124 protein-coding genes, 7 tRNA genes and 1 pseudogene (1 of these 132 running past the window's edge) are annotated in these 115343 nt (G+C 33.2%); 45 read left to right on the forward strand and 87 right to left on the reverse strand.

Annotation, left to right across the window (positions count from 1 at the left end):
* Positions 1–109: 109 nt before the first annotated feature.
* The 9 genes and pseudogenes from C3729_RS11765 to hemB form a co-directional block, all read right to left on the reverse strand.
* Complete coding sequence (locus C3729_RS11765; RefSeq protein WP_104794338.1) at positions 110–1360, reverse strand: dicarboxylate/amino acid:cation symporter; 1251 nt, start codon at positions 1358–1360, stop codon at positions 110–112.
* 264 nt (positions 1361–1624) lie between these two features.
* Complete coding sequence (locus C3729_RS11770) at positions 1625–2041, reverse strand: SH3 domain-containing protein (protein WP_104794339.1); 417 nt, start codon at positions 2039–2041, stop codon at positions 1625–1627.
* A gap of 5 nt (positions 2042–2046) precedes the next feature.
* A complete protein-coding gene (locus tag C3729_RS11775; RefSeq protein ID WP_104794340.1) occupies positions 2047–2532 on the reverse strand; it encodes a BON domain-containing protein in 486 nt (161 codons plus the stop codon).
* A 169-nt stretch (positions 2533–2701) separates the two neighbouring features.
* Positions 2702–2812, reverse strand: a pseudogene (locus C3729_RS13420) (agmatinase); the annotation flags it as partial.
* Positions 2813–2823: 11 nt separating this feature from the next.
* A complete protein-coding gene (locus C3729_RS11785; protein WP_104794341.1) occupies positions 2824–4218 on the reverse strand; it encodes an arginine decarboxylase in 1395 nt (464 codons plus the stop codon).
* A gap of 70 nt (positions 4219–4288) precedes the next feature.
* A complete protein-coding gene (locus C3729_RS11790) occupies positions 4289–4909 on the reverse strand; it encodes a thiamine diphosphokinase (protein WP_104794342.1) in 621 nt (206 codons plus the stop codon).
* A 25-nt stretch (positions 4910–4934) separates the two neighbouring features.
* A complete protein-coding gene (locus C3729_RS11795) occupies positions 4935–5510 on the reverse strand; it encodes a cob(I)yrinic acid a,c-diamide adenosyltransferase (protein WP_104794343.1) in 576 nt (191 codons plus the stop codon).
* A gap of 36 nt (positions 5511–5546) precedes the next feature.
* Entirely contained in the window at positions 5547–6275 is a 729-nt protein-coding gene (gene lptB / locus C3729_RS11800; protein WP_069799466.1) for an LPS export ABC transporter ATP-binding protein, read from the reverse strand.
* 310 nt (positions 6276–6585) lie between these two features.
* Entirely contained in the window at positions 6586–7578 is a 993-nt protein-coding gene (gene hemB, locus C3729_RS11805) for a porphobilinogen synthase (RefSeq protein WP_104794344.1), read from the reverse strand.
* Positions 7579–7693: 115 nt separating this feature from the next.
* On the opposite strand from hemB, the gene C3729_RS11810 reads away from it, so the two are divergent.
* Positions 7694–8053, forward strand: a complete 360-nt coding sequence (locus C3729_RS11810) for a T9SS type A sorting domain-containing protein (protein WP_104794345.1) — start codon at positions 7694–7696, stop codon at positions 8051–8053.
* A 70-nt stretch (positions 8054–8123) separates the two neighbouring features.
* Here C3729_RS11810 and deoC read toward each other — a convergent pair whose 3' ends face one another.
* Genes deoC through C3729_RS11835 form a run of 5 tightly spaced genes read right to left on the reverse strand, consistent with a single transcriptional unit; the run spans position 8124 to position 12302 of the window.
* Positions 8124–8867 (reverse strand): deoxyribose-phosphate aldolase, encoded by a 744-nt coding sequence (deoC, locus tag C3729_RS11815; protein WP_165785773.1) that lies wholly within the window; start codon positions 8865–8867, stop codon positions 8124–8126.
* Positions 8868–8871: 4 nt separating this feature from the next.
* Positions 8872–9342: an Lrp/AsnC family transcriptional regulator gene (locus tag C3729_RS11820; protein ID WP_069799474.1), complete on the reverse strand. Its 471-nt coding sequence runs from the start codon at positions 9340–9342 to the stop codon at positions 8872–8874.
* Between the two features lie 7 nt (positions 9343–9349).
* Entirely contained in the window at positions 9350–10306 is a 957-nt protein-coding gene (locus C3729_RS11825) for an endonuclease/exonuclease/phosphatase family protein (protein WP_104794347.1), read from the reverse strand.
* 53 nt (positions 10307–10359) lie between these two features.
* The gene (gene trmD, locus C3729_RS11830; protein WP_104794348.1) at positions 10360–11040 is read right to left on the reverse strand and encodes a tRNA (guanosine(37)-N1)-methyltransferase TrmD; all 681 of its coding nucleotides are present in this window, start codon (positions 11038–11040) and stop codon (positions 10360–10362) included.
* Complete coding sequence (locus C3729_RS11835; RefSeq protein WP_104794349.1) at positions 11037–12302, reverse strand: NAD(P)/FAD-dependent oxidoreductase; 1266 nt, start codon at positions 12300–12302, stop codon at positions 11037–11039. Before C3729_RS11835 ends, trmD begins: the two co-directional genes overlap by 4 nt.
* Positions 12303–12359: 57 nt before the next feature.
* On the opposite strand from C3729_RS11835, the gene C3729_RS11840 reads away from it, so the two are divergent.
* The 3 genes from C3729_RS11840 (at position 12360) to C3729_RS11850 (ending at position 15534) form a co-directional block, all read left to right on the forward strand.
* The gene (locus C3729_RS11840; protein WP_104794350.1) at positions 12360–13223 is read left to right on the forward strand and encodes a GH25 family lysozyme; all 864 of its coding nucleotides are present in this window, start codon (positions 12360–12362) and stop codon (positions 13221–13223) included.
* An 11-nt stretch (positions 13224–13234) separates the two neighbouring features.
* On the forward strand, positions 13235–13567 hold the full coding sequence (locus C3729_RS11845) for a HopJ type III effector protein (RefSeq protein WP_104794351.1): 333 nt from the start codon (positions 13235–13237) through the stop codon (positions 13565–13567).
* A gap of 80 nt (positions 13568–13647) precedes the next feature.
* Positions 13648–15534, forward strand: coding sequence for an ABC-F family ATP-binding cassette domain-containing protein (locus C3729_RS11850; protein WP_104794352.1), 1887 nt, complete (start codon positions 13648–13650; stop codon positions 15532–15534).
* Here C3729_RS11850 and C3729_RS11855 read toward each other — a convergent pair.
* On the reverse strand, positions 15531–17663 hold the full coding sequence (locus tag C3729_RS11855) for a helix-turn-helix domain-containing protein (protein ID WP_104794353.1): 2133 nt from the start codon (positions 17661–17663) through the stop codon (positions 15531–15533). The two genes, C3729_RS11850 and C3729_RS11855, sit on opposite strands and share 4 nt — an antisense overlap.
* Positions 17664–17879: 216 nt before the next feature.
* Between C3729_RS11855 and C3729_RS11860 the strand changes: the two genes are divergently transcribed.
* Both C3729_RS11860 and C3729_RS11865 read left to right on the forward strand, forming a co-directional pair.
* Positions 17880–18266, forward strand: coding sequence for a c-type cytochrome (locus C3729_RS11860; RefSeq protein WP_104794354.1), 387 nt, complete (start codon positions 17880–17882; stop codon positions 18264–18266).
* Positions 18250–19584, forward strand: coding sequence for a cbb3-type cytochrome c oxidase subunit I (locus C3729_RS11865; RefSeq protein WP_104794355.1), 1335 nt, complete (start codon positions 18250–18252; stop codon positions 19582–19584). Before C3729_RS11860 ends, C3729_RS11865 begins: the two co-directional genes overlap by 17 nt.
* A 49-nt stretch (positions 19585–19633) precedes the next feature.
* Here C3729_RS11865 and C3729_RS11870 read toward each other — a convergent pair whose 3' ends face one another.
* Together C3729_RS11870 and C3729_RS11875 are read right to left on the reverse strand one after the other, a co-directional pair.
* Entirely contained in the window at positions 19634–20176 is a 543-nt protein-coding gene (locus tag C3729_RS11870; RefSeq protein ID WP_104794356.1) for a GNAT family N-acetyltransferase, read from the reverse strand.
* Between the two features lie 93 nt (positions 20177–20269).
* Positions 20270–20791, reverse strand: a complete 522-nt coding sequence (locus C3729_RS11875) for a gamma carbonic anhydrase family protein (protein WP_104794357.1) — start codon at positions 20789–20791, stop codon at positions 20270–20272.
* Between the two features lie 130 nt (positions 20792–20921).
* On the opposite strand from C3729_RS11875, the gene C3729_RS11880 reads away from it, so the two are divergent.
* From C3729_RS11880 to C3729_RS11895, 4 genes are all read left to right on the forward strand, one after another.
* Positions 20922–21800: a NifU family protein gene (locus C3729_RS11880; protein ID WP_104794358.1), complete on the forward strand. Its 879-nt coding sequence runs from the start codon at positions 20922–20924 to the stop codon at positions 21798–21800.
* 75 nt (positions 21801–21875) lie between these two features.
* A complete protein-coding gene (hemH, locus tag C3729_RS11885) occupies positions 21876–22919 on the forward strand; it encodes a ferrochelatase (protein WP_260204522.1) in 1044 nt (347 codons plus the stop codon).
* A gap of 115 nt (positions 22920–23034) precedes the next feature.
* Positions 23035–23271: a hypothetical protein gene (locus C3729_RS11890; RefSeq protein WP_104794359.1), complete on the forward strand. Its 237-nt coding sequence runs from the start codon at positions 23035–23037 to the stop codon at positions 23269–23271.
* Positions 23268–23546, forward strand: a complete 279-nt coding sequence (locus C3729_RS11895; RefSeq protein WP_104794360.1) for a hypothetical protein — start codon at positions 23268–23270, stop codon at positions 23544–23546. Before C3729_RS11890 ends, C3729_RS11895 begins: the two co-directional genes overlap by 4 nt.
* A gap of 6 nt (positions 23547–23552) precedes the next feature.
* Here C3729_RS11895 and C3729_RS11900 read toward each other — a convergent pair whose 3' ends face one another.
* Positions 23553–24758 (reverse strand): type IX secretion system plug protein domain-containing protein, encoded by a 1206-nt coding sequence (locus tag C3729_RS11900; RefSeq protein WP_104794361.1) that lies wholly within the window; start codon positions 24756–24758, stop codon positions 23553–23555.
* 92 nt (positions 24759–24850) lie between these two features.
* Between C3729_RS11900 and C3729_RS11905 the strand changes: the two genes are divergently transcribed.
* Positions 24851–25486 carry an MBL fold metallo-hydrolase gene (locus C3729_RS11905; protein ID WP_104794442.1) on the forward strand — a complete coding sequence of 212 codons (636 nt, stop codon included), beginning with the start codon at positions 24851–24853 and terminating at the stop codon, positions 25484–25486.
* Between the two features lie 61 nt (positions 25487–25547).
* Here the strand turns inward: C3729_RS11905 and C3729_RS11910 are convergent, their stop codons facing one another.
* From C3729_RS11910 to C3729_RS11965, 12 genes are all read right to left on the reverse strand, one after another.
* Positions 25548–26105, reverse strand: a complete 558-nt coding sequence (locus tag C3729_RS11910) for a thioredoxin family protein (RefSeq protein ID WP_104794362.1) — start codon at positions 26103–26105, stop codon at positions 25548–25550.
* Between the two features lie 45 nt (positions 26106–26150).
* Positions 26151–27056, reverse strand: coding sequence for a tRNA (adenosine(37)-N6)-dimethylallyltransferase MiaA (miaA, locus tag C3729_RS11915; protein ID WP_104794363.1), 906 nt, complete (start codon positions 27054–27056; stop codon positions 26151–26153).
* A gap of 78 nt (positions 27057–27134) precedes the next feature.
* A complete protein-coding gene (locus C3729_RS11920) occupies positions 27135–27458 on the reverse strand; it encodes a YkvA family protein (protein WP_104794364.1) in 324 nt (107 codons plus the stop codon).
* Between the two features lie 117 nt (positions 27459–27575).
* On the reverse strand, positions 27576–28133 hold the full coding sequence (locus C3729_RS11925; RefSeq protein WP_104794365.1) for a TlpA family protein disulfide reductase: 558 nt from the start codon (positions 28131–28133) through the stop codon (positions 27576–27578).
* A 105-nt stretch (positions 28134–28238) separates the two neighbouring features.
* Positions 28239–28796, reverse strand: a complete 558-nt coding sequence (locus C3729_RS11930; protein WP_104794366.1) for a thioredoxin family protein — start codon at positions 28794–28796, stop codon at positions 28239–28241.
* A 9-nt stretch (positions 28797–28805) separates the two neighbouring features.
* Positions 28806–29867 carry a chorismate synthase gene (gene aroC / locus C3729_RS11935; protein ID WP_104794367.1) on the reverse strand — a complete coding sequence of 354 codons (1062 nt, stop codon included), beginning with the start codon at positions 29865–29867 and terminating at the stop codon, positions 28806–28808.
* 87 nt (positions 29868–29954) lie between these two features.
* On the reverse strand, positions 29955–31562 hold the full coding sequence (locus C3729_RS11940; protein WP_104794368.1) for an LIC_10190 family membrane protein: 1608 nt from the start codon (positions 31560–31562) through the stop codon (positions 29955–29957).
* Between the two features lie 68 nt (positions 31563–31630).
* Positions 31631–31701, reverse strand: a tRNA-Cys gene (locus C3729_RS11945).
* Between the two features lie 64 nt (positions 31702–31765).
* Positions 31766–32125, reverse strand: coding sequence for a dihydroneopterin aldolase (gene folB, locus C3729_RS11950; RefSeq protein ID WP_104794369.1), 360 nt, complete (start codon positions 32123–32125; stop codon positions 31766–31768).
* A 61-nt stretch (positions 32126–32186) separates the two neighbouring features.
* The gene (nadA, locus tag C3729_RS11955) at positions 32187–33203 is read right to left on the reverse strand and encodes a quinolinate synthase NadA (protein WP_069799649.1); all 1017 of its coding nucleotides are present in this window, start codon (positions 33201–33203) and stop codon (positions 32187–32189) included.
* Between the two features lie 25 nt (positions 33204–33228).
* Positions 33229–33792: a guanylate kinase gene (gene gmk, locus C3729_RS11960; protein ID WP_104794370.1), complete on the reverse strand. Its 564-nt coding sequence runs from the start codon at positions 33790–33792 to the stop codon at positions 33229–33231.
* Positions 33793–33879: 87 nt separating this feature from the next.
* Entirely contained in the window at positions 33880–34737 is an 858-nt protein-coding gene (locus C3729_RS11965; RefSeq protein WP_104794371.1) for a YicC/YloC family endoribonuclease, read from the reverse strand.
* A gap of 188 nt (positions 34738–34925) precedes the next feature.
* Between C3729_RS11965 and lpxK the strand changes: the two genes are divergently transcribed.
* The 7 genes from lpxK (at position 34926) to C3729_RS12000 (ending at position 41544) form a co-directional block, all read left to right on the forward strand.
* Positions 34926–35957 (forward strand): tetraacyldisaccharide 4'-kinase, encoded by a 1032-nt coding sequence (lpxK, locus tag C3729_RS11970; protein WP_104794372.1) that lies wholly within the window; start codon positions 34926–34928, stop codon positions 35955–35957.
* Positions 35941–36756, forward strand: a complete 816-nt coding sequence (locus tag C3729_RS11975; protein ID WP_104794373.1) for a purine-nucleoside phosphorylase — start codon at positions 35941–35943, stop codon at positions 36754–36756. Before lpxK ends, C3729_RS11975 begins: the two co-directional genes overlap by 17 nt.
* A 353-nt stretch (positions 36757–37109) precedes the next feature.
* A complete protein-coding gene (locus C3729_RS11980; RefSeq protein ID WP_069799540.1) occupies positions 37110–37433 on the forward strand; it encodes a PadR family transcriptional regulator in 324 nt (107 codons plus the stop codon).
* A gap of 10 nt (positions 37434–37443) precedes the next feature.
* Entirely contained in the window at positions 37444–38160 is a 717-nt protein-coding gene (locus tag C3729_RS11985) for a hypothetical protein (RefSeq protein ID WP_104794374.1), read from the forward strand.
* A complete protein-coding gene (locus C3729_RS11990; protein ID WP_104794375.1) occupies positions 38160–38873 on the forward strand; it encodes a hypothetical protein in 714 nt (237 codons plus the stop codon). Before C3729_RS11985 ends, C3729_RS11990 begins: the two co-directional genes overlap by 1 nt.
* Before the next feature lie 25 nt (positions 38874–38898).
* A complete protein-coding gene (gene dinB, locus C3729_RS11995; protein WP_104794376.1) occupies positions 38899–39990 on the forward strand; it encodes a DNA polymerase IV in 1092 nt (363 codons plus the stop codon).
* Positions 39991–40065: 75 nt separating this feature from the next.
* Positions 40066–41544, forward strand: a complete 1479-nt coding sequence (locus C3729_RS12000) for an alpha-amylase (protein WP_260204523.1) — start codon at positions 40066–40068, stop codon at positions 41542–41544.
* A gap of 1 nt (position 41545) precedes the next feature.
* On the opposite strand, the gene C3729_RS12005 is transcribed toward C3729_RS12000, so the two are convergent.
* From C3729_RS12005 to truA, 22 genes are all read right to left on the reverse strand, one after another.
* Positions 41546–42823: an ectonucleotide pyrophosphatase/phosphodiesterase gene (locus C3729_RS12005; protein ID WP_104794378.1), complete on the reverse strand. Its 1278-nt coding sequence runs from the start codon at positions 42821–42823 to the stop codon at positions 41546–41548.
* 95 nt (positions 42824–42918) lie between these two features.
* Positions 42919–43221, reverse strand: coding sequence for a DUF3467 domain-containing protein (locus C3729_RS12010; RefSeq protein WP_069799559.1), 303 nt, complete (start codon positions 43219–43221; stop codon positions 42919–42921).
* Positions 43222–43312: 91 nt separating this feature from the next.
* The gene (gene rpoC, locus C3729_RS12015) at positions 43313–47581 is read right to left on the reverse strand and encodes a DNA-directed RNA polymerase subunit beta' (RefSeq protein ID WP_104794379.1); all 4269 of its coding nucleotides are present in this window, start codon (positions 47579–47581) and stop codon (positions 43313–43315) included.
* A gap of 30 nt (positions 47582–47611) precedes the next feature.
* Positions 47612–51439, reverse strand: coding sequence for a DNA-directed RNA polymerase subunit beta (rpoB, locus tag C3729_RS12020; protein WP_104794380.1), 3828 nt, complete (start codon positions 51437–51439; stop codon positions 47612–47614).
* Between the two features lie 267 nt (positions 51440–51706).
* Positions 51707–52075: a 50S ribosomal protein L7/L12 gene (gene rplL / locus C3729_RS12025; protein WP_104794381.1), complete on the reverse strand. Its 369-nt coding sequence runs from the start codon at positions 52073–52075 to the stop codon at positions 51707–51709.
* Between the two features lie 66 nt (positions 52076–52141).
* Positions 52142–52747, reverse strand: coding sequence for a 50S ribosomal protein L10 (gene rplJ / locus C3729_RS12030; RefSeq protein WP_104794382.1), 606 nt, complete (start codon positions 52745–52747; stop codon positions 52142–52144).
* A gap of 13 nt (positions 52748–52760) precedes the next feature.
* Positions 52761–53453 carry a 50S ribosomal protein L1 gene (gene rplA, locus C3729_RS12035; protein WP_104794383.1) on the reverse strand — a complete coding sequence of 231 codons (693 nt, stop codon included), beginning with the start codon at positions 53451–53453 and terminating at the stop codon, positions 52761–52763.
* A gap of 11 nt (positions 53454–53464) precedes the next feature.
* Positions 53465–53908 carry a 50S ribosomal protein L11 gene (rplK, locus tag C3729_RS12040; RefSeq protein WP_069799571.1) on the reverse strand — a complete coding sequence of 148 codons (444 nt, stop codon included), beginning with the start codon at positions 53906–53908 and terminating at the stop codon, positions 53465–53467.
* 166 nt (positions 53909–54074) lie between these two features.
* Positions 54075–55346, reverse strand: coding sequence for a Y-family DNA polymerase (locus C3729_RS12045; protein WP_104794384.1), 1272 nt, complete (start codon positions 55344–55346; stop codon positions 54075–54077).
* 145 nt (positions 55347–55491) lie between these two features.
* Positions 55492–56034 (reverse strand): transcription termination/antitermination protein NusG, encoded by a 543-nt coding sequence (gene nusG / locus C3729_RS12050; protein ID WP_104794385.1) that lies wholly within the window; start codon positions 56032–56034, stop codon positions 55492–55494.
* 10 nt (positions 56035–56044) lie between these two features.
* Positions 56045–56251 carry a preprotein translocase subunit SecE gene (secE, locus tag C3729_RS12055; protein ID WP_069799577.1) on the reverse strand — a complete coding sequence of 69 codons (207 nt, stop codon included), beginning with the start codon at positions 56249–56251 and terminating at the stop codon, positions 56045–56047.
* A gap of 12 nt (positions 56252–56263) precedes the next feature.
* Positions 56264–56334: transfer RNA gene (locus C3729_RS12060), tRNA-Trp, on the reverse strand.
* 53 nt (positions 56335–56387) lie between these two features.
* Complete coding sequence (gene tuf / locus C3729_RS12065) at positions 56388–57575, reverse strand: elongation factor Tu (RefSeq protein ID WP_069799579.1); 1188 nt, start codon at positions 57573–57575, stop codon at positions 56388–56390.
* Positions 57576–57787: 212 nt separating this feature from the next.
* A tRNA-Thr gene (locus C3729_RS12070) sits at positions 57788–57859 on the reverse strand.
* A 47-nt stretch (positions 57860–57906) separates the two neighbouring features.
* Positions 57907–57979, reverse strand: a tRNA-Gly gene (locus C3729_RS12075).
* Positions 57980–58064: 85 nt separating this feature from the next.
* Positions 58065–58147 (reverse strand) — tRNA-Tyr (locus C3729_RS12080).
* Between the two features lie 21 nt (positions 58148–58168).
* Positions 58169–58242 (reverse strand) — tRNA-Thr (locus C3729_RS12085).
* Positions 58243–58349: 107 nt separating this feature from the next.
* Complete coding sequence (locus C3729_RS12090; protein WP_069799581.1) at positions 58350–58640, reverse strand: HPF/RaiA family ribosome-associated protein; 291 nt, start codon at positions 58638–58640, stop codon at positions 58350–58352.
* A 34-nt stretch (positions 58641–58674) separates the two neighbouring features.
* Positions 58675–59559 (reverse strand): tyrosine-type recombinase/integrase, encoded by an 885-nt coding sequence (locus C3729_RS12095; protein WP_104794386.1) that lies wholly within the window; start codon positions 59557–59559, stop codon positions 58675–58677.
* An 85-nt stretch (positions 59560–59644) separates the two neighbouring features.
* On the reverse strand, positions 59645–59842 hold the full coding sequence (gene rpsU, locus C3729_RS12100; protein ID WP_104794387.1) for a 30S ribosomal protein S21: 198 nt from the start codon (positions 59840–59842) through the stop codon (positions 59645–59647).
* Between the two features lie 70 nt (positions 59843–59912).
* The gene (locus tag C3729_RS12105) at positions 59913–61664 is read right to left on the reverse strand and encodes an ABC transporter ATP-binding protein (RefSeq protein WP_104794388.1); all 1752 of its coding nucleotides are present in this window, start codon (positions 61662–61664) and stop codon (positions 59913–59915) included.
* A 6-nt stretch (positions 61665–61670) separates the two neighbouring features.
* Positions 61671–62402 carry a tRNA pseudouridine(38-40) synthase TruA gene (gene truA / locus C3729_RS12110; RefSeq protein ID WP_104794389.1) on the reverse strand — a complete coding sequence of 244 codons (732 nt, stop codon included), beginning with the start codon at positions 62400–62402 and terminating at the stop codon, positions 61671–61673.
* A 42-nt stretch (positions 62403–62444) separates the two neighbouring features.
* On the opposite strand from truA, the gene C3729_RS12115 reads away from it, so the two are divergent.
* Genes C3729_RS12115 through C3729_RS12125 form a run of 3 tightly spaced genes read left to right on the forward strand, consistent with a single transcriptional unit; the run spans position 62445 to position 63797 of the window.
* Positions 62445–62939, forward strand: a complete 495-nt coding sequence (locus tag C3729_RS12115) for a metallophosphoesterase family protein (RefSeq protein ID WP_104794443.1) — start codon at positions 62445–62447, stop codon at positions 62937–62939.
* A gap of 11 nt (positions 62940–62950) precedes the next feature.
* Complete coding sequence (locus C3729_RS12120) at positions 62951–63295, forward strand: hypothetical protein (protein ID WP_104794390.1); 345 nt, start codon at positions 62951–62953, stop codon at positions 63293–63295.
* Between the two features lie 7 nt (positions 63296–63302).
* Positions 63303–63797, forward strand: coding sequence for a Smr/MutS family protein (locus C3729_RS12125; RefSeq protein ID WP_104794391.1), 495 nt, complete (start codon positions 63303–63305; stop codon positions 63795–63797).
* On the opposite strand, the gene C3729_RS12130 is transcribed toward C3729_RS12125, so the two are convergent.
* Positions 63784–64101: a DUF6370 family protein gene (locus C3729_RS12130; protein ID WP_104794392.1), complete on the reverse strand. Its 318-nt coding sequence runs from the start codon at positions 64099–64101 to the stop codon at positions 63784–63786. The genes C3729_RS12125 and C3729_RS12130 overlap by 14 nt on opposite strands.
* Before the next feature lie 66 nt (positions 64102–64167).
* Here C3729_RS12130 and C3729_RS12135 point away from each other — a divergent pair, with 66 nt between their 5' ends.
* Together C3729_RS12135 and rsmD are read left to right on the forward strand one after the other, a co-directional pair.
* Positions 64168–64884, forward strand: coding sequence for a DUF3822 family protein (locus C3729_RS12135; RefSeq protein ID WP_104794393.1), 717 nt, complete (start codon positions 64168–64170; stop codon positions 64882–64884).
* 5 nt (positions 64885–64889) lie between these two features.
* Complete coding sequence (rsmD, locus tag C3729_RS12140) at positions 64890–65483, forward strand: 16S rRNA (guanine(966)-N(2))-methyltransferase RsmD (protein ID WP_260204524.1); 594 nt, start codon at positions 64890–64892, stop codon at positions 65481–65483.
* A 9-nt stretch (positions 65484–65492) separates the two neighbouring features.
* On the opposite strand, the gene murI is transcribed toward rsmD, so the two are convergent.
* The 5 genes from murI to C3729_RS12165 form a co-directional block, all read right to left on the reverse strand.
* Positions 65493–66314 (reverse strand): glutamate racemase, encoded by an 822-nt coding sequence (gene murI / locus C3729_RS12145; RefSeq protein ID WP_104794395.1) that lies wholly within the window; start codon positions 66312–66314, stop codon positions 65493–65495.
* Between the two features lie 63 nt (positions 66315–66377).
* Positions 66378–67502: a radical SAM family heme chaperone HemW gene (hemW, locus tag C3729_RS12150; RefSeq protein WP_104794396.1), complete on the reverse strand. Its 1125-nt coding sequence runs from the start codon at positions 67500–67502 to the stop codon at positions 66378–66380.
* Positions 67503–67577: 75 nt separating this feature from the next.
* Positions 67578–68528 carry a PorP/SprF family type IX secretion system membrane protein gene (locus C3729_RS12155; RefSeq protein ID WP_104794397.1) on the reverse strand — a complete coding sequence of 317 codons (951 nt, stop codon included), beginning with the start codon at positions 68526–68528 and terminating at the stop codon, positions 67578–67580.
* 56 nt (positions 68529–68584) lie between these two features.
* Complete coding sequence (locus C3729_RS12160; protein WP_104794398.1) at positions 68585–69649, reverse strand: RluA family pseudouridine synthase; 1065 nt, start codon at positions 69647–69649, stop codon at positions 68585–68587.
* A 68-nt stretch (positions 69650–69717) separates the two neighbouring features.
* Positions 69718–70701, reverse strand: a complete 984-nt coding sequence (locus tag C3729_RS12165; RefSeq protein WP_104794399.1) for a PASTA domain-containing protein — start codon at positions 70699–70701, stop codon at positions 69718–69720.
* A 105-nt stretch (positions 70702–70806) separates the two neighbouring features.
* Between C3729_RS12165 and C3729_RS12170 the strand changes: the two genes are divergently transcribed.
* The 3 genes from C3729_RS12170 (at position 70807) to C3729_RS12180 (ending at position 73003) form a co-directional block, all read left to right on the forward strand.
* Complete coding sequence (locus C3729_RS12170; RefSeq protein WP_104794400.1) at positions 70807–71790, forward strand: D-alanine--D-alanine ligase; 984 nt, start codon at positions 70807–70809, stop codon at positions 71788–71790.
* A 78-nt stretch (positions 71791–71868) separates the two neighbouring features.
* Positions 71869–72327: a pantetheine-phosphate adenylyltransferase gene (gene coaD, locus C3729_RS12175; RefSeq protein ID WP_069799615.1), complete on the forward strand. Its 459-nt coding sequence runs from the start codon at positions 71869–71871 to the stop codon at positions 72325–72327.
* A gap of 43 nt (positions 72328–72370) precedes the next feature.
* Entirely contained in the window at positions 72371–73003 is a 633-nt protein-coding gene (locus tag C3729_RS12180) for a trimeric intracellular cation channel family protein (protein WP_104794401.1), read from the forward strand.
* A gap of 156 nt (positions 73004–73159) precedes the next feature.
* Here the strand turns inward: C3729_RS12180 and C3729_RS12185 are convergent, their stop codons facing one another.
* Entirely contained in the window at positions 73160–73726 is a 567-nt protein-coding gene (locus C3729_RS12185) for a hypothetical protein (RefSeq protein WP_069799619.1), read from the reverse strand.
* Positions 73727–73777: 51 nt separating this feature from the next.
* Positions 73778–74272 (reverse strand): dihydrofolate reductase, encoded by a 495-nt coding sequence (locus C3729_RS12190; protein WP_104794402.1) that lies wholly within the window; start codon positions 74270–74272, stop codon positions 73778–73780.
* An 85-nt stretch (positions 74273–74357) separates the two neighbouring features.
* On the opposite strand from C3729_RS12190, the gene C3729_RS12195 reads away from it, so the two are divergent.
* The 3 genes from C3729_RS12195 to C3729_RS12205 are packed head-to-tail and all read left to right on the forward strand — an operon-like array spanning position 74358 to position 76169.
* Positions 74358–74966, forward strand: a complete 609-nt coding sequence (locus tag C3729_RS12195) for a LemA family protein (RefSeq protein ID WP_104794403.1) — start codon at positions 74358–74360, stop codon at positions 74964–74966.
* Positions 74966–75394, forward strand: coding sequence for a TPM domain-containing protein (locus C3729_RS12200; RefSeq protein WP_411266660.1), 429 nt, complete (start codon positions 74966–74968; stop codon positions 75392–75394). Before C3729_RS12195 ends, C3729_RS12200 begins: the two co-directional genes overlap by 1 nt.
* Positions 75375–76169, forward strand: coding sequence for a TPM domain-containing protein (locus C3729_RS12205; RefSeq protein WP_104794405.1), 795 nt, complete (start codon positions 75375–75377; stop codon positions 76167–76169). The genes C3729_RS12200 and C3729_RS12205 overlap by 20 nt, the downstream gene beginning before the upstream one ends.
* A gap of 432 nt (positions 76170–76601) precedes the next feature.
* Here C3729_RS12205 and C3729_RS12210 read toward each other — a convergent pair whose 3' ends face one another.
* Positions 76602–77405: a head GIN domain-containing protein gene (locus C3729_RS12210; RefSeq protein WP_104794406.1), complete on the reverse strand. Its 804-nt coding sequence runs from the start codon at positions 77403–77405 to the stop codon at positions 76602–76604.
* Positions 77406–77530: 125 nt separating this feature from the next.
* On the opposite strand from C3729_RS12210, the gene C3729_RS12215 reads away from it, so the two are divergent.
* From C3729_RS12215 to C3729_RS12225, 3 genes are all read left to right on the forward strand, one after another.
* Entirely contained in the window at positions 77531–79660 is a 2130-nt protein-coding gene (locus C3729_RS12215; RefSeq protein ID WP_104794407.1) for a M3 family metallopeptidase, read from the forward strand.
* 129 nt (positions 79661–79789) lie between these two features.
* Positions 79790–80239, forward strand: coding sequence for a DUF4442 domain-containing protein (locus tag C3729_RS12220; RefSeq protein WP_104794408.1), 450 nt, complete (start codon positions 79790–79792; stop codon positions 80237–80239).
* Between the two features lie 141 nt (positions 80240–80380).
* The gene (locus C3729_RS12225; protein ID WP_104794409.1) at positions 80381–81031 is read left to right on the forward strand and encodes a ComF family protein; all 651 of its coding nucleotides are present in this window, start codon (positions 80381–80383) and stop codon (positions 81029–81031) included.
* A 3-nt stretch (positions 81032–81034) separates the two neighbouring features.
* Here the strand turns inward: C3729_RS12225 and upp are convergent, their stop codons facing one another.
* Entirely contained in the window at positions 81035–81685 is a 651-nt protein-coding gene (upp, locus tag C3729_RS12230) for a uracil phosphoribosyltransferase (RefSeq protein WP_069799638.1), read from the reverse strand.
* A gap of 134 nt (positions 81686–81819) precedes the next feature.
* Positions 81820–83127 carry a ribosome biogenesis GTPase Der gene (der, locus tag C3729_RS12235; RefSeq protein ID WP_069799639.1) on the reverse strand — a complete coding sequence of 436 codons (1308 nt, stop codon included), beginning with the start codon at positions 83125–83127 and terminating at the stop codon, positions 81820–81822.
* A gap of 253 nt (positions 83128–83380) precedes the next feature.
* Between der and C3729_RS12240 the strand changes: the two genes are divergently transcribed.
* The 4 genes from C3729_RS12240 to murA are packed head-to-tail and all read left to right on the forward strand — an operon-like array spanning position 83381 to position 86264.
* Positions 83381–83872 (forward strand): heme-binding domain-containing protein, encoded by a 492-nt coding sequence (locus C3729_RS12240; RefSeq protein ID WP_104794410.1) that lies wholly within the window; start codon positions 83381–83383, stop codon positions 83870–83872.
* Position 83873: 1 nt separating this feature from the next.
* Positions 83874–84278, forward strand: coding sequence for a thiol-disulfide oxidoreductase DCC family protein (locus C3729_RS12245; RefSeq protein WP_104794411.1), 405 nt, complete (start codon positions 83874–83876; stop codon positions 84276–84278).
* Between the two features lie 46 nt (positions 84279–84324).
* Positions 84325–84951, forward strand: coding sequence for a DUF4290 domain-containing protein (locus tag C3729_RS12250; protein WP_104794412.1), 627 nt, complete (start codon positions 84325–84327; stop codon positions 84949–84951).
* Complete coding sequence (gene murA / locus C3729_RS12255) at positions 84951–86264, forward strand: UDP-N-acetylglucosamine 1-carboxyvinyltransferase (RefSeq protein ID WP_104794413.1); 1314 nt, start codon at positions 84951–84953, stop codon at positions 86262–86264. The genes C3729_RS12250 and murA overlap by 1 nt, the downstream gene beginning before the upstream one ends.
* Positions 86265–86295: 31 nt before the next feature.
* On the opposite strand, the gene C3729_RS12260 is transcribed toward murA, so the two are convergent.
* Complete coding sequence (locus C3729_RS12260; RefSeq protein ID WP_104794414.1) at positions 86296–86754, reverse strand: DUF1801 domain-containing protein; 459 nt, start codon at positions 86752–86754, stop codon at positions 86296–86298.
* 104 nt (positions 86755–86858) lie between these two features.
* Here C3729_RS12260 and C3729_RS12265 point away from each other — a divergent pair, with 104 nt between their 5' ends.
* The 4 genes from C3729_RS12265 (at position 86859) to C3729_RS12280 (ending at position 91074) form a co-directional block, all read left to right on the forward strand.
* Positions 86859–88052 (forward strand): pyridoxal phosphate-dependent aminotransferase, encoded by a 1194-nt coding sequence (locus C3729_RS12265; protein ID WP_104794415.1) that lies wholly within the window; start codon positions 86859–86861, stop codon positions 88050–88052.
* A gap of 142 nt (positions 88053–88194) precedes the next feature.
* Positions 88195–89214, forward strand: a complete 1020-nt coding sequence (gene murB / locus C3729_RS12270) for a UDP-N-acetylmuramate dehydrogenase (protein ID WP_104794416.1) — start codon at positions 88195–88197, stop codon at positions 89212–89214.
* A 92-nt stretch (positions 89215–89306) separates the two neighbouring features.
* Positions 89307–90428: a 3,4-dihydroxy-2-butanone-4-phosphate synthase gene (gene ribB / locus C3729_RS12275; protein ID WP_104794417.1), complete on the forward strand. Its 1122-nt coding sequence runs from the start codon at positions 89307–89309 to the stop codon at positions 90426–90428.
* A 64-nt stretch (positions 90429–90492) separates the two neighbouring features.
* Positions 90493–91074, forward strand: a complete 582-nt coding sequence (locus tag C3729_RS12280) for a YdeI/OmpD-associated family protein (protein WP_104794418.1) — start codon at positions 90493–90495, stop codon at positions 91072–91074.
* Positions 91075–91079: 5 nt separating this feature from the next.
* Here C3729_RS12280 and fmt read toward each other — a convergent pair whose 3' ends face one another.
* The 4 genes from fmt to folK form a co-directional block, all read right to left on the reverse strand.
* A complete protein-coding gene (gene fmt, locus C3729_RS12285; protein ID WP_104794419.1) occupies positions 91080–92030 on the reverse strand; it encodes a methionyl-tRNA formyltransferase in 951 nt (316 codons plus the stop codon).
* An 80-nt stretch (positions 92031–92110) separates the two neighbouring features.
* Positions 92111–94012 carry an ATP-dependent DNA helicase RecQ gene (locus C3729_RS12290; RefSeq protein WP_104794420.1) on the reverse strand — a complete coding sequence of 634 codons (1902 nt, stop codon included), beginning with the start codon at positions 94010–94012 and terminating at the stop codon, positions 92111–92113.
* A gap of 81 nt (positions 94013–94093) precedes the next feature.
* A complete protein-coding gene (locus C3729_RS12295) occupies positions 94094–95167 on the reverse strand; it encodes an OmpA family protein (protein WP_185117745.1) in 1074 nt (357 codons plus the stop codon).
* 152 nt (positions 95168–95319) lie between these two features.
* A complete protein-coding gene (folK, locus tag C3729_RS12300; protein ID WP_104794421.1) occupies positions 95320–95745 on the reverse strand; it encodes a 2-amino-4-hydroxy-6-hydroxymethyldihydropteridine diphosphokinase in 426 nt (141 codons plus the stop codon).
* Between the two features lie 32 nt (positions 95746–95777).
* On the opposite strand from folK, the gene sppA reads away from it, so the two are divergent.
* Positions 95778–97529, forward strand: a complete 1752-nt coding sequence (gene sppA, locus C3729_RS12305) for a signal peptide peptidase SppA (RefSeq protein ID WP_104794422.1) — start codon at positions 95778–95780, stop codon at positions 97527–97529.
* Between the two features lie 83 nt (positions 97530–97612).
* Here the strand turns inward: sppA and ftsY are convergent, their stop codons facing one another.
* The 5 genes from ftsY to lnt all read right to left on the reverse strand — a co-directional run bounded on the left by ftsY (position 97613) and on the right by lnt (position 101068).
* Positions 97613–98569, reverse strand: a complete 957-nt coding sequence (ftsY, locus tag C3729_RS12310) for a signal recognition particle-docking protein FtsY (protein ID WP_104794423.1) — start codon at positions 98567–98569, stop codon at positions 97613–97615.
* 145 nt (positions 98570–98714) lie between these two features.
* Complete coding sequence (locus tag C3729_RS12315) at positions 98715–98867, reverse strand: DUF4295 domain-containing protein (RefSeq protein ID WP_069797240.1); 153 nt, start codon at positions 98865–98867, stop codon at positions 98715–98717.
* A gap of 19 nt (positions 98868–98886) precedes the next feature.
* Positions 98887–99069, reverse strand: coding sequence for a 50S ribosomal protein L33 (gene rpmG, locus C3729_RS12320; protein ID WP_039341297.1), 183 nt, complete (start codon positions 99067–99069; stop codon positions 98887–98889).
* 6 nt (positions 99070–99075) lie between these two features.
* The gene (gene rpmB, locus C3729_RS12325) at positions 99076–99312 is read right to left on the reverse strand and encodes a 50S ribosomal protein L28 (RefSeq protein WP_104794424.1); all 237 of its coding nucleotides are present in this window, start codon (positions 99310–99312) and stop codon (positions 99076–99078) included.
* 130 nt (positions 99313–99442) lie between these two features.
* A complete protein-coding gene (gene lnt, locus C3729_RS12330; protein ID WP_104794425.1) occupies positions 99443–101068 on the reverse strand; it encodes an apolipoprotein N-acyltransferase in 1626 nt (541 codons plus the stop codon).
* 212 nt (positions 101069–101280) lie between these two features.
* Between lnt and C3729_RS12335 the strand changes: the two genes are divergently transcribed.
* The 3 genes from C3729_RS12335 to C3729_RS12345 all read left to right on the forward strand — a co-directional run bounded on the left by C3729_RS12335 (position 101281) and on the right by C3729_RS12345 (position 104937).
* Positions 101281–103533, forward strand: coding sequence for a TonB-dependent siderophore receptor (locus C3729_RS12335; RefSeq protein WP_104794426.1), 2253 nt, complete (start codon positions 101281–101283; stop codon positions 103531–103533).
* A gap of 88 nt (positions 103534–103621) precedes the next feature.
* Positions 103622–104128, forward strand: coding sequence for a hypothetical protein (locus tag C3729_RS12340; protein ID WP_104794427.1), 507 nt, complete (start codon positions 103622–103624; stop codon positions 104126–104128).
* 263 nt (positions 104129–104391) lie between these two features.
* The gene (locus tag C3729_RS12345; RefSeq protein WP_104794428.1) at positions 104392–104937 is read left to right on the forward strand and encodes a mechanosensitive ion channel family protein; all 546 of its coding nucleotides are present in this window, start codon (positions 104392–104394) and stop codon (positions 104935–104937) included.
* Here the strand turns inward: C3729_RS12345 and C3729_RS12350 are convergent.
* The 14 genes from C3729_RS12350 to C3729_RS12410 form a co-directional block, all read right to left on the reverse strand.
* Positions 104934–106871 carry an ABC-F family ATP-binding cassette domain-containing protein gene (locus C3729_RS12350; protein ID WP_104794429.1) on the reverse strand — a complete coding sequence of 646 codons (1938 nt, stop codon included), beginning with the start codon at positions 106869–106871 and terminating at the stop codon, positions 104934–104936. The genes C3729_RS12345 and C3729_RS12350 overlap by 4 nt on opposite strands.
* 120 nt (positions 106872–106991) lie before the next feature.
* Entirely contained in the window at positions 106992–107228 is a 237-nt protein-coding gene (locus tag C3729_RS12355; RefSeq protein WP_104794430.1) for a hypothetical protein, read from the reverse strand.
* 39 nt (positions 107229–107267) lie between these two features.
* The gene (locus C3729_RS12360) at positions 107268–107783 is read right to left on the reverse strand and encodes a hypothetical protein (RefSeq protein ID WP_104794431.1); all 516 of its coding nucleotides are present in this window, start codon (positions 107781–107783) and stop codon (positions 107268–107270) included.
* A gap of 39 nt (positions 107784–107822) precedes the next feature.
* Entirely contained in the window at positions 107823–108086 is a 264-nt protein-coding gene (locus C3729_RS12365; protein ID WP_246501373.1) for a GlsB/YeaQ/YmgE family stress response membrane protein, read from the reverse strand.
* Between the two features lie 53 nt (positions 108087–108139).
* Positions 108140–108442, reverse strand: coding sequence for a YtxH domain-containing protein (locus C3729_RS12370; protein ID WP_104794432.1), 303 nt, complete (start codon positions 108440–108442; stop codon positions 108140–108142).
* A gap of 4 nt (positions 108443–108446) precedes the next feature.
* Positions 108447–108608, reverse strand: a complete 162-nt coding sequence (locus C3729_RS13470; RefSeq protein ID WP_104794433.1) for a lmo0937 family membrane protein — start codon at positions 108606–108608, stop codon at positions 108447–108449.
* A 436-nt stretch (positions 108609–109044) separates the two neighbouring features.
* A complete protein-coding gene (locus tag C3729_RS12380) occupies positions 109045–112074 on the reverse strand; it encodes a PAS domain-containing protein (RefSeq protein WP_104794434.1) in 3030 nt (1009 codons plus the stop codon).
* Positions 112075–112080: 6 nt separating this feature from the next.
* Positions 112081–112527, reverse strand: a complete 447-nt coding sequence (locus C3729_RS12385; protein WP_104794435.1) for a response regulator — start codon at positions 112525–112527, stop codon at positions 112081–112083.
* A gap of 17 nt (positions 112528–112544) precedes the next feature.
* Positions 112545–113102, reverse strand: coding sequence for a helix-turn-helix domain-containing protein (locus C3729_RS12390; RefSeq protein ID WP_069797252.1), 558 nt, complete (start codon positions 113100–113102; stop codon positions 112545–112547).
* 176 nt (positions 113103–113278) lie between these two features.
* Positions 113279–113842, reverse strand: a complete 564-nt coding sequence (locus tag C3729_RS12395) for a hypothetical protein (protein WP_069797253.1) — start codon at positions 113840–113842, stop codon at positions 113279–113281.
* Between the two features lie 114 nt (positions 113843–113956).
* The gene (locus C3729_RS12400; RefSeq protein WP_104794436.1) at positions 113957–114214 is read right to left on the reverse strand and encodes a hypothetical protein; all 258 of its coding nucleotides are present in this window, start codon (positions 114212–114214) and stop codon (positions 113957–113959) included.
* Between the two features lie 14 nt (positions 114215–114228).
* Positions 114229–114489: a hypothetical protein gene (locus C3729_RS12405; protein WP_104794437.1), complete on the reverse strand. Its 261-nt coding sequence runs from the start codon at positions 114487–114489 to the stop codon at positions 114229–114231.
* Between the two features lie 17 nt (positions 114490–114506).
* Positions 114507–114668, reverse strand: coding sequence for a hypothetical protein (locus C3729_RS13250; protein WP_165785775.1), 162 nt, complete (start codon positions 114666–114668; stop codon positions 114507–114509).
* 137 nt (positions 114669–114805) lie between these two features.
* Positions 114806–114876 (reverse strand) — tRNA-Gln (locus C3729_RS12410).
* 200 nt (positions 114877–115076) lie between these two features.
* Between C3729_RS12410 and C3729_RS12415 the strand changes: the two genes are divergently transcribed.
* Positions 115077–115343, forward strand: partial view of a hydroxymethylglutaryl-CoA reductase, degradative gene (locus tag C3729_RS12415; protein WP_104794438.1) — the start only. Its footprint extends 1062 nt past the window's final position; 267 of the gene's 1329 nt are visible here — the first part of the coding sequence; the start codon lies at positions 115077–115079; its stop codon lies beyond the right edge, outside the window.

Raw genomic sequence — 115343 nt, forward strand, 5'->3', positions numbered from 1 at the left:
AACCTATAAAAACAAAAACCAAAGCAAAAACGTTTTTGCTTTGGTTTAATTATTTATTTTTGCCCTATAATCTGTATCGGTTTTTTAGGACTAGTCATTTTTAAAATTTTTATAACTCACCACCGTGATTATCGAGCTGCCCTTCCCATTTAGAAACGGCTGAAGTAGCGAGTGCGTTTCCTAAAACATTGGTCATACTTCTTCCCATATCGCAGAAATGGTCAATCGGTAAAATTAAGGCAATTCCTTCTGGCGGAATTCCAAACATAGAACAAGTCGCTACAATAATCACCAAACTCGCTCTTGGAACTCCTGCAATTCCTTTTGAAGTCAACATTAACACTAAAAGCATAGTGATTTGTTGACCAACTGTCATGTCGATTCCATAAATCTGAGCAATGAAAATAGATGCGAAAGTCATATACATCATACTTCCATCTAAATTGAAAGAATATCCTAGTGGTAGAATGAATGATACAATTCTGTTATTACACCCAAAGCGCTCTAATTCTGTTACCAACTTCGGAAAAACGGCTTCAGAACTGGTTGTAGAAAAGGCGATAAGCAAAGGTTCTTTGATTCTTCTTAATAATTCGAATAATCTATTTCCTAAAATGAGATAACCTACAATACATAAAATCAACCATAAAACAGCTAGTGCAAAGAAGAAATCTCGAAGATAAATCGCATAAACTTTGAAAATTTCGAAACCATTGGTTGCCACAACTGCTGCTATAGCTCCTAAAACACCCAGTGGAGCAAACCACATGATATAACCTACCATTTTCAAAATAGCATGTGCACAAATATCTAAAAACTTGATTACAGGTTTAGAATATTCATCTCCCAAATGAGAAAGGGCAATGCCAAACATAATAGAAAACAATACAATTTGTAAAACTTCATTGGTAGCAAAAGCTTCGAAAACGCTTTTTGGGACTACGTGTTTCACAAAATCTTCTAGAGAAAATCCTTTTGAGTTATCCAAGATTTCTTTTGCAGAATTGGCATCTTGAATAGGTAATTTGGTAACGTGACCAGGTTCTAACCAATTTACCAAAACCAAACCTAACAAAAGCGAAACCAAAGATGCGGTAATAAACCAAAGCATTGCTTTACCTCCCACTCTACCAATCATGGCAGTATCTCCCATTTTCGCGATTCCCACAACCAATGTTGTGAAAACCAATGGTGCGATAATCATCTGTACTAATCTGATGAAAATGGTTCCGAGAAGTTTTATATTTTTAGAAAAAGATTCTGTATTTTCTGGAAACTGAGTGTGTACTACTCCACCAATAATTACCCCTAAAACTAAAGCAATGATAATTGCAAAGAAAAGTTTGTTTTGTCCTTTCATATATTGATTTTCTATAGAATACAAATATAGTTTTTTTAATGAAATTTTGGTAATTGTTTTGAAGCGGTATTTCTGGACAAGCGATAGCAGTGGAAATCCTTTTTAGTGGCGGCAGCTTTGCTGCCGCCACCGAAAAAGATTGTAACGAATAGCGCGGTCCCGAAATTTCTTGAATGGCAAAAGCTTTGAAGAAATTTTCGGGATGGCCCAAAATAAAAAATCCCGAAAAATTCGGGACTGTAAATATATTTTTGAGAATTGGAATTAAGCTTTTAAATATCTAGAATAAGCGTAACCTTCTTCTCCGTCTTGGGTTTTAATTTTCCACCAATCGCTAGAAGATTGTTCTACTAGAGTTACTACTTCGCCTTTTGCAGCTTTTCCTAAAATTACTCCTTCTATAGAAGGTTCTTGTCTGATGTTCAAATTAGAATTTTCTGTATCTACAGTTAATGGAGTTCCTTTAGCTAAACCTGTAATTTGTATATTTATGTTGATATCAGAAGCTGAATAAGAGGCATCTAACTCTCCATAAGCATCCCAAACTTTATTTTTTGCAGCGCTTGTAGAAGTATTTCCAGAAATGTAAAGAATGCCGTCTTGCTCCACTACCTTTAAATCATTAATTTCAGCCGACTGAGCAGCCGAAACTACCTTTGAGTATTTTTCTTGTAATGACATGGTAATTATTTTTTAACGTTATAATCATAATTTACTTTTCCTACTTTCAGGGCATCTACAGACATTTTAATTTTTCTTGCTTGTTCTGCTGTAACTTCTCCAGTTAAAGTAATTTCGCCATTCACCACGCCCATTTTTACCGATGGAAAATCCTTAATAGCATCTGCTACTTTTTGTTGGGTTTCTTGGTCAATCGCTGTAATCGTCTCCATTACAGGATCAGCAGCTTCTACACTTGCCATATCCATTACATCTCTTACTCCTTTAATATTTTTAATCGCAGCAATGGCAGCATCTTTATCTCCTTGAGAAGCAAAAGTTCCGCTTAAATGTGCCACTCCATCTTTTACCTCAACGGAAGTTTCAGGATACGCAGAGATAGCTGTAGTAGATTGTGTAGTCAGTTCTGCATCTGAAACAGATTTTTGACATGAGATGGCTGCAAAAGAAACCACGAAAGCTAAAGCAGTGATTTTAATCGTTTTTTTCATAATGAGAGGATTTTAATGATTATTGTTTCCAAATGTAAAGATAAAAACTAGGTCTGCTTTATACAATTTTTATAAAGTTTTATTAAATTTTTAAAAATTCAAATGAGATTCCAACAAAAAAGCCCCAGAATTCTGAGGCTTTAAAATTTATTTTGAATAAATCAATTTTTTATTTTTGGTTTAAATGATAGTAAACAAACATTTTATAGTACAACTTAGCTGTTAAAAACGCAGTAGGTTTCACGTAAGGAGAATCCATTGATTTAACAACATCAAAACTCTGTTTACCAATTATTTATACCCTAAAAGATGCAATACATCTTCTGGTTTTTGCTCTTCGCTGAAAACTTCGTATTGTAACTTTCCGTTTTTAGCTTTTTGGATGAGAATATGTTTTGGCTGAGGCAATAAACAGTGGTGAACTCCACCAAAACCAGCAATACTTTCCTGATAAGCTCCTGTGTTAAAGAAACCGATGTATAATGGTTTGGTATCGCTGAATACTGGCAAATAAATCGCATTCGCATGTTGCTCAGAATTGTAATAATCATCTGAATCACAAGTTAATCCGCCCAAGAAAACTCTTTCGTAAGAATCTTCCCAACGATTCAGCGGAAACATGATAAAACGCTTAGAAATCGCCCAAGAATCTGGAAGTGTAGTCATGAAAGAAGAGTCTATCATGTTCCATTTTTCTCTGTCGTTTTGGCGTTTTTGAGAAATGATTTTATATAAATTTCCAGCACTTTCACCTACTGTAAAACTACCAAATTCAGTATAAATGTTTGGTTCTTCTACCCCTTCTTCTTCACAGAATTTTTTGATTTGATACACAATTTCATTTGCCATATATTCATAATCATAATCAAATTGAAGAGAATTTTTAATTGGGAAACCACCACCAATATTTAGTGAATCTACTTCTGGAGCAATTTTTTTCAATCTTGCATACACTCTCAAACATTTGAAAAGTTCGTTCCAATAATACGCAGTATCTTTAATTCCGGTATTGATGAAAAAGTGAAGCATTTTCAACCTTGCATTCGGGTGTTCTGCAATTTTTTGGCTGTAATAAGGGATAATATCTTTGTACCCAATTCCTAATCTACTGGTATAAAATTCGAATTTAGGCTCTTCTTCCGAAGCAATTCTAATCCCAATGTCAAAGGTAGTATCTATACTTTCGGTCAGTTTATCTAATTCTCTGTAATTATCTAAAACAGGAATCACATTTTCAAAACCATTATTGATTAAATCTGAAATTTTAGCCAAATAATCATCGGTTTTGAAACCATTACAAACCACTTCTATTGTCTTATCAATTTTCCCTGTTTCGAATAGATTTTTAACAATATTCATGTCAAAAGCAGAAGACGTTTCGATAGAAATATCATTCTTTAGCGCTTCTTCTAATACGAAAGAAAAATGCGAAGATTTGGTACAGTAACAGTATCTGTAAGAATTTTTATATTCATTCTTTTTGATGGCATCTTTAAACCACGTTTTTGCACGCTGAATGTTTTGCGAAATCTTAGGTAAATAACTGAACTTCAAAGGAGTTCCGAATTTTTCTACCAAGTCCATCAATGGAATATCATGAAAGTACAACTGTTGATCCTCATACTTAAATTCCTCTTGCGGAAAGTAAAGTGTTTGGTCAATAAGTTCAGCATATTTTATCTTCATTTATTGCAAAAATTTAAGACTACAAAAATGCAAAAAAAGATTGAATTTTTTGAGTTAAAAAATCACAAATTTAGATTCCGATAAAAATCAATACATCACCGTTTTCATACGTGATTTCTACAGTGTTTTCTCGGGCAAAATTTCGGGTTCCTACTCTTTTGGTTAAGCTCAAATCTTCATTAAAGAGCTCCCAGTTAAGACCTTTAGTCGAAATTTTTTCTACAAAAGGAAATGGTAAAAGCGAAATCATCTTTCCTTCTACCTCGTGAATTTTAAAATTTTTGGAAATGAAAAAATATCTGGAAAACTCGTCAAAAAAAGTGATTTCCATTTCATTTTTAAAGAGAAAAGCTACGTGAAGATTTCCTAAAAAGTGGTCTTGTTCACCACCGCTTCCTCCGTAAACGTCTACTTTTTGTACACCATGATTTTTGAGAATATCTAAAGCTTTTTGAAAATCGGTAAAATCTTGATCTGGAGTATGAATGAATTTTTCGTGGTAAATATTTTCGTCACTGCCTTCATGAGAATCAAAATCTCCTGAAATAAAATCAAGTTTATCCAGAGGGAAATTTTTATCTTTTAAATAATGAAAAGCTCCATCGCTACAAGCCATCACATCATAACCTTCCAAATGAGGAAGTTCATTAGGAGGCGTTCCGTTGATGAAAAGTAGGGCAGATTTTATCACAGATTTTATAATTGTTTAGAGCGTTTTACTTAGCTCTTTCTGAAGGATTCCAGTATTCTTCTTTTTCTCCAGAAATTTTAGAAATATATCTTGCCAAAATAAACAGATAATCAGACAATCTATTGAGATATTTGATGAGTTCTGGTCTTACTTCTTCGGTTTCATTGAGATGAACCATAGCGCGTTCTGCTCTTCTGCAAACCGTTCTACAAACGTGAATACATGCAGCAGCTTTTCCACCGCTTGGTAAAATAAAGAATTGTAAAGGTTCTAATTCTGCATCAAAATTGTCCATCCAACGTTCTAATTCCATAATTTCTTCTTCGGAAATTAACAAATCTAACCTGCTTTTACCATTTGCCAAAAACATTTTATCTGTTGGCGTTGCTGCTTCTGAACCTACGGTAAATAAATCAAATTGAATTTTTTGTAATTGACTTAAAACTTTTTCATCAGAAATTTCGGCTTTTGCCAAACCAATGAACGCATTGAGTTCGTCTAAAGTCCCGTAAGATTCTACTCTTGCAGCAGCTTTAGAAACTCTAGTTCCTCCGTATAAAGAAGTTTCGCCTTTATCGCCAGTTTTGGTGTAAATTTTCATAAAATTGATGGATATTGGAAGTTAGATGATGGATGTTTAGAATTTTTCAAATCTAAAATTCTCACCCAAATAAGCTTGTCTTACTTGTGGATCATTAGCTAAATCTTCTGGAACACCTTCTTTTAAGATGTTTCCTTCGAACATGATGTAGGTTTTATTGGTAATCGCCAAAGTTTGTTGTACGTTGTGGTCGGTTATCAAAACACCGATGTCTTTTTTCACCAAACTTCTAATGATTTTCTGAATATCTTCCACAGCAATTGGGTCTACTCCTGCAAAAGGTTCGTCAAGAAGAATAAAATCTGGGTCTGTTGCGAGACATCGCGCGATTTCGGTTCTACGTCTTTCACCACCTGAAAGTAAATCTCCACGGTTTTTGCGAACGTGTTCTAAAGAAAATTCTTCGATGAGTTCATTGGTTCTGCGGATTTGCTCTTCTTTGGATTTATTTGTGAGTTGTAAAACGCCTAAAATATTATCTTCTACCGACAGCTTTCTAAAAACAGAAGCTTCCTGAGCCAAATAACCAATTCCTTTTTGCGCACGTTTATACATGGCATCATTGGTAATATCTTTTCCGTCAAGCGTAATTTTGCCAGAAGTAGGTTTTACCAATCCCACAATCATATAGAAAGTAGTGGTTTTTCCCGCACCATTTGGCCCGAGTAAACCTACAATTTCTCCTTTTTTTACTTCTACGGAAACGCCTTTTACTACTTTTTTAGGTCCGTATTCTTTAATTAAATTTTCGCCACGTAAAATCATAGAGACAAAGATATGAAAAAAGTCAGAAGTATGAAGTTGGAAGTCGGAAGTCGGAAGTCTTAAAATTGCAAATCTTAAGTTAAAAAAATGGAAGTTTTCAAATTACGAAACCCTTTCTGCGTTTTTTGTATGTGCATAAAACGCAGAAAGGGTTGGTTATATTTTTTTCTGTAAGTTATTTTTAGAAAAATAGGTTCTAAAAATCCCTGAACTTGCGCCCCAGATTGAGCGGCATGTTTGAGCTCTTTTTTCTGCGGCGGCTTCGCCGCTGCAGAAAAAAAGCGAGTAGCGAAAGCTGGAATTTGGCGCCCTATTGATTTAAAAGAATAGCAGCTTCTTTGGCAGCATAAGTAAAAATCATATCTGCACCAGCTCTTTTAATACAAGTAAGGCTTTCTATAATGGCTTTATCATTATCTAACCAACCGTTTTGAGCAGCCGCTTTCAGCATTGCGTATTCTCCGCTTACATTATAAACTGCGATGGGTAAATCTATTTCCTGACGAACTTTTGCAACGATATCTAAATACGGAAGACCCGGTTTTATCATAATAATGTCTGCACCTTCTTCGATGTCTTTGTACACTTCATTTAAGGCCTCTCTAGAATTATGAAAATCCATTTGGTAAGTCTTTTTATCTTTTGGAATTTCCTGAAAATCTTTCGGAGCAGAATCTAATGCACTTCTGAAAGGTCCGTAAAATGAACTTGCATATTTTGCAGCGTAGCTCAAAATTCCTACGTTGGTATGACCTGTTTCTTCTAAAGCTTGACGAATTGCAGCAACTCTACCATCCATCATATCACTTGGCGCCACAACATCTGCACCTGCTTCTGCGTGAGAAACAGACATTCTTGCCAAAGCATCATTAGTCGCATCATTGTCTACTTGTCCGTTGGTAATAATTCCGTCGTGACCATAGATTGAATAAGGGTCTAATGCAACATCTGGCATTACAATCATTTCTGGAATAGCATTTTTAATTTCTCTGATGGTTCTTTGCATCAAACCATGCGGATTCCAAGCTTCGGTTCCGAGATTGTCTTTTAAATTTTCTGGAACTTTCATATAAATATTAACCGCTTTCACTCCCAGTGAAAGAAGTTCTTTACATTCTTTCACCGTTAAATCTACTGTTCTGCGGAAAATTCCCGGCATTGATGGAATAGCTTCCTGTGCGTTTTCGCCTTCCATTACGAACATTGGCATTACAAAATCATTGGTAGTGAGTACTGTTTCTCTCACAAGACTTCTGATACTTTCGTTAGTACGTAATCTTCTATTTCTTGAAAAAATTATCATTTTTGGAACAAAGTTTGTTTTATACGCTGCAAATTTAGTTATTTATAACTATTGTGTATATCAATTCGTTTAAATAAATTTGTATATTCTTTGAGATAAGAATGAATTAAGTAAAATGAAAAGAACTTTATATTTTATATTATTTTCGGTAGGTTTATTAATGTTTTCGGGCGAAGCAAAAGCTCAACAAACATTAAGAGAGCCGCTTTCTGATTCTCAAAAATCTGATGATGGAGTTTTAGTCGCTTATCCTAATCCTACAAGAGATTTTATCATTGTAAAAGCTAAAAACCCAATGCTAAAGGTAAAATCCGTAACTTTTTACTCTATTATCGGGACTCAAGTTTCAGAAACCATGGTAAACATGAACACCGCCGAAATTAGATTAGACAAACTGAAACCTGGCAAATATTTAATGAAATACACTTTGTCAGACAATACCCAAAAGGTAACGCAAGTGGTAAAACAGCAATAATTTTTTTTAATCATAAAAAAGAAAAACCATCGAAGTTCGATGGTTTTTTATTTTTGGAAATTTCTAAAGATTAGTAACCTCCAGAAACTTCTTCGTTTTTTATTAATGCTTTTGCAGAAGATGTTCCTATTCTTTTTACGCCTAGGTTAATCATATATTCTGCTTCTTCTGGTGTTCTTACACCACCTGCAGCTTTTACAGGAAGTGAACCTGCGTTTTCTAGCATGATTTTAATTCCTTCTACAGTTGCTCCATTTGGTTTTCCGCCTTCTGTTTGGTAGAAACCTGTAGATGATTTCACAAATATTCTGTGTAAATCTTCTGTTTTGAAATTTTCTTCAGCCCAAGTTGAGATTTTTTTGGTAATATCTGCAATTTGCTCATCGGTAAGCGCTGCGATTTCTATAATCCATTTTGCGATTTTACCGTTATCTAAGCAAAGTTTTGTACAATCTACAAATTCTGATTTCACAGCATCTACTTCACCATTTTTGTACGCTTCATAATTGATTACGAAATCTAATTCATCTACTCCATCTTCGATTGCTTTTTGAGCTTCAGCTAATTTATGTTCTTTAGAATAAGTTCCTTCGTGGAAACCGATTACAGTACCGATTACTACGTTAGAATTTTGCTCTGTAAGGAATTGCTTCATTTTTTTAACGTAATCAGGTCTTATCATTACTGCAAAAATGTCATTTTCGATGGCTTCTTTGGCAAGATTAATTACCGTTTCTAGCGTTTGTTCTTCGGTAAGACCAGATTGAGCTGGAGTTTTTAGATAAGTAGAATCTAAATAAGTGTTGATTTTCATAATGTTACACTTTTAATTGTCTGTTAATACTTTGCTCCAAAGATATGAAAGTTTCTGTTCTTGTGACGCCTTTTAGCTTCTGTATTTTGCTTAAAATTTGCATGAGATGATCATTATCAATACAAAGTACTTTAAGGAAAACCGTCCAGTTTCCTGTAGTATAATGAGCTTCTACGATTTCATTAATTTCGTTCAGAGATTTAATCAGTTCTTGGAAATGACTTGGTTGATCCATGTAAACGCCGATGTAAGAAACTACTTTGTAACCTATTTTTCTTGGATTAAGAAAAGATACAGAATTTTCTATTACGCCTGCGGTTTCTAGTTTTTTTATTCTCTGATGTACAGCAGTGGTAGAAATACCAATGTTTTTAGAAATTTGAGCCAAAGATGTTTTGGCATTGTCCATGAGCATATAGATTATTTTTTTATCTATTGCATCTAGCTTGTAACCTACTTCTGTAACGCTTTTCATTTTTAATTTAATTGTCTTTTGTTTCTAAAATTGTATAAACGGGATAATGATCGCTATACCCACCAAGATATCTGGTTCCTGCAAAAGTTCTAAAAGGTCTTCCTTTAAACTTTTTGTCCCAATTACTTAATTTTTCTGAATTAAAGACTACAGCACTTTTAAATGCTAATGAAGAAATAGGCAAAAAGAAATGATTAGAAAATAGAATCTGATCGAACAACAGTCCTTGATTGTAGTGAAACGTAGAATAGATTTTATTATTGTATAATTCTATGTATGGATTCACTAAGATTTTATCAACTCCATTGTCATATAATAAATTATTTAGATTTTCTTCAATCGGGTCATCGTTAAAATCTCCACAAATTATTACGGGTTCTTCTTTTTCTAATAATGTAAGAACTCTTTCTTTAATTGAATGAAGAATGTAATCTCTTTTGGGTTTGTTTACATCTTTTTCTCTTTTTGAAGGAAGATGTGCCACAAAAACATTTAGCAATTCATCATTGTATTTCAATTTACAAAAAAGAACATCTCTGGTTGTATCATAATACTCATCTTGCTCTTCATTCACTCCTTCGAAAATAAAAGAAATGGCTTCAGAATCTACTAATTCTATTTTTCTCTTATCATACAGAAGCGCTGTATCTACGCCTCTTTCATCTAAAGAATTATAATGAACAAAATCATAATTTTGAAGGGGCTCTTGTTGAATCAAGTCTTGTAAAACCTCTTCATTATTCACTTCACATAAACCTACAATCATCGGAAGCACCTCTTCTTTTTCTTCGATTAGCCTAAAAACATTGGCAATTTTTCGAAGTTTATTCTGATACTTTCTTTCGTCCCAATTCCTTAATCCAGAAATGGTAGGATCTAAAAAATGTGTTGGTTTAGGGTCTGGAGAAAACAAGTTTTCTACATTATAGAACATGACAAGTTCTTTTTTCAAAAAATTCTCCATAGCCTTGCCTCAATTTTTCGGATTGTAAATTTAGTAAAAATAATTTATTATGATTAGAAATCTTTTAATAAATCTGGTCTTTTCTGCTGTGTAATTTCTATTGCTTTCTGATGTCTCCATTCTTCAATTTTCCCAAAATTACCGCTTAAAAGTATTTCTGGAACTCGCATTCCTTTGTAAACCTCTGGTTTGGTATAAATAGGCGGAGAAAGCAAATCATCTTGAAAACTATCCGTCAAAGCAGATTGTTCATCATTTAAAACGCCTGGCAAAAGACGAATAATCGCATCAGCAAGTACACAAGCTGCCAGTTCGCCACCAGTTAGCACAAAATCACCAATCGAAATCTCTCTGGTAATGTGTAAATCTCTAATTCTTTGGTCTATTCCTTTGTAATGACCACAAAGCAGAATTAAATTTTTCTTCAGCGAGTAAGAATTCGCTATTTTTTGGTTAAAAGTTTCTCCATCTGGAGTTAAGTAAATAACATCATCATACTCTCTCTCAGCTTTTAACTGAGAAATACATAAATCTAATGGTTCACACATCATCACCATTCCAGCGCCACCACCATAAACTGTATCATCTATTTGACGATGTTTGTTAAATGCAAAATCACGAACATTATGAAAATGAACTTCTGCCAAACCTTTTTCCATTGCTCTTTTCAAGATGGAAGTTTTGAAAGGACTTTCTAATAAATCAGGAACTGCACTTATAATATCTATTCTCATTGTTCGGTTTTATTTTTTTTATTTGGGATGATGATTAAGCGAAGCGAAGAATCTCTATTAATGTAACTCCACATCCAATTGAAGAAAATGGCGAGTTTATTTCTTACACTTAAAATCAACATTAAATGAAGAAACATCCAAAAATACCACGCAAAAATCCCTTGAAATTTAAATTTTGGCAAATCTACTACTGCTCTATGCTTCCCAATGGTTGCCATGCTTCCTTTGTCATCATATTCGTAAGGTTGCCATTCATTCTCTGATTTTTTCAAGAAATTTTTAGCCAAATTTTTTCCTTGATTAATCGCTACATTCGCCACTTGAGGATGACCATTTGGATATTTTGGGGTTTCCATGTAGGCAATATCTCCTATCGCATAAATATCATCAAATCCTACTATTTTATTATATCGGTCTACGATGTACCTATTGTTTTTAATGGAATTTTCGGTTAATCCTTCAATAATATTCCCAGTTACACCTGCTGCCCAAATCACATTATTGCTCGGAATGATATTCCCAGAACTTAGATAAACTCTATCACCATCATAATCTGTCACCCTATCGTTTGAGATAAATCTCACGCCCAAATCTTTCAAATATTTTTCTGATTTTCCTTGAGATTCTTCGCTCATTACCGCCAAAGGTTTTTCGGTAGAACTCACCAAAATAATTTCTAAATCATCAAAATTCATTCTAGGATAATCTCTCGGCAAGATTTCTCTTTTCATTTCGGCAAAAGCACCAGCCAATTCCACACCAGTTGGTCCGGAACCTACGATTACGATGTTCCAATTGCCATCATCACTTCTGCTTTTTTCAATAATTAATTTTTCGAAAGTAAGCAAAACATGGTTTCTTATAGAAATCGCTTCCTGAGTATTTTTCATCCCAAAAGCCAGATTTTCCATTTTTTGATTTCCAAAGAAATTCGTTTTACAGCCAGTTGCAATCACCAATTTATCATAGTGAAAAACATGGTCTTCTGTAATAATTTTATTTTCCGAAGGAATAATCTGTTTCACTTCCGTCATTCTAAATTGAATATTTTTAGAACGCTGAAAAATCTTTCTAAACGGAAACGAAATATTAGAAGGCTCAATTCTTCCGCAAGCTACTTGATAAAATAACGGTTGAAACATATGATGATTCGCTTTGTCAATCATCACCAATTTCTTGGTACGATTGCCATTAAGTTTTTTAGCGAATTGCAATCCTGCAAAACCACCACCGATGACGATTATTTTATCTCTAATTTCCATAAGATTCTGGCAAAATTACTGAATTTATTTTCTAAAAATTTTACTTTTGCAAAACTTATGTCAAAAACCAATCCAAAAGCCACCAAAAGAAAAAAAATCCATAAAACCAGACGAAAAAATTATCTTTTTCGCAGATATATTTTGTTGGCTATTTTAGGATTAACCTTGCTAGGAACTGGGCTTTACCTCAGAGACAAAGTGGCATTTTATTACGCCATGTATTTTGAGAAATTTGTACATAAAAATTTAAAAAATTCGGAAGAAGAAACCGCAAGAATCAATAAAATCGTCACTGAATATAATGACAAAATTTTCGGTTTCGATATTTCTCATTATCAGCACAAACGAGACATAAAATGGGACAGCCTTACCATTGCCAATGGTTCAATACCATTAGAATTTGTAATTATGAGGGCGACTATGGGAAATCGAAAAAAAGATAAACATTTTGATGATTTTTGGGAATTAGCCAAAGAAAATAATCTTACAAGAGGTGCTTATCATTTTTATCGTGCAGACGAAGACCCTATTTTACAAGCTAATAATTTCTTAGAAAGTGTACATTTAGAAAGCGGAGATTTACGACCTGTTTTAGACATCGAAAGAATTCCCAGAAGAAAATCTAAGGAAAAATTGATAGAAGACTTGAAGGTTTGGTGTAAAATTATAGAAGAAAAATATTGTGAAAAGCCAATTATCTATACTTATTACCATTACTACAAAGATTATTTGCGTGGCGAGTTTGACGATTATCCACTTTGGCTAGCCAACTACAATGATGTTTTAGTTCCGTCGGAAGAAGACTCATGGAAAATGTGGCAATTCACGGAAAAAGGCATTGTAAAAGGAATTAATGTAAAAGTTGACCTTAATATTTATAATGGAAATTCTTGGAGTTTCAGCGAATTAAAACTTGATTAAAGAAAAATAAAATGATAGTAGAACAATTAAAAAACACACCAGAAGAATTGGTTTTCAGCAACGTAATTGCTTATATAGATGAATATTACGAATTCACACCCTCTAAATTCACCAATGGAAATACGGTAAATGAAGCCAATCAAAATAATGGCTCTTGCAAAGTTTTCAGTTTTGCCAAAATCAACCAACTTTCTCCAGAAGAGACGCTTTTATTATTTAGCGAGTTTTACAGAGAAGACGTTTTGAAAAATCCAGAAGGAACAGACCATCAAAATATCAGAAATTTCATGAAATTTGGCTGGGAAGGAATTGTTTTCGAAGGAGAAGCTTTGAAGAAAAAATAAATCTTTTCACAATAAAATTTATTCCCATTTCATTTTTTGTACTTTCGCAATCTCAACCTTAACCTTTTCCTCAACCTAACATGAACTACGTTTCCGCAGAAAATCTGACCAAATCTTATTGCATCAAAACGCTTTTTAAAAATATTTCTTTCCATATCAATGAAGGAGACAAAATTGCGATTGTCGCCAAAAACGGCACTGGAAAATCTACGCTTTTGAAAATCCTTTTAGGAAAAGAAATTGCAGATTCTGGCGAAGTAGTGATTAATAAAGATGTTCAGGTAGTTTTGTTCGACCAAGAAATTGAGTTTGACTCTCAACTTTCTGTGGAAGAATTTATGATGACACTCGATTCTAAGCCTATTCAAGCGCTTAAAAATTATCACAAATCGCTTCATTCTACTGACCAAAAATTCATAGAAAAAGCTTTGGCAGAAATGGAAATTCACAAAGCTTGGGATTTAGAAACCGAAATGAAACAAATTCTTTCGCAACTAAAAATCACCAATTTAGAGGCGAAGATGGGCACACTTTCTGGAGGACAAATCAAAAGAGTTGCCCTTGCAAAACTCCTTACCGAAACCAGAGCAGAACACAGACACGTCTTGCTGATTATGGACGAACCTACCAATCACTTAGACGTAGAAATGGTAGAATGGTTAGAAAATTACCTTTCTAAAACCATGATTACGTTGCTTTTGGTAACGCACGACCGTTATTTTCTGGATTCAGTTTGCGACACGGTTTGGGAAATGGAAGACCAAAATCTCTATGTTCATAACGGAAGTTATGCGACTTATCTGGAAAACAAGATGATTCGTGAAGATAATCTGAACGCTACGATTGACAAAGCCAACAATCTTTACCGAAAAGAATTAGAATGGATGCGCCGTCAACCAAAAGCGAGAACCACCAAATCAAAATCTAGAATTGATGCGTTCTACGACACCGAAAAAGTAGCAAAAACCAATACCAAAAAGCAATCTCTGGAACTCGATTTTGAAATGAAAAGATTGGGAAAAAAGATTTTGGAGCTCAAAAATATCAATAAAAGTTATGGAGATTTGGTTTTGCTCAAAGATTTTTCATATTCATTTCAGCGAGGCGAAAAAGTAGGAATTGTAGGAAAAAATGGAGCAGGAAAATCTACACTTCTCAATATTATTCAAGGTTTAGAGCCCAAAAATTCTGGCGAAATAGAAACAGGAGAAACCATCAAATTTGGGTATTTTTCGCAAAAAGGTTTGCAATATAACGAGGAAGAAAGAGTAATAGATTTCATCAAAAATATTTCTGAAAATTTCCCTTTAGCCAACGGAAGAACCATTTCTGCATCGCAGTTTTTAAGAATTTTCTTATTTGACGACCAAACGCAATATTCGCCGATTTCTAAACTTTCTGGCGGAGAAAAACGAAGATTACACTTAATGTATGTGTTGTATCAAAATCCTAACTTTTTGATTTTTGATGAACCTACCAATGATTTAGACTTGCCAACATTGACGGTTTTAGAAAACTTTTTACAGAATTTCGCAGGTTGTCTCATCATCGTTTCTCACGACCGTTATTTTATGGATAGAATTGTAGACCATGTTTTGGCGTTTGAAGGTGATGGAAAAATCAAAGATTTTGTTGGGAATTTTTCGGAATTTAGAGAATGGAAAAAGACTGAAATCGGAAGTCCAAAGTCTGACACTTCGACTCCGCTCAGTGTGACAAACCAACAACCAACAACCAACAACCAGCAACCAAAAAAGAAACTCTCTTTCAAAGAACAGCGCGAACTCGAAACGATAGAAAAAGAAATGCCAGAATTAGAGAAAAAACGTTCTGAAATTCTAGAAAAACTAAATAATGAAGCTGATTATGAGAAAATCGCAACACTTTCTGCTGAGTTGGAAAAAGTTTCCGAAAAACTAGAAGAATACGAGATGCGTTGGCTAGAATTACAGGAAATTCTAAATTAATTTTGCTTCTTCAAAAAGAAATTCCAAAGCAATCTGATTTCGTGGAATTCAAAATCTTTTGGCAAAACTTTTAACCAATCTTTCAATTCTTCTTGAGGATTCTCATCAAAAACTTTCTTGAAAATTTCTATTTTTTCGATAGGATAAATTCTTTTCATATCTTCAAAATCCAGAACTCCCTGTTCTGCAATTTTTGCCATGTGTGAAAAAATAGTAGACACTAAAACTCCCTTTGACAAAGCGATTTCGTTAAGCGTTTTTCCTTGTTCAAATAATTGATAAGATAAAACATGAGAAGGAACTTTGGCAATTTTCACCGAAATTTTTTCGTCATTTTTTTCGTCAAAAAGAGGTTTTTCTAACAAGTGAACCTGCTTTAAATCGTTCAAATAATCTTCTAAATCATCCAGAAAAACTCGCGTATCTTCATTGTATTGTTTCATTCCTTTTACGCCTTTTGTTTCGGCATAAAATTCTCTAAATGGTTTGAAAATCTCTTCATTTACCTTGGTAAAAAAGAAATTTACCGCTCCTGAAGATTTGATTTCTATTTCTTCCCAATTTTCTTGCGTTTGAATGAATTTTCTGGTTTTTGGCCAAATAAATTTTTCAAATTTCAGATAAATATCTGTGAGATTTTCCACAGATTTTTTGATGAGAAAATATAAATTCTGCGTTTTTTCTTTGTCTACAAATTTGCTTTCTTTAGAAGCCTTATTCCAAGTTTCCAAAGATTCTTTAGCCCATGAAATATCTAAATAACGAAGCACTTTTCTGATGCTGTAATCGTATTTTTCGGCATGCAAAATTTCTTCTAATCGGTCATTTGCATGAGTAGCATCTTGAAATTCTGCCACTCTTCTATCACTGAAAATCACATCGCTAGAAATTTTAGATTTCAAAACAATTCCTTCTAAAGTTCTACAGCGCGAAAGTGCCACGTAAACCTGACCAGAAGCGAAAGATTTCCCAGCATCTACAATTAATCGGTCAAAAGTAAGTCCTTGAGATTTATGAATCGTCACCGCCCAAGCCAAACGAATGGGATACTGCTCGAAACTTCCTAACACTTCTTCTTCGATGTTTTTTTCTGCATCGAGAGAATATTTTTTCTGTTCCCAGTTTTCTTTTTTGAGTTTATAATCTTCATCATCTCCATCTATTCTCACCCAAATTTCATCAGCAGACAAGTCTAGCACCTCTGCTAATTTTCCGTTGAAATATTTTTTTTCTTGAGTAGCGTCATTTCTGATGAACATGACTTGCGCGCCTACTTTGAGCTCTAGAACTTCTTCATTTGGAAATTGAGATTCCTTGAAATCACCAACAATTTTAGCTTTAAACTGATACGTTTTTCCACCTAATTCATTGAGCTTTTTCGTGTTAATATCATCTGCAATTCTATTGTGAGAAGTGAGATAAACGTAGGCTTCTTCTTTTGGTTCAAAATCTGGAATGTATCTTTCGTGAAGTTTTTCGTAATGTTCCCTAGAAAGATTTCCGTCTCTGATTTCATTTAAAATTTCTAGAAAATCTTCATCTTTTTGTCTGAAAACTTCGGTCAATTCCACCGTGAGAAGATTGGTGTTTTTTAAAACAAAAGCATCGAAAAAAAATGGCGAAGCATAAAATTGCTTCATAATGTATTCATTTTCGTCTCTTACCACAGGCGGAAGTTGGTACAAATCACCAATAAAAAGCATCTGAACACCTCCGAATTTTTCTTGATTTCTGCGAATATGGCGCAGCGAAAAATCCATCATATCCAACACATCAGCTCTTAGCATAGAAACCTCATCCACAATGATGACTTCTACTTCTCTTAGCAATTTTAGTTTATCTTTTCTGTACTTAAAATGCTGCATTAAATCTGGAATATTCATCGCCAGATTTTCATTAATTCGGTCTAAAGTTGGGATAAAAGTTCTGAGTGGAAACCCGAACATAGAATGAATGGTTACACCACCAGCATTGATAGCAGCAATTCCAGTAGGCGCTACTACAATGTGTTTTTTACGTGTTTTTTTAACGAAATTATTCAGAAAAGTGGTTTTACCGGTTCCTGCTTTTCCTGTGAGGAAAATGTTTCGTGAAGTGTTTTCTACAAGGTCAAAAAGTTGGTTATTCATTCTAGGCTCAAAAATAGTGAAAAAAAATCAAGATGTGATGATTTGAGAATTTAGCATTCTGAAGATTTTAAATCTAATTTTTCAAAATTATTGATGTAAAAAATGGAGAAAGATTTAACGATATATAAAAACTATCAAGTTAATAGATGATATAAATCATAAAAAAGATATTGACCAAGAAATTAACTTTGCACCAGAATTTTTAAGAGATATCCTATGAAAAAGATATGGATTTTTTTGACGCTCTTTTTTGCGTTTGCCACTTATTCTTCTTGGATTTATACAGGCGCAACAGACTACGGAACCGTAATGACTACCCGACAACAATTGGGTAAAAAAATATATCAAGAGTACAATTGTCAATCTTGCCATCAGATTTTTGGTTTAGGAGGATATTTAGGTCCAGAACTTACCACCGCTATTTCAGATAAAACTCGTGGAGAAGCCTACGTAAAAGCTTTTATAGAAAATGGTGGCGGAACCAGAATGCCTAATTTTCATTTCAGTAAAGAACAAACAGAAGCATTGGTAGATTATTTAAAATATGTAGACGAAAACGCTTTTTCTTATAAAAACACTACACCAAATGAAACTGAAAAATAACATCATCGGAAGTTGGTTCATTATCATTGCCATTTTTTCGCTTTTTTTAGGACTTGTTTTTGGAGTTTTAGGAGGATTGCAACATCTTTATCCTAATTTATTGAAAGATACATTGTCTTTCCAAAAAATGAGACCGCTTCACACTTATCTTTCTATCAACTGGATTTTTACAGCAGCTACAGGAATTATTTATTACTATTTACCAGAAGTTTCGGGTAGAAAAATTTATTCTGAAAAACTGGCGAAATTACAAATCGCTTTGCAAATTTTAATACTAGTTTTGGTAACGGTTTTCTTTGTACTAGGAAAATTCGGAGGAAGAGAATATTTAGAATTCCCGCCATATATCGTGATTTTGATTGTGAGTTCTTGGTTGATTTTCATGTATAATTTCTTCATGACGGTAAAACCCAATTACAAGACCGTTCCTGTTTACATTTGGAGTTGGAGTACAGGTTTAATTTTCTTTTTGATTACTACAATAGAAGCTCAACTTTGGCAATTATCATTTTTTAATGACAATATCATTCGAGATGTAACCATTCAATGGAAAGCGATGGGTTCTATGGTAGGTTCTTGGAATATGCTGGTCTACGGAACTGCTATGTTTGCTATGGAAAAAATCTCTGGAGACCAAAAAATCAATCAATCCAAAATTGCATTTTTCTTTTATTTTCTTGGCTTAACGAATCTCATGTTCAACTGGGGACATCATACTTACATTGTTCCTGCTTCACCAACAGTGAAACTGATTGCTTACAGCATTAGTATGACGGAATTGCTTATTTTGGCGAATATTATTTACTCTTTTAGAAAAACTTATCTAAAAGCGAACCACCAAAATCACAAGCTTTCGTTTAAGATTCTTACTTACGCAGAAATCTGGATTTTGCTCAATTTGGTTCTTTCTATTTCTATATCTATCCCTGCTATAAATTTCTATACGCACGGAACACATATTACAGTGGCGCATGCAATGGGTTCTACAATTGGCATCAATACTTTACTGTTATTAGCTTCAATCACTTTAATTGTAGATGATGTGGCGCCGCATTTTTTAAATTGGAAAAGATACAATTGGAGTCTTTTAGTCTTCAATTTATCATTGGTTATATTTTGGGTTTGTTTAGTCGGAATGGGACTACAAAAAATTTCTGAAAAATTGCAAAACAAGAGTTTTTATGACATGATTAACGCCTTGAGCATTTATTTCAAAATTTTCACCAGTTCCGGCGCTGTACTTCTTTTGGCACTGATAGCGCTACTCTATCCTTTGTTCAAATTTAGTTGGCAATCTGTGACAAAGAAAATACAGTAAAAAAAGCCTGATTCTCCACGAGTCAGGCTTTTGATTTATTGTTCTGAATTTAAATATTTTCTTGAAAAATAGCATATCGGTGTAAATCCAAAAATTGACCATTCTTAAGGACTTCTTGCTTCAAAATTCCTTCAAATTCGAAACAGTTTTTCTGCAAAACTTTTCCCGAAGCAGGATTGTGCGGAAAATGAGAAGCATAAATTTTATTAAGATGTAATTCTTCGAAGCCAAATTCCACAATTTTTTGTAATGCTTCTGAAACATAGCCTTTATTCCAAAAAGATTTCCCGAGCCAATATCCAATTTCTGCTTTTCGATTTGCAAAATCCACATGAAGACCAATCGCACCAATTAGTTTTAAATTTTCTTTTTCACGAATAGCAAAAATGTAAGCATCTTTTTTCGCAAAACCATCTTCAGCCATTTTTAGCCAAAAATGAGCATTCTTTTCTTCATAAGGATAAGGAAAAGTAATGGTGTTTTCTGCAATTTCCGAAGTAGAATTGGCATGAAAAATAATGTCCTCTAAATCTGAAATCGCAGGCAAAGAAAGCACTAATCTGGCTGTGGAAAACGTGGGGAAATTTTGCATTTTAGTTCAGAGTTCCGATATTTTTTAATATTTTAACAAATTGTAGCATGATGAAGATTCTCTATTTTTCTACCATTCTCCAACTCTAACACTCTATTTCTCCCCTTTATACCAAGAAGAATATTTCACGTAATTATTTGCAATTCTGTCTATTTCACCAGAAATCAGTTCCTGTGAAACGTCTTTTATTTTTTTTGCAGGAACTCCTCCCCATAATTCACCTGCTCTAATGTGTGTTCCTTGTGTAACTACAGAACCTGCCGCCACAATAGAATTACTTTCTATCAAACAATTATCCATTACTACAGAACTCATCCCAATCAGTACATTATCATGAATCGTGCAACCATGTACACAAGCATTATGCCCAATTGAAACATTATTCCCAATCACTAAAGGAAATTTTTCATACGTACAATGCAACATCACATTATCTTGCACATTTACTTTGTTTCCTAATTTTATATAGTGTACATCTCCTCTAATTACCGCATTATACCAAATACTGCAATCATTTCCCATCTCTACATCGCCTATGATTACAGCTGTTTCCGCTAAAAAAGTATTTTCCCCGATTTTGGGAGTTTTTCCTAAAAGTTCTCTTACTAAAGCCATATTTTTAGTCTATAATTTGTGGTTGAAATTTTAAAATTTTGAAAAATATTAATAATTGAAAAAATCTAACTTGCATCTTCTCTCTTCTGACTTGCTTTCCGTATTTTTGCATCTCAAATTTAAATAAAAAATGCATACAATTATTATAGAACCTACTGCAAACCCAAATGTAATTAAGTTTGTAGCTGATTATACGCTGATTCCTGGTTCATTAGAACTTGATAGGACTTCTGATATTTCTGAAATTCCATTAGCTCAAGAACTTTTCAATTATCCTTTTGTTTCTAAGGTTTTTATCTCTGCTAATTTTGTAGCAGTTGCCAAAGAAGACCATGTAGAATGGGAGCACATCGCAGAAAGTCTTAAAAATGTAATCGAAGATGAGCTTCTAGCAAATCCTAGAATTTACAGACAAAAGCCCCAACAGAGATATGAAATCTTTGCTGAAATGACACCCAATCCTTCGGTAATGAAATTCGGTGGAAACAGATTATTATTAGACGGTTTCGTAGAAGTAAAATCTAGAGAAGAAGCAGATGAAGTTCCTTTAGCAAAAGTACTTTATGATGAATTCAAATTTGTAAAAGAAGTCTTTGTCTCAGAAAATTTCGTGGCAGTAACCAAAGATGATTCTGTACAATGGCATGAAGTGATGACTGTAGTGAGAAATGTGATTGCTGAGTTTTTACAAAATGGCCACAAAATTACCAACAAAGAACCTCAGAAACACGAAAGTCCTGTAGAAAAAATTATCAATAGAGAATATACAGATGTTGAGCAAAAAATTTCTGATATTTTAACTGAATACGTTTCACCAGCTGTAGAAAACGACGGTGGAAAAATCTCGCTTTTAGAATATGATGCAGAAAATAAAACCGCAAAAATGCTTTTACAAGGTGCTTGTAGCGGTTGCCCAAGTTCTACCGCTACGCTAAAAGGAGGAATAGAACAAGTGCTTAAAAATTTCTTGCCAGATTTAGTAGAAAAAGTAGAAGCTGTAAACGGATAATTAGTTTTTAGTGGATAGTTGTCAGTTGATAGTATTTACACTGATAACTTTCGATAATATAAAAAAATCAAAGTTTTGAATACCAACAACCAACAACCGACAACCAACAACATAAAAAAAGGAATACTCCTCGTAAATCTTGGTTCGCCGAAATCTACAAAAGTAGAAGACGTAAAAGAATATCTAGATGAATTCTTGATGGACGAACGTGTGATAGACTATCCATGGTTCTTTAGAGCGCTTTTAGTAAAAGGAATTATCCTCAATACTCGCCCTAAAAAGTCTGCGGCAGCTTACAAAACCGTTTGGACAGATGAAGGTTCGCCATTGATTGTCATCACGAAACAGATTCAACAAAAATTGCAGAAATTAGTGGATATTCCTGTAGAAATTGGGATGAGATACGCTGAACCAAGCATAGAAACCGGAATCAGAAACTTGGTAGAAAAAGGCGTAGAAGAAATAGTTCTTTTCCCGCTTTATCCTCAATATGCGATGAGTACTACAGAAACTGTAGTTGAAAAAGCGAAAGAAGTTCAAGCGAAATTTTTTCCAAATATCAAAATCAATTATGTAAAACCTTTCTATAATAGAGACCTTTACATCAATTGTTTGGCTGAAAGCATTAAAGAAAAATTGCCAGAAAATTTGGATTTGCTTCAGTTTTCGTATCATGGAGTTCCAGAAAGACATATTTACAAAACAGACCCTACCAAAACTTGTAAAATAGGCGATTGTTGCTTCAAAGAAGATCATCCTTCACATCAATATTGCTATAGACACCAATGTCTGAAAACTACTGAACTGGTAAGACAAAAATTAGGTTTGGAAGACAGCCAAGTGAAATCTACTTTCCAATCTAGATTAGGAAAAGACAAATGGATAGAGCCTTACACAGATGAAACTTTAGAAAATTTACCTAAAAATGGCGTGAAAAACCTAGCGATTGTTTGTCCAGCTTTTGTAAGCGATTGTTTAGAAACCTTAGAAGAGATTTCTGTAGAAGGAAAAGAAGAATTTTTACATGCAGGTGGAGAAAACTTCCACTACGTTCCTTGCCTTAACGACGAAGATAGATGGATAGAAGTCGTAAAACAACTTTGCGAAGAAGAATTATAAAAATAAATATATTTTTTAACAAATACCCCTAAAAAAATAGGGGTATTTTTATTTTATTACATTTTTTATTCATAATTTTGACTAAAAATAAGGGTTAATAAAAAAATTAATAAAAATGGAAAATAATTTAGATTCTTTAAAAAGCAAAATCAACTCACTTCCTGCTGAGTTTTTAGAAATGATTTCAAATTACTTTGAAAACCTAGAACCTAAAAAAAATTCAGGGATTTGCACTTACCAAATAGACGAAGTAAAAGAAAGGTTAGAATTTCATAGAGAAAATCCTAAAAGTAGACTAGATTTTTTTGAAAACATAAAAGAACTAGAACATTCTCTTTACACATCATTATGAAAATACAACTTTCATCTATCGCCAAAAACGACATTTTACTTTATGCCAGAAAATATAAATCTGATGATCCTTCATTAGGTCAAAAATTTCTGGAAGAAATAAAACTAAAAGCCATCCAAATTTCTGAAAATCCAGAACAATCTGAAATCATCTACGAAAACATCAGAATCATAGAACTCGACAGTTTTCCTATTAATTTGCATTATACGTTCGAAAAAGAAACAGAGACCGTTTTTATCACCGCTGTTTTCGTCAAGAAAAATATAGAAAATTAAACAAATTTATCTTTTTCTGGTTTCACCGTAGCCAATTAAACCGTCATAATTTCTATCAAAAGGAGCGTAATATAAAAATGCCTGATATAAATTTTCGGTTTGCCAAAAATTACCATTAATTTCACCTAAATCAATGAAGCCTGTCGCATCTTTGGTAGCCAAAATATAATTGTAAAAACCTTGTTTCAAATAAATTCTGGCAATATATTTTTTAGCATTTTCATCATAAGACATTCTATTTTCTTCTGAAGGAATGAAATCATTAAAAGCGCCTAAAACATAAATTTCCTTTTCTGTTTTTTCTGAATCCAAAGAAAAATACACCCAAGAATAATCCGCTTCTGTATCTGCATTTCTTTCAATTCCTAAATCATTTCTTCTGAAATAAAAAGCTCCGTTTACATCTGGCTGATATTGATAGTTAAGCGGAAAAGCCCAAACCGAATGCAAATAGGTATGATTTCCTTCGTCATCATTGTTCGTTGCAGCCACCATATCAAAAGGTTGATTCATATTTTTATTATCAAAATAATAGAACTCATTATTTCCCGGATAAACCAAATTCATCTGTTGAAAAAGCAACTTATTTCCCATCGCTGCACTAGGTTTCTGATTATAAATCCCAAGTCCAAAATTATTATTTTGAATCACATTCAGACTAATGGAATTGAGGTTTGAGAACAAACTTGCTTGATTAGAAATCGCAGAAACTTCTATTCTTTGATTAAGATTTGGCGCTTTGCTATCTGCAAATCTGGTTACATTAATCCCTAAATTCGCTCCATTTTCTACTACACAAAATCTTTTCTTAAAAAGGGGTTTATTCACTGATTCATCAAAAACGATGATTTCATAATTTCCAGAAATTTTCAGTTGAGCTTTTTCATTCGGGAATTTTAAAGTGTAGTGTGTATACTTTTGAACCGTATTAAAAGAGTATCTAAAATCTTGAATGTAAGAATTCACAGGACCTTTTGCATATTCTGTAAAAAACAAACCGTCATCTTTCCAATTTCTATCAAAATGTTTAAATGTATATCGATAAACCGTAGATTTATTTTCTAAATCATCAAAATTCAAAACCAATTGTTCCCCAAATTTAATGACAGGTGTTTCATCATTGGTTTGAGGATTAAAAAGCTGAACACTTCTAATTTTTTGACCAAAAACCAAAACAGAAAGCAATAAAAAAGTAAATTTTAGAAATTTCATATCACGAAGATAACGAAAATCGAGCCAAAATATTGAAAATTAAAACGCAGAAAATGATTAAATTTGAAATCTTAAAATCTAAACTTCAAAACATGCTCCACATTCATATTTTTCAGTTCAATCCTTTTTCAGAAAACACTTACGTATTTTTTAATGACCAAAAAAATGGCGTCATTATAGACCCGGGAAACTGGAACGAAAAAGAAAATGAAATTCTAGAAAATTTCATCGAAGAAAAAGAAATTTCTATCAAAAATATTTTATTGACTCATGCTCACATAGACCATGTTTTAGGCTTACAATGGGCTTTTGACACTTATAAAGTTGCCGTAAAAATGCACGAAGAAGAAAAAGATGTACTCGACAGAAATCCGATGTCTGCCAGAAATTATGGATTTGACTTCAAACCTTTTGTTGGCGAAATAGAACTTTTAAACGAAGGCGAAAAATACTTTATAGACGAAGATTCTTTTGAAATTTTCCATGTTCCGGGACATTCGCCAGGAAGCATAGCTTTCTACAATGAAGCGCAGAAATTTGTAATTTCTGGCGATGCACTTTTCCAAGGAAGCATTGGGAGAACAGATTTATACAGAGGAAATCATGAGCAATTGCTAGAAAGCATTCGCACGAAACTTTTTACTTTACCAGAAGAAACAGAAGTGTATAGCGGTCACGGAAACGCAACGCAAATCGGCTTTGAGAAAAAACACAATCCGTTTTTCTAAAAAATAAAAAAAGAGTCAAGTTTAATGCTTGACTCTTTTGCTTCTTATGAGGTAATTTTAATTATTTCCATTTGATATTACAACCCATGCTTGGTTTTTGTAATTCTTCCTGTGGATTTCCTGACAATAGATTTTCGAAAGCGATAATTAAGTCTTCACCTGTGATTTCTTTTTGATTTCCTGGTCTAGAATCATCCATTTGTCCACGGTAAACCAAGTCTAATTTTTCATCAAAGAAATAAAAATCCGGTGTACAAGCTGCGTCATAAGCTTTTGCCACCGCTTGACTTTCGTCAAATAAATAAGGGAATTCAAATTTTCTTTCGATTTGAAATTCTATCATTTTTTCTGGAGAATCTGCTGGATATTTTTCTACATCATTCGCGTTAATAGCGATAAATTCTATTCCTTGCGTATGATAATCTTCGTATAATTCCGTCAATTTATCGATAACGTGTAAAACAAACGGACAGTGATTACACATAAAAATCACCAACGTTCCTTTTTCGCCTTTTAAATCTTCTAAAGATTGAATTTCGTTGCTGTGAGAAGGATTTGGTAGTTCAAAAAAAGGTGCTTTAGTACCTAAAGCGAGCATATTGGAAGGTGTATTTGCCATAACTATGGATTTATCATTAATTTATTGACTGCAAAATTACGGAATTTATTTTTCTATCTTCGATAAAATCTCATGAAGCTGCTCTACTGAATAATCATACGGAAGCCAAGTCACATTTTCTACTTTTCTATTCCACGTTTCTTGACGTTTTGCATACCTGCGAGAGTTTTTCTTGATTTCTTCAATAGCAAAATCTAAATCCCAAGTCCCTTCTAAATATTTAAAAATTTCGGTGTAACCTACCGTTTGTAGCGGAACAAGGTTTTTATATCCTGTCAAAGATTTCACCTCATCTATCAAACCATTTTCTAACATTTTATCTACTCGAAGATTAATTCTTTCGTACATGATTTCTCTGGGCGCAGTAATTCCTATTCTTACAACTTTAAAATCTCTTTTATGCTTAGGTTCTGCAATAATTTCAGAATATTTTCTGCCGGTCTGCCAAATCACATCTATGGCTCGTAATAATCTTCTGGGATTCTCTTTGTGAACTACATTATAATATTCTTCGTCTAGATTTTTGAGAATTTCTTGGAGTTTTCCCAGACCTTCTTCGTCCAAAATTCTTTGTAAGTTTTTTTGGTTTTCAGCGTTGGCTTCTGGCAAATCGTTCAGTCCTTCTACAACTGCTTTTTCGTACATCATGCTTCCTCCAACCAAAACTGCAAAATCATTTTTCTCAAAAATTTCTTCTATTTTTTCCAAAGCATCTTCTTCATATTGACCTATAGAATAGTAATCTTGAACCGAAAGATGACCAATAAAATGATGTTTAGCTTTTGCTAATTCCTCATCTGTAGGAGTTGCAGTTCCTATTTTCATTTCTTTGAAAAACTGTCTAGAATCACAAGAAATAATCTCTGTACCGAAATGTTTTGCCATTTCTATGGCCAGTTTTGTCTTGCCAATTCCTGTAGAACCAACGATAGAAATGAGTGTTTTCTGCATAGTGCAAATTTATTCAAAAAAAATCGTCCCAAGAAAATCTCGGAACGATTTAAAAAAACACAAATGAAATTATTTTATTTACTCTATTATTTCTGCATCGATAACTTTATTATCTTTCTTTACCGCATTTTTTTCGTTTTCCCAAATGATAAATCGGTCTACTTCTTTTAAAACCATCGGTAAAACCAATGCTAGAATTCCTAAATCATCTAAGAAAATTCCTGGTAAAAAATCTAATGGCGAAATGATATAAACAAATGCTGCTAATGGAATGATTACATTCATGAGATCCATTTGAAATTCGCCTTTTTTGTACGCTTTAAACATTTTTAAAATTTTCGGAAATTTAGAAAACAGTCCGTCTTTTTTAAATGCTTGAAACAACAATGCTATTTTTTTCATTTTTATATTTTGAGTTTTTAGGTGTGTTGTAATTTAGATTTCAAAATCTTTGCCAATTTAAATTAAAAACTCTTTGCTTATTTTATTTTAATAGATTTTAACTTTATTTAATAATTCTTAAGGATTTACAGAATCCAAAAACTGATGCACAGACTCAGAATTCCAATCTTTTGCAGCATCTTCTTTCATCAAAATCCTTCCATTTTTGCCCAAAATAAAAGTCGTAGGAAATACTTTTGGCAGCATTTTTTCAGAAAGTGGCGATGTAGCAAAATAAACCGGCGTAGTATAATTGTTATCTGTTAAGAATTTTTTCACTTTTTCTTCTTCATCTTGCATGGCAATCAGCACGAAAGCCACTTTATTTTTTTTGGCCTCGTATAATTTTTGAATACTCGGATATTCTGCTCTACAAGGTGGACACCAACTTCCCCAAAAATTTAAGAAAACGACTTTGTCCTTAAAATCTGCCAAATTCGCATCAGGAACATTCACTCCTTTCAGTTGAATATTCATTTCCTCAGCTGTAAAAGTGACATCTTTTTCTACTTTTTCTAAAGAAGGTTTCATCAAAATTTGTCGCTGAACAAACGCTCTAAAATCTGGAAACAAAAACATAGAAACCAGAAACACCGAAAGCAATAATGTGAGCCAGTTTTTTCTTAAAAAGTTCATAAATTGATGTGTTGATGTGATAATTTGTTGATGTGATAATATTTATTTTTACACCCCGACTTCGCTTTGCGAAGCCACCCCTCTAAAAGAGGGGAACTCTTCTAACTACAGTAGTTCTAAAATTTCTTGAATTGCATCTTTACCTTTATTTTTAGCGTAATACACTTGTAAATCGTTATAAAACTCTTCACGAGGATACGTTTCTGGATTTTCTTTGAATTTTTTCAATAATTCTGTTCCATATTGCGGTCTTGGTCCCCAAACATTTTTCAGCGAAAAATCTTCATTCAAGATTAAAATTTTAGGAATAGATTGGGTTCCGTTCGTTAGGAATTGGTCAATTAAAGAAGTATCAGAATCACGATAGAAAATTCTCACATCATTATGTCCTTCAAAAAATTTAGAAACAGCAGGAACAGTAGCACTTGCATCTCCGCACCAAGGTTCTGTGATGATAAGGATTTTACCATTGAAGTTTTTAGATTTCAGCGTTTCTAATTGCTTCTCGTCTACTTTATAAGTTTTCAAAGTTCTGTTCATTCTCTGAAGCCCCAATTCATAATATTCATTATGGTCATCTTCAGGATTTTGAACTTCAATTCTACGTTCCGTTTCTTTAATATATTCGTCAAAAGTGACTGCGTTTTGCCAGTAATTTTTCATTTTTAAATTTTAAATTCTTCTAATCTGATTCATCAAAAACAAGTCCGCAAGAACAAATGCTGCCAAATTTTCCACTACGGGAACTGCTCTTGGCAAAACACAAGGGTCATGTCTTCCTTTTCCTTCTACAATAACTAAATTTCCGTCTTTATCTACACTTTCTTGAGGTCTAAGAATCGTAGCAATTGGTTTAAAAGCAACACGGAAATAAATGTCCATTCCGTTTGAAATCCCACCTTGAATTCCGCCAGAAAGATTAGTTTTCGTAGTAAAATCTTCATTGAACAAATCATTATGCTCTTTTCCAGTCATCGTTGCTCCACAAAAACCGCTTCCGTACTCAAAACCTTTTGCAGCATTGATATTCATCATCGCTTTTGCCAATTCTGCCTGTAATTTTAGGAAAATAGGTTCGCCAATTCCTACAGGAAGATTTTTGATGACACAAGTAATGGTTCCACCGATGGTATTTCCTTCTTTTTTGATTTCCTTGATTTTAGAAATCATTTTCTCGGCGGTTTCTTCGTCTGGACAACGAACGTCATTGCTTTCGATTTTAGAAAAATCTAAATCCTGATAAGGTTTCATGCAAAAAATATCTCCCACCGAAGAAACATAAGCATGAATTTCTACATTTTCGGGTAAAATATGTTTCGCCAAAGCTCCTGCTGCAACCCAATTGATGGTTTCTCGCGCAGAAGATTTTCCACCACCTCTATAATCTCTGATTCCAAACTTTTGGTCATACGTAAAATCTGCATGAGAAGGTCTGTAAGCAGTGGCAATATGTTCGTAATCTTTCGATTTTTGATTTTCATTATAAATCACAAAACCAATCGGAGTTCCTGTAGATTTCCCCTCAAAAGTTCCCGAAAGAAATTGTACGGTATCACTTTCTTTTCTTTGGGTAACGATAGAACTTTGACCAGGTTTTCTGCGGTCAAGTTGATGCTGAATTTCTTCAAAATTAATTTCAATTCCTGCTGGAAAATTGGTGATAATTCCACCATAAGCTATTCCGTGACTTTCGCCAAAGGTAGAAAGTGTGAGAAAATTTCCTAAATTGTTCATAAAAGCAAAGTTAGTGAAAAGGAGTGAGGTGCGAAGTGCGAGTTGTAAGATTTTTATAACATAAGAACTTGTATCACGTAACTCGTATCAAAATTTAGAGATAATTCCCTTCAATTTTTCTTTATCTTTAGTTGACAGTTTCTTCCAAACGAAACCATCTTTTATGTTCTTTGATATTTTTTGCGGAAAAATTCCTGCTTCGTAATATTTTTTTACTGAATATGGAGCAATCGATGGATGTGGCGTATCATAAGCCAAATGATGATGTGGTATGTAAAATTTAAGGTTACCTATTTTAAACTCAGAATATTTAAAAGCCGCAAAAGAAGCTGGTCTATATATCTGTTTCTGAGTAAAACCTTGCATATAATGTCCTGATTTAAATGATGGGAAATTCTTTTGTAAAAGTTGAGGGAAAGATAAAGAAAAAAGGATAAAAAAAACTCCGATAAAAAAACTAGCAAAGGATAATTTTTGTTTAATTTTTGTTTGAAAAAGAATTAGAAAAAAAACAAAGAAAATTGCTATAAAAAAACGGTGCTGAGCTGAGAAAATAAGTACGAGAAAACTTTTGAAAAAAATAGCAATAAATAGGGCGGTAGTTAATCTATTTCTTTGTATTAATGCTAAGGTCCCAAATGAAAACATTACAAAAATAAAAGCAAAATGAATATATTTTTTATAAGAGTTTAAAGTGAACCAATTATAAATATAATCCCATGTAGTAAATTTTTTTATTTCAGAAATACTGTATTGCAAATCGTATGTTTTCATTAAAGCCAGTTCAGAAGATTGTTTCAGCACATCTTGATGAGGCATCCATAAAAGGTGAAGATTGCCAATTTGGATAGGGAAAAAAGGATAACCAAATACTATGATATTCTTAAAAATATAAATTCCTAAAACCATAATTCCCAAGCCTGCATATTTAAAATTTTCTTTTTTAAAGAAATACATTGTAACAAATAATAATACCCAAACAATAGTAGGTTTTATTGTGAAAATGAAAGCAGAAAAGGCAAAAAGAAGTTTGATATTTTTGTTACCATTTATTACCTCATTTAAGATAATAAGTGATAATGCAATCGCGGGCAAATCAGAATTAGGAGACTGTATGAAAAACAAAAAAATAGGCAAAATAAAAAGCGTGGCCCAAGCTTTTTTTTCTAAAATATAAAGCAAAAAAACCAATAGAAAAATTACATTTATCCTAAGGAAAACATCAGAAAAATTAGAAAAACCCGCTTGGAAAATATGCCAAACAGACATTTGCGCATATATCAACTCAATATTTGCTAAGCCCTTTGTTAATCCGAACTCTCTTAGCCAGTGAATACTAGGAACATAATACCCAAAATGATCAATAATGAAAGGATAATAACTACCTGCAAAAACTATTGGTAAACTAAGTACCAAAAATTTTATCATCTCTTCATTCTTATATTTTAAAAAATCTTTATAACTTTTGAAATAAAAAAAGGATATTACACCTATGCCTAAACTTATACTCTCAACCCATATATTAAGCGGAAGAAAAAAAGCTAAAACTTGCCAAATTAAGGTTAAAAAAAACATTCCAGAAAATAATTTAGCCGAAAGACCAGACCAAATCCTCCCAAACAACTTTTGGAAAATCTCACCAAAACCCATCAAAACGGGAAAAATAATCAATAAAGAAAGAAAAATTTTAAGCATTATGTAAATATAAATAAAAAAATCCCGAAAATTTTAAATTTTCAGGATTTGTGTTGTTGTGTGCGTTGAGGTACCTAGCGGATTCGAACCGCTGTAGATGGTGTTGCAGACCACTGCCTAGCCGCTCGGCCAAAGTACCATGTGTTTCGGAGTGCAAATATAGGATTTTTTCAGAATTTTAAAAATTTTAGAAATAGATTTTTTTAAAAAATTTCTTCAATTTCTACGCTTGCACCTTTCATTTCCGCTCTTAACGGCGGTCTAGTTTTTGTTATTTTGATTTTAATTTTCTGAACCTGAGGAAATTCTGATTTAATTTTTCTAATAATCCTACCCGCTACGTGTTCTAACAAATGTGAAAGAATTTCCATTTCTTCATGAATAATATCGTTAATCAATGCATAATTAATGGTATCATTCAAGTCATCGGTCTCAGTAGCTTTGGTAATATCTGCTACAATTTCTGCATTGATAATGTAATAGGTTCCTAAAATTTTCTCTTCGGGTAGAACACCATGATAGGCATAAATCTTAATATCTTCTAAAAGTATTTTTGAGGTCATCTGAAAAATTGGGAGTTTCGGGATACGAGTTACAAGTAAAAACTCATATCTATTTTTATTTTTATTTAATTGTTTTACTTAATTCAAGCATGGCTTCAATAGGTTTCAAAGCTTTTAAGCGAAGTTCTTCGTCCATTGTGATTTCTGGCAATTCATACTTCATGCACAAATACAACTTTTCTAGAGTATTTCTCTTCATGAAGAAACATTCTGAACAGTTGCAACTTTCGTCAAAAACCAAAGCCGGAATCAATTCTTTATGAGGAGCACGTTTTTTCATTTCGTGAAGAATTCCTTCTTCTGTAGCGATGATAAACTTCTGACAATCATCTTTTTCCACATAATTTAGCAAAGCTGAGGTAGAACCAATAAAATGCGCCAATTCTAACACTGGAGTTTCAGATTCTGGGTGTGCAATCAATTTAGCATCAGGATTTTCTGCCAATTGTTTTGCAATTCTTTCCATAGAAAATGCTTCGTGAACGATGCAACTTCCGTCCCACAAAATCATGTCTCTTCCCGTTTTTTTCATCAAATATCTTCCCAAATTTTTATCTGGCGCGAAAATAATCGGTTGATCTTTTGGCAATGCATTGATAATAGTTTCTGCATTAGAACTGGTGACAATAATATCAGATTCTGCCTTAGTTTCTGCATTACAATTAATATAAGTTGCCACCAAAGCTCCAGGATGCTGTTCACGCATTTTTCTAAGACCTTCTCCACTGCAACCATCTGCAAGTGAACAACCTGCCAAAGTATCTGGAAGAACTACTTTTTTTGTAGGATTAAGGATTTTTGCAGCTTCAGCCATAAAATGTACCCCACAAAAAGCAATCATATCTGCATCTGTATCTTTTGCAGCTCTGGCTAATTGTAGAGAATCTCCCAAATAATCTGCAATATCTTGAATTTCTCCTGGCTGATAATAATGCGCTAAAATCACGGCATTTTTTTCTTTTTTGAGCTTTAAAATCGCATCAATTAAATCTTGACCTTGAGGAATTTGAATATCTTTCAAATCCAAAAATCCTTTTACAGGAAGGTTATTTTTTGCTATATCTAATGCTTGTTCCATTGGGTAATCGTATTTGGTGTTGGTTTTATTCTTCAATAAAATTTCTTACAATTCGCTCAATTTCTTTCTGAGCGGTTTCTAAATCATCATTAATGATAATTTGGTCAAATTCTTCAGCATACGTCATTTCTTCTTTAGCTTTTGCTACTCTGGTTTTGATGGTTTCTAAATCATCTGTAGCTCTAGATATCAATCTTCGTTCCAATTCATCAATAGAAGGTGGTGCAATAAAAATAGAAAGGGCATTTTCTCCGAAAATTTTCTTCAGATTTACGCCACCTTTTACATCAACATCGAAAATAACCACTTTTCCTTCTTGCCAAATTCTTTCCACTTCAGATTTTAAGGTTCCGTAAAATTTATCTTGATAAACTTCTTCATATTCTACAAAAGCATCTTCTGCAATCAGATTTTTAAATTCTTCAACTGAAAGAAAAAAATAGTCTTTCCCATGAATTTCCTCACCTCTCAATGCTCTAGTTGTAGCAGAAATAGAAAATTGTAGTTCAGGAAAAATGCCTAAACAATATTTTACCAAAGTGGTTTTTCCACTTCCTGAAGGTGCTGAAAATATAATTACTTTGTTCATTTTTAATAGTTATGAGTGATGAATTATGAATGATGAGTTATTTAAAGACTAAAAAACAACTTATAACTCATGACTTATAACTCATCATTACAATACGTTTAACGTTTGTTCTTTAATTTTTTCTAAATCGTCTTTCATCATCACTACCAGTTTTTGGATTTCGTGGTGATTGGCTTTTGAACCAAGAGTATTGATTTCTCTACCGATTTCTTGAGAGATAAATCCTAGTTTTTTCCCATTGAAGGTTTCGTTTTGCATCACTTCAAGATAATATTTCAAGTGCTGAGTTAAACGTACTTTTTCTTCGGAAATATCTAATTTTTCGGTGTAATAAGCCAGTTCTTGATAGAATCTGGTTTCGTCTACATTCTCAAATTCCTTCAAAGTGTTCTGATAACGTTCTTTTACCGCTATCATTCTATCGTCTTCGTAAGGAATGACTTTGAGAAGATTTTCTTCAATATTTTTAAGATTTTTAGCCAGCTCTTCGTGTAAAATTGCGCCTTCTGTCTTTCTGAAATCTACAAATTTTGCTAAGGCTTCTTTAATCAAGTTTTCCAAAGATTTCCACTCTTCTTCATTTAATTCTGCAGGTTTACCGTTTATTGCTTCAGGCATTCTGATGGCCATTTTCAGATATTCGAACTCTTCTGCATTGGGAGAAATCTCACGCAGCTGATTCATGTATGCTTTTACAATGTCTTGGTTGATTTTTACATCATTGCAGTCATCGATGGTTTCGCAATTGATATAGCAATCTACTTTTCCACGGAGAATGGTGTCATTTAACAATTTTCTTACTTCGAATTCTTTCTCTTTGTAACGAAGCGGAATTCTTAGATTCAAGTCAAATGATTTGCTATTAAGCGATTTGAGTTCGATGCTAATTTTTTTTCCTTCAAAAATACCTTCGGCTCTTCCGAAGCCTGTCATTGATAAAATCATAATGTGTATATGTAAGCACAAAGATAAGAAAAGATGCTGAAAGTTAATTTTTTCTTAAAACTTAAAACCGATAAGACTTCTCATTGTTAATAAGTAGATGAAATAGTCCCAAAAAATCCTTAAAAATTTCGTAAATTTGCCCCCTGATTAAATGACGAATTTCAGTCGTCAGAAAGAAAATTTATTGCATGAAAAGATGGTATCTCTACCCTTTTTCCTTGGTTTATCATTTTGTTACTGCCCTCAGAAACAGAATGTACGATTGGGGAATTTTTTCTTCTACGAAATTTAAAACTCCTATGATTGGCGTAGGAAATTTATCTGTAGGTGGCAGTGGAAAATCGCCTATGGTAATGTATTTGGCAGATTATCTTGCTAAAAATTTTAGAACTGGGGTTCTATCTCGTGGTTATGGAAGAAAAACCAAAGGTTATGGTATTGTAAATTACGATAGTAATTTTAAAATGGTGGGTGATGAAGCCATGCAACTCTTCGAAAGATTTAAAAACAGATTTGTTATCGGCGTTTGTGAAGATCGCGTTTTTGGGGCAAAAAAAATCATCGAAGACATGGATTTAGATGTACTTCTATTAGATGACAGCTACCAACACCGCAGAATAAAACCCGGTTTTAATATTCTGTTGACCGATTATAATGACCCGTATTTTAAAGATTTTGTTTTACCTGCAGGTAATCTTAGAGAGTCAAGACGTGGCGCAAAACGTGCTAACATCATTGTAGTGACCAAGTGTCCAGAAAATATTACCGAAGAAAAAAAACAATTCTATATTTCTAGAATTAAACCTAGATATTACCAAAAAGTGTTCTTCTCTACCATCAATTATGATGAAGAAATTTTTTGTTTTGACCCAAAATTGAAACTTCCAGATAACAACATGAGTTATTATGACATTCTCCTCATAACAGGAATTGCCAACCCAAAAACCTTTGTAGAAGAAGTAAAAAGATACAGCTCAAATGTAAAACACTTAAGATTCAAAGACCATCACAGTTTCACCACAGAAGATATTTCTCTCATCAAAAAAGAATATGAAAAACTAGGAGAATATAAATTGATTTTGACCACAGAAAAAGATTATGTTCGATTAAAAGGTTTCGATTATTTAAGAGAAAAATTATACTATTGGCCGATTAATGTAGAAATAGACCGCGCAGAAGAATTTAATCAAATCATTCAAGATTATGTTAGAAAAAATTAAACAAACCGCCGAATTCATCCAAAATATCATTCAAGAAACTCCTGATTTCGCCATCGTTTTGGGTTCTGGTTTAGGCAAATTACAAGAAGAAGTAGGGGCTATTCACACTTTAGAATATCACGAAATTCCTAATTTCCCGCAAACTACAGTGGTAGGACACGGTGGAAAACTCATTTACGGGATTTTAGAAGGTAAAAAAGTATTAATGATGAGTGGTAGATTTCATTACTACGAAGGTCATTCTATGGAAACAGTAACTTTTCCTTTCAGAGTTTTTAAACTTTTGGGAATTCAGAATTTAATCGTTTCTAATGCTTCTGGAGGAGTAAATCCTAATTTCAGAGTGGCAGATATTATGATTATCGAAGACCATATCAATATGATGCCAGAGCATCCGCTTCGTGGTAAAAACATTGATGAATTGGGACCAAGATTCGTAGATATGAGCGAACCTTACAACCGAAAAATGATTGCTGTCGCAGAAGAAGTGGCAAAAAATTTAGAAATTAAAGTGCACAAAGGTTGTTATGTTGCACTTCAAGGTCCTACTTTCGAAACGCCTGCAGAATACGGAATGGTAAGAGCAATTGGTGGAGATGCAGTAGGAATGAGTACCGTTCCCGAAGTGATTGTAGCAAAACACATGGGAATGGATTGTTTCGGAATTTCTATCATTACGGATGTTGGCGGACCAGAAATCGCTTTCACCGTTTCTCATGAAGAAGTTTTACAAGCAGCTAATAAAGCAATGCCTAATGTGATTAAAATTGTAAAAGGCTTGGTAAAGAATTATCAATAAATGAATTTTTGCTTCGCAGTGAATTTTTAAAATATTACGCTTCAATTTTTTTTTGGAGCGTTTTTTTATGAAAATTCTATAACGTTACTATAAAATTCTGTAAAGACTTAATGGCAGCCTTATCTTAATTTTGTTTCAAAGTAAAAAAGGAAAAAAATGAATACGTTTAGATTAGTTGCCTTTAAAGTAGCCTATCTCCTTCTCAGAAGGAAAGATAACTATACCTAATCTAAATATTTTTCATAGGAAGCACCTCGATTTTCGAGGTGTTTTTTTTGTTTCTAAGTTTTTAAAAAAAATTTTCACACATAAGAAAATTATGTATATATTTGTAATGCATAATTTATATAGGTATGAAGAAAAACGCATTATATAAAGGAACTTTACAAAATATTATTCTGAAACTTCTCGCTTCAGAAGTAAAAATGTATGGTTATCAGTTGACGCAACGCGCTAAAGAACTTACAAAAGGTGAACTGGAGATGACAGAAGGTGCGCTTTATCCTTTGTTACACAAATTAGAAAATGAAGGAGTTATTTATTCTGAAATGCAACAAGTAAATGGTAGAGATAGAAAATATTATTTGCTGACCGAAAAAGGAAAAAAACAACAAGCCTTACAAGAAGAAGAAATGAAATCTTACCTATTTAATCTGAATGCAATTTTTAATATTTAAAAACTAAAGCATGATTACCAAAGAACAAAATACTGAAATTACAAAATTTCTACTTTCTAAAAAATTACCCATTGATTTACTCTTGGAAGTAAAAGACCACTTTATTTCCCAAATTTTGGAATTAGAAAAAGAGGAAAATTTAAGTTTTAAAGATGCGTTTGAGAAGACTAAAAATGATTGGAAAGATGAACTTAAACTTCGTTTTAATCTATTAAGTTTTAACTACATTACCAAATTTGAAAGTAGAATTATTCAGAAATTTCTAACTAATGTTATACTAAAATCTTTAGGATTATTAGCTCTTCAATTCGTTTTAAACACCATTATATTTAAAAATTTCAATAAAGATTTCTCCGAAAATTATCTATTAACACTATTTTGGATGGGTTTTACATTAAGTGTTGTTCTGATAATTATGAATTATAAACTTATAAAAAGTTGTAATTCAAATTATAAGAAGAGAATAAGCATTTACCAAAATTATTTTGTGAGATTTCTTAATAGTGGTTTTGTGATAATTGCAATAAATATTTTCATCTTCAATAATCAATTTGAAAAAATTTTTGAAGCTCATGAGAAAATCTTAAATATGGATTTTTCTAACATTAATAAACATTATATTGTTTCTAACATTTTTATTCTATTTCTATTCACAGGTATTTTTAATTTAATGGAATACAAAAAAGTTTATAAAAAGTTATCTACACATTTAAAAATCTCTTTGTAATGACCGAATCACAACTCTCAGAAATCCGCAATTACCTGCTCTCAAAAAAACTGCCAATTGATATTCTCATCGAAGTAAATGACCATTTTATTTCTCAGATTTCAGATTTGCAAAGAGAAGAAAATTTGAGTTTTGAGGAAGCTTTTGAAAAAACTAAATTAAGTTGGGACAAAGAATTGAAACCATACTGGAGAGGAAATTTAAATCTTGAGGATATTTCTGATTTTATGGTTAAAACTAAAAAGGAAATTGACAAGACTAATTTGTTTTTTGCATTAAAATTTTCAACTATCCCTACCCTTTTAATTTTTATCATTGCTTTCAATTTTAAAGCAGAAACTTTTGGATATTTAACCTTGTCAATAGTATTTGGATTGACGTTTTATACTTTAATAAAATATTTTTCCCATTACCAAGATTTCAAATTAGCTAAAAAATTTAAAAAGTATGTTCTCACTTTACATCAACATTCTGTTTTTATTTTTTTAATTATTTTTTCTCCATTACTGAATATTTACACAAGGTTAATAGATAATCCTGAGAAATATCAAAAAATCATCACTTTCCAAAGTGATAAACCAATTTTTATAGAAATCACATTTACCTTCATGTCAATTTACTTAATTATTTTTGGTGTTTTCTATTCACTTTCTGCACAGAAAAACTACATCAAACAAATCGAAAAAGTAAAACCTTTTTTGAAATATTTATAAAATCCCCAATTCCTTATCTTTGTGTATGCAAATTCCACAGAGAAAAATCATACATGTAGATATGGATGCGTTTTACGCTTCTGTGGAACAGCACGATAATCCTGAACTTAAAGGAAAACCTATTGCTGTAGGCGGTGAACATAGAGGTGTAGTAGCCGCAGCAAGTTACGAATCCCGAAAATTTGGCGTTCGTTCTGCTATGTCTAGCAAAATTGCCAAAGAAAAATGTCCGAACCTTATTTTTGTAAAGCCAAGATTTCATCGTTACAAAGAAATTTCGCAAAAAATCAGAGAAATTTTTCATGAATATACTGACTTGGTAGAACCGCTTTCTCTAGACGAAGCCTATTTAGACGTTACCGAAAACAAAAAAAACATAGAGTCTGCCAATGAAATAGCAAGAGAAATTCGTCAAAAAATTTTTGAAGAAACAGGACTTACTGCTTCTGCGGGAATTTCGGTGAATAAATTTTTGGCTAAAGTAGCTTCGGATATCAATAAACCCAACGGACAAAAAACCATTCATCCTACTCAGATTTTAGATTTTTTAGAAGAACTTCCGATTGAAAAATTCTACGGAATCGGGAAAGTCACCGCCAATAAAATGTACAGTTTACAGATTTTCAGAGGCAAAGATTTGAAGGCAAAATCTATGGAAGAACTGGCAAGACTTTTCGGAAAATCTGGAATTTACTACTATAACGTAGTTCGCGGAATTCATCATGGAGAAGTAAAACCTCATCGAATTCAAAAAAGTGTAGGTGTAGAACATACTTTTTGGGATGATATCAACGAAGATGAAGAACTTTACCAAAAACTAAAATCACTAAGCGAAGAACTAGAATCTAGACTTTCGAAAAGAGAAATTAAGGGCAAAACCTTGACTTTAAAAATAAAATACAAGGATTTTTCTCAATACACGCGTAGCAAAACACAAGAAGTGTATTATGAAAACGCTGAAGATTTCTACGAAACCGCCCAAAAACTTTGGGAACTAAGACCTTATAATAAAGCGATTCGTTTGTTAGGTCTATCACTTTCTAACCTCAACACAGAAGAGAAAAAACAAATTTCTGTACAACTCAAAATTCCTTTTGAAGAATTCGAAAAAGAATAATTATAAAATAATTCCCTGAAAATCTGTAAATTAATTTCGGTTCATCGTTCTAATTTTGCAACATAAAAAACAGAAATGATGAACGGAACCATGATTCAATATTTCCATTGGTACACAGAAGGCGATGGAAAACTTTGGGAAGAAGTACAACAAAACGCAAAATATTTAGCAGAACTTGGCATTACAATGGTTTGGTTACCACCTGCTTACAAAGCTAATGGTGGCGGATTTTCTGTGGGTTATGATCCCTATGATTTATTTGATTTGGGAGAATTTGACCAAAAAGGTGGAATTCCTACCAAATATGGAACTAAAGAACAATATATTTCTGCTATCAATATGCTTCGTGAAAAAGGAATTGGAGCAATTGTAGATATTGTTCTGAATCACAAAGCTGGCGGTGATGAAAAAGAACGCTTCCAAGTATACAAAGTAGACCCAAACAATCGACAAAATTTCATTTCTGAACCTTTTGAAATAGAAAGTTACACTAAATTTACTTTTCCGGGAAGAAATAAAAAATATTCAGATTTCGAATGGAATTTCACTTGTTTTACAGGCGTAGATTTTGCCGAAGGTGAAGAAGGAGATTTCATTTATCAAATTATTACCGAACATGGTGATGGTTGGGAAGAAATGACCAGCGATGAAAAAGGAAATTACGATTTTTTGATGTACAATGACATCGAACATCGCAATCCTCATGTAAGAGAAGAACTTAATTATTGGGGAAAATGGTATCATGAAACCGTCGGTTTTGAAGGTGTTCGTTTAGATGCTGTGAAACATCAATCGCCTGAATTTTATAAAGAATGGCTTCAGTTATTACGAGCCAATACTGGTAAAAACCTCTTTGCAGTAGGAGAATTTTGGGCTCCCGGTGATTTACCACTTTTAGAAAAATATATTGAAGAAACCGAAGGTTGTATGAGCCTTTTTGATGCTTCTTTGCATTATAATTTGCATACTGCTTCACGATCGGGAAGTGAATTTGACATGCGAACAATTTTTGACAACACTTTGGTTCAAGCTCAACCAAATTTAGCTGTTACCGTTACTGATAACCATGACACTCAACCTTTGCAAGCTTTAGAAGCTCCTGTAGAACCTTGGTTTAAGCCGACTGCTTATGCATTAATTTTACTTAGACAAGAAGGTTTTCCTTGTGTTTTTTACCCAGATTTATTTGGAGCAACTTACAAAGATTATGGAAATGATGGCAATGAACACGAAATTTTCTTAGAAAAAGTAGACCAAATAGAAGAACTTTTGAAGTTGAGAAAAAATAATGCTTACGGAATGCAAAGAGATTATTTCGAAGATGCTAATTGCATCGGTTGGACTCGAGAAGGTGATGGCGAACATAAAGGTTGTGCAGTAGTCATCAGCAATAAAGAACAATACGAAAAACCTATGGAAATGGGAACTCAATATGCTGGTCAGTTTTTTTATGACGCATTAGGAAGATTCGAACATACTGTTCAAATTGATGAAAATGGTTGGGGAAATTTCACTGTTCCCGCTGGAAATGTAAGCGTTTGGATTCCTGAATAGTCTATTTCAAAGCTTTTTTAACTTCTGAAAATTTCCCATCAATAGGTTCTGAAATTTTTAAACCGAGAATTTCCGCAACCAAAGGATAAACACTCACATTCTGAAATTCATCGATTTCTGTTTGGTTTTTGAAAACATTTCCCCAAGCGTAAAAAATGGCTTTCATTTCTGGTGTTTTTCTAGAATTGTAGCCATGTTTTCCTGCAGAAGTAGATTTTCCTTTTTCTAAAAATATTTTTGGCGCTTTTGGAACTAATAAAATCTGACCGATACGGCTATATTTGTCATCTTTTGTTCCATAATGCAGTTTTCTAGGAAATTTTTTGGTCAAAAAAACTTGGTAATCTTCAGTTTTTGAATTTTTCAATTCACGAAATGCTGATTTTACCTCATCAGGATTTTTAACCACCACTCTGAGTAAGGTTTGAGAATTATAAATATCAAATCTTTCTTTATTGAGAAGCATTTCTGGAATAGACAGTGGATTTTCTTTATCAACTTTAATCATTCCGTGGTCTGAAACGAAGATGAAATTCACGTTTTTCAAACCCAATTGATTCACTTTTTCCACCAAATTTCCGATGGCGTTGTCTACCAACTGTACAGATTTTTCGGCTTCTGGAGATTCTGGTCCAAATCGATGACCTGCTCCATCTACTTCTGGAAAATAAAGTGAAATAAAGTGCGGACGAACATTTTCTGGCAATTTTAACCAGTTCACTACTTTATTAATTTTTTCTTCAGGTGAAAATTTTTCGTGATAGTGATAATAGTAAGTTGGTCTTGTTTTTCCAGCGTCACTTGCAGAACCAACCCATTGCAGAGAAGCGGTAACCATTCCTTGTTGCTCTGCCAAACTCCAAAGCGGAATTCCGCCGTACCAAGAACCATCTTCTGCATTTTCTTTTTTATTCATTGCATAGGCTTTTTTTCTGGAGTAATCATAGAAAAAATTATCTACCAAACCGTGATGAGAAGGATATAAACCTGTAATAATAGACCAATGATTCGGGAAAGTGATGCTGGGGTAACTTGGCAACATGGCTTTTGCTTTTACACCTTCATTTGAAAATTTTTGAAGATTTTGAGCATTATATTTTTCGGTATAATCATATCTGTAACCGTCTGCAGAAATAAAAATAAGGTATGGCTTTTCTAGTGCTTCTGTTGAATTAAATCTATTAGGAGTAATAACTTGGGCTGTATCAACCGCGAGATTATGTTGAGCAAAAAAGAGAGAAAACAGAAAAATAGTGAAACCCGAAAATATTTTTTTCATTGCAGATGATTTGCTACAAAAATACACGTTTTTTGCAAAAAAAATCCTAGCCATTTTAAAATGGCTAGGATTTAGAATATTTTATTAAGTTTTGATTATGCTTGAGCATTACCAGCACCTACTACGAAAGGTTCAACTTCTTTGATTTCTCCGAATTGAGCTTCATAGTTTTGGATATTTTGTTGAAGAGCAGCTAAAACTCTTTTTGCATGAAGAGGAGCAAGGATTACTCTGCTTCTTACTTGAGCTTGCTGAACTCCTGGCATTAATTGAATGAAATCTAATACAAACTCAGATGGAGAGTGGTTTACTAATGCAAGGTTGCAATAAGCACCAGCTGCTACCATTTCGTTTAATTGAATATTGATGTTTTGATCTTGGTTTTGGTTGTTATCCATTTGTATAAGTTTTAATAAGTTAATATTTTACATTCAAAAAAAAAAGAAGGTTTAAAGAACAGTAGAACTGTCTTTAAACCTTACATTCATATTAATTTAAATCCTCGAATTCTTTTTTAGAACCCACGATTACACTTTGATAATCTTTAAGACCTGTACCTGCAGGAATTCTATGACCTACGATTACATTTTCTTTAAGACCGTTTAGTTCGTCTACTTTACCAGACACTGCTGCTTCGTTTAGAACTTTAGTAGTCTCCTGGAATGATGCTGCAGACATGAAAGACTTAGTCTGTAAAGCTGCTCTGGTAATACCTTGTAATACAGGCGTTGCAGTTGCAGTAAGTGCTTCACGAACTTCTACTAATTGAAGATCTTCTCTCTTCAGTTTAGAATTTTCGTCTCTCAATTCTCTAGCGGTAATCATTTGACCAGCTTTGAAAATTTTAGAATCTCCTGGTTCAGTTACAACTTTCAATCCGAAAACTCTGTTGTTTTCTTCAAGGAAATCATATTTATGTTCTAGACTGTTTTCAAGGAATTGGGTATCACCTCCGTCTACGATTTCTACTTTAGTCATCATCTGTCTTACGATGATTTCGAAATGCTTATCGTCAATTTTTACCCCTTGTAAACGGTAAACTTCTTGAATTTCGTTTACTAAGTACTCTTGAACAGCTGTTGGACCTTTGATTCTTAAGATATCATCTGGTGTTACAGAACCGTCAGAAAGTGGCGAACCAGCTCTCACGAAGTCGTTTTCTTGAACTAAGATTTGATTAGAAAGTTTTACTAAATATTTCTTAATCTCACCCGTTTTAGATTCTACGATTAATTCACGGTTACCTCTCTTAATTTTACCATAAGAAACTACCCCGTCAATTTCTGTAACTACAGCAGGATTAGAAGGATTTCTCGCTTCGAATAATTCGGTTACTCTTGGTAAACCTCCTGTAATATCCCCTGCTTTTGCAGATTTTCTAGGAATTTTGATTAAGACTTTACCAGCCTTAATTTTTTCACCATCATTTACCATTAAGTGGGCTCCTACTGGTAAGTTGTATGCTTTTTGCTCAACTCCTTTAGAATCTACCACTTTCAAGGTAGGAATGGCTTTCTTATTTCTAGATTCTGAGATTACTTTTTCTTCGAAACCTGTTTGTTCGTCGATTTCTAATTGGAAAGAAACCCCTTGAATAATATCTTCGTATTCTACTTTACCAGCAGTTTCTGCGATGATAACCGCGTTATATGGATCCCATTTTGCAATAAGGTCTCCTTTTTTCACTTTATCACCAGGTTTTACAGAAAGTGCAGAACCATAAGGTACGTTTGCTACCATTAATGGAGTTCTCGCTGCATTATCTGCCACTAAACGGAATTCTGTAGAACGAGAAATTACGATATCTGCTTCATTACCGTTTTCATCTTCAGAAATAATGGTTCTTAATTCGTCAAATTCTACGATACCATCTCTCTTAGCAACGATAGTAGGATTTTCTGAAACGTTTCCTGCAGTTCCCCCTTGGTGGAAAGTTCTCAGTGTAAGCTGAGTACCTGGTTCCCCAATTGATTGTGCCGCAATTACACCTACAGCTTCTCCCATGTGAATCATCTTGCCTGTAGCTAGGTTACGTCCGTAACATTTCGCACAGATACCTTTTTTAGCTTCACAAGTTAATGGTGAACGAACTTCTACAGTTTCTATACCCGCTTCTTCTACTTTTTTAGCAAGCTCTTCGTTAATTAACTCATCTGCGTGAACTAAAATTTCGTCGTTTTCTGGGTTATAGATGTCGTGAAGAGAAACTCTACCAAGAATTCTTTCTGATAGTTTTTCTACGATTTCATCATTTTTCTTCAATGCAGCTACTTCTGTACCTCTTAATGTACCACAATCATCTTCTGTAATGATTACGTCTTGAGCTACGTCTACTAATCTTCTTGTTAAGTAACCAGCATCCGCAGTTTTAAGAGCGGTATCCGCAAGACCTTTACGAGCACCGTGGGTAGAAATAAAGTATTCCAAAATTGACAAACCTTCTTTAAAGTTCGCTATAATTGGGTTTTCGATGATCTCTGCTCCTACTGCACCAGCTTTTTGTGGTTTTGCCATCAAACCTCTCATACCAGATAACTGACGAATCTGTTCTTTAGAACCCCTCGCTCCAGAATCTAGCATCATATATACAGAGTTGAATCCACCTTGGTCAGATTTCATTCTGCTCATAATCATCTCAGTAAGACCAGCATTGGTATTGGTCCAAACGTCAATTACTTGGTTATAACGTTCTGTATCTGTGATAAGACCCATGTTATAGTTCCCTTTAATCTCGTCTACTGTTTCAATTGCTTGAGCAATCATGGTTTTCTTTTCTGCTGGTACTACAATATCAGCCAGTGAGAAAGATAGACCGCCTTTGAAAGCGTTCATATAACCAAGATTTTTCATATCATCAAGGAACTTAACAGTAGTTGGGAAATCTGTATCTGCTAAGATTTTACCAATTACGTTTCTTAATGATTTTTTAGTCAATAATTCATCAATATAACCTACTTGTTTAGGAACAATTTGGTTAAATAGAATTCTACCAACTGTAGTATCTTGAAGTTTAGTTACGATTTCTCCTTCTTCTGTTTTAAATGGAAGTCTACATCTTACTTTAGCGTTAAGAGAAACTTGACCTTCAGAGTAAGCAATTTCTACTTCTTCTGGAGAATAGAATACTAAACCTTCACCTTTTACCTTGTGCGTTTCTGTAGAATGCGCTTCTTTGGTCATGAAATATAGACCAAGAACCATGTCCTGAGAAGGTACGGTAATAGGAGAACCATTTGCAGGGTTCAAGATATTCTGAGAACCTAACATTAATAACTGAGCTTCTAGAATTGCTTCTGGGCCTAAAGGTAAGTGTACCGCCATCTGGTCACCATCGAAGTCGGCGTTGAATGCCGTAGTTACTAACGGGTGAAGTTGGATAGCTTTACCTTCAATCATTTTAGGCTGGAACGCTTGGATACCCAATCTGTGAAGGGTAGGTGCACGGTTCAATAGAACTGGGTGACCTTTCATCACGTTTTCTAGAATATCATAAACTACTGGTTCTTTTCTATCAATAATTCTTTTTGCAGATTTTACTGTTTTTACAATACCTCTTTCAATAAGTTTTCTAATGATAAATGGTTTGTAAAGTTCTGCTGCCATATCTTTAGGAATACCACACTCATGTAATTGTAAGTTAGGACCTACAACAATAACCGAACGTGCAGAGTAGTCTACCCTTTTCCCTAATAAGTTCTGACGGAAACGACCTTGCTTACCTTTCAATGAATCTGAAAGGGATTTCAATGGTCTGTTTGATTCTGATTTTACAGCAGATGATTTTCTAGTATTATCAAATAATGAATCTACCGCTTCTTGAAGCATACGCTTCTCATTTCTCAAGATAACTTCTGGAGCTTTAATCTCTAAAAGTCTCTTTAGACGGTTGTTTCTAATGATAACTCTTCTGTATAAATCATTTAAATCTGATGTAGCGAATCTACCACCATCTAGTGGAACTAATGGTCTTAATTCTGGTGGAATTACAGGAAGAACACGCATCACCATCCATTCTGGGCGGTTAATCATTCTGGTATTAGCACCTCTAAGAGCTTCTACTACAGATAATCTTTTTAATGCTTCAGTTCTTCTTTGTTTAGAAGATTCATTGTGAGCTTTGTGACGAAGATCGTAAGAAAGAGCATCTAAATCAATTCTCTTTAACAATTCTTCCACAGCTTCAGCACCCATTTTAGCAACAAATTTGTTAGGGTCTGTATCTTCTAAATATTGATTTTCGATAGGAAGGGTTTCTAAAACATCTAGATATTCTTCTTCTGTTAAGAATTCTTTGTCTTCGAAATCAGAACCGTCTGCTTTTTTAGCGATACCTTGTTGGATTACTACATATCTTTCGTAGTAGATAATCATATCTAATTTCTTAGAAGGTAATCCTAAAAGGTAACCAATTTTGTTTGGAAGTGAGCGGAAATACCAGATGTGAGCAACTGGAACCACTAAATTAATGTGTCCAATTCTCTCTCTACGTACTTTTTTCTCGGTAACTTCTACACCACAACGGTCACAAACGATGCCTTTGTATCGAATTCTCTTATATTTTCCACAAGCACATTCGTAATCCTTTACAGGACCGAAGATTTTCTCGCAGAATAAACCATCTCTTTCTGGTTTGTGAGTTCTATAGTTAATCGTTTCTGGTTTTAGCACCTCTCCTTTTGACTCTTGAAGAATGATTTCAGGAGAAGCTAAACCGATGGTGATTTTACTAAATCTACTTGTTTTATTTTTTGACATAATCTGTTCAAATAAAAATTAAAAAAATGAGGATTACTCTTCCAATCTTATATCAAGACCTAGACCTTGTAATTCGTGTAACAATACGTTGAAAGATTCTGGAATACCAGGTTCTGGCATAGCCTCACCTTTTGCGATTGCTTCATACGTTTTCGCTCTACCGATTACGTCGTCTGATTTCACGGTTAAGATTTCTCTCAAGATGTTAGACGCTCCGAATGCTTCTAGAGCCCAAACCTCCATCTCTCCGAATCTCTGACCACCGAATTGTGCTTTACCTCCTAATGGTTGCTGAGTAATTAATGAATAAGGACCGATAGAACGTGCGTGCATCTTATCATCTACCATGTGTCCTAGTTTCAACATATAAATTACCCCAACTGTAGCAGGCTGAGTAAATCTCTCACCAGTACCACCATCATATAAATAAGTACTTCCGTAGATAGGAAGACCTGCTTTTTCGGTGTATTCTGTGATTTGTTCTAAGCTTGCACCATCAAAGATAGGAGTAGCAAATTTTAATCCTAATTTTTTACCAGCCCATCCTAAAACGGTTTCGTAAATCTGACCGATGTTCATACGAGAAGGTACACCTAGTGGATTCAATACGATATCTACAGGAGTTCCGTCTTCTAAGAATGGCATATCTTCTTCTCTTACGATTCTAGACACGATACCTTTGTTACCGTGACGACCTGCCATTTTATCACCTACGTTTAATTTACGTTTTTTAGCGATGTATACTTTAGCTAGTTTAATGATACCTGCTGGTAGTTCGTCTCCAATAGAAATAGCATATTTCTCACGGTTTTTAACTCCTTGAATATCATTATATTTAATTTTATAATTATGAATTAATTGTTTAATTAAATCATTTTTATCAGCATCTACAGTCCAATCTGCACCACTTACGTTTACATAATCTTCTACAGATTGAAGAAGTTTAAGCGTAAACTTAGCTCCTTTTGGAATGATTTCTTCTTCTAAGTCGTTATTAACACCTTGAGAAGTTTTACCATTAACAAGAGTATTTAATTTTTCAAGAAGGGTATTTCTTAATTCATCGAATTGAGCTTTGTATCTGTTTTCGATTTCTTCAAGTTTTAACTTCTCTTCAGTTCTTTTCTTCTTGTCTTTGATGTTTCTTGAGAATAATTTTTTGTTGATAACAACACCTCTCAGTGAAGAGTCTGCTTTTAATGAAGCATCTTTTACATCACCAGCTTTGTCACCAAAGATTGCTCTCAATAGTTTTTCTTCTGGTGTAGGATCAGATTCACCTTTTGGAGTAATTTTACCAATTAAGATATCACCAGGCTTCACTTCTGCACCAATTCTAATCATACCGTTTTCATCAAGGTCTTTCGTAGCCTCTTCAGAAACGTTAGGAATATCTGCAGTTAGTTCTTCCATACCTAGTTTGGTATCTCTTACCTCTAGTGAATACTCATCTACGTGTATAGAAGTAAACCAGTCTTCTCTTACTACTTTCTCGTTGATTACAATCGCATCCTCGAAGTTATACCCTTTCCAAGGCATGAAGGCTACAGTAAGGTTTCTACCAATAGCTAATTCTCCTTTTTCGGTAGCGTAACCATCACAAAGCACTTGTCCTTTTACTACGGTATCACCCACTCTTACGTTTGGTCTAAGAGTAATGGTAGTAGATTGGTTGGTTTTTCTGAACTTAGTTAAGTTATATGTTTTAGTAGCAGATTCGAATTGTACTAAATCCTCATCTTCGCTTCTTTCGTATTTAATTACGATTTTGTCTGCATCTACATATTCTACTACACCATTTCCTTCAGCATTAATTAAGATTCTAGAATCTGTAGCCACTTGTTTTTCTAAACCTGTACCTACGATTGGAGCTTCTGGTTTTAACAATGGAACAGCCTGACGCATCATGTTAGATCCCATCAATGCACGGTTCGCATCATCATGCTCCAAGAAAGGAATTAAAGATGCAGAAATACCAGCAATCTGGTTAGGTGCGATATCTAATAAGTCTACTTGACTAGGCTCTACTACTGGATAGTCACCATCAAGACGAGCAATAACTCTTTCTGTATTGAAACTTCCATCTTCTGCTAAATCTACGTTTGCCTGAGCAATGATTTTAGATTCTTCATCTTCTGCATTTAAATAGATTGGTGCTGCAGAGAAATCTACTTTACCATTTTCTACTTTTCTATATGGAGTTTCGATGAAACCTAAATTATTGATTTTAGCATAACATCCTAATGAAGAAATCAAACCGATGTTTGGTCCTTCTGGAGTTTCAATCGGACAAATTCTTCCGTAGTGAGTATGGTGAACGTCACGCACCTCGAAACCTGCTCTTTCTCTTGATAAACCACCAGGTCCTAAAGCTGAAAGTCTTCTCTTATGAGTGATTTCAGATAGTGGGTTGGTTTGGTCCATGAACTGAGAAAGCTGGTTGGTACCAAAGAATGAGTTGATTACTGATGTTAATGTTTTAGCATTTACTAAGTCTAATGGCGTAAAGATTTCGTTATCTCTTACGTTCATTCTTTCTTTAATTGTTCTCGCAATTCTAGAAAGACCTACACCGAATTGACCAGCTAATTGCTCACCAACAGTTTTAATTCTTCTGTTTGATAAGTGGTCGATATCGTCAACTTCAGTTTTAGAGTTTGCAAGCTCTATTAAGTGTCTTACGATAGAGATAATATCTTCTTTAGTAAGAACTTCTGTAGTAGTAGGGATGTTAAGACCTAGTTTTTTGTTCAATCTGTAACGACCAACTTCACCTAATGAATATCTTTGTTCAGAGAAGAATAATTTTTCGATAATTCCTCTTGCAGTTTCTTCATCTGGTGGATCTGCGTTACGTAACTGACGATAAATGTATTCTACCGCTTCTTTTTCTGAGTTGGTAGGGTCTTTTTGTAATGTATTTTGAATGATAGAGAATTCACCGCTATTTTCGTTGTGGATTAAGATAGACTTAACACCAGCATCTAAAATAAGGTCTAAGTGTTCTTTTTCAAGAACAGTTTCTCTGTCAAGGATAATTTCATTTCTTTCGATAGAAACTACTTCACCTGTATCTTCGTCTACGAAATCTTCGAACCAAGTATTCAATACTCTCGCTGCTAAAGTTCTACCTTGAACTTTTTTAAGATTCGCTTTAGATACTTTTACTTCTTCTGCCAAGTCAAAAATCTGAAGAATTTCTTTATCAGACTCATAACCGATTGCTCTAAGTAATGTAGTTAAAGGTAATTTCTTTTTACGGTCAATATACGCATACATTACGTTATTGATATCCGTAGTAAATTCCATCCAAGATCCTTTGAAAGGGATAATTCTTGAATAGTACAATTTAGTTCCGTTTGCGTGATACGTCTGTCCAAAGAATACACCTGGAGATCTGTGTAACTGTGTTACAATTACACGTTCTGCACCATTGATGATGAATGAACCAGAAGGAGTCATGTAAGGAACTGGACCTAAATATACATCTTGAATTACTGTCTGGAAATCTTCATGTTCCGGGTCAGTACAGTATAGTTTAAGTCTTGCTTTAAGAGGCACACTGTAAGTAAGTCCTCTTTCCACGCATTCGTCAATAGAATAACGAGGAGAATCTACCAAATAATCTAGAAATTCTAATACGAATTGATTTCTAGAATCTGTAATAGGAAAGTTTTCTTGAAAAGTCTTGTAAAGACCCTCATTCACTCTGTCCTCAGGAAGTGTATCTAACTGGAAAAACTCTTTGAAAGATTGCAACTGGATATCTAAGAAATCCGGAGTCACAACGTTCCCTTTCGCAGAAGAAAAGTTAATTCTTTGATTTTCCTGAGTGCTTGTGATAGCTTTTGATTTACTCATAAAATGGTAAGAAAAGTTGGGTTAAAAAATATTTTACTTTATTTTGAAAAATATCAGCAAGATTAAAGACTAACGTCTTCGCTCTTAACTAACTGCAACACTGGTATATCTTTTCACAGTGTAGTGCAAAATATTTTTTCTTTAGAATTTAAAATTTTCAAATAATTGAAAATCAGTGAGTTATAATTTTAAAACAATTTAACTCTTAAAATAGACATAGACCTACCCAATTCTGGGAAGGTCTAAGTCTTATACGGTGTAAATAGATTATTTTAATTCTACTTCTGCACCAGCTTCTTCTAATTGCTTCTTAAGAGCTTCAGCTTCATCTTTAGATGCACCTTCTTTAATTGCAGTTGGAGCACCATCTACCATATCTTTAGCTTCTTTAAGACCAGCACCAGTTAAATCTTTTACTAATTTAACGATAGCTAATTTAGAAGCACCAGCTGATTTAAGGATTACGTCGAATTCAGTTTTTTCTTCAGCAGCATCAGCAGCTCCACCAGCAGCTACAACTACAGCAGCAGCAGCAGGCTCAATTCCGTACTCATCCTTAAGGATAGCAGCAAGTTCGTTTACGTCTTTTACAGTTAAGTTTACTAGCGTTTCAGCTAAATTTTTTAAATCTGACATTGTATTAATGTTTAAATTGTTGAACGATTTATGTTATTTTTTTGAGTGTCTATTGAGACGGTTTAATTATTCAGCAGCAGGAGCTTCACCTTCAGCTGCAGGAGCTTCTGGAGTTTCTTCTGTTGCAGGAGCTTCTACTTCTGTTGCAGGAGCTTCTACAGCTGGAGCTTCTTCAGTTTTAGCACCTTTTGCTTCTTCTTTATTTTCTAAAGCAGAAATTAATCTTTGGATAGGAGATTGAAGTAATCCGATGATTTCACCAATCATTTCTTCTCTAGACTTGATATTTGCAAGAGTATCTAGGTTGTTATCTCCAACGTAGAACGTTTCTTGTAAATAAGCAGACTTAAGAGCTGGGAAAGCTTCTTTCTTTCTGAATCCTTGAATTAATTTAGCAGGAGCGTTTGCAGTTTCTGAAATCATTACAGCAGTATTCCCTTTGAAAGTTGGGAACATTTCTGAATAATCTACACCTTCAATTTGCTCCATTGCTTTTTGTAATAAAGTATTCTTTACTACTTTAAGCTTAATATTATTTTTAAATGCTTGTCTTCTAAAATCTGAAGTCTGAGCAGCATTCAATCCTTCAAGATTTGCTACATACACTACTTTAGCGTCTTGTAACATATCTTTAATCTCTTGTATTACTAATACTTTTTCTTCTTTTGTCATTGTCTTTCAGATTTTAGTTAACAGATTTAGTATCAATTGCAATCCCCGGACTCATTGTAGAAGAAAGATAGATAGATTTTACGTAAGTACCTTTAGCAGCGGTAGGCTTAAGCTTAATTAATGTATGAATTAATTCAGCAGCGTTTTCTTTCAATTGTTCTGGAGAGAAAGAAACTTTACCAATACCAGCGTGTACAATACCGTATTTATCTACTTTGAAATCAATTTTACCAGCTTTTACTTCTGCAACAGCTTTACCTACTTCCATAGTTACAGTACCTGATTTAGGGTTTGGCATTAAACCTCTAGGACCTAAAATTCTTCCTAATGGACCTAATTTACCCATTACAGCAGGCATAGTAACGATTACGTCTACATCTGTCCAACCGTCTTTGATTTTTTGTAAATATTCATCAAGACCTACATAATCAGCACCAGCTTCTTTAGCTTCTGCTTCTTTATCTGGAGTTACTAATGCTAATACTTTAACATCTTTACCAGTTCCGTGAGGAAGAGATACTACACCTCTTACCATTTGGTTTGCTTTTCTAGGATCTACCCCTAATCTAACTGCAAGGTCAACAGAAGCATCAAACTTAGCATAGTTTAATTCTTTTACTAATGCAGAAGCTTCATCAAGGTTATATACCCTGTTTTTCTCTACTTTGCTCGCAACTTCTTTTTGCTTTTTCGTTAATTTTGCCATTTCAATAAGTTTTAAGCGTTAGACGGTTTAGTTCCAGTTACTCTCAATCCCATAGATCTTGCAGTTCCTGCAACCATTGATAATGCAGAATCCATTGTAAAGCAGTTCAAATCAGCCATTTTATCTTCAGCGATTTTTTTCACTTGTTCCCAAGTTACAGAACCTACTTTTACTCTGTTTGGTTCTCCAGAACCTCCTTTTACCTTAGCAGCTTCCATTAATTGGATTGCAGCTGGCGGAGTTTTAATTACGAATTCGAAAGACTTATCTTCGTAAACAGTAATTAGAACCGGTAAAACTTGCCCTGGCTTGTCTTGTGTTCTTCCATTAAATTGTTTACAAAACTCCATAATGTTTACCCCAGCAGAACCTAAAGCAGGACCAACTGGTGGTGAAGGGTTAGCAGCGCCACCTTTCACTTGGAGTTTCACCATTTTAAAGACTTTTTTAGCCATTTTTTAATTTTTAAAAATTTTTAATTTATGAATGTGGAAGCATTTATAAATCAGCAAGTTAGATTATCTCACCTTCCTAACTTACTTTTTGTGGGTGCAAAATTAAGAAAAATTTCTTAACTAACAAGTGTAAATCGCTGAAATTTAAAAAGATATTCAATATTTTTTAATGAAACCTAAAATTAGCTTCGGGTAAAGTATTGCTTTTCAGAAATTCTTCATATTCTGGCGAAAGCAATTTTCTTTCGTAGGTAGGTTTTCCGTTTTGTGAGGCCAATCGTATTTTATTTTTGCCATATTTCTTGTTCAGAGAATCCATAGCTTTCATAATCGGGAGATGTTTTTCTTCTACATCTTCTTCAAAAATATTAATCAGTCTTTGATTTTCTGGAACAAAATCAGAAACAATTACGCCAGCCTTTTTATACAAAAAACCATCTTTATAAATGGCTTCAAAAATAGCATTTGCGGCTTTAGACAAAACAATGGAAGAACTACTTGGGTTAGGCAAAACCACAGAAAATCCGTTTTTGTATTCTGGTAAATCTTTTCTAAATCTATTCGTTTGTAGAAATACAGAAATCACTTTACAACAACTGTTCTGTTTCCTTAACTTTTCGGCACAAGAGAAAGCAAAGGTTTCTACGCGTTCTCTCAGCATTTCTTTATCCGAAATCATCTCCATAAAGCTTCTGGTAGTGGCAATAGATTGTTTTTTAGAAGGAGAATCAAGTTCTAATTGTTTAATTCCTTTTAATTCATTAATCATTCTCACGCCGTGAATTCCCATCAATTTTCTAACCCAAATTTCTGGCTTCTTAAGCAAATCTGCCGCTTTATACACTCCCGCATCTTTCATCTTATTTCCCAATCTTCTGCCAATTCCCCAAACATCACCAATCTCTAACCACTGAAGTGCTTTTTCTATTTTTTGTGGAGTATCGAGCATACAAACCCCTTGAAATTTTTCTGGATATTTCTTAGCAATTCTATTGGCTACTTTTGCCAATGTTTTGGTAGGAGCTATTCCTATACTCACAGGAATTTTTGTTTTCTGCAGGATAACGTTTTTGATATTTTGAGAATACTCTTCTAAATTGAAATATTTGAACCCATGAAAATCTAGAAATAGTTCATCTATACTGTAAATTTCAAAATTGGGAGAAAACTCTCTGGCAATCGCAGAAACTTGTTGACTTTTGAAATTGTAATATTCAAATTTAGCGGAGAAACATTTCACTCCATGTTGCTCAAATAAATCTCTATACTTGAAGACTGGCGCTCCCATAGGAACTCCTAAATCCTTCGCTTCATTACTTCTAGACACTACACAACCATCATTATTAGACAAAACCACGACTGGAACCTCCTGTAAAGAAGGGTCTAAAACTCTTTCGCAGCTCACAAAAAAATTATTACAGTCTAATAGCGCAAACATAATAGAAGAAATTTAGAAGAATTAAACGCTAAAATGAGAGTGTAAAATTAGAAAGATTACACGACAAAAGAGGGCGTTTTTAGAAAGATTTATCCACAAAAAAACCACTCTAATCAGAGTGGCTCATTATTTTGTATGATAAATTTTACAATTTTTCTACTTGCATGTAAGAAAGTTCCATAGGAGTTTTTCTACCGAAAATCATTACAGAAACTTCTAATTTCTTCTTGTCTTCTAAGATTTTTTCTACAGTACCATTAAATCCATTGAAAGGACCATCGATTACTTTTACACTTTCTCCTACTACAAATGGAATTTCTATTTCTGTAGCAAATTCAGAAAGTTCATCCATTTTACCAAGCATTCTGTTTACTTCAGATTTACGCATCGGAACAGGATCACCTCCTTTTGTAAGACTTAAAAAAGAAATTACACCAGGTAAATTTTTAATAATATGTGGGATTTCTCCTATCAGATTAGCTTCTACCATTAAGTAACCAGGGTAAAAAGGCTTTTCTTTAGGCACTTTTTTACCATTTCTTACTTGGATTACTTTTTCCATAGGAATAACTACTTGAGTAACGTAAGCTTCAAGATTTAATCTTTTAACTTCGCTCTCAATGTAGGCCTTAACTTTATTTTCCTGGCCACTAATAGCTTTTAATACATACCATTTTAAATCGCTCATGGAAAAATTTTTAATTAAAGAAACCTATGAAAATTGCTAATATATTTTTAATAGCTGTGCTAAATAATGAATCTACTCCGAAAGTAAACAATGCTAATATAACAGTAGCTACAGCCACTACTATTGTAGAAGATTGTAAATCAGCCCACTTTGGCCATTCTACTTTATATCTAAATTCTGAATAAGAATCTTTTAAAAAATTGATAAGTGAGTTCATAATTTATATTTGCACGGGCACAAGGATTCGAACCCTGATCAACGGTTTTGGAGACCGGTATCCTACCATTGGACGATGCCCGTAGTTAAAAAAGCTCCGTAAGTTTCCTTACGGAAGCTTTATTTATTTAAGATGATTAATCTAAGATTTCAGTAACCTGACCAGCACCTACTGTTCTACCACCTTCTCTGATCGCAAATCTAAGACCTACGTTAAGAGCGATTGGCTGTAACAATTCTACAGTGATAGTTAAGTTATCACCAGGCATTACCATCTCTACACCTTCTGGTAAGAAGATTTCACCTGTTACGTCAGTAGTTCTTACATAGAACTGAGGACGATATTTGTTGTGGAATGGAGTGTGTCTACCACCTTCTTCTTTAGAAAGAACGTAAACCTCAGCTTTGAATTTCTTGTGTGGTTTCACAGAATCTTTCTTAGCGATTACCATACCTCTCTTGATGTCAGTTTTCTCGATACCTCTTAATAATAAACCTACGTTATCACCAGCTTCACCTCTATCTAAGATTTTTCTAAACATCTCAACACCAGTGATAGTAGAAGTTAACTTCTCATCACCCATACCTACGATGTCTACTGGATCACCTGTATTGATAACACCTGATTCAATTCTACCAGTTGCTACAGTACCTCTACCTGTAATAGAGAATACGTCTTCGATTGGCATTAAGAATGGCTTATCTTGATCTCTAACTGGTAATTCAATCCAGTTATCAACAGCATCCATAAGAGCTTCTACAGTTTCAACCCATTTTGGTTCACCGTTAAGTGCACCTAGAGCAGAACCTTGAATTACTGGAGAGTTATCACCATCATATTCGTAAGAAGATAATAAATCTCTTACTTCTAATTCTACTAATTCTAATAATTCAGCATCGTCTACCATGTCAACTTTGTTCATGAAAACAACGATTCTTGGTACGTTTACCTGACGGCAAAGTAGGATGTGCTCTCTAGTTTGTGGCATTGGACCATCAGTAGCAGCAACTACTAAGATAGCTCCATCCATTTGAGCAGCACCAGTAACCATGTTTTTAACATAATCGGCGTGACCTGGACAGTCTACGTGAGCATAGTGTCTGTTTACAGTTTCATACTCTACGTGAGCAGTATTAATAGTAATACCTCTTTCTTTTTCTTCTGGAGCAGAGTCAATTGAAGAGAAGTCTTTCATTTCAGCTAATCCTTTCTCAGCTAATACTTTAGTAATAGCAGCAGTAAGGGTAGTTTTACCATGGTCAACGTGACCAATAGTACCAATGTTTAAGTGTGGTTTGTTACGATTAAACGTTTCCTTTGCCATGATTTTAATATTTAATTTATTAACTATTGAAATTTTCAGTGCGCAAATATAGTGATTTTTTGAATATCAAAATCTTTTTATTAAAAAAAATTTCAACATTCAGTTTCAATACGTTTGACACTATGATATTATCTTATTTTTGAGGGTACAAATTTAAGAATTTATTTTAAATAAAAAAGTCTCTCAAAATATTTTGAGAGACTTTTATTTTGAGCCAACTATGAGATTTGAACTCACGACCTCTTCCTTACCAAGGAAGCGCTCTACCCCTGAGCTAAGTCGGCTTGAAAAAAAAATCACATACCGCTTATTTGGAATGTGATTTATTTAGAGCGGAAGACGGGGGTCGAACCCGCGACATTCAGCTTGGAAGGCTGACGCTCTACCAACTGAGCTACTTCCGCAATTTGTGTTTACAAATTATTGTTGGTAAACGGTGTGCAAATTTATAAAATTTTTCTAAACCTGCAAATTAAATTTATAAAAAAGTGGGGAGAGCAGGATTCGAACCTGCGAAGTCGTAAGACAGCAGAGTTACAGTCTGATCCATTTGGCCACTCTGGAATCTCCCCGCTTGTTTTTTATAAATTATGAGCCTCCAGAGGGATTCGAACCCACGACCCCGAGATTACAAATCACGTGCTCTGGCCAACTGAGCTATGGAGGCAAAATTTGAGATTTCAAAAGAACTGTTATTCCCTTTTTGCGAGTGCAAATATAATACAGTTTTTTTGAAATCCACAAATATTTTTTAAAAAAATTTTAATTATTTTTCTATGCCATTTCTTTTTTCTTGATTAACAGTTTCTTAGCAGTATCATAACACTGGTCTAAACTTTCTTCAAAACTAGCACTTGTCTTCTTTACCACAATATCATCACCTGGAACATGTAATCTTATCTCAGCAGTCTTGTTTTCTTTTTCAGAAGAATTCTCTACTTTTAAGAAAACTTCGCACTCGATAATTTTATCATAAAAGGTTTCTAACTTATTTAATTTTTTGTCTAAATATTCTTCTAGTGGTGCATGTGGTGTTAAACCGATTGATTGTACTGTAATTTTCATAACGCTAACATTTTTTTTAATTAAAAAAGAAAAACTAATCTTCTTTTTTATAGGCTCTGGGATGAGCCTGATTAAACACTCTTTTTAATTGCTCTATATTGCCATTCGTGTAAACTTGTGTAGAAGCTAAACTAGAATGACCTAAGATTTTTTTAACTTTAGAAATTTCCGCGCCATTATTCAAAACATGAGTGGCAAAGCTATGCCTTAAAATATGTGGACTCTTTTTTTTCTTTAAAGTTATAAGACTAAGATAGCTATTTACCACTGAATACACAAATTTTTCGGATAGTTTTTTTCCATTTTCACGAACGAAAAAATAAATACCAGAATCTTCATTAAACTTTCTAATTGCTATGTATTCCCTCATCTGTTTTAGTAGATTTTCAGAAATGGGAACTACTCTTTGCTTATTTCCTTTCCCTTTGACAAATATTTCAGATTTTGAAAAATCTACTTGCTCTAATAATATATTGCAGAGTTCCGATTTCCTCATTCCAGTTTGGTAAAGCGTTTCTATAATAAGCTTTTCTAAAGAATTCTCTGATTCACTTTCTAAAATCTCTCCTAAATTTTCCATCTCCTCTTCAGAAATAGGAATTTGTTTTTCGGCATAAAATTTTAGGGAAGGTATCGTTTCTAAAGGAGAAACTTGAATTTCACCTATTTTCAGAAGATATAAATAAAAGCTCCTTAAACTAGAAAGTTTACGGTTAATACTTCTTTTTTGGATTTTTTTCTCAGAAAGTGAGACAATGAAATTACGAATGATTTTTTTATCTACCTTTTTTAAATCTTCCGTTCCTTCTGTTTCTGAAATAAACAGCAGCAAGTCTTCTAAATCTTTTTTATAACTCACCAGCGTATTTTGAGAATAACGCTTCTCTACAGAAATATAATCTAGAAACTTGTTAATCATAAATTAATAGGTGTATAAAATAAAAATCACTTCTCAAATATAAGAATTTGAAAAGTGATTTAGATATTTTTTAAAGAAAAACTAATTAAGCTTGTTCTTCTTTGCTTAATTCTCTTTGCTTATGAGCTGCTTTTAGCTTTGATTGTCTAAAAGTTACAGAAGGTTTTGTAAACTGTTGTCTAGCTCTTAAAGCTCTTACAACACCAGTTTTATCAAATTTTCTTTTATACTTTTTAAGTGCTCTGTCGATAGACTCTCCGTCTTTTACTGGAATTATTAACATATATTACATCTCATTTTGTGGTTGCAAAAGTATGAAATTTTTTAAACTCCACAAAATTTAATTACAAAAATTAAAAAATTTCTTTGTGAAGCTGTGCTTTATACAGATTTGCATAATATCCATTTTTCGCCAATAGTTCTTCGTGTTTGCCTTCTTCTACTACTTTACCAGAATCCATCACAAGAATTTTGTCGGCTTTTTCTATGGTTGACAATCTATGCGCAATGATAATTGAAGTTCTGTTTTGAGTAATTTTCTCAGTAGCTTTCTGTATCAATTTTTCACTTTCTGGGTCTATAGAAGAAGTTGCTTCGTCTAAAATCAAAATTTTAGGATCAGAAAGATAAGCTCTTAAGAAAGATAACAATTGTCGCTGACCAAGAGAAATACTACTTCCTCTCTCGCTTACTACAAAGTCATAACCTCCCGGTAATCGCTCAATAAATTCATCTACTTCTATATCTTGGGCAACTTTTTTAATTTTTTCAAGCGGAATAATGTCCCCCAAAGTAAGATTTTCATAAATACTCCCATGAAAAAGGAAAACATCTTGCAGAACTACCCCTACTTTGCTTCGCAAATCGTACAATTCATAATCTCTGATATCAATATCATCCAGTAAAATTTTACCTGAGTTAATATCATAAAATCTTGTAATCAACTGAATAATGGTAGATTTCCCAGCACCAGTCGCTCCAACTATTGCTACTGTTTCGCCTGGATTTACTTTGAAATCGACTCCTTTCAGAACTTCTTGCTTTTCGTCATAAGAAAATCTTACATTTTGGAATTCTATCTTTCCTTCGATATGGTCTTTTTTGATGGTTCCGAGATTCGGCATCGAGTTTTCTTCGTCCATAATTCCTAAAACTCTTTCTGCACCTACCAAACCACGCTGAATATTATTAAATCTATCTGCAATCTGACGAAGCGGACGAATTAACATATTAATATAAGAAATAAACGCAATCACTTGTCCTGGAGAAATATCTCTCGCCGTCAATGCATTATATCCTGCCACAAAAAGAATCAACCCTATAAAAACAGAAGAAATCAATTCCACCACAGGAAAAAACAATGAAAAATAGAAAACCGTTTTCAGTAAAGCTGCCTTTAAATTGACATTAATATCATCAAATTTCTTAAATTCTGCTTCTTGTCTATTAAAAACTTGAATGAGTGACATTCCCGAAAGTCTTTCTTGCACGAAACTGTTTTGAGTAGAAGTCCAAGCTCTTTCGTCACCAAATGCTTTTCTTAGTTTTTTCTGAAAAAACCTTGTAATCACCAACATGATAGGTAAAATGGTAAGCGAAATATAACTCAGCTCCGTATTCACCTGAAACATCGCTACCAAAACGAAAACCACTTTTAAAATATCTCCGAAAACCATCAAAAATCCATCCGTATAAACCGTAGCAATGGTTTCTACATCTCCTACTGCTCTGGTCACCAAATTTCCGATGGCTGTTTTATCAAAGAAAGCAGTTTTAAAATAAATAAGTTTATGATACAGCCTTTCTCTAATGTCTCTAATTACATTTTGAGCGATATAATTAGAAAGAAAAACAAGAAAGAAATTCAAAATAGTTTCTGCTACTACCAAACCAATTAAGAAATAAATATCCTTCATCAAGACGTTATTGTCTTTAAGTTTTAAGATATCAATATCTACGATCTGCTGAGTAAGAATAGGTCTATACACCGAAACTATCGCTAAAATAATAGAAATAATTAGGGCTAAAATAAACCACGTTCTAAATTTCATTCCTATGAAAAAAAGACGCTGAATGATATTGCTGGTGGTTGGTTTTTTGTTCATAATTTTTTAAAAATCGTATCCTACATCTACTAAAAATAATGCATGAGCTGGTGCAGAAGTTCCTGCAACACCTCTATTTTTAGCTTCTATCACATTTCTTAAATCGGCAGGTTTTAGTTTTCCACTGCCTATTTCTACCATAGTTCCTACAATCGCACGAACCATATTTCTGAGAAATCTATCTGCTGAGATGGTAAATTTAAGTTCATTTCCGTTTTGTTCCCAATTTGCGTGATAGATTTTACAAATATTGGTTTTATTATCTGCTCCCACTTTTGCAAAACTCCCGAAATCTTCGTACTCAAAGAGAATTTTGCACGCTTCATTCATTTTTTCCATATCCAGAGATTTTCTCCAATGTTGCCACGCAAATTTTTCAGAAAAAGGATTTTTCTCCAGCGAAATATAATATTCATACGTTCTGTATTTTGCTGAAAATCTCGCGTGAAAATCTTCTTTTACCTCAAAAATCTTCTTCACAGCAATACTTGGTGGAAGAAAAGAATTCAGTTGATGCACTAATTTCTTAGAAATTTCCCCATCAAAATCAAAATGAGCAAACATTTTTTTGGCGTGAACTCCCGTGTCTGTTCTTCCTGCTCCTGTAGTTTTAATTTCAGTTCGCAGAATCATAGAAAGTGCTTTTTCTAATTCTTCTTGCACAGAAATCTCATTTGGCTGAATTTGATAGCCAAAAAACGTAGAACCATTGTAGGAAAACTCAATAAAGTAACGCAATTTTTATATTTTTGTAGAATTCAACTGCAAAAATACATTTTTTTGAAAAGAATCCTTCTACTTTCCGACACCCATTCTTATATAGACGATAGAATTTTAGAATATGCTAAAAATGCTGATGAAATTTGGCATGCTGGTGATTTTGGAAATTTAGAAGTGATAGACGAACTGAAAAAAGTAGGAACATTACGAGGTGTTTTCGGGAATATTGATGAAGCAAAAATAAGAGCTGAATTCCCAGAAATAAATGTTTTTGATTGTGAAAAAGTAAAAGTAGTGATGATTCACATTGGCGGATATCCTCATAAATATGCACCAAGAGTGAAACAAATATTAAAGGAAGAAAAACCTCAAATTTTTATTTCCGGACATTCTCACATTTTGAAAGTAATGTATGACAGAGAATTAGAAATTCTGCATCTCAATCCTGGCGCTGCTGGAAAACATGGTTGGCATAAAATGAGAACCATGCTGAGATTTGAAATCAATGGTGAGAAAATTGAAAATCTAGAAGTGGTGGAATTGGGAGCGAAGTAAATTATAAGAATTTGGAAAATTTAGAAAACTTATTGAAGTTAAATCTCGAGTTTGATAGTGTTGAGAATATTTTAAAACTTATTTCAAAAGCACAAAATCTAGAACTTCATTCAATCGTTCTAGAAAAAAAATATTGTGAGGAGATCTATGCATTAAGGTATGAAATAAGTGAAGAACTAGGAAATCAACCGCCATATTTTATGAAAGCCTTTCATAAGCTTGTTGAAAATTTAAAACACAGCAATACCGCAAATATTGGAATTACTAGTTTTAATTTAGAAGATGATAACGATAGATTTTACATTATTTTCTTTGAAAAAATCGAAAATAAAATTTTAGGAATATTGTCAAAATAACTTTAAAATGAAAATAGGCGATTTGGTTTCGGTGATAGATGATGATTTGAAAGGGAAAATTTCTGCTTTCAAAGAAAATCTAGTGCAAATAGAAGACGAACATGGTTTTCATTATGACATTGAAAAAAGTAAAGTCGTACTCTACAATCATAATATTTATGATGATATTTCTATCACTGCAAAAAAGGAAACCTCTACTAAAATTTCTAAAAAAAATCAAACTCAACCGCAGTCCATCGATTTACATTTCGAAAAATTGGTCAATAATCCTCAAGATTTTGAATCTTGGGAAAGATTGATGATTCAGCGTGAAAAGCTCATTGAAAAATTAGAATATTGCAGAAGCAACAACATGAAAAAACTGAACATTATCCACGGAATTGGGGATGGCGTTTTGCAAAATATGGTACACGAAGTTTTACAAGGTTTCGCAGGAATAGAATACGAAGACCATGATTTTTTCTATCACAGCACGGGAAATGCCTTGGTTACTTTTTTGTAGAATTTGGCAGCAATTTGAAATAACTTACCACAAATTTTCCATCCTTCACTTCACCGATGACTTCTGCTTTTTTGACGGCATTGCAAAAACCGTCATCAGCATGTGCATCTCCGTGTTCATCTATTTTAGTACCTTCTACGAAATAACTTTTCCCGTCAATTCTTACGGCTAAATCACAACCTTTTTTGTCTTTCATTTTGAACTGACATTGTCCGCAAGCTGCTTCTACAACTTGCTTCTTTTTCTCTTGAGAAAATCCAAAAGTAAAACTCAAAAGTGCAATAAATAAAACGAGATTTTTCATATTACCTTAACTATCTTTCAAAAATAGTTTAAAAATCAATACCTTTGCATTTATTGGTAAAAAACTATGAAAAAACTTTCTTTACTTTTCACCAAAGATGGTTTACAATGGCACATTTCTAAAGGAAAATCAGTGCTAGAAGAAGCATTTCATTTCGTGACAGAAGAAACTTCGCCTCATTTAGTAGAAGAAAAACTAGATGATGTTTTAAAATTTGATGACTACAAAGAAATAGAAGTGATTTCTGCACTTAATCATTTTTCGCTTACTCCAGATACTTTTGCAGAGCACGAATTGGGTTACAAACTGATTTCTTATAACGCTCCTGTAGACGAAGCCAACGAAGAATTGATGCTTTCTGTGAACAAAAAATTTGCGGTGCAATTTTACTACACTTTTCCAAAGCATTTTTACCAAAAAATTAAAGCAAAAAAATTACTTACGAAATTTAATTTCTCTGGCGAAAAATTTTTAAATGCTTTAACTGTTAAAAACCACAAAGAAATTCACATCAATTTATATCATCATCAAGTAGAATTTTTCGCTTTTGAAAATAAAAAAGTGATTCTTTATAATAACTTAGATGCTGATTCTGAAGTAGATTTCTTGTATTTCATCATGTTTTCTTTGAGCAAAATAAATTTTGGAACCGCAGAAACGTATTTTCATATTTATGGAGAAACTCACGAAAACGAAACCTTTATTTCAGAACTGAGAAAGTTTGTTAAAAATATTAAAGTCCATTTTGACAACGCTCCGAAAAAGAATTTTGTTCTTTCTTAAAAATCATTTATCAAAAATCAACCATGTATAGAATTATCTCTGGCAAATGGAAAGCAAAAAGAATTTCTGCTCCTAAAAATTTCGATGTAAGACCTACCACAGACTTTGCTAAAGAAGCACTTTTCAGCATTTTGGCGAATCGTCACGAAGTAGAATTTTGCTCCGTTTTAGACCTTTTTGCTGGAATTGGCTCTATTAGTTTAGAATTTGCTTCTAGAGATTGCAAAGACGTTACTGCAGTAGAAATGAATCCTAAACATGCTGCTTTCATTAATTCTACTGCTGCAGAACTAGAAATGGCGCTTCAAATTAATGTACAGCGTGGTGATGTTTTCGAATGGTTAAAGAAAAACAGAACCAAGAAAACTTTTGACATTGTTTTTGCAGATCCGCCTTTTGAATTAGAAGAAAAAAAATACAATGAACTGATTTCTTTGGTTCTCAATAATAATTTCTTAAAAGAAAACGGAACTTTTGTTTTAGAACATCAGTCTAAAATGAAATTAGAGCATCCTCAATTAATCGAAACCAGAAAATACGGAAATGTGAGTTTTTCTTTCTTTGAAGCAAATCAAAATGAGGAAACCTCTGAAGCTTAATTTTAGATTCTAAAGTTTTTTTAGCTCCAAACTAATTTTATTTCCAAAGAATTTTTTCGAAATTTTCTCGAAGTTTTTCGTGATGTCTGAAAGGTAAAAATCGGTATTTCCTTCTTCGTGTTGAGTATTTAGCAAGTCATTTTTGCTCAAAATATCTCTTACATAACTCGCTACAATTTTAGGAGAATCAATGACTCTTACTCTGGTTCCGTAATATTTTTTGATTTCTTCAATCAGAAGCGGATAATGGGTACAACCTAGAATAAGGGTTTCTATATTTTTTAACTTTTTGTCGCTCAAATAGTTATAAATAATTGCATGTGTAATTGGGTGATTTACAAAACCTTCTTCGATGGCAGGAACCAATAAAGGCGTTGCCAATTCATCTACTTGAATATATTTATTCAGTTTTCTGATAGATTTTCTGTACAAACCAGAATTTACCGTTGCTTTAGTCGCAATAACTCCTACATTTTGGTGAATTTCGAAAGCTACTTTTTCTGCAACTGGGTTAATAACATCAAAAACCAAAGCCTGATTTCCCACCAATTCCTTCACCTCTTGCAAAGCATTTGCTGTGGCTGTATTACACGCAATAACGATGGCTTTACAATTATTTTCTAATAAAAATTGGGTAATCTTTAAAGAAAAACCGATAATCGCTTCTCTAGATTTTTCGCCGTAAGGTAAATGTGCAGTGTCACCGAAATAAATAAAATTTTCGTGCGGCATTAATCGTTTTATTTCTTTGGCTACGGTAAGTCCACCAACACCGGAATCAAAAATCCCTATCGGTTGTGATGATGAAAGATGAGAATAATCTGGTTTCAAAGGCTTGAAATTTTTACAAAAATACTAAAGATTTTAGATTTTAGATTTTAGATTTTAGATTTTTTAAAGAATAAAGAGATCTGAAGCAATTCCATCGGCTAAAAACCAATGTTTTTCTGGAATTTTTAAGTGATTTTCTTCTATCACTAGAATTCCTTCTTCTAATTTTGACTGAATCCTATTTTTAAAAATTTCTAAAATTTCGCCAGAAAATTTTTCGTGGAGTTTTTCTAAATCTACACCCCAAATCGTTCTGAGACCAATCATGAGCATTTCATTGTACTGGTCTTTTTCAGAAAGTTTTTCGGTTTCCTTGGGAAGGATGTTTTCTGCTAAATTTTTAATATAAATGGTGTTATTAGCAACATTCCAACTGCGCTCGTTTCTACCGTTATAAGAATGTGCAGAAGGACCTATTCCCAGATATTCTTTATATTTCCAATACGCTGAATTGTGCTTCGATTCAAAATCTTTTTTAGCAAAATTAGAAATTTCGTAATGTATGAAACCATTATCTTTTAGGAAATCAGACATATAATAGAACTCTTTATTTTGCTCTGTTTCTTTCGGTTCTGCGATTTTATTTTTCTTAATCCAAGCATTCAAAGCTGTTTTGGGCTCGATGGTCAATGCGTAAGAAGAAACGTGAGGAACTTGAAGCTCTATGGTTTTCTGAAGATTTTCTTTCCAAATTTCAAAATTGGAAGTTGGCGAACCATAAATTAGATCAATACTCAGATTTTCGAAGCCAAAATCTTGCGCTCTTTTGATAGAACTTTCGGCTTCAGAAGCATTATGAGCACGATTCATGAGCTTTAAATCTTCTTCAAAAAAACTTTGTGTTCCTATAGAAAGTCGATTGATTTCGGTTTTGGCTAAATCTTTCAGAAAATTTTTATCCAAATCATCAGGATTAGCTTCTAGTGTGATTTCAATATTCTTCTCAAAATCAAAATACTTTAAAATCTCATCTATTAAAGATTTGATTTCATCCACAGAAAGAATAGACGGAGTTCCGCCACCAAAATACAGAGACGAAAGTGTTTTGTTTTCCAGCTCCTCTTTTCTTAGAAAAATTTCTTTTTTTATTGCCGAAATCATTTCGTCTTTCTGCTTCAATGAAGTAGAAAAATGAAAATTGCAATAACTGCATTTCTGCTTGCAAAAAGGAATGTGGAGGTAAATCAATTTTGTTGGGTGTTAGATGTTTGATAGACGATTTACTAATAAATCGTAAGTCTGAAATCAGAATTCTAAAATTCGTTAACGATATCTAAATCCTCTTTGATTGATGAAATTAGGAATATCATAACCTAAACTGAGCATGAAAGAATTTCCGCCGTATTCTTGAATATCAGACAATCCTAAATTATAAGAAGCTCCGAAATGGAGTTTATTAAGTTTAAATTTAATAATAGGTGACATGCTTAACTGTTGGCTTCCCACAGCACTTTTTGCAGTTCTGTAATTGATTCCCGCAGCAAAATAGTCACTTTCACCATACAATTTCATCAAAACATTGATGTCAAACATTCTAGATGAATTGGTATTCAAATTCATCATCACAGAAGGTTCTACCGAAAATCCTTCGGTAATTTCCCAATCGTAACCTGCATTAAGGTAAAATCTGGTTGGCGACGGTTCTATACCATTTACCACTGGTGTATTGTTACTCAATGGAATATCTGCAACAGAAATTCCCGCAAAAGCTCTGCTATAAGTAGCTTGTAACCCTAAATTAGCATAAGCAATGAAAATACTATTGTTATTTTCGTAAAGCAAAGGATCATTTGGATCTTGCGCATTTACTTTAGAAACATCAAAGTTCTGATTGTAAAAATTTACTGAAGTTCCGAAAGAAAATTGGTCTTTTCTGCCATCTTCATCACTGAGTGGAACAAAGTAAGAAGCGCCAATTGCAATTCCATTTGCAGAAATTGGTCCGTTTTGGTCATGAAAAAAATAAGCGCCTATTCCTACTCTATCAAAAGCATTGGCATGAATTCCTACCGATTGCACATTGGGAGATTCATCAAATTTTGAAAATTGTTTTTGATAATTGGCAACCAAATTTACATCATCTGTTTTACCAATATGTGCAGGATTAAAGAGAAATTCACTATCAAATAAATATTGCTGATACATAGGAATTGTTTCTTGAGCATAGTTCAATCCTGAAAAAGCAGCAAAAAATGTGAATAATATTTTTTTCATGGTCGTGAATTTCTAAACGTCAAATTTAAGTAAAATTGTTTTATAGTACCACAATTTTAAGCATTTTGCAAGTAATTTCTCCATTTTTCTACCGCATCTTGCATATCTTTTGGCATTGGTGATTCGAAATACATTTCTTTTTTTGTAGTAGGATGAATGAAACCTAAAGTATGAGCGTGTAAAGCATGTCTAGGTAAAACTTCGAAGACATTTTTTACAAATTGCTTGTATTTTGGCAAGTTTACCCCACGCAAAATTTCATGACCTTCATATCTTTCATCGTTAAAAAGCGTATGACCAATATGTTTAAAATGCGCTCTAATTTGGTGAGTTCTTCCCGTTTCTAGTTTACATTCCACCCAAGTCATGTATTTGAATCTTTCTAAAACTTTATAATGTGTTACCGCATGTTTTCCTTGGCTTCCATCTTCATAAACTGCCATTTGCATTCGGTTTTTCGGATGTCTTCCGATGTGTCCTCTGATTGTGCCTTCGTCATTTTCTAAATTTCCCCAAACAAAAGCCCAATATAAACGTTTGGTTTTTCGGTCAAAAAATTGCTTGGCCAAAAAGCTCAATGCATATTCATTTTTGGCTAAAACAATCAATCCAGAAGTGTCTTTATCAATTCTATGAACCAAGCCTACTCTATCTAAATCTGAAGTAAATCCATTTTTCTGAAAATGAAACGCAACTGCATTCACCAATGTTCCTTGCCAATTCCCAAAACCTGGATGAACTACCATTCCTGGTTCTTTGTCTACTACCAAAACATCATCATCTTCATAGACAATTTTAAAGGGAATATCTTCTGGAATGATAACATTTTCACGCGGAGGATGCGTTAATAAAACCGAAATTTCATCACTCGGCTTTACACGATAATTTTGTTTTACAGGATTACCATTTACGATGACGTTTCCTGCTCTACATGTTTGCGAAATTTTATTTCTAGAAGAATTTTGGCGATAAATCAAAAGAAATTTATCTATTCTTAAAGGTTCTTGTTTTTTATCAACAGTAATATTGAGATGTTCAAACAACCCCGAGTTTTCTTCGTCATTAGAATTTTCGTCTTCTAACAATAGCTCTTCTTCTAAAAAATCTTCTTTTTCGCTCATATTATTCAAAAAAACTTTGCCAAAAAATTTTCGGCAAAGTTCTATAAATTATTTTAATTTCTAAAAAACTACTCTACAATTACCTTTTTAGCTGGTTTTTCTTCTGCTGGTTTTGTTTCTGTAGGTTTTGTATTATTTGTATTGGTAGTGGTTTTAGGTTTTTCTACAGGTGGTTTTGGTGTAGTATTTACTGGCTCCTCACTTGGAACTGGGATAAACTCATTATCAGAAGGTTCTGGCATGGTATTAATATCCGTAGTTCTATAAATACTATTCAGTTTTTGGATTTTAGACTGCATTTCGGCAGGTGTTTTTTTACTTGCCCACAAATCTATTTGCATTCCTTGATCTCTTACAGAACCACTTGCGGGATCTTGATAGTAAATAATGTCCGATTCATCACTTAATCCATCTTCATGGTCTACAATCCCTAATTCAAAATAGTTTTGGGTAATTATTGCTTTCGCTTCTGCCACAGTTCTTCCTACCAAATTAGGAATCACTACGTTTCTCATCGGTCCAGAACCAATGACTAAATCTAGCGTAGAATACATCGGTACTTTTTCTCCCGGTTTGATCACTCTGCCATTAAACATCATTCTAATGACCGCATCTTTCTGAATATTAGGCTCATAAATAGTGTCTCCTACCTTTAAACCTAATAAGTCAAACTTTCTGAAAGCCAAATACTTATATCTATCCAAAACATCAGGAACCGCAACTGGCGCATAAGTTTTAGGATTAACTTTTAAAAGAATGGCTCTACCATTTTTCACTCTAGAACCTGGATTTGGATAGATTTTAAGAACTTGCAATGGCTTAAATTTTGGATCGTATTTAAAACTATCTACTTCATATTCTAAGCCTTGGTCATCTAAAACCTCTATTGCTTGTTGTACCTTCATATTGACAACATTCGGAACCTGAATTTCTTCACCGTGATTGGTGTGAAATTCTAGCCATCGAAAGGTAAGCCAAACTACTCCTACAAAAATTACAAGTGCTACTATTAAGTTTACAAAAACTTTCCAGTGGAAAAAAGATCGAAGCATAAATTTTTTATTTATTCGAAATATAAACGCAAATATAAATATAAAATTATGAAATATTTAAGTTGAAAAATAATTACATTTGCGTTTATTAGTTTTTTAAAAAGTATGAGCAAGAAAAATGTAGCCGTAGTAATGGGTGGCTTCTCTGATGAATACAAGGTTTCTCTGAAAAGCGGCCAATTGATTTATGATTCTCTAGACAGAGATTTATATAATGTTTATAAAGTAGTAATTCTAAAAGACGAATGGTACTTTTTAAACGAAAATGAAGAAAAACTTCCCATTAACAAAGGAGATTTTTCGGTAACGCTTTCAGACGGAGCAATTTTAAAATTTGACGTTTGTTTCAACATTATTCACGGTGCTCCTGGCGAAAATGGTGAATTACAAGGCTATTGGAACGCTATTGGTCAAAAATATACCGGCTGTGATTTCTACAAAAGCGCTCTTACTTTCAACAAAAAAGATACTCTTGCCGTTTTAGCAAAATATGGTATTCCTTCTGCAAAAAGTTTTTACCTGAGAAAAGGAGAAAATATTAATGAAGATAAAATTCTAGAAGAATTAGGTCTACCTTTATTTGTAAAACCCAATCAAAGTGGCTCTTCACTCGGAATTTCTAAAGTTAAAGCCAAATCTGAATTGGCGGCAGCGATAGAATTTGCCTTCAAAGAAGATGATGAAATTTTAATAGAATCTTTCTTAAACGGAATGGAAGTTTCTGTAGGTGTTATCGATTACAAAGGCGAAACCATTGTTCTTGGAATTACAGAAATTGTTCCGCACAAAGAATTTTTCGATTACGAAGCGAAATATGAAGGTGCTTCCGAAGAAATTACACCCGCTAGATTAGACGAAGAAACCAGATACAAAGTAGAAAAAATCGCAAAACATGCCTATGAATCTTTGGGAATGAGCGGTTTTTCTAGAAGTGAATACATCATTATGGATGGAACGCCTTACATGCTAGAAATGAATACCAATCCTGGATTTTCACCAACTTCTATCTTACCTCAACAAGCAAAAATTTACGGAATTTCTATCAAAGACCTTTGTGGAAACGAAGTAGAAAAAGCATTAGCTAAATAATTATTAAATGATAAATTTTAGATTTTAAAGGATGTTTCCAAAAAATTTAAAATCTAAAATCTAAAATCTAGAATTTCTATGAAAATCGCTGTATTTCCAGGATCTTTTGACCCGATTACTTTAGGACATCTTGACATTATTGAAAGAGCTGTTCCTCTGTTTGATAAACTCATCATCGCTATCGGACAGAATTCTCAGAAAAAATATATGTTTCCGCTAGAAAAACGCATGGAATTTATTCAAAAATCTGTAGCGCATTTCCCCAATGTAGAAGTAGATTATTTTGAAGGATTAACCATCGATTATTGCATCAAAAAAGAAGCTCAATTTATTCTGAGAGGTCTCAGAAATCCTGCCGATTTTGAATTTGAAAAAGCAATTGCTCATACCAATAGAACTTTGGCGAGAAGAAAATTAGAAACTGTTTTCTTGCTTACCTCTTCTGGAAAATCATTTATCAGCAGCAGCATTGTAAGAGAAATTATTTCAAACAAAGGAGAATATCAATTATTTGTTCCTGATGCAGTGAGAGTTTAGATTTTTTTAATTTTCACTCAAATTTTTTAAACTTTTTCTACCTATGCTTCCAGATTTTACCTTTTTAATAGAAGTGCTTGGTACGATATCTTTTGCGATGTCGGGAAGTTTTGCGGCTATGCAAAAGCGTTTCGATCCTTTTGGCGTTCTTATTATTGCATTTGTAACTTCTGTAGGTGGTGGAACCGTAAGAGACCTATTATTAGATGTCCCTGTTTTTTGGATGCACGATTTATTAGCCGTGAGTTTGATTTTTTTCACTGCTATTTTTACGATGATATTCAAATTAATTGAGAAAAAATTTCAGGTAACGCTTTTTATTTTTGATAGTCTTGGATTGGGACTTTTTACAATTATTGGGGTTCAAAAAGGACTAAACGCAGACTTACATCCCGTTATTGGAGTAGTTTTAGGCACAATTACTGGTTGTTTTGGTGGAATTATCAGAGATATTTTACTGAATAGAATTCCTTTGATTTTCAGAAAAGAAATTTATGCGACTGCAGCAATTGTAGGTGGAATAGTCTACATCCTTCTGAGAAATTTCAGTGGTTTGTCTGAAGAAATCAATCAAATCTTAACCATTCTTCTTATTGTAAGCATTAGAACACTAGCGGTAAAATACCATTGGCAAATGCCAAAATTTTACGGAAATTTCAATGATGCAGAAATGTAGGAAGTTTGGAAGTCCGAAGTCGGAAGTAAAAAACCTATATCTCGCAACTCTTTGAAGGACAAGACAAACCATAAAAAAACTTCTGAAAGATTTCTCAGAAGTTTTATTTATAATATGCCAATTTATTGGCTCTTTTTACTTTTAACTTGGCTCTCTTTAGAAGAATTTTCCTCTGTGTCTCATTTGTGGATTATGCATGTGTTTTTGCATAGAAGGCATTTTCAATTGGTCTTTCATCATTTTTATTTGATCCGCCATCATTCCTTGATCGTCTAATCTTTTGGCTTCTTCTAATAATTTTTGAGCTTCTGCTTTTCTTCCTTTAGAAAGTGCTGCTGCAGCTATATTTAACGTAGCCATTGCTCTATCATGCTTCATATTTAATCCGTATTCTAAAGCTTTTTTCATTAATGGTTCTACTTTTGCAGGATGTTCTTGCGCTAGAGTTAACCCTTGTAAATAATGAAAATAGCCATATTGTGATTTGTGCAACTGAGATTGGTAGTTTTTAATGTAAGTTAACCAATGTGCAGCTTTTACAAAATTCTGTTTTCTCATTTGCCAAAAAGCCAATAAGATGTATTCATTTTTGAAAAATAATAAAATAGGACTCAGCGAAAAGAATATTACTACAATTCCCCATCCTATTTGACGGTTCATCATCAGGTAAACTCCTGCAGCAATCATTAAGCCAGCAATTAAAAATTTTATGTACTTATTCATCTCTTAAAATTAAGTGTGCAAATATAAAAATTAGATGTTAGATTTCAGACATTAGACGCTAGTCTTTTTTGTAAAAGTTTGAAAACAAAAATCATATTGATTCTTTTCGTCTTTTTCATGGCAAGTTTCTTGAGTTTTCTGCCAAATTTTCTCGTCAATTTTTGGAAAATAAGTATCCGCATTTAGCGTAGCATCTACCAAAGTAATCTCTAATTGGTCTGCCAAATCTATCGTTTGTTCATAAATAGTACCTCCACCAATCACAAAAACATTTTCGTCTATTTTTTTGGCAAATTTCAGTGCTTCTTTAATACTTCCTACGATAAGAATTCCTTCTTCAAACCAATCATTTTTTCTACTAATCACAATATTGGTACGATTAGGAAGTGGTTTACCAATACTTTCGTAGGTTTTTCTGCCCATAATAATTGGGTGACCACTCGTAAGTTCTTTAAAATGTTTTAAATCTTTAGGTAAATGCCAAAGCAACTGGTTATCAACACCAATTTCTCTGTTTTTCCCCATTGCTACTACTATTGTAATCATTTCAAGGTATATTTTACAAAATTAGCATAATATTTGTATATTTGGTTTACTGAATCACTTAATACACAATTAAAAAAATTAAACTATGAACAACAAAGGATGTTTTGGCATTGGAACAATAGGTTTGGTGCTAATTGGCGCAATTGCATTGGTAATATTTTGGGGAATTGGCATTAGAAATGGTTTTGTAGGAAGCGAACAAAACGTAAACGAAAAATGGGCTAATGTAGAAACCGTTTACCAAAAAAGAGCAAACCTTATTCCTAACTTAGAAAGAACCGTAAAATCTTATGCTAAATTCGAGCAAGAAACCTTAACCAAAGTAATCGAAGCACGTTCTAAAGCAACTCAAGTAACCATCGACCCAACTAATATGACCGAAGCTGATTTGGCAAAATTCCAAGCTGCACAAGGTGAATTATCTGGCGCTTTGAGTAGATTGATGGCAGTAGTAGAACAATATCCTAACCTAAAAGCTGACCAACAATTTATCGATTTCCAAAGAGAATATACCGCGATAGAAAACAGCATAAGAGCGGAAACCGTAAATTATAACGCTGCGGTGAAAGAATACAATACTTCTATTAAAGTTTTCCCGAATAACATCATCGCAAATTTCTCTAATTTCAAAGAAAAACCTTTATTTAAAGCAGATGCAGGTGCTGAAAAAGCTCCTGAAGTTTTCACTGAATAATGAGTAATTTTTTAAATAATATTCAAATGGCTTCCCTTGTGGAAGCCATTCAACAAGCGGAAGACCATTCTACCGGAGAAATCCGTGTGCATATAGACCAAAACTCAGATGATAATAATGCCAAAATTGCTTTTGACGTTTTTAAATCTCTGGGAATGGACAAAACCAAAGAAAGAAATGGCGTACTTTTTCATGTAAATTTTGAACAAAAATACTTAACCATTATTGGTGATAAAGGCATTCATGAAAAAGTGCATCAAAAATTTTGGAATGATTTGCATGACAAAATAACCTCAGCTTTCTCTCAAGGTCAATATTTCGAAGGTTTGCGAGATGCTATTTTAGAAACCGGATTAGAATTGAAAAAATTCTTCCCCATTGACGGAGAAAATCACAATGAATTACCTAATGAAATTACCTTCTCTTAAAAATTTCTTCGTTTTAGTTTTACTGAGCTGTTATAGTTTTATTTCAGCACAATATAACGTTCCAGAACCTCCCAGTAAAATTTATCCTGTTTATGACGAAGTAGGTTTATTAAACGCTACGGAAACAGAAGAAATCAACCAAAAACTCATCAAATTTGCAGATTCTTCTTCTACAGAAATTCTGGTAGTCATTATCCCTACAACGAATGGAGAAGATGTAAATTTTGTAGCGACACAATGGGGAGAAAAATGGAAAATCGGAGAAAAAGAACAAGATAACGGCGTTGTTTTCCTTATTGCAACCGAAGACAGAAAAATGTCTATTCAGCAAGGTCGAGGTGTAGAACAATATCTTACCGCTTCTGTTTCTGGGCAAATTCTTGATTATTTGGTCACGCCAAATTTCAAAAAAGGGCAATGGTTTGCAGGAATAAATGCTGGAACTTCTGCAATAATGGATGCAGTAAGAGGCAAATTTAAACCACTTTCTGAATCAGAACCTCAACCGATTGATATTTCCCTGAAACACATTCTAATTTTTGCACTTATTCTGTTCTTCATTATTTATATTTTGTCAAAAAGTAATAATGGTGGAGGTTTTGGCAATGACGATGGAGATGTAATACTTACCAGAAGAGGAAGAAGAGTCTATCCAGGTGGTTTTTTCCCAGGAAGTTTTGGAGGTGGTTTCGGTGGCGGAAGTTCAAGCGGTGGATTTGGCGGTTTCGGTGGTGGCGGAAGTTTTGGCGGAGGTGGCGCTTCTGGAGGTTGGTAGAAAATTAAAATTTAAGAAAAATAACCATGAAAAACTTAATGTACATTTCTAGTCTTTTATTAATTACTATTTCTATTTTTTTACTTATTGAATATCCAAATTCAAATAGAACTAGCTTGATTTCTGGATTTTTCTTATCAATAGGATTTATGTTAAACATTGCCTCATACTTAATTATAAAAAATCAAAAAGAATAAGAATTTATTTAAATTTATTTTGTCATTCTGAATGAAATTTTGCGAAGCATTATGAAATGAAGAATCTATTTAAAATTATTTCTTAAAGATTTTTCGGCTCCACTTCGTTCCTCTCAAAATGACAAATGAAATAGTTTTAAACAGACTCTAAAACATTAAAAATCAAATAAAAAGCAACTCAAAATCGAGTTGCTTTTTCGGTTTAATAAAATTGGAATATGAAGAAAAATGAATTTTAATTTATATTTACGCTTCCACTGCTGCTTTCAGAAGAAGAAATAACAGGATTTCCCAGTTTTTTAAGATTTACATCTCCACTAGAAGAAGCTTGTGCTGAAGCTTTTTGAGAAACCATCGCAGAAATACTTCCTGAAGAGGAAGCGTGAAACTCTCCTTCTTTTACTTCTAAATTTCTCCCGTTAAAATCACCAGAAGAACTCGCGTGAAAGCTACCGTGTTGCACTTTTCCATCTACAGAAAAATCGCCACTAGAAGAAACTTCGAAACGAGCATAATCTGCCCAAACTTTTCCAGAAAAACTACCACTACTTCCTACAGAAATATCCAATTGATTGGCTTCTAAATGTCCGTCAACGTCCGCAGAGCTGGAAACATCTACTTTCAGTTTATTTTGCATAAAAGTATCTTTCACCTTTACAGAAGCACTAGAATTCGCTCTCAATTCATCAAAATCTTTAGCATAAACAACAGCTTTTACTCTTTCTGTAGAAATAGGATTTCTATAATCAGAATCTACATAAATTCTTACGTTTTGTCCGTTTTGTTCTACTTTCACAAATTCTAAAATATCTGAAGGCGCAGAAATAACTACTTTTTCTACATTAGATTTTACAATATCTGCATGAATAGAAGTAGAAACTTCTATGCTATTGAAATCTCCCGAAAATACTTTTTCAGTCATCGGTCCATTTCCTTTTTTGCCTGTGAAAATATCACCAATGCTTCCATCATCAGATTTCACATTGATACAAGAAGCTAATGATAAGCTTAAAAGAAAGACAGGAATCGTTTTTTGCATGATTAATATTTTAATAATTAGACGTTTAGATTTATTTTTTGTTACAAAATTGCTTTTGACAGAATACTGAATCGCTTTCTACAAATTTTGTATCTTTAACCCTATAAATATTCAACAATTTAACAATGAAAAATATTACATCAATTTTGCTGATGTCTGCATTAGGTTTCAGCATTTCTTGTTCTATCATGAAAGAAAATACCACAAAAATTGATGATACTGCTGTTTTAAACAATCCTTTTTATAAGAAAAGTACATTGCAGTATCAGGCTCCAGAATTTGACAAAATTAAAGACGAACATTTTGCTCCCGCTTTTGACTATGGTTTAAAAGTAAACGAAGCAGAAATTGCTACAATCGTTAGCAACAAGGAAGCAGCCACATTTGAAAATACCATTTTGGCACTTGAAAAAAGCGGTGAAGTATTGAAACGTGCGCAAATTGTTTTCTACAACCTTACTGGTTCTAATACCAATCCTACTCTACAGAAAATAGAAGAACAATACGCTCCTATTTTTGCATCTCATGCAGATAAAATTTATTTAAATTCTGCACTTTATAATAGAATTAAAGCCATTAAAACAGATGGTTTAGATGCAGAAGATCAAAGATTGTTAGAAGTGTACAAGCAACGTTTTGAATTGGCTGGTGCAAATCTTTCTGATGCCGACAAAGAGCAAATGAAAAAAATAAACGCAGAATTGGCAACACTTTCTACTCAGTTTTCTAGTAAATTATTAGAAGCGAGAAAAAAAGGAGCTGTTTTAATTTCAGACGTTAAGGAATTAGACGGATTATCTGCTGATGAAATCGCTGCTGCAGCTACAGATGCTAAAAATGCTGGTTATGAAGGTAAATATCTTTTGACTTTGCTCAATACTACTCAACAACCGCTTCTTCAAAATCTTAAAAACAGAGCGACCAGAGAAAAATTATTCAAAGCTTCTTGGTACAGAGCAGAAAAAGGAGATGAAAATGATACAAGAACGATTCTCGAAAGACAAGCGAAACTGAGAATGGAGAAAGCGCATCTTATGGGAAAATCTTCTTACGCTGAACTGAATTTGGTAGACCAAATGGCAAAAAAACCAGAAAACGCAATGGATCTACTTTACCAATTAGGAAAACCCGCAGTAGAGCAAGCGAAAAGAGAAATTGTAGATATTCAAGCGCTAATTGATGCTCAAAAAGGCGGCTTCGAACTCGCACCTTGGGATTGGAATTTCTATGCAGAACAAGTGCGTAAAGCAAAATATGACTTAGACGAAAACCAAATCAAACCTTATTTTGAAGTGTCTACCGTTTTAGAAAAAGGCGTTTTCTACGCTGCAGAAAAATTCTACGGAATTACCTTTAAAGAAAGAAAAGATTTACCAGTTTATCATCCAGATGTAGTAGCTTATGAAGTTTTTGATAGAGACGGAAAATCTTTAGCGATTTATTACTTAGATTTTTACACCAGAGATAATAAAAATGGTGGCGCTTGGATGAGCAACTTCGTAGAACAATCATTTATGACAGGAACTAAACCTGTAATTGTAAATGTTTTCAACTACCAAAAACCTGCTCCAGGAAAACCTTCATTAATTTCTTATGATGATGTTTCTACTATGTTCCACGAGTTTGGGCATACTTTACACGGACTTTTTGCCAACCAAAAATACATTACCATTTCTGGAACCAATGTTCCTAGAGATTTTGTAGAATTCCCTTCTCAAATCAATGAATTTTTTGCGCTAGAGCCTTCAGTTCTTAAAAATTATGCACTACACTATGAAACCAAACAACCAATGCCTCAAACTTTGGTAGATAAAATTAAAAAAGCGGCTACTTTTAACCAAGGTTATGCCACTACAGAATTGGTTTCTGCGGCAACATTAGATATGGCTTGGCATTCTGTAAAATCTGAAGCTGAAATAAAACCTACTTTAGATTTTGAAAAAGAAGTCTTAACTAAATACGGATTTACTTTGCCACAAGTTCCACCAAGATATCATTCTCCTTATTTTGCTCACATTTGGGGAGGCGGTTATTCTGCAGGTTATTACGCTTATATGTGGAGCGATGTTCTGAATGCAGATGCTTGGAAATGGATTACGGACAATGGTGGAATGACCAGAGAAAACGGCGATCGTTTCAGAAAATATATTCTATCTGTAGGAAATTCTGTAGACTTGAATCAAGCGTTCAAAGATTTTACAGGAAGAACTCCAGATATTAAACCACTTTTACAAAACAAAGGATTTGTGAAATAGATAAAATGTGAATTTTACTTCGCAACTCAATAGTGAATAAAAAACCGCAGAAGTCGTTTCTGTGGTTTTTTGTATTTTAAGAATAGTAAATTTTCTTTTTTCAAAGATTAAAATTTTTAGATTTGTGACATGAACAAATTCCAACTACACCTATTTCTGTTTTTAAAAATCCCAATTTCTTGGATTGCAGGAGTGCGTCTAAAAGTAATGAATGATGAAATCTGCGTCACCAAAGTGAAATTCGGCTGGCTGAACCAAAACCCTTTTAATTCTATGTTTTGGGCAGTTCAAGGAATGGCTGCAGAGTTTTCTACGGGGTTTCTTTGCGCCGAAAAAATTAGAAAATCTGGCAAAAAAATCTCTATGTTGGTGGTTCATAACCAAGCAGAATTTACCAAAAAAGCAGTGGGTAGAGTTACTTTTTCTTGTCTTCAAGGAAAAGAACTGGATGCCGTTTTACAAAAAGCCATCGAAACAGGAGAAGGACAAACTTTAACCCTATTTTCTGAAGGTAAAGACCAAAAAGGTGATGTGGTTTCTAAATTTGCTTTTACCTGGAGTTTTAAAGTGAAAAACTAGAGAAACTCTTGCTAATAAAGCAGATTTAGCAGATATAATCAGCCAAATCTGGGAGAAAACATCATCAAAATCAATCATAAAAAGCGGGTTGGTTTATTATTTTTCACTATTTTAGTTTTCTAAAACTAAAAACCATTTTCTATGCTGCTTGATTTACTGTTCCCGAACAGATGTCTACATTGTAATACCATCATTTCAAAAGACGAATTGGTTTGCCATGTATGTTTCCCTCAAATTAAGTTTTCTCATTTTAATTTCTACGAAGAAAATCCTCTGAAACAGAGATGTAAGCTTTTATTTCCCGTGAAAAATGCTTATGCTGTGATGGAATTTCAAGAAGAAGCATTGAGCCAGAAAATTATTCACCAACTCAAATATCGTTCTCAGGAAAAAGTTGGAAAAATCATGGCTGAATGGACTTTGGAAAGAATTTACCTTTCAGAAAAACCAGATGTTTTAATTACGGTTCCGCTTCATCCTAAAAAATTAAAAAAACGAGGTTATAATCAGTTGCATCTTTTTGCCGATATTCTATCTAAAAATTGGGAAATCCCACATCATAAAGAAGCGCTCAAAAGAAATTCTTACCAAAAAGCACAAGCCCAAAAAGACAAATCTCACCGCGCCGAAACGAAATACGATTTCTCGCTCACCGAAGAAATTTCTGGGAAACATGTTTTGTTAATAGACGATGTTTTCACCACGGGAAATACAATAAGCGCCATTGCTTGGGAAATTTTGAAAAATCCAAGGAATGAAGTTAGCGTTTTGGTGATGGCTTTTGATTCGTAGTGATTATCTCTGTAATTTTTGTCCGTAAGACAAATCTCCTGCATCTCCTAATCCTGGAGAAATATAACCTTTTGACGTAAGATTTTCATCGATGGCTCCTACCCAAATATGCGCATCTGGAAATGCATTGGAAAGTGTTTCTACACCTTGTTTACTTGCAATAACGGCTACAATGTGCAATTGAGAAGGTGTTCCGTGGTTTAATAAATCTTTCAGCGCTTCAATTAAACTTGCGCCAGTTGCTAGCATGGGATCTGCTACGATTAATGGTCTTCCGTCAACACTAGGACAAGTAAGATAATCTTGTTTGATAGAGAAATAATCATTGGCATCGTGTTTTCTGTAAGCAGCTACGAAACCACAGTCTGCTTTGTCAAAATAATTCAGAATTCCTTCAAAAAGCGGAACTCCTGCTCTCAAAATAGTCGTAATTACAGGTTGAACTGCAATTTCTTTCACCATAATTTTGTCTAATGGAGTAGAAATTTCTATTTCTTTGACTTCTAAACCTTTAGAAATTTCAAAAGCTGCAATTTCGCCGATTCTTTCCATGCTTTTACGGAAATTGGCTCTATTGGTTTGTGTTTCTACGTTTCTTAGTTCGTTGATCCAAGAATTGACTAATGAGAAATTTTCTGATAATACGGTAACCATGTTGTGCAGATTTGTTTAATTGAATATTTTACAAATTTATTGATATTTTTTGTCTGTTTAAAATGATTTTGAACATCAATTCGATTTTAATTAAAAACCCTTTCAGAATTTAGAATTCTAAAAGGGTTGGTAAATTATTTTTGTCTGAAATATACATCAATAGGAACTCCCGTAAAATCAAATTGCTTACGCAATTGGTTTTCGATGAATCTTCTGTAAGGTTCTTTCACATACTGTGGTAGATTACAGAAAAACGCAAATTGCGGAACTGGAGTTGGCAATTGGGTAATATATTTAATTTTCACATATTTACCTTTGATTGCAGGTGGTGGAGTTTGCTCAATAATTGGTAATAAAATTTCGTTAAGCTTAGAAGTTTTGATTCTTTTCTTACGATTTTCATAAACCATCATGGCAGTTTCTACCGCTTTTAAGATTCTTTGTTTTGTTAATGCAGAAACAAAAAGAATAGGAACGTCATTAAACTGAGCGATTTTTTCTTTGATTTTATTTTCGAAATCTCTCATGGTATTGGTTTCTTTTTCTACCAAATCCCACTTATTCACTACAATTACGATTCCTTTTCTATTTTTTTGAGCCAAAGAGAAGATGTTCATATCCTGAGACTCCCAACCTAAAGTAGCATCTACCATGATAATCACCACATCAGAATGCTCAATCGCTCTAATAGAGCGCATTACTGAATAGAATTCTAAGTCTTCAGAAACTTTAGACTTTCTACGCATTCCTGCAGTATCTACCAACACAAACTCATGCCCGAATTTATTATATAACGTTTCGATGGAATCTCTGGTTGTACCAGCAATATCAGTAACAATGTTTCTGTTATCATCCAAAAGTGCATTGGTAAGCGTAGATTTTCCTACGTTTGGTCTTCCTGCAATGGTAATTTTAGGTAAACCTTCGAAAGGATCTTTGTATTCTGTAGTTGGGAAATCTGCAACTAGGTCATCTAACAATTCACCCGTTCCAGAACCTGTAGCAGAAGAAAGCGTATAATATTTTTCTACTCCTAACTGATAAAATTCTGTAGCAGCAAGCATTTCTTTAGCAGAATCTACTTTGTTTACCACTAAATATAGAGGTTTATTGGCTTTTCTTAAAAGATTATAGATTTCGTGGTCTATATCTTGAAGTCCTTCTTCTACGTTTACCATAAAAATGATAGAAGTGGCTTCATCTACTGCCAACTGAACTTGTTTACGGATTTCTTCTTCGAAGATATCATCACTACCTACATCATAACCACCAGTATCTATTACGGTAAAGTCTACTCCATTCCAGTCAGATTTACCATAATGACGGTCTCTGGTTACACCAGCTGTAGAATCTACGATGGCTTCTCTTCTTTCTAATAAACGATTAAATAATGTGGATTTTCCTACGTTGGGACGCCCAACGATTGCAACGATATTACTCATAAAAATTGTATTAATAATCCCTAAAAATTATAAAATAGGATTAAGTTATTAATTAGGTATCTCCCACTTTGGGAGCCTTAAAATTTTTGCAAAGATAAGATTTTAAATTTATTTATTGAATAAGGTCATGATTTTCAATTCTAATGAAGAATTTTTTCGATGATATGAAATTCATAAAATTTGACTAAAAGGATGACAACTTAGAAAAATATGAATATATTTTGTAACTTCACACATCAAATAAAAACCAATCATGAAAAAACTATTTTTTCTTTTAGTTCTGGCTTTTGCGTTATTACAATTTTTTCAAATTGATAAAACCAATCCACCAGTAGACAAAAACATGGATTTTTTAACCATAAAAAAAACACCTGAAGATGTAGCTCAACTCATCAAAACAAGTTGCTATGATTGTCACTCAAACGAATCTACATATCCTTGGTATACCAATATTCAGCCATTCGGTTGGTTGGTAAAAGACCACATAGACGAGGGAAGAAAAGAACTTAATTTTTCTACATTTGCCACTTACAAACCACTAAGACAAGCTAAAAAACTTAAAAAATCTGCTCACGAAATAGAAGAAGGCAAAATGCCATTAGAATCTTACCTTCTCATTCATCAAGATGCAAAACTTACTCCTGAACAAAAACAAAAACTACAGGCGTATTTCATTTCTATCAAAGAAGTAACTGCGATGATGAACAATCTAACAGATGAACAACTAAAAATTAAGGAAGAATAATTTGATAGACCAAAATAAATTTTACCTCTTCTACGACGGAGACTGTGGTTTCTGCAATTTTTGGGTACATTGGATTTTAAAAAACGACTCCAAAGACCAATTCCTATTTGCTTCTTTACAAGGAAAATTTGGGCAAGAATTTCTAAAACAAAGAGGTTTAGAACAAGAAAACCTCAACACTATTTATCTCTGGAAGCCAGAAAAATATTATCTCAACAAATCTAATGCAGCCATCACCATTGCCGAAAAATTAGGCGGAATATATTCATTAGCATCAATTTTTAGAATCATTCCTAGATTTTTGAGAGATTGGGTTTATGATTGTATTGCAAGAAATCGCCATCGATTGATAAAGAATTCTTGCGCAATACTCACTCCAGAACAACAGAAAAAATTCATAGACTAATTACCGAAATTAGTGCTTTATCATTCTAATCACTATCTTTGCAATTATGGAATACAATACACAAAGAACTCGTCTCCATTTACCAGAATATGGTCGAAATATTCAGCAGCTCGTAGAACGTTGCAAGGAACTTCCTACCAAAGAAGAACGCAACGAAATGGCTGCCGCAATTGTAGATTTCATGGGGCAGAGAAATCCGCACCTTCGTGACGAGGAAAATTATAAACATAAACTTTGGGATCATCTTTTTATATTAGCAGAGTATGACTTAGATGTAGATGCTCCCTATCCTTTCCCTACCAGAGAAGAATTAGCACAGAAACCCAATAAAATGGAGTACCCAAAACTTCAGGGAGATTATAAATTCTACGGCAAAAGCATCCTTCAATTGATAGACAAAGCCATAGAACTAGAAGATGGAGAAGAAAAAGAAGCTTTGATAGAAGTAATTGCCAATAACATGAAGAAATCTTATAATGTGTACAACAAAGAACACGTACAGGATGAGGTAATCTTCCGTCACTTAAAGGAACTATCAGAAAACAGATTAGACCTTACCAGTATAGATTCTCTCGAAAAAAGCAGAATTTATTACTCTACCAACAAGAATAAAAACCAAAAAAACAACCCTAAAAAACGTTTCAACAACCATAATAAAAACCGAAAAAGATAATGAGTGAAGCATTTCAAATAAGAGGAGGAAAAAAATTACACGGCGAAATCACACCACAAGGCGCAAAAAATGAAGCGTTGCAAATTCTTTGTGCAGTGCTTTTAACTGACGAAGAAGTGAGAATTAAAAATATTCCAGATATTCATGACGTAAACCGCCTTATCGAAATTCTGGGAGATTTCGGGGTGAAGATTACTAAAAATGCGCACGGTGATTATACTTTTAAAGCAGACCAAGTTAACTTTGATTACATAAAATCTAAAGAATTTAAAAAAGATGGAGCCAAATTACGTGGTTCTATCATGATTCTTGGACCTATGCTTGCTAGATTTGGCGAAGCATATATGCCAACTCCAGGTGGTGACAAAATTGGAAGAAGAAGATTAGATACTCACTTTCAAGGATTTGTAGAACTCGGCGCAGAATTTAATTATGACGAAACTGAATATTTCTATACTTTAAAGGCTAAAGAACTTCGCGGTAAATTTATTTTATTAGAAGAAGCTTCTGTAACGGGAACTGCCAATATCATTATGGCTGCAGTTTTAGCCAAAGGAAAAACCAGAATTTACAATGCAGCTTGCGAACCTTACCTTCAGCAATTATGCAGAATGCTCAATAGAATGGGCGCAAAAATTGAAGGAATTGGCTCTAATTTATTAACCATCGAAGGCGTTTCTCATCTTCATGGAACAGAGCACACCATGCTACCAGATATGGTAGAAATTGGTTCTTGGATTGGTCTTGCAGCAATGACACGTTCTGAAATGACCATTAAAAATGTACATTGGAACCAATTAGGAATTATCCCGAATGTTTTCAGAAAATTAGGAATTCAATTGGAACAAAGCGGTGATGACATCTACATTCCAGAACAAGAACATTATAAAATTCAAAAATTTATTGACGGTTCTATTTTGACGGTTTCAGACGCACCTTGGCCAGGATTTACACCAGATTTATTGTCTATCGTTTTGGTAGTGGCTACTCAAGCCAAAGGAACTGTTTTGATTCACCAAAAAATGTTTGAATCGAGATTATTCTTTGTAGATAAATTGATTGATATGGGCGCTCAGATTATTCTGTGTGATCCTCACAGAGCAACTGTAGTAGGTCTTAACCATGAATTCCCATTGCGTGGAACCAACATGACTTCGCCAGATATTAGAGCAGGAAATGCACTTCTTATCGCGGCACTTTCTGCAGAAGGAAAATCAATTATCCATAACATTGAACAAATTGACAGAGGTTATGAAAACATCGATGGAAGACTAAAAGCTATAGGAGCAGATATCGAAAGAATTCAATTATAAAACAAAACGCAACTTTTTCAAGTTGCGTTTTTTATTTCTTCACAAAAGCATTTTCATACTTTTCAATCCAATCTTGTGGAGTCATTTTTCGAGCCAATTCTCCAATCAATTCATACGGAATATCCTCGGGTTTTTTAAAACGCATACAAGATTTCCCCATGTCTAATTTTTTTTCAGAATATTTCGAAAACTCTTCTTGAAACCAATGCAAGAGTTTTTCATCAGCATAAATTCCCATGTGATAAAGATTAATAGAATTTTTCTGCGAAGCTATACTAAGAAATGGCAAAGGCAATTCTGGAGTACAATGATAACCTTTAGGATACATACTTTTCGGAACTACATAACCTATCATTCCATAGCTCAACTGTTCTTCGAAACCATTAGGTAAATTTTCAGAAATAATTTTTCTCAATTTTTCTATGGGTTCTTTTCGCTCTTCGGGAAGATTTTCTAAATATTCTTGAACAGATTGGGCTTCTATTTTCATTTTCAATTTTTATCAAATTTAAAAATAAATCAATACATTACCTCTTCGAGATACCACTACTTCATCAAAAAATTTCATTACTTTTGTGCTACAAAATTTCAGATATGCCAAAAACATCAGTAAGAGCAGGAAGAATGCCTGCTTCACCAATTAGAAAGTTAGTTCCTTATGCGATTGCTGCTAAAGCAAAAGGCACAAAAGTGTATCACCTGAACATTGGTCAACCAGACATCGAAACGCCAAAAACCGCTCTTGATGCACTGAAAAATATCGATTTAAAAGTTCTAGAATACGCCCTTTCTGAAGGAAATTTAGAGTACAGAAAACAATTAGAAAAATACTACCATTCTCTTGGTTTTACCGATTTAACTACGGATAATTTCATTGTAACCAATGGTGGTTCTGAAGCACTAAATTTTGCACTTTCTGTATTGTGTGATGACGGAGACGAAATCATTATTCCAGAACCTTATTATGCGAATTATAACGGATTTACCAATGCTATTGGCGTAAAAGTGGTAGCCGTTCCTTCTACTATTGATACTGGTTTTGCTTTACCTTCTATTGAAGAATTTGAGAAGAAAATTACAGATAAAACCAGAGCAATTATCGTTTGTAACCCTGGAAATCCTACTGGTTATCTCTATACCAGAGAAGAATTACAAAAATTAGCAGAAATTGCTTTGAAACATGATATTGTTATCATTTCAGACGAAGTTTACAGAGAATATGTTTATGATGGCGAGAAGCAAGTATCTATGCTAGAATTTCCAGAAATTGCGGAACATTCTATCATCATCGATTCAGAATCTAAGCGTTATTCTATGTGTGGCGTAAGAATTGGTTGTTTGGTTACTCGTTCTAAAACGCTTCATGATGCTGCCATGAAATTTGCTCAGGCAAGACTTTCTCCAGTGCTTATTGGTCAGATTTTAGCAACTGCAGCACATGATAATGACGCAGAATACATTCAATCGGTTCGCGAAGAATATACCAAACGTAGAAATCTTTTGGTAGAATTATTAAACGAAATTCCGGGTGTGAAATGCCCAACTCCAAAAGGTGCATTTTACTGTGTAGCAGAATTACCAGTAGAAGATGCAGATGATTTTGCACAATGGTTACTCGAACATTTTTCTGACAATGGCGAAACCGTAATGGTAGCACCAGCTTCAGGTTTTTATTCGGTTCCAGAACTCGGGAAAAAACAAGTAAGAATTGCTTACGTTCTAAAAGAAGAAGACTTGCGAAGAAGCGTAGAATTAATCAAAATCGCTTTAGAGCAATACAAAAAATAAAAATTTTTAAAAACGGACTTCGGTTCGTTTTTTTTTGATTTAATCAATTTCCTTTTCGCAAAACTTATTTTCAGTAAATTTGTAAAATTAGAAACTGAAGGCTTCGCAAATACTTTGCAGTCAAAAAGACTTTTGAAAAAAAATGAAAATTCAAGAAAATATCTCTTTAAAGAATTACAATACATTTGGTGTCGAAGCAAAAGCACATTATTTTGCCGAAGTACATGATTTACACGAGCTAAAATATGCCACAGAATTTGCCAAAATCAATCATATTAAAATCCTTTTTTTAGGTGGCGGAAGCAATTTGCTCTTCACCCAAGATTTTGATGGATTGGTCATTAAATTAAATTTAAAAGGGATTTCCGAAGAAATTTTAGACGAAAATCATGTGCACGTTTCTGCAAAAGCGGGAGAAAACTGGCATGAATTTGTACTGTACACACTTTCTAAAAATTATGGCGGATTAGAAAATCTTTCCCTCATTCCGGGAAATGTGGGAACTTGTCCTATTCAGAATATTGGCGCTTATGGAACAGAAATTAAAGACCATTTCGTTTCTTGCAAAGCTCTAAATTTAGAAACTTCAGAAATTGAAGAATTATCATTGGAAGATTGCAAATTCGGTTACAGAGATTCTATCTTTAAAACTTCTGCCAAAGGAAAATATGTAATTGTAGAAGTCACGTTTAAACTGACTACCCAAAACCATCACATCAAAACAGAATATGGAGCAATTTCTACAGAATTAAAAAATTTAGGAATTGAAAATCCTACTATTCAAGAGGTTTCTAAAGCGGTAATTAATATCAGACAAAGCAAACTGCCCAATCCTGCCGAAATTGGAAACGCTGGAAGTTTCTTCAAAAACCCAAGCATTCCTTTGACACAATTTGAAAATTTAAAGGAAAAATTCCCAGAAATTCAAGGGTATGCCAATGGAAATTTTGTAAAAGTTCCTGCAGGTTGGCTCATAGAAAATGCAGGCTGGAAAGGCAAACAAATAGGAAATGTAGCTTCTCATAAATTACAAGCCTTGGTCATCATTAACGCCACTGGAAACGCATCAGGAAAAGAAATTTACGATTTCTCTACGCAGATTATTGACTCTGTAAAAGAAAAATACGGAATAGAACTCGAAAGAGAAGTGAATATTTTATAGAGTTATCAATAAAATCAATTGATTAATTCGTCACATTGAATCTCAGAAAACTAATCACTAATGCTTATATTTGCGCAAAATTAAAAGTAAAAATGTCTGAAATTAAACTCAATACAATTCCTGAAGCAATAGAAGACCTTAAAAATGGTAAAGTAATCATCGTAGTAGATGATGAAAACCGCGAAAATGAGGGCGATTTTCTTTCTGCTGCCGAACTTACTACTCCAGAAATCATCAATTTCATGACCATTCATGGTCGTGGTCTTATTTGTACTCCACTTCCTGAAAAAAGATGTGATGAACTAGGTCTTGAAGCCATGGTTTCTAGAAGTACAGACCCGAAAGAAACTGCTTTTACCGTTTCTATCGATTTATTAGGAGACGGTGTTTCTACAGGAATTTCGGCTAGTGATAGAGCAAAAACGATTTTGGCTTTGATGGACGAAAAGACCAAGCCAACAGATTTCATGAGACCTGGTCACATTTTTCCGCTTCGTGCAAAAACGGGTGGCGTTCTAAAAAGAGCTGGCCATACAGAAGCTGCGATTGATTTAACCAAATTAGCTGGACTGAAAGAAGGTGGTGTCATCTGCGAAATTATGAACGAAGATGGAACCATGGCAAGATTACCAGAATTGGTGGTTTTGGCTAAAAAGTTAGACCTTAAAATCATTTCTATCGAAGATTTAATCAATTACCAATTGAAAAAAGGTGATTTGGTAAACGAAATAGAGTCTAGAAGAGTAAAAACCGCTTTCGGGGAGTTTGATTTCCATGCATTCCAAGAAAAACATACAGACCAAATTCACTTTGCTTTAACCAAAGGAAATTGGGAAATAGATGACCCTGTTTTAGTAAGAGTTCAGTCTTCTAGTGCTTATTTTGATGTTTTAAGCAGATTGATTAACGGTGAAAATCCTCAACTGGAAAAAGTAACCAATATGATTAATGCGGAAGGAAAAGGAGCGCTTATTTTCATCAATAATGTGTCTAATGCAGAACTCACGATGAGAAAATTACAACAATTCTTGAATTATCAAGACGGACAAGTTGCAAGACCAACGCTTACTGCTAATTTCATAGAATACGGAATTGGAACTCAAATTCTTAAAAAATTAGGTATTACTAAATTCAGAGTGATTACTCAAAATCCTAATCAGAAACCGCTTGTGGCTGGTTATGGTGTAGAAATTACCGAAATGGTACAGATGTAAAATCTTAAAAATATTAATCGAAAATAGCGTAGAATTTTCTACGCTATTTTTTTATATTTACTAAATGGAAACTAAGTTTTTCTCAACACAAGATGACTTCAGAAAATGGCTTGAAGAAAATCATCAGAAAGAATCTGAACTTTTGGTTGGTTTTTATAAAGTAGGAACTAAAAAATCAAGCATGACTTGGAGCGAATCTGTGGACCAAGCTTTATGTTTCGGATGGATTGATGGCATTAGAAAATCTATTGACAAAAAAAGTTATCAAATAAGATTTACGCCAAGAAAATCTATAAGCATTTGGAGCGCCGTCAACATAAAAAAAATAGAAGAACTCACCGAAAAAGGACTCATGTTTCCCGCAGGAATTGCCGCTTTTGAAAAAAGAAAAGAACACAAATCGAAAATTTATTCGCACGAAAATAATCCTAAAGAATTTCCTGAAGAATTTTTAAAACTTTTTAAAGCCCATAAAAAAGCTTGGCAATATTTTGAAAACTTAGCCCCTTCTTACAAGAAAATATCTATACATTGGGTAATAAATGCTAAACAAGAAGTGACTCAATTAAAAAGACTTCAGCAATTAATTGCCGATTCTGAAAACCAAACCAACGCTTGGAAAGATAATAAATACACAAAAAAATAGCGCCTTTATTGCGCTATTTTTATATTCTCGAAACTGTGAAATCCGTTTAAGAAATCTTTCACATTCATTCGTTTTTTTCCTTCTAACTGAACTTCTGTAGGCTGATAAAAGCCATCTTTGGTATAAATTCTAAAAATATTTTTAGAAATTTCTAGAGTTCCAGCCGTTTTCTGATGTTCTGAAACTTCAAAAGTTCCTGCATAAATCTTCAAACCTTTTGTTTCTTCACCGATTTTCAAAGTGGTAAAAGCGCAAGGATAAGGCGACATTCCTCTGATGAAATTATGAACCTTAACCGTTTCTTGATTCCAATGAATTCTCGTGTCTTCTTTGAAAATTTTGAAAGCATTTTTAGGTTCTGCAACTTGTGGTTGGGGTTGTTCTGTGATTGAATTTTCAGCTAAACCATCTAATGTTTTCACTACCAGTTTTGCACCCATTTCCATCAATCGATCATGCAAACTTCCTGCATTTTCATCTGGTGAAATAGGCAATTCTTCTTGCAAAAGAATGTTTCCTTCATCTATCTTTTCATTGATAAAGAAAGTTGTAGCACCCGTTTTTTCTTCGCCGTTGATAATCGCAAAATTGATTGGAGCCGCACCTCTGTAATCAGGCAATAAACTTGCGTGAAGATTGAAAGTTCCCATTTTTGGCATTTCAAATAATACTTTTGGCATCATTCTAAAGGCTACCACCACGAAAACATCCGCATCTAGCTTTCTCATTTCTTCCAAAAATTCTGGATTTCTGAGTTTCTCTGGCTGAAAAATAGGCAAATTATTTTCTACGGCGTATTTTTTAACAGGAGATTCGGTTAATTTTTGTCCACGACCAGAAGGTTTATCTGCAACAGTAACTACTCCCACGATTTCGTGATGAGAATGATGAATTGCTTCTAAAGATTTTGCGGCAAAATCTGGCGTCCCGAAAAAAACAACTTTTAAATTTTTCATATTTTGTATCGCTCCTACGGAGCTTTTCTCTTTTTTTAAAAAATTTCTACAAACCTTTCGCTCCTATGGAGCGAAACTTATTATCGTATAGTATACGTTCTAAAATCTAACATTCTAATTTTTCCTAAATCAAGCAAAAAGATAAGCACTTCTTGAATTTTCTCTCTGGAATATTCTAACAAAATAGCATTTAAATCATCTAAAGTTGCTGGTTTTTGCTGTAGAATATCTAGAATTTGTCTTTCTGCACTAATAGGATTGGTTTTAGGATTTTTGGCGGTGCAAACATAGCAATTTCCGCAGTTTTTCGTCTCTTTTTCGCCGAAATAAGTAAGAATAAGTTTCATTTTACAGCAATCGTGATTTCTGGTGTAAAATTTCATTTCTTCCCATTTCTGCAATTTATTTTTCTGAATTTGCTCGAAAAGATTCCACCATTTCCCAGAAAAAGTTCGGTCTTCTCTAGGTTTCAAAAATTTGATAGAATCTAAACTTCCGTCTAGATAATCTATATATCCTTTATGGTGAATTTCTTTCAGTCTTTCTTTAAGTTCTTGCGCGGCAACTCCTAATTTTTTGCAAGTATTCGCTTCGCTAAACTGAACTCTGTGCCTAGACAAACCGTCAACACATCTGAGCAATAATTCTATAAAATAACTGTCCTTTTTCTGCAAATTTTCTAAATCATTTACCTCAAATTTCAATTCTAAAGTAGATAAATTTTTAGAAGTATTGAGATAAATTAATTCTTGATTATGCAGAAAATTAAGTACATTTCTAATCTTGGCTTGAGAGATTTTAGTAAAGTTTTGAATTTTAGAAATGTTCAGTTCAAAAATATTTTCTGGTAATTCATTTTCGGCAATCATGAAAGTAGAATACAGATAAGAAATTACTTTCAAAAACTCTGATTTAGAAGGAGTTTGATTATAAAAAACATCGTCTAAATTTAGTAATTCTTGCTCATTCCAAAGTAAAAAAGCATAACTTTTCTCGCCATCTCTACCTGCTCTTCCGATTTCCTGATAGTAGTTTTCTAAGGATGGCGCTGGTGAAAGATGGATTACAAATCTCACATTTTCTTTATCAATTCCCATCCCAAAAGCGTTGGTAGAAATCAATACATTTTGGTTGCTTTTGAGCCATTTTTCTTGCTTCTGATGTTTTTCTTTCACAGAAAGTCCTGCGTGAAAAAAATCTACATTTTTGAGTTTATTTTTTTGCAAAAACTCCGTTAAATTTTCAGCTTCTTTTCTGGTTCTGGTGTAAATAATCCCTGAATTTTGGTTGTGTTTTAACAAATCTAAAACTCTCTGATATTTATCTGCTACTTCATCATTAAAAATGCTGATATTCTCTCTTTTAAAACTTTTTCTAAAAATTTGATATTGAGTAAATCCTAATTTCAGTTTAATGTCTTCTAAAACTTTTGGAGTCGCTGTAGCTGTAAGCGCAAGACAAGGAACATTCTTAAAAAGCGTTCTGAAATTTTTAATATTTTGATAACTCGGTCTGAAATCTTGTCCCCATTCAGAAATACAGTGCGCTTCATCTACTGCAATAAATGAAATCTGAATTTCTTCAATTCTTTCTAAAAATTGGCGATTTTGTAGTCTTTCTGGAGAAATATAAAGCAATTTGGTAATTCCTTCTATGCATCTGCCGTAAATTTCTTCTTGTTGCAATTCATCTAATTCCGAACTTAAATATTCTGCCTCTATTCCTCTTAATTTCAACTGCTGAACTTGGTCTTTCATTAAAGCCAAAAGTGGAGAAATCACCAAACAAGTGCCTTCTAAAACCAAAGCTGGAAGCTGATAACAAAGAGATTTACCACCACCAGTTGGTAAAAGTGCAATGGTATCTTTACCTGCAATAACCGCATGAATGATGTCTTGTTGTGAATCCCTGAAATCTTGATATCCCCAAAAATGAGAAAGGGTTTTCTGTGTGAGTTCAGCTAAATAATGAGAAGATTGCATTTGGTAAATTTAAGAATTTAGTTTAAAATTTTGTATAAAAAAAGCTGCGATAAACGCAGCTTTTAGTATTGATTTTAAAAATTATTTAACTGGTGGTGTTATTGGACTAACTGGACAACCTTGATTTTCTACTGGCCCTGGAACTGTTACACATTTATCATGTAAATCTATTACTCCATCTAAATCTGTATCTAAAGCTACACCAGCTCCATCTACTCTTGCTCCAACAGGCGTGTCTAGTTGTCTATCCCAATCATCACAAATTCCATCATTATCTACATCACCTTTTTTACAAACTTCTACATCCACATTTTTATTATCTAGAACATCTAACTTATAATAAATCTCTTGAAGGGGGTCATACCACATCAAATGAGATTGATTTTTTCCTAATTTTAAAGAAATCCCTAATGTAGCATTGAAATAATTATCAGAAGTCTGATTATCTCTAGAATTTATTGGACTATCATAACCATTATATCCTAAATCTGTATTTCCCAAATAATTACCACCTCCATCAAAAGAATCATCACCAGTAATAATGTACATCACTCTTCCTTCTATATCTATTCTCCTATTAACTTTAAATTTAAGACCTGCTCCAGCCTGTCCAAATAATGATTTCATAGAAAAATCCTTATCAGTGATTACAGGAGCAGAAGCAGAACCTTCATCTTGTCTATATGTTTTATAAGCAAGAGTTCCAAATCCTGCATAACCGTGTAATGCCCATCTAAATGGTAAATCACTGTTAATTTTTCTTAACAAATTTGATAAATTAATATCTCCAATTAAACTGATGGTTTGATATTTTGTTTTTGCTCCAACAGAATTAGCAGTTGAGCCTTCATTAATCTTTGATAGACCTTGGTTAGTTTCTCCCAAATCATATTGCAAATTAAGACCAAATGCGTGTGTAATCGCTTTATCTATGCTTAAATATGCAGAATAACCAAATAAATTTTTTCCTTTATTAAAAGAATTTAAATCTGCTGAATGCATTACTGGAACTCCAAATCCTGCGGATATTCCCCACTCATTAAATTTCTTTTCTTTATTTTCTATAGGCTGCTTAGAACTCTCTTCCTTCTGCTGTCCAAAAAAAGCAATGGGAAGAACTCCAATTAGAGCTATAAAGACTAATTTTAATTTCATAAATGTTTTTTTAGAAAATTTAAAGTAAAGATTTCAACCCATAGAAAACTATTAAAAATAACTTGAGCTTTTCATTTTCTCTTTTTGAGAATAATATATCAAAATTATTATTTTTTTTGATGTAAATAATATTTTTTTTGCTTTTTTTTATTTTATTTCTCCACATTTAAGCTTTCTAATATTTTTCTAGAAAACTCTCTTTCTAATAAATGCTTTGTATGAGGAATTTTCAACTTCTTAGAATCATAAATTATACCATTAAAAGTTACAATATCTATATCTATAATTCTATCTTCGTATTTCCCTAAAACCATAGAATCATAATTGCGTCCCATATCTTTTTCAATTATTTTTATCTTCTTTAACAATTCGCATGGAGAATGTGAAGTAACTAAAACTAATGCCATATTCCTAAAAACATTAGAACTTTCAAACTCTACTGGTTGAGTTTCTATCATTTCTGATGATTTTATGATATTTCCCAAGCAATTTTCTATTTTTGCAATCGCTCGGTTTAAATTAGACTTGGTATTTCCTAAATTGCTACCGAGTAACAAAACCACATAATGTAACGACATATTATTGAATAATTAAGTTTTCAAAAATTATTATGAAAGATTTTATAAAAAATGTATTTGCAAATATAGTAGCCATTCTTTTAATCGGAGCCGTTTTGTTAGGAATAATGATCATGATTTTCGTAGTAAGTGCTATGAGTGGCGACCAAAAGCCTTTTGTAGAAAACAACTCGGTTCTTACTATTAATTTCAAAGGAAACATTCTAGACTCTTACACCGAAAAAGAAGAAAGCATTTTCGATTTTGGGCAAAACAAAGACGTACTCCTTTTAGACGTAGTAAATGCCATTAACAATGCAAAAAAAGATGAAAAAATCAAAGGTATTAGCATAGAAGTTGACAATTTACCTGCAGGAATCACTCAAGTTGATGATATAAGAGCTGCCATCGAAGATTTTAAAAAATCAGGAAAGTTTGTGTATGCTTATGGTAATAATATGTCTCAAGGTTCATATTATCTTGCTTCTGTTGCGGATAAACTATATCTAAATCCTGTGGGAATGGTGGAATTAAAAGGATTGTCTACAGAAGTAACATTCCTAAAAGATTTTGCAGCAAAATACGGAATTGGCGTAGATGTCATCAGACACGGAAAATTCAAAGCTGCAGTAGAACCATTTATCAGAAATGACATTTCTCCTGAAAACAAAGAACAACTTTCTACACTTCTCAATGACATTTGGGGAAATATATCTACTAAAATTAAAACTTCTAGAAAACTAGACGATGCTACTTTCAAAACCGCAGTAGACAGTTTATACGGTTTTATGCCAGAATTAGTGGTGAAAAAAAAATTAGCAGACCAACTTTTACAGAAATCTGAATACGAAAACCTAATTAAAAAACAACTCAAGTTAAAGTCTGATGAAAAAATCAACAGAATTTCTGTAAATAAATACATAAAATCACTAGACGAAGAAGAAAGTAGTGACAACAAAATTGCCGTTCTTTATGCCGCTGGAGAAATTTTCAATGGTGATGAATATCAAAATATTCACTCTGAAAAATATGTAAAATACATCAAAGATTTAGCAGAAGATGATGATATAAAAGCAGTGGTTTTGCGCGTAAATTCACCTGGTGGAAGCGGAAATGCTTCAGACGAAATCTTATTTGAATTACAACAACTTAAACTTAAAAAACCTCTAGTGGTTTCTTTTGGTGATTATGCAGCTTCTGGTGGTTATTATATCTCCATGGCTGCTGATAAAATCTATTCTTCACCTAATACTTTAACGGGTTCTATCGGCGTTTTTGGCATGATTATGAATTTTAAAGATTTAGCCAATAGAAACGGAATTCGCTCTGACATTGTTTCCACTAATGCGAATTCGCAAGTTTATTCGCCACTTTCTGGAGCAGCTCCTGGAACTATTCCTATTTTAACCAGAAGCGTGGAAAGCACTTATAAAAGATTTGTATATTTTGTAACTCAAAACAGAAAAAAATCTTTTGAACAGATTGATGCAATTGGCGGTGGTAGAGTTTGGAGCGGAACCAGAGCAAAACAATTAGGCTTGGTAGACGAATTAGGCTCGCTTCAACAAGCAATTAATTACGCTGCTACCAAAGCAAAATTGAAAGACTATTCACTAGACAGTTATCCAAGAAAATCTAGTCCGCTAGAAGAATTCTTCAAACAAACAGAAGAAGATGAAATCGCAGCAAGAGTAATTTCTAAAAAAGTAGGAAAAGAAAACTATGAACTCTTCCAAAAAATAACCAATCCAAAACTGAATAACGGAGTACAAATGGCACTACCTTATCAGATTACGATTAAATAGCAAAACATTTCCATCCATATTAAAACGAAATCGCCGTTTCAAAATTTTTGAAACGGCGATTTTAATTTTTTATAAAATATGTCTTATGATCTCTTTTTAAAGAAAGAATCTACAAATTCTTCACCATTAAATAATTGCAAATCCTCCATTTTTTCGCCTACACCAATGTATTTTACAGGAATCTGAAACTGGTCTGAAATTCCAATGACTACACCTCCTTTTGCCGTTCCATCTAGCTTCGTTACAGCAAGAGCTGTAACTTCTGTAGCTGCAGTAAATTGTTTTGCTTGTTCAAAAGCGTTTTGACCAGTAGAACCATCTAAAACCAATAAAACTTCGTGTGGCGCTTCTGGTAAAACCTTCTGCATAACACGTTTAATCTTAGAAAGCTCATTCATCAAGTTGATTTTATTGTGCAATCTTCCTGCAGTATCAATGATGACTACATCTGCGTTTTGTGCTACAGCACTTTGAACTGTATCAAAAGCCACTGAAGCAGGATCAGAACCCATATTTTGCTTTACAATAGGAACACCTACTCTTTCACTCCAAATCACCAATTGATCTACTGCTGCGGCTCTAAATGTGTCTGCAGCTCCCAAAACTACGTTTAAACCTTGAGATTTAAATTGATTAGCTAGTTTACCAATTGTAGTGGTTTTTCCTACTCCATTTACTCCAACCACCATAATCACGTATGGTTTTTTAGTTTCGTCTATATTTTTGGTTTGAGAATGTGGATTTTCTAAAAGCAAAGCAGAAATTTCTTCACGAAGAATTTTATCCAATTCAGACGTGTTTACATATTTATCTCTTTCTACTCGCGCTTCTATTCTTTCGATGATTTTTACAGTAGTATTTACACCTACATCCGAAGCAATGAGAACTTCTTCTAGCTCATCTAGAACCTCATCATCTACTTTAGATTTTCCGATTACAGCTCTAGAAATTTTATCAAAAAAACCTTGACTCGATTTTTCTAAACCTTTGTCTAGAGATTCTTTTTCCTCCTTTTTAAATATATTTTTAAACCAACTCATATATTAGATTTGAGATTTGAGATTTGAGATTTGAGATTTCTAAACCAAATCGTTAAAATTGTTTTTAAAATTTTAGATTCACAAAGATAACAAAAAAACTACCCAAAAAATTGAGTAGTTTTATATGTTTATACAAGATGTAGAATTATTTTTTCAAATAAGCTTCTACATCGTCTGCATTCATTACTTTTTCTTCGAAAACGTAAGCTCCAGTTTTAGGAGACTTTACCATTTTCACAACTTTGGTCATTTTTTTAGACTGACCTGATTGAAGCGTTGCAACAACTTTCTTTGCCATCTTTTAATATTTTTAAAGATTACTTGATTTCTTTGTGAACTGTATATTTCTTAAGAACCGGATTGTACTTTTTAAGCTCTAATCTTTCCGTAGTGTTCTTTTTATTTTTTGTGGTGATGTATCTAGACATTCCAGCCACACCTGTTTCTTTGTGCTCTGTGCACTCAAGAATTACTTGAACTCTATTTCCTTTCTTAGCCATTTCTTATTATTTTAAAAATCCGTTTCTTGTTGCTCTTTCAATCGCCTCCTCGATACCAATTTTATTGATAACTCTCAAACCATGAGCAGAAACTCTTAATGTTACGCTTCTTTCTTGCTCTGGAAGATAAAATGTCTTCTCTAATAAATTAATTTCAAAACGTCTTTTCGTTTTGTTATTTGCGTGAGAAACGTTGTTTCCTACCATTGCACGCTTACCTGTTATTTGGCAAATTCTTGACATATCTCGATGTTCTTTTTTACTACTATTTATTTTGAGTGTGCAAAATTATAGATATTTTTTTGAACTCACAAATTTTCAAACAAATAAATTTGTAATTTTTTCAAAAAAACTTAATCTAAATTTTGATAAATTATTTTTTAGAAGCTATTCTTTCTCCGAAGTGGTAAATAATTAAAAATCCGAGCACAAATATAGCAATTCTTGAGATTAAATCACCTATTTTTGTGTAAATAGATTTTTCTTCGAGCAAATTAGCCTTTACCAATAGCGCTGTTCTATCGTCATAAAAGGTGTCTTGTAGAATATCTCCTTTTGCATTAATATGCGCGGAAATTCCGCTATTGGCAGCACGTACAATCTCTCTTCTGGTCTCTATGGCTCTCAGTCTAGCATAAGAAAGCAATTGCTTGTGACCTTCTGTATTATCCCACCAAGAATCATTGGTCATAATCGCTAAAAGGTTTGCACCATTTTTGACATAATCGGTTACGTATTCTCCATAAATACTTTCATAACAGATAATAGGAGCCATTTTAGCTTTATTAAACCTATTGCTGAAAACTTTTCTTTCCTTATCAATTCCAAGAGATGAATTAGCTCCACCGAAATCCAGCATCGCATCTCCCAAAATAGGCTTTAGATATCTAATGTAAGGGAAAATTTCAACTCCTGGAACCAATTTCGCTTTGTGATAAACCTCCACTTCTTGATTTGGAATAATTTGCAATGCAGAATTATAAGAATTTACCCAAACTCCTTTTTGAATTTCTGTAGAATAATCCTCAGTATCCGCTTCGTCAAACAAAAATTTATGCGTGGAAGCTCCTGTTAAAAATATAGATTGCGGGTGTTTTCCCAAAAATTCTTTGGCAATTGCGATAGAAGTACTTTTATTAAAACCATTTTCGCTCAAACTTCCGTTCCCGGGAAATGCAGTTTCGGGCGCAATGAAAAAATCTACTTTTGTTTTAGAATTTTCTTCGGCTAAATTTAAAAGTTCTCCTAATATTTGTAAAGAATCTTTACTGTATTTTTCGGTATAAGGATCTAATTTTGGCTGAAGCAAAAGCGTAGTTACTTCTCTTACTGGTTTTTCTTGATAAGAATTGTATTTATAAATAGAAATCAGAAGAGGCAGAACTATAATCGCTGTTAAAATAGAAATATTCTTCACCAAATCTTTTCTTATTCTTCCTGCTTGCCAAATTCTCAATGTATAAAAAGCAAAAACATTAATCAGCAAAATCCAAAAACTACCGCCAGTTGCACCAATCGTGTCGTACCACTGAATCAATTGAGGATATTCTGAAAACGCATTTCCTAGATTAAGCCAAGGCCAAGTAAATTCCCAATTGAGATGAAATCTTTCGAAACTTAACCAAATTGCTACAAAAAATACTAGCCCAAAATAAGTTCCTCTTACTTTCTTATACCAATAATACAGTTGAAAAACCAAACTCATCAATAAAGAATTGACAATAACAGGAATTGCAACTGCCAAAAGAGAGTTATTTCCGTCCGGATTTTTAGCATGATACAGCCAACCTGTAGTTACTACATTCCATATAAAAAAAGCAAGGTAAGTTAACCCAAAAACAGTCCACCCTTTTTTATTGATTTTTGAAAATTTAGAAATTTCTTGCTCCATTAATAATAAGGGAACGAAAGCAAAAAATATAAAAAACGGAATTCCGTAAGTAGGCCAAGAAATAGATAATAATAGTGCTGATATTAAAGATAGAAAAATATATTTCATAAGTAAAACCTATTGGTGAAGGGCAAATTTAAGGTTTTTACATGGGGTAAAAAAGAGAAACATGACAAAAGTCATATTTTATAAATAACTGAAAATCAACGCTAAATAAAATATTTACAATCTTATTTAAAATTATTCTAAATAAATTTTGTGATTTAAACTTACATTTTTATTTTTGCAGAGTTATTTTTAATCATTCTAAATAAACTTAAATGAGAAATCAAATACTTCCCCTTTTATTAGTTGCAGCATCAATTACTGCAAATGCTCAACAAAAAAAAGATAGTTTATATACCAGAACCATAGAAGATGTAAAGCTTCACAAGACAGGAAATCCTAATAACGCTAGAGTTTCTACTATAAAATCTCAACTAGATGTAATGGAAACTCCACAAGCGATTGCCATCGTAACTCATGAAGTTATAGAACAGCAACAAGCACAACAACTTTCGGATGTAGTAAAAAATGTAAACGGTGTTTATATTACATCTGCGAGAGGTGCTTCTCAAGACAGTTTTGGAGCTAGAGGTTACACTTTTGGAAATGAAAATATCTACAAAAACGGAAGTAGAGTAAACTCTGGAATTTTCCCAGAAGTTTCTGGTCTAGAACGTGTAGAAGTTTTAAAAGGTAGTGCTGCAATTCTTTATGGAAACGTAGCTCCTGGTGGAATTGTAAACATGGTGACCAAAAAACCTCTTTTTAACTTTGGTGGAAATATCGCTTTAAACTACGGAAGCTGGAACAATGTAAAACCCACTATTGACATTTATGGCGGATTGACCAAAAATTCAGCTTTTAGAGTAAACGGAAGCTATGAAAATAAAGAAAGTTTCAGAGATATTGTACAATCAGAAAAGCATTATTTCAACCCAAGTTTCCTTTATAACATTTCAGATAGAACACAAATCATCATAGAAGCAGATTATCTTAAACATCACTTCACTCCAGATTTTGGTTTAGGCGGGTTAGTATTAAATACAACCACTAATGAATCAAAACTCAACACACTTCTTGGAATCAATAAATTTCCTGGTGCAACTTGGCAATATCAAACCAATGAAATGCTTACTTCTACGGTAACATTAAACCACGAAATTAATTCTAATTGGAATTTTAATACGGTTGCATTTTTCCAAGATTATACCAGGGATTTTTACGGAACTGAAAGAATTCAGTGGAATTTGCAAACCAATGGAGATTACGTTTGGAAGAGAACTTTAAACAAACAACTTCAAGAACAAAAGTACGGAAGCCTTCAGTTTAATTTAAATGGTCAATTCAAAACTGGAAAATTAAACCATAAACTTTTAGTTGGTGCAGATGCAGATTATTTACAAGCAGACACTTATGCTTATCAATTGCAAAAACAAGATGGTACTTTCGCAGATGCTGGAACAAATTTCGTCTATGGAACAAATGGAAACACCAGCAATGGAAATATTCTTTTATCAGACGAAAATACATGGAAATCTGGAGAAATGCTTAATTCAAGACAAAAAGACCTTAACAGAATTCCTACAAGAAGAGTTGGTATTTATGCTCAAGATTTAATTTCTATTACAGATAAATTTAAAGTTCTAGCAGGTTTAAGATGGTCGTATTTAGAAAACAAGAGCACCATTGTAGAAAACTATTTGAATAACACTAAAACATATAAAGCAAGTTCAGGAAATCCTAAAGAAAGCGCATTTTCGCCAAGAGTAGGATTAGTTTATCAGATTGATGACAGTTTCAGCACATTTGCAAGTTATAGCAACTCTTTCAATCCTAACTCTGGTAGAGATATTAACAATTTACCATTGCCTTCTTCATTGATTGACCAATATGAAATTGGTTTAAAGAAAAATTTATGGAAAAACACTTTAGCGTTTAACATTACTGCTTATCAAATTGAAAACAGCAATTTAGCACAAACAGCTGCTTTTGATAAAAATGGAAATATAAATGGTGATACGAACATAAAAGAAATGACGGGAGCTACCAGAAGCCGCGGTATAGAACTAGACGTTACAGGAAATCCTACCCCAAATCTTTCAATTAACGCTGGTTACGCATATAACAATATGATTTACACAGACACACCAGACTCTGAAGGAAGTTTCGTAGAAGGAGAAAGATTAGTAAGAACACCTGCAAATACTGCGAACGCTTCTATCTTCTACACCTTACCAAAATATGTAAAAGGATTAAAATTAGGATTCACCGCATTCTACACTGGAGAAAGATTAGCAGGTTGGAATAATCTAAAAGATTCTAACGGAAACCCAAAAACCAACAGAATGTATGAAATTGGAGATTTCACTACTGTAGATTTCACTATTGGATACCAATTTAAGAAATTCAATGTTCAAGGAAGATTAGGAAACATTTTCGATGTGGTAGATTACAATGTACATGAAAATTACTCTGTAAACCCTATTACTCCTAGAAACTTTTACTTAACATTTAATTATAAGTTTTAACCTATCATATCAAATTTAATCAAAAAGTGGAGAACTCGTTTTCCACTTTTACCTTTTAAACTAACTTAATATACTATACTTTGAGAACATGAAAAGCACGAGAACTACAATGAGACTTTTACACCGCTACATCGGTTATTTTATGGCAGGAATTATGGCCGTTTACGCGATTAGTGGGGTATTATTAATCTACAGAGACACAGATTTCCTTAAAAAAGAAAAGAAAATCGAAAAAAAATTAGAAGCCAATATTCCAACAGATAAATTGGGAAAAGAACTTAAAATAAAAGGTTTCGAAGTAAAGGAGCAAAAAGGAGATCTTATCATCTTCAAAGAAGGAACTTATAATGCGAAAACAGGAGAAGCGAAATATACTAAAAAAGAGCTTCCTTACGTTTTAAAGAAAATGACAGAACTGCATAAATCAGATTCTAAACATAAATTTTATTTATTGAATACGATTTTTGGAATTTCATTATTCTTTTTTGTGATTTCATCATTTTGGATGTTTAATCCAAAATCTCAGATTTTCAGAAAAGGAATGATTGCCACTGTAATAGGTTTAGTTTTGGCATTATTTTTGACACTAGCATAATTATAGAAAAAAACTATTTCAACAAATTTTATTGATTATTAAATAATAATTCGTAAATTTGCAAAATAATTAATCAGCAATTACAAATAGCTGATTTACAGGACATTGCAAATCGGCAAATTGTTAAAAAATCAACTTAACGTTCGTTAGGCAATTATTAAATAAATAGATATAATCTAAATAAATTAACATTTTTTCATTTGTGTTTTTAGGCGGGATAAAATATTTTATATTTTGTCTCGCCGTTTTTTTATTTTTGAACTATGAAAAATATAGAGGTTATCCAAGAGAAACTTTCCACTTGGTGGAATATTATCGTAAGCTTAGTTCCGAATATCGTTTTGTTAATCGTATTCGTTATTCTATTTTCTTTTTTAAGCAAATACCTCATCAGAATTATCACGAAAATTCTGTACCGCATTTTTCCTGAAAACGCTAACAAAAACACGCCTCTTCTTTTGTCCAAATTTGCCAAATATATTCTCTATGCTTTAGGAATTTACATTGCCTTAGAAATTATGCATCTAGGCAGTTTCATGGTGAAATTTATCGGTAGTTTAGGAATTGCCGGTGTAATTGCTGGAGTTGCATTAAAAGATGTAGTTTCTGGAATTTTCGCAGGAGCAGCTGTAAATTTTGAAAAAACTTTTCAAATTGGAGATTTAGTAACCATCAGTAATATCAAAGGAACGGTAGAAGACATCAGTATGCTCACTACCAAACTGAGAACAGAAAACGGCGAAACCGTCTATGTTCCCAATCAGTTAATTTTCAACACTCCTTTTATCAATCACAGTAAAAAATCTTAGCCCAATTTCTCGGCAATATCTTCCCATTCTTGCATGGTAGCAGCTAATTCGCCTTGCAAATCTTGATATTTTTTCAGTTCTGCATCAGAAGGATTAGACTTGGCGAAAATACTTTCTAGTTGAGCGATTTCTTTTTCGTAATCTGAAATTTTTTCTTCAATTTTTTTGAGTTTATTTTGAAGATTCTTCTGTTCTTTGCTTACGAAAGCATTAGCATTTTGCTGAGATTTCGCATCGTTAGTAGCGGCTTCTTTCTTTTCTTCTGCTTTTATTTCAGCTTCCTGACTTAATTTAGATTTTTCAGCAGAGATTTCTCTTAGAGATTCTTTTTGACGGTATTCTAGATATTCATTAATATTTCCTAAAAACTCCTTCATACTGCCATCTCTGAACTCGAAAATCTTATCACACAATCCTTGTAAAAATTCTCTGTCGTGAGAAATCACAATAATCGTTCCTTCAAATTTCTGTAAAGCCAACTTGATAATTTCCTTCGACTGAATATCTAAGTGGTTTGTAGGTTCGTCCATAATCAAAGTATTGAAAGGACGAAGCAATAATTTACAAAGCGCCAATCTGTTTCTTTCGCCTCCAGAAAGCACTTTTGTTTTTTTAGTTACATCTTCACCAGAGAAAAGGAAACTTCCCAGTAAATCACGAACTTTGGTTCTGGTTTCTTCTGTAGCAGCATCTTCTGCTTCTTGTAAAACTGTTTTTTCGGGACTTAGAACTTCTTCTTGGTTCTGTGCAAAATATCCTATGTTTACATTATGTCCAAGATTCCATTCACCTGAATAATCTTTGATTTCACCTGCTAAAATTTTAGCTAAAGTGGTTTTTCCTTGTCCGTTTTGTCCGAGAAGCGCAATTCTATCACCACGCTGGACAAAGAAATCTACATGATCAAAAACCTGATGATTCCCATATTTTTTACCTAAGTTTTGTGCCTCGAAAATCACTTTTCCTGGCACTACACTTTGTACAAAACGAATATTAAACTTAGAAACGTCTTCATTCTCTACTTCAATTCTCTCAATTTTTTCTAATTTTTTAATAAGAGATTGTGCGAAAGAAGCCTTAGAAGCAGAAGCACGGAAGCGATTGATATTATCTTCCATTTGCTTAATTTCTGTATCTTGGTTTTTCTTCGCTTGAATCAGTTTTTCTTTTCTGTCTTTTCTGAGTTCTAGATATTTGGTGTAATTGGCTTTATAATCGTCAACTTTTTTATTATTAATGTCAAAAGTTCTGTTACAAACCGAAGTCATGAACTGCTTATCGTGACTTACCAAAACAATAGCTCCATTATAATCTTTCAAAAAATTTTCTAGCCAGATGATAGATTCCATATCTAAGTGATTGGTAGGTTCATCCAGAAGCAAAAGGTCATTATTCTGAAGTAATAATTTAGCCAATTCTATTCTCATTCTCCAACCTCCAGAAAATTCATCGGTAAGTCTATGAAAATCTGCAGCTTTAAAACCAAGACCTAATAAAACTTTTTCTATATCTCCTTCCAGATTATACGCATCATGATGATGAAGATAATCATTAAGATCTGTCATTTTATGGATTAAATCATGATAAGCATCTGATTCATAATCAGTTCTAGTTGCTAATTGATGATTTACTTCTTCCAATTCTTTTTTCCAAGCATTAATTTGCTCGAAAGCTTGAAGTGTCTCATTCCAAACGGTTCTTCCTTTTACAAAATCTAAATCTTGTTTTAAGAAACCGATCGTAATATTTCCATCTGGAACGATGTTTCCTTCATAGAAGTTAATATCACCGGAAATCATTTTGAGAAGTGTAGATTTTCCTGCACCATTTTTCCCTACCAAACCTATCTTATCATCTTTTTTGATGGTAAAATTTACATCTCTAAAAAGATAATTTCCTGAATGATGAAGACCAAGACCTTGAACTGAAAGCATAATGAATTGTTATTTTTTGAGATTGCAAAAATAACGCTTTAAAAATAAAAAAACTGCACCTTATAAAAAGATACAGTTTTTTTTGGTTAAAAAGAGAAATATAAATGATGATTAAAAAATTTATTTACTATTTCCTCTTGCAACTAATGCAATTAGAATGATGAGAACTAGAGCGCCGATCACCCAAATTAATGGATTCTGCATCCAGTTTCCAGACATATCCGTACCTTTATTCATGTCTACGTCTACGTCTAATTGTGCTGCTTTTTCTTGTGCCCAAACTAATCCTCCGATTAGAGTAGCCATTACAGCCATTGCAAAAGTTTGCAATCTTCTAGCGATATTAGATCTTTCCATAATTTTATGTTTTTATGTTTATTTTGGTGTGTTTTTAAATTATAGTTCTACTGGGATATTCATATGAACTACAGAAGCCATATTTTTTCCTTTGTATTTAGCGGGAACAAATCCTTGGTTAAGGTCATAAATCGCTAAAATAGTTGCTAAGTTCAGAGATTCATTATTTCCTGAAGCTTTCACGTCTGAAATTTTACCGGTTTCTGTTACCAAGAAACTTACGTGTGTGTATTGAGTACCAGAACCTGTAACTGCGCTCTTATCAATTTTAGCATTTACAGCATTGATAAAATCTTGTTTGCTTTGTCCGAAACTTGGTCTTTCTGTTCCTGGTAAAAGTGGAACTTGTGAATACGGAGCTACATTTTCTTTAGCCTTAATAGCTTTGATTTTTGCTTGCATTTTAGAAGGCTCATCATCTGGAGCTTTTACTAAAAATGCTACATTATTTTCGTCTTGAGCGATATAAGCTCTGTGAAATTTTGAAATATTTACTCCCTGTGAAAACACAAGTGAGAATGCACCAATAGATAGTGCGGTTGCTAACTTTTTCATAATTTATTGTTTTTGGTGTTTTTGTGATGTGTGTGTGATTTATGCCTTTCTAGAAAGTGCATTATATGCGTAGAGTACGATAATGGCTCCTACTACAGACATGGCTAAGCTATAAAAGCTAAAAACATCATTTGTTACGTCTGCTCCGAAGAAAATTCTTCCTAAAAAGCCTCCTAATACGCTACCTACAATACCAATGATAATGGTAGTAATCCAACCAGCTGCGTCATTTCCTGGTTTTAAAAATCTTGCGATTGCTCCAGCGATTAAGCCGAAAATAATCCATGCGATAATATTGATCATAATTTTGTGATTTAGTGTTAATATTTATTTGGTGTGTGTGTGTATTTGTGTGTTTATCTAAGAGCATCTAGTTCTGTTTCTACTTCCTTAGTCACGCTCTTTGCAGAAGATAAAATCTGCTCTTTGTTTGCTTTTACTTTTTCTGAAATTTGGTTTGAAATAGTGTTGTATTTGCTTTTTGCCTTTTCAGAAAGTTGATTCATCGTTTCTTTGGTTTTAGATTGAGCATTTTTTGCTTGTGTTCTCAGTTTTGCTCTGGTGTCTTTTCCTTTTGCTGGTGCAAATAAAATTCCTGCTACTGCGCCTACTGCTGTTGCGCCTAATACTCCTAATGTTCTTTTTGCTGTGGTGTTCATAATTTTACTGTTTATTGTTAATATCGTCTTTTATAATCTCATAAATCATAATACAAAGCGCCAAGACAAATAATATGTTAATTAGTATACTTGTTTCGAAGAAGAAAAATCCAATTGCCCATATTATTATTAACAATGTAACCGTGAAATAGGTAAATTTATTCATAACTTAAATTCGTTTATATCATCTCTTTAATCTGCAAATTTTTAAAAATTACCTATTTTTCTCGTTACAACATTTTAATGCTTTGTTATATAATTGCTACTTCTCTGTTTCAATGAAGATTAAAATCTGTTGTTTCATTTTAACAATACAAAGATTTAAAATTTTGATTTACAATTTATTACATCATTTTAATTAAAATTTTTAGAATTTTAAGGTATTATAAAATTTCAATTTTTTAATCCTTTTTTAAAAAAGCAGAAGTAAAAATATTGTAGAATAAAATGAACAACTTTTCTGAAGAATTTTCTTCGCTTTCTACATGACAAAGATGTGACAATTGCCAAGCAATCTCATTACAAAAAATTGGGTTATTGTTATAGAATTTGCATAAAAAAACACGCTCAAAAAGCGTGTTTTAATATTTAATGATTTTTATTTAAACTTCTGGCAAATAGACGGTAAATGTAGCTCCTTCATTTGGTTTTCCTTCAGCGAAGATGAAGCCTTTATGATTGTCTACAATTTTTTTACAAATAGCTAAACCAATTCCGGTTCCTGCGATTTCGTCTTTATTGTGTAATCTGCTGAAAAGTTCGAATATTCTATCCGAATATTCTGGAGAAAAACCAATTCCGTTATCTGTAAAAGTAAACTTGTGGAAAATTCTCTTTGCAGAGAAAGTTACATTTCCTACTTTCTCAAAAGATGCTTTTTCGTAATCTATTTTGATTTCTGGAGCAACGTCTGGCTTAGAATATTTAATAGAATTCCCCAATAAATTGATAAACAACTGCTGAATCTGGAAAGGAATCACTTTCATTTTCGGAAGATGAGCGGTATGAATCACTGCTTTTTTCTCTTCTATAGGTTCTGCAATTTCGTGTTTTGCGTTTTCCAACAAATCATTAAGGTCTGCTTTTTCGAAAACTTGTTCAGATTTATTGGTTCTGGAAAATTGCAGTAAATCTTTGATGAGCAATCTCATTCTTCCAGCCGCAACTTTTATTCTATCGAAGTACTGTTGACCAGTTTCCGTAAGATTTTGATAATCTTTGGCTTCCAACCTAGAGATGAAAGTTTCAATTTTTCTTAACGGCTCTTGCAAATCGTGACTCGCTACATAGTTGAATGCCTGTAATTCTTTGTTAGACGCTTCTAGTTCTCTGTTTTTTTGATTGGTTTCTATATTTTTATTGACTTCTTCGGTAATATCTTGCGTAATCATTAGATAATAAAACCCTTCATGTGAATCTTCAATCGGCTTATTAGAAACTCTAATGTATCTTATTTCGCCAGTATCTTTTTTTACAATTCTATGCTCGTAAGGTTTTGCGTTTTTATCTTTATTCTGTAATTTCTGAAGATTTTCTAGAACATACTCTAAATCTTCTGGATATACATACGGAATAAAATTATCTACTTTAGGATCAAAATTTTCTTTTTCTACTCCAAAAAGTCTGAAAATATTATCCGAAAACTCAAACTCAGTTTTGTCTACATTCCATTTCCAGAAACCATATTTCCCGATAATTTCTGCTTCTTTACTACTTTCATTGTAATATTTAAGCTCTTCGAAAGCTTTTTGAAGAGTATGACTTCTTTTAACTTCTTCTGAAATATTAACTACAACTCCTGCCAAAAATTTATTTCCATTAGAATCATAAGTAGGTGTTCCTACTCCTTTTACATGAAGAATTTCTCCAGAAGGTCTTAAAATTCTATAAGTAAATGCTGGAAGATTTTCTTCTTCTTCCATTTTTGCCATTACACTTTTAAAATATTCTAAATCTTCTGGATGTACATAGTTATAATAGTTATCTAGGTTAGACTCAAAAGATTTTGGTTCCGCTCCTAATAATTTATATAAATTGTCTGAAAAGTACCAACTATCTTCTTTGATATTCCAACTCCAATTGCCATAACCGCCAATTTCTTCACCAAATTTCAAAGCTTTATTCGAGAGTAACATTTCGTTATTGATTTTTTCGAGTTCTTTATTTCTCTCTAAAATGGTGTTCTGTGCTTTGAAAATTTCGGTAACATCTAGAGAAATAATGAGCACATATTCTTCATAACTGTCATCTTTTATATGTTTATTGTTAATCGACAGATATTTTATTTCTTGGTTATCTGCTCTAATAATTCTGATGATATATGGATTAAAAGATCTTTTTTCTGCCATTTCATCTAATGTAGCATCTACCATTGCTTTATCATCTGGATGTACTTGGTTAAATAAATCAGAAAACTCTGGTTTATCTTTAGGATTTAGACCAAATAAGCGGTAAATATTATCAGAAAATATAAATCTATTATCTTTTACAAACCATTGCGCAGTACCATAATTCCCCGCTATTTCTGCTTCTTTATTGGTTTCATTAGCTAAGAAAAGGGTTCTGTTTTTCTTTTCTAGTTCTCTATTTTTTTCTGAAATATTTTTTTGATTTTCTATCTCTTCTGTTACATCGCTGGTAATTCCTAATAAGATTTTTTCGTTTCTAAGATTTTTTATCATTTTACCAGAAGCACGCAGATATCTTACCTCACCATCGTTTCTAATGATTCTGTAAGTGAATGGTGATAAGGTTTCATGATTAATCATATCAGAGACAATTCCTTGTACGTAATACAAGTCTTCAGGATGAATTCTATTCATAAATCCTTCATAATTATCTTCTAAAGAATTAGGCTCATAACCTAAAAGACGATATTCATTTTCGGAAAAAGTATATTTTTTGGTATCTACATTAAGTTGCCATGTTCCGTAATTACCGATTTGTTCGGCAAGATTAGCGGTTTCATTTGCAAGAATTAGCTTTTCATTATTGATGGTCGCTTCCTTTAAATCTCTATTGATTTTAATAATGGCAAGAATTAAAAGAACAATTGTAACAAAGAAGGTCAATAAATTCACGAGTGGCGTATATTTATTGACTTGATCACTTTTTAAAGACCTCGTTTCTAGAAGATCAGTCTCAGATTGTCTTAGATTTCTAATAATGGCAGAAATTTCATCCATCACCGCTTTTCCTCTGTAGATATTATCTGTAACTTTCTGGTTATCATTTAAATCAAAGTTAGGATCTAAAACTTCGTTTACTACTTTCAGTTTTTTTTCTATTAAGGATTCTAATTTTTTAGTCGTTTGAAAATGGTAAGGATTATCCGAAGTTATTTCTCTGAGTTGTTCTAGATTTTGTTTAATTTCTACTTTATCAAACTCAATTTGACGGAGTAATTTTTTGTCATGAGTCAATAAATAGTTTCTTCTGTCTATTTCTACATTTTTAATTTTAGTAAAAACATGCTCTATTTTTATCAGAACACGATAGGTGTGTTCTACAATTTCATTAGAATCATGCAATGCTCTAATATGTTTGTAAGAAACCGAAGAAATAAAAAGTATAATTGCTATGGTAATCGCAAAAATAATTTTAAGAAAAAGAGGTCTGTTCGTAAATTTCATATAAAATTACATTCTCAGTAAAAAATTATCTTTATTAAGACCAGAAGTATGGTATTGCCAATTAATAGCCACTACATCTGATAAAACTTTTTTAAGGGTATCAAAATCATTTGGCTTTTTGATGTAAATATTCGCGCCACTTACGAAAGTTTCTTCTATATGCTCTTCTGAAGATGAGGTAGAATAAATAGCAATGGCAATATCATCAAATTTTTTATTGGACTTTATTTCGTGGAGACATTCTATCCCATTTTTTTTCGGCATATTCAAGTCTAAAAATAGAACCTGTGGTAGAACCGCATCGTCTGAATTAAGATAATTCATAAGTTCTACTCCATCATTGTAAGTGTGAACTTTGGTATTGATTTTCAGTTCAGAAAAAGCATCGGTGAAGAATAGTCTGTCATCTTCGTCGTCATCTGCCAAGATGATGTGAATGTAATCTGTTTGCATAGTTTTCTTATTTAGATTTATTTTTTGTTTGCAATTTCTCTTCTTTTGGTAATAATTCTCTGGAACTGAGATGGTGTAATTCCTGTAATATTTTTGAACTGTGTGCTTAAATGCGCTACACTGCTGTAATTTAATCGATAAGCGACTTCGGTTAAGGTAAGATTATCTTTAATAATTAAATTTTTGGCATGTTCTATTTTCTGCATCATAATGTAGTTCTCTATAGAACTAAACGTAACTTCTGAAAATAAATTGGACAGATAACCGTAACTGTGATTAAGTTTATCGGTAAGATAAACAGAAGCTTTTACATTAATAGGCTCTTCAGAATGAACCATTTCTAAGATGGCTTCTTTAATTTTTTCAATTAAAACGGTCTTTTGATTTTCGATAATGGTAATGCCGTACTCTTCTAATTCTGCACGGAATTCTTTCATCTTTTCGGCAGGAATTTTTTCTAAAAATTCTACTTCACCAAAAGCGACTACTCTATATTTAGCACCTAATTGGTCTAATTTTTCTTCTAATACTTTTTTACAAACTGCGTTATAGTCGAATTTTGTAAATATTTTCATTGTGTTATTATTTAGTTTATAAAGTTAGTAAAAAAAGTAAGCTTTCATTGTTTTTGTCTAAAATCTTAAAAAACTCTCACAAATAACAAAATAATCCGTACTTGTGAGAGTTAACTAAATAATAAACTATATGAAGAGAAAACTACTTTTTTAACTGTTAGTTTTTGTGGATGAAATTACTCACCTAAAGGAATGTTATAAGAAACACCTAAACCTAGAGAAGCTGCATTAAAATCTTGTCCTGGTAAGTCTCCTTTAGAACCGGTGAATACTTTGGTATATTGTAACGCTACATTCCAATGTCTGTTATGCCATCCTAATTCTGGTTTTAGATAAAAACCACCATCAGGTCTTGCAACAGGAGCATTAGCTGCTACGTTTTCATCACCTGTGATAAATGCATATCCTAAATCTGTTCCGAAATAAAATCCTGTTTGTTTAGGATAAACTCTTATTAAACCTGCTACTGGAACTACTCCGAAATCATTATTTTCGATTCCATCATTATCTTTTCCGAAGAAGTGATTATAACCTGTAGCAATCCCTAATCCAAATCCTGGAGTTACTAAATGTTGATAAGCAACATCTAAACCTAAATTTGCAGAAGCATTGGTAGATGGAGCAGCTATCCCTACATTTCCTCCAATTTTTAGCATGTTTGTCATTTCTGCACTTTGTGCACTTAATAAACCTGCTGATAAAATTCCTATTCCTAAAATAGCTCTTTTTACGTTTTTCATAATTTTAAATTTTTTGTGTTAAGTTTTATATTGTTTTTATGTTGTTGCAAAGTTGCAGAGAACTGAAATTTTTTGTTTTATATGATTTTCTGAAACTGTTACAGAATTTTATTTTTATTCACTTACGATAGATTTTAAAAAATAAGTTGTAATAATAGAAGTTACAATTCCGCTGAAGAGAAGTGTTCCATCAAATAAATCAGTAAATAGATTTTTATCTAAAACATAAGCGCTTATTGCACTAGCAAGAAATGCCACTAAAAAAGAGAATAAGATAACTTTTACAATATTCAGTTTTGTTCTACTTTCATGGAAGGTTTCTATAGAATATCCAATAAAAATAGCTGCGAGTACTAATAATAAAATGTTCATGACTTTCTAATTTTTTAAATTACGTTAACTAAATAATTATTGTTTACATCTTTTCTTATTTTTAAAGAAAAGCCCTTTTGTAATTCATCATAAATCATAGAGCAATGATCTACGAGATTTTCGAATTCCTCATCAAAAGCTTCAGACGCGAAAACCAAAAGTTTCATATTGCTTTCGTCTAATTCTAATCTTCTGTTCTGGTAAGACAATTCAGAAATACCAAAACTTCTATGAAGCTTTATAAAATAATCTTCTATGTGTTTTAAATTATTCATAGTTTCGTTTTTTGGTGTTAGATAATTTTATGTAGGATTTTCTTAGATTCTATAATTAATGCCATGATAATAAAATCTGCAGTTAAATATTGAGCAGATAATTGCACGTATTCATTTTGTAAAATAGTGTGTACTATCTTGTATCCAAAAGTGGTAGTGTTTTGTATTATCGTTGTCATTTTCTTAATCTTTGATGTTTACATTGCAAAGATTCAACAATAACATTAACAGTGTATTATAGAATTTTTTTGGAATTTTATAGAATTTTTAGAAACAAAAAAACCTCCTGAAAAATCAGAAGGTTTCTTTATAAGTGTAGACTCACAGGGATTCGAACCCCGACAGACGGTACCAAAAACCGTAGTGCTACCGTTACACCATGAGTCTATACCGTTTTTGGTGGTGCAAATTTAATACAAATTTTTCTAATTGCAATAGCTAAAACAAAAAAAATTACAAAAAATCTCTATTTACTTGAATTTCAAACTGTTTTTTTTCATCACTTTCTCTCATAGTTTATTTGTAAAAACACTACTCTAGTCTTCTTCATCAAATTTTGTATCTTTGGAAGGTAAAAAAACAATCCTATGAATCATAAACCAATTGAAGGCTTTTCTAAACTTTCGAAACAACACAAAATTGATTGGTTAATAAACGAATATTTACAAGGAAACCAAGAATACCAACAGATTCTTCAGCAATATTGGAACGATAATCCAGACTTACAAAAACTCCACGAAGAATTCTCAGAAAATACCATTACCAATTTTTACATGCCTTACGGAATTGCGCCCAATTTCCTCATTGATGGAAAATTGATGGCTTTACCAATGGCTGTAGAAGAAAGTTCTGTA

Source organism: Cloacibacterium normanense (genome assembly GCF_002943105.1).
Classification (GTDB): domain Bacteria; phylum Bacteroidota; class Bacteroidia; order Flavobacteriales; family Weeksellaceae; genus Cloacibacterium.

What these genes read in the sequence shown, in the direction of transcription:
- C3729_RS11765 (WP_104794338.1), bottom strand. Translation starts at nt 1,360, where the DNA reads ATGAAAGGACAAAACAAACTTTTCTTTGCAATTATCATTGCTTTAGTT.
- C3729_RS11770 (WP_104794339.1), bottom strand. Translation starts at nt 2,041, where the DNA reads ATGTCATTACAAGAAAAATACTCAAAGGTAGTTTCGGCTGCTCAGTCG.
- C3729_RS11775 (WP_104794340.1), bottom strand. Translation starts at nt 2,532, where the DNA reads ATGAAAAAAACGATTAAAATCACTGCTTTAGCTTTCGTGGTTTCTTTT.
- C3729_RS11785 (WP_104794341.1), bottom strand. Translation starts at nt 4,218, where the DNA reads ATGAAGATAAAATATGCTGAACTTATTGACCAAACACTTTACTTTCCG.
- C3729_RS11795 (WP_104794343.1), bottom strand. Translation starts at nt 5,510, where the DNA reads ATGAAAATTTACACCAAAACTGGCGATAAAGGCGAAACTTCTTTATAC.
- lptB (WP_069799466.1), bottom strand. Translation starts at nt 6,275, where the DNA reads ATGATTTTACGTGGCGAAAATTTAATTAAAGAATACGGACCTAAAAAA.
- hemB (WP_104794344.1), bottom strand. Translation starts at nt 7,578, where the DNA reads ATGATAATTTTTTCAAGAAATAGAAGATTACGTACTAACGAAAGTATC.
- C3729_RS11810 (WP_104794345.1), top strand. Translation starts at nt 7,694, where the DNA reads ATGAAAAGAACTTTATATTTTATATTATTTTCGGTAGGTTTATTAATG.
- deoC (WP_165785773.1), bottom strand. Translation starts at nt 8,867, where the DNA reads ATGAAAATCAACACTTATTTAGATTCTACTTATCTAAAAACTCCAGCT.
- C3729_RS11820 (WP_069799474.1), bottom strand. Translation starts at nt 9,342, where the DNA reads ATGAAAAGCGTTACAGAAGTAGGTTACAAGCTAGATGCAATAGATAAA.
- C3729_RS11825 (WP_104794347.1), bottom strand. Translation starts at nt 10,306, where the DNA reads ATGGAGAATTTTTTGAAAAAAGAACTTGTCATGTTCTATAATGTAGAA.
- trmD (WP_104794348.1), bottom strand. Translation starts at nt 11,040, where the DNA reads ATGAGAATAGATATTATAAGTGCAGTTCCTGATTTATTAGAAAGTCCT.
- C3729_RS11835 (WP_104794349.1), bottom strand. Translation starts at nt 12,302, where the DNA reads ATGGAAATTAGAGATAAAATAATCGTCATCGGTGGTGGTTTTGCAGGA.
- C3729_RS11840 (WP_104794350.1), top strand. Translation starts at nt 12,360, where the DNA reads ATGTCAAAAACCAATCCAAAAGCCACCAAAAGAAAAAAAATCCATAAA.
- C3729_RS11845 (WP_104794351.1), top strand. Translation starts at nt 13,235, where the DNA reads ATGATAGTAGAACAATTAAAAAACACACCAGAAGAATTGGTTTTCAGC.
- C3729_RS11850 (WP_104794352.1), top strand. Translation starts at nt 13,648, where the DNA reads ATGAACTACGTTTCCGCAGAAAATCTGACCAAATCTTATTGCATCAAA.
- C3729_RS11855 (WP_104794353.1), bottom strand. Translation starts at nt 17,663, where the DNA reads ATGAATAACCAACTTTTTGACCTTGTAGAAAACACTTCACGAAACATT.
- C3729_RS11860 (WP_104794354.1), top strand. Translation starts at nt 17,880, where the DNA reads ATGAAAAAGATATGGATTTTTTTGACGCTCTTTTTTGCGTTTGCCACT.
- C3729_RS11865 (WP_104794355.1), top strand. Translation starts at nt 18,250, where the DNA reads ATGAAACTGAAAAATAACATCATCGGAAGTTGGTTCATTATCATTGCC.
- C3729_RS11870 (WP_104794356.1), bottom strand. Translation starts at nt 20,176, where the DNA reads ATGCAAAATTTCCCCACGTTTTCCACAGCCAGATTAGTGCTTTCTTTG.
- C3729_RS11875 (WP_104794357.1), bottom strand. Translation starts at nt 20,791, where the DNA reads ATGGCTTTAGTAAGAGAACTTTTAGGAAAAACTCCCAAAATCGGGGAA.
- C3729_RS11880 (WP_104794358.1), top strand. Translation starts at nt 20,922, where the DNA reads ATGCATACAATTATTATAGAACCTACTGCAAACCCAAATGTAATTAAG.
- C3729_RS11890 (WP_104794359.1), top strand. Translation starts at nt 23,035, where the DNA reads ATGGAAAATAATTTAGATTCTTTAAAAAGCAAAATCAACTCACTTCCT.
- C3729_RS11895 (WP_104794360.1), top strand. Translation starts at nt 23,268, where the DNA reads ATGAAAATACAACTTTCATCTATCGCCAAAAACGACATTTTACTTTAT.
- C3729_RS11900 (WP_104794361.1), bottom strand. Translation starts at nt 24,758, where the DNA reads ATGAAATTTCTAAAATTTACTTTTTTATTGCTTTCTGTTTTGGTTTTT.
- C3729_RS11905 (WP_104794442.1), top strand. Translation starts at nt 24,851, where the DNA reads ATGCTCCACATTCATATTTTTCAGTTCAATCCTTTTTCAGAAAACACT.
- C3729_RS11910 (WP_104794362.1), bottom strand. Translation starts at nt 26,105, where the DNA reads ATGGCAAATACACCTTCCAATATGCTCGCTTTAGGTACTAAAGCACCT.
- miaA (WP_104794363.1), bottom strand. Translation starts at nt 27,056, where the DNA reads ATGCAGAAAACACTCATTTCTATCGTTGGTTCTACAGGAATTGGCAAG.
- C3729_RS11920 (WP_104794364.1), bottom strand. Translation starts at nt 27,458, where the DNA reads ATGAAAAAAATAGCATTGTTGTTTCAAGCATTTAAAAAAGACGGACTG.
- C3729_RS11925 (WP_104794365.1), bottom strand. Translation starts at nt 28,133, where the DNA reads ATGAACTTTTTAAGAAAAAACTGGCTCACATTATTGCTTTCGGTGTTT.
- C3729_RS11930 (WP_104794366.1), bottom strand. Translation starts at nt 28,796, where the DNA reads ATGAAAAATTACTGGCAAAACGCAGTCACTTTTGACGAATATATTAAA.
- aroC (WP_104794367.1), bottom strand. Translation starts at nt 29,867, where the DNA reads ATGAACAATTTAGGAAATTTTCTCACACTTTCTACCTTTGGCGAAAGT.
- C3729_RS11940 (WP_104794368.1), bottom strand. Translation starts at nt 31,562, where the DNA reads ATGCTTAAAATTTTTCTTTCTTTATTGATTATTTTTCCCGTTTTGATG.
- folB (WP_104794369.1), bottom strand. Translation starts at nt 32,125, where the DNA reads ATGACCTCAAAAATACTTTTAGAAGATATTAAGATTTATGCCTATCAT.
- nadA (WP_069799649.1), bottom strand. Translation starts at nt 33,203, where the DNA reads ATGGAACAAGCATTAGATATAGCAAAAAATAACCTTCCTGTAAAAGGA.
- gmk (WP_104794370.1), bottom strand. Translation starts at nt 33,792, where the DNA reads ATGAACAAAGTAATTATATTTTCAGCACCTTCAGGAAGTGGAAAAACC.
- C3729_RS11965 (WP_104794371.1), bottom strand. Translation starts at nt 34,737, where the DNA reads ATGATTTTATCAATGACAGGCTTCGGAAGAGCCGAAGGTATTTTTGAA.
- lpxK (WP_104794372.1), top strand. Translation starts at nt 34,926, where the DNA reads ATGAAAAGATGGTATCTCTACCCTTTTTCCTTGGTTTATCATTTTGTT.
- C3729_RS11975 (WP_104794373.1), top strand. Translation starts at nt 35,941, where the DNA reads ATGTTAGAAAAAATTAAACAAACCGCCGAATTCATCCAAAATATCATT.
- C3729_RS11980 (WP_069799540.1), top strand. Translation starts at nt 37,110, where the DNA reads ATGAAGAAAAACGCATTATATAAAGGAACTTTACAAAATATTATTCTG.
- C3729_RS11985 (WP_104794374.1), top strand. Translation starts at nt 37,444, where the DNA reads ATGATTACCAAAGAACAAAATACTGAAATTACAAAATTTCTACTTTCT.
- C3729_RS11990 (WP_104794375.1), top strand. Translation starts at nt 38,160, where the DNA reads ATGACCGAATCACAACTCTCAGAAATCCGCAATTACCTGCTCTCAAAA.
- dinB (WP_104794376.1), top strand. Translation starts at nt 38,899, where the DNA reads ATGCAAATTCCACAGAGAAAAATCATACATGTAGATATGGATGCGTTT.
- C3729_RS12000 (WP_260204523.1), top strand. Translation starts at nt 40,066, where the DNA reads ATGATGAACGGAACCATGATTCAATATTTCCATTGGTACACAGAAGGC.
- C3729_RS12005 (WP_104794378.1), bottom strand. Translation starts at nt 42,823, where the DNA reads ATGAAAAAAATATTTTCGGGTTTCACTATTTTTCTGTTTTCTCTCTTT.
- C3729_RS12010 (WP_069799559.1), bottom strand. Translation starts at nt 43,221, where the DNA reads ATGGATAACAACCAAAACCAAGATCAAAACATCAATATTCAATTAAAC.
- rpoB (WP_104794380.1), bottom strand. Translation starts at nt 51,439, where the DNA reads ATGAGTAAATCAAAAGCTATCACAAGCACTCAGGAAAATCAAAGAATT.
- rplL (WP_104794381.1), bottom strand. Translation starts at nt 52,075, where the DNA reads ATGTCAGATTTAAAAAATTTAGCTGAAACGCTAGTAAACTTAACTGTA.
- rplJ (WP_104794382.1), bottom strand. Translation starts at nt 52,747, where the DNA reads ATGACAAAAGAAGAAAAAGTATTAGTAATACAAGAGATTAAAGATATG.
- rplA (WP_104794383.1), bottom strand. Translation starts at nt 53,453, where the DNA reads ATGGCAAAATTAACGAAAAAGCAAAAAGAAGTTGCGAGCAAAGTAGAG.
- rplK (WP_069799571.1), bottom strand. Translation starts at nt 53,908, where the DNA reads ATGGCTAAAAAAGTCTTTAAAATGGTGAAACTCCAAGTGAAAGGTGGC.
- C3729_RS12045 (WP_104794384.1), bottom strand. Translation starts at nt 55,346, where the DNA reads ATGTTTGCGCTATTAGACTGTAATAATTTTTTTGTGAGCTGCGAAAGA.
- nusG (WP_104794385.1), bottom strand. Translation starts at nt 56,034, where the DNA reads ATGAGCGATTTAAAATGGTATGTATTAAAAGCTATTAGTGGCCAGGAA.
- secE (WP_069799577.1), bottom strand. Translation starts at nt 56,251, where the DNA reads ATGAACTCACTTATCAATTTTTTAAAAGATTCTTATTCAGAATTTAGA.
- tuf (WP_069799579.1), bottom strand. Translation starts at nt 57,575, where the DNA reads ATGGCAAAGGAAACGTTTAATCGTAACAAACCACACTTAAACATTGGT.
- C3729_RS12090 (WP_069799581.1), bottom strand. Translation starts at nt 58,640, where the DNA reads ATGAAAATTACAGTACAATCAATCGGTTTAACACCACATGCACCACTA.
- C3729_RS12095 (WP_104794386.1), bottom strand. Translation starts at nt 59,559, where the DNA reads ATGATTAACAAGTTTCTAGATTATATTTCTGTAGAGAAGCGTTATTCT.
- rpsU (WP_104794387.1), bottom strand. Translation starts at nt 59,842, where the DNA reads ATGTTAATAATTCCAGTAAAAGACGGAGAGTCTATCGACAGAGCACTT.
- C3729_RS12105 (WP_104794388.1), bottom strand. Translation starts at nt 61,664, where the DNA reads ATGAACAAAAAACCAACCACCAGCAATATCATTCAGCGTCTTTTTTTC.
- C3729_RS12125 (WP_104794391.1), top strand. Translation starts at nt 63,303, where the DNA reads ATGAAAATAGGCGATTTGGTTTCGGTGATAGATGATGATTTGAAAGGG.
- C3729_RS12130 (WP_104794392.1), bottom strand. Translation starts at nt 64,101, where the DNA reads ATGAAAAATCTCGTTTTATTTATTGCACTTTTGAGTTTTACTTTTGGA.
- C3729_RS12135 (WP_104794393.1), top strand. Translation starts at nt 64,168, where the DNA reads ATGAAAAAACTTTCTTTACTTTTCACCAAAGATGGTTTACAATGGCAC.
- C3729_RS12155 (WP_104794397.1), bottom strand. Translation starts at nt 68,528, where the DNA reads ATGAAAAAAATATTATTCACATTTTTTGCTGCTTTTTCAGGATTGAAC.
- C3729_RS12160 (WP_104794398.1), bottom strand. Translation starts at nt 69,649, where the DNA reads ATGAGCGAAAAAGAAGATTTTTTAGAAGAAGAGCTATTGTTAGAAGAC.
- C3729_RS12165 (WP_104794399.1), bottom strand. Translation starts at nt 70,701, where the DNA reads ATGCTTCGATCTTTTTTCCACTGGAAAGTTTTTGTAAACTTAATAGTA.
- C3729_RS12170 (WP_104794400.1), top strand. Translation starts at nt 70,807, where the DNA reads ATGAGCAAGAAAAATGTAGCCGTAGTAATGGGTGGCTTCTCTGATGAA.
- coaD (WP_069799615.1), top strand. Translation starts at nt 71,869, where the DNA reads ATGAAAATCGCTGTATTTCCAGGATCTTTTGACCCGATTACTTTAGGA.
- C3729_RS12180 (WP_104794401.1), top strand. Translation starts at nt 72,371, where the DNA reads ATGCTTCCAGATTTTACCTTTTTAATAGAAGTGCTTGGTACGATATCT.
- C3729_RS12185 (WP_069799619.1), bottom strand. Translation starts at nt 73,726, where the DNA reads ATGAATAAGTACATAAAATTTTTAATTGCTGGCTTAATGATTGCTGCA.
- C3729_RS12190 (WP_104794402.1), bottom strand. Translation starts at nt 74,272, where the DNA reads ATGATTACAATAGTAGTAGCAATGGGGAAAAACAGAGAAATTGGTGTT.
- C3729_RS12195 (WP_104794403.1), top strand. Translation starts at nt 74,358, where the DNA reads ATGAACAACAAAGGATGTTTTGGCATTGGAACAATAGGTTTGGTGCTA.
- C3729_RS12200 (WP_411266660.1), top strand. Translation starts at nt 74,966, where the DNA reads ATGAGTAATTTTTTAAATAATATTCAAATGGCTTCCCTTGTGGAAGCC.
- C3729_RS12205 (WP_104794405.1), top strand. Translation starts at nt 75,375, where the DNA reads ATGAAATTACCTTCTCTTAAAAATTTCTTCGTTTTAGTTTTACTGAGC.
- C3729_RS12210 (WP_104794406.1), bottom strand. Translation starts at nt 77,405, where the DNA reads ATGCAAAAAACGATTCCTGTCTTTCTTTTAAGCTTATCATTAGCTTCT.
- C3729_RS12215 (WP_104794407.1), top strand. Translation starts at nt 77,531, where the DNA reads ATGAAAAATATTACATCAATTTTGCTGATGTCTGCATTAGGTTTCAGC.
- C3729_RS12220 (WP_104794408.1), top strand. Translation starts at nt 79,790, where the DNA reads ATGAACAAATTCCAACTACACCTATTTCTGTTTTTAAAAATCCCAATT.
- C3729_RS12225 (WP_104794409.1), top strand. Translation starts at nt 80,381, where the DNA reads ATGCTGCTTGATTTACTGTTCCCGAACAGATGTCTACATTGTAATACC.
- upp (WP_069799638.1), bottom strand. Translation starts at nt 81,685, where the DNA reads ATGGTTACCGTATTATCAGAAAATTTCTCATTAGTCAATTCTTGGATC.
- der (WP_069799639.1), bottom strand. Translation starts at nt 83,127, where the DNA reads ATGAGTAATATCGTTGCAATCGTTGGGCGTCCCAACGTAGGAAAATCC.
- C3729_RS12240 (WP_104794410.1), top strand. Translation starts at nt 83,381, where the DNA reads ATGAAAAAACTATTTTTTCTTTTAGTTCTGGCTTTTGCGTTATTACAA.
- C3729_RS12250 (WP_104794412.1), top strand. Translation starts at nt 84,325, where the DNA reads ATGGAATACAATACACAAAGAACTCGTCTCCATTTACCAGAATATGGT.
- murA (WP_104794413.1), top strand. Translation starts at nt 84,951, where the DNA reads ATGAGTGAAGCATTTCAAATAAGAGGAGGAAAAAAATTACACGGCGAA.
- C3729_RS12260 (WP_104794414.1), bottom strand. Translation starts at nt 86,754, where the DNA reads ATGAAAATAGAAGCCCAATCTGTTCAAGAATATTTAGAAAATCTTCCC.
- C3729_RS12265 (WP_104794415.1), top strand. Translation starts at nt 86,859, where the DNA reads ATGCCAAAAACATCAGTAAGAGCAGGAAGAATGCCTGCTTCACCAATT.
- murB (WP_104794416.1), top strand. Translation starts at nt 88,195, where the DNA reads ATGAAAATTCAAGAAAATATCTCTTTAAAGAATTACAATACATTTGGT.
- ribB (WP_104794417.1), top strand. Translation starts at nt 89,307, where the DNA reads ATGTCTGAAATTAAACTCAATACAATTCCTGAAGCAATAGAAGACCTT.
- C3729_RS12280 (WP_104794418.1), top strand. Translation starts at nt 90,493, where the DNA reads ATGGAAACTAAGTTTTTCTCAACACAAGATGACTTCAGAAAATGGCTT.
- fmt (WP_104794419.1), bottom strand. Translation starts at nt 92,030, where the DNA reads ATGAAAAATTTAAAAGTTGTTTTTTTCGGGACGCCAGATTTTGCCGCA.
- C3729_RS12290 (WP_104794420.1), bottom strand. Translation starts at nt 94,012, where the DNA reads ATGCAATCTTCTCATTATTTAGCTGAACTCACACAGAAAACCCTTTCT.
- C3729_RS12295 (WP_185117745.1), bottom strand. Translation starts at nt 95,167, where the DNA reads ATGAAATTAAAATTAGTCTTTATAGCTCTAATTGGAGTTCTTCCCATT.
- folK (WP_104794421.1), bottom strand. Translation starts at nt 95,745, where the DNA reads ATGTCGTTACATTATGTGGTTTTGTTACTCGGTAGCAATTTAGGAAAT.
- sppA (WP_104794422.1), top strand. Translation starts at nt 95,778, where the DNA reads ATGAAAGATTTTATAAAAAATGTATTTGCAAATATAGTAGCCATTCTT.
- ftsY (WP_104794423.1), bottom strand. Translation starts at nt 98,569, where the DNA reads ATGAGTTGGTTTAAAAATATATTTAAAAAGGAGGAAAAAGAATCTCTA.
- C3729_RS12315 (WP_069797240.1), bottom strand. Translation starts at nt 98,867, where the DNA reads ATGGCAAAGAAAGTTGTTGCAACGCTTCAATCAGGTCAGTCTAAAAAA.
- rpmG (WP_039341297.1), bottom strand. Translation starts at nt 99,069, where the DNA reads ATGGCTAAGAAAGGAAATAGAGTTCAAGTAATTCTTGAGTGCACAGAG.
- rpmB (WP_104794424.1), bottom strand. Translation starts at nt 99,312, where the DNA reads ATGTCAAGAATTTGCCAAATAACAGGTAAGCGTGCAATGGTAGGAAAC.
- lnt (WP_104794425.1), bottom strand. Translation starts at nt 101,068, where the DNA reads ATGAAATATATTTTTCTATCTTTAATATCAGCACTATTATTATCTATT.
- C3729_RS12335 (WP_104794426.1), top strand. Translation starts at nt 101,281, where the DNA reads ATGAGAAATCAAATACTTCCCCTTTTATTAGTTGCAGCATCAATTACT.
- C3729_RS12340 (WP_104794427.1), top strand. Translation starts at nt 103,622, where the DNA reads ATGAAAAGCACGAGAACTACAATGAGACTTTTACACCGCTACATCGGT.
- C3729_RS12345 (WP_104794428.1), top strand. Translation starts at nt 104,392, where the DNA reads ATGAAAAATATAGAGGTTATCCAAGAGAAACTTTCCACTTGGTGGAAT.
- C3729_RS12350 (WP_104794429.1), bottom strand. Translation starts at nt 106,871, where the DNA reads ATGCTTTCAGTTCAAGGTCTTGGTCTTCATCATTCAGGAAATTATCTT.
- C3729_RS12355 (WP_104794430.1), bottom strand. Translation starts at nt 107,228, where the DNA reads ATGGAAAGATCTAATATCGCTAGAAGATTGCAAACTTTTGCAATGGCT.
- C3729_RS12360 (WP_104794431.1), bottom strand. Translation starts at nt 107,783, where the DNA reads ATGAAAAAGTTAGCAACCGCACTATCTATTGGTGCATTCTCACTTGTG.
- C3729_RS12365 (WP_246501373.1), bottom strand. Translation starts at nt 108,086, where the DNA reads ATGATCAATATTATCGCATGGATTATTTTCGGCTTAATCGCTGGAGCA.
- C3729_RS12370 (WP_104794432.1), bottom strand. Translation starts at nt 108,442, where the DNA reads ATGAACACCACAGCAAAAAGAACATTAGGAGTATTAGGCGCAACAGCA.
- C3729_RS13470 (WP_104794433.1), bottom strand. Translation starts at nt 108,608, where the DNA reads ATGAATAAATTTACCTATTTCACGGTTACATTGTTAATAATAATATGG.
- C3729_RS12380 (WP_104794434.1), bottom strand. Translation starts at nt 112,074, where the DNA reads ATGAAATTTACGAACAGACCTCTTTTTCTTAAAATTATTTTTGCGATT.
- C3729_RS12385 (WP_104794435.1), bottom strand. Translation starts at nt 112,527, where the DNA reads ATGCAAACAGATTACATTCACATCATCTTGGCAGATGACGACGAAGAT.
- C3729_RS12390 (WP_069797252.1), bottom strand. Translation starts at nt 113,102, where the DNA reads ATGAAAATATTTACAAAATTCGACTATAACGCAGTTTGTAAAAAAGTA.
- C3729_RS12395 (WP_069797253.1), bottom strand. Translation starts at nt 113,842, where the DNA reads ATGAAAAACGTAAAAAGAGCTATTTTAGGAATAGGAATTTTATCAGCA.
- C3729_RS12400 (WP_104794436.1), bottom strand. Translation starts at nt 114,214, where the DNA reads ATGAACATTTTATTATTAGTACTCGCAGCTATTTTTATTGGATATTCT.
- C3729_RS12405 (WP_104794437.1), bottom strand. Translation starts at nt 114,489, where the DNA reads ATGAATAATTTAAAACACATAGAAGATTATTTTATAAAGCTTCATAGA.
- C3729_RS13250 (WP_165785775.1), bottom strand. Translation starts at nt 114,668, where the DNA reads ATGACAACGATAATACAAAACACTACCACTTTTGGATACAAGATAGTA.